The sequence below is a fragment of the Microbacterium sp. 2FI genome, from assembly GCF_005502885.1.
GTDB lineage: Bacteria > Actinomycetota > Actinomycetes > Actinomycetales > Microbacteriaceae > Microbacterium.
In genome coordinates, this window is sequence record NZ_SCMR01000002.1 from 1 (window position 1) to 113,368 (window position 113,368).

The following is a 113,368-nucleotide window of genomic DNA, read 5'->3' on the forward strand; positions in this document are numbered from 1 at the left end:
GGTGGGAGGCCTCGACGATCGCGATCAAGGTGCGCTTCGCCGACTTCACCACGATCGCGCGATCCCAGACCCTCGCCGAGCCGACCGCGGTCGGGCAGCGGATCGGGGATGCTGCGCACGAGCTGTTCGCGGCCATCGACCGCACGCTGCCGGTGCGACTGATTGGCGTGCGCGCCGAGAAGCTGCGGCCCTCCGGCTCGGCACCGCTGGCACTGTGGGACGATGACGCCGACTGGCGACGGATCGAAGACGCCCTCGACGGTGCGACGGCGAAGTTCGGGCGGGGCACGGTGACACGAGCGACGCTGCTCGGCAAGGCTCGCGGCGGCGGCACGATCCCGTCGAGTCCGCGCGCGCCTCGGCTCGATCCGAGCTGACACTGGGCACGGCACGACGAGCCGGGGTACCGTGGAGCCTATGCCCAACATCGCACTCGAGCTCGGCAAGCAGTCCGCATCCTTCGGCGTCCACAGCGCCTACGGCGAGCAGCAGGATGTCGACGGCATCCGCCTGATCCCGGTCGCGCTCTCGTGGTCGGGCTTCGGGGGCGGCTCCGATGAATCCGGCAACGGCGGCGGCGGGGGCGGCGGCTACGCGATCCCGATCGGCGCGTACATCCGGCGCGGCGACGATCTGCGGTTCGAGCCGAACATCGTGTCGCTGCTGGCGGTCGCGATCCCGTTCGTCTTCTTCGCCGGCCGAGCACTCAGTCGTGTCATCCGAGCCCTCAAGAAGTAGCTCCGACCCCGTCTCCCGCGCTCTCGACGCAGCCGCATCCCGCCTGATCTCGTCGATCACCGCGGTGTCGGCCGCCAACCCCGTCGTCCTGGTCGACGGCCGCAGCGGGGCGGGCAAGACCTCTCTCGCACACGCACTCGTCGCACGCTGGCCGCTCGCCGGACGGGTGCAGCTCGTGGCGCTCGATGCGATCTACCCGGGGTGGGACGGATTGGATGCCGGGGTCGAGCTCGCGCGCGAGCAGATCCTCGTTCCGCACGGCCGAGGTCTGATCGGTGTCTGGCAGCGCTGGGACTGGGAGGTGGCGGCTCCTGCCGAGGCGCACGCGGTCGACCCGTCTCTTCCGCTCATCGTGGAAGGGTCGGGACTGCTCACCGCAGCGACTGCTGCGCTCGGAGACGTCCGGGTGTGGCTGGATTCCCCCGAGCCGTCTCGGCGTCACAGAGCGCTCACGCGAGACGGTGACACCTACCGCCCGCACTGGACCCGCTGGGCGCGTCAGGAAGACCGCCACGTGGTGCGCGACCGGCCCGCCGATCACGCGACGGACGTCTTCGCCGTCCCGTGATCAGGCGTCGGCGTCGAGTGCCGTGACGAGCCCGTGCAGGCGGTAGCCGAGCCAGTCGTAGACGCCGAAGCGGGGATCCCCGTCGTCGTGGTCATCGGCGTCGGTGATGCCGAGGCGCGTCGCGAGCACGAGCCTGATCGCGGCGAGCGTACGCAGCCACGCCTGCGCATCGTCCGGCGAGAGCCGGACTTCGACGGATTCGAGGAGCGACGGGTCGTCCGGGTCGTCGGAGATGTCTGCGGCCTCGACGAGCGACGCCCGCACCGCCGCGGCATCCGCTCGTCGGCGCCCGAGCAGGTCGGATTCGGTGAGACGACGGAACTCGCGGGCGTCCTCGCCGTCGGCATACGCGTCGGGGACGAGCCGGACCACCGCGGGGTCGGCCGCGGCATCCGACGACTCAATGACGAGCTCTTCGAACTGCGACACGAGGCCACTGAGGTGGGCGGCTTCGAGGCGGGTGAGTTCGAGCGCGACGCCCCGCCGGGTCATTGCGGAGCCTCGCGCACGGTCGCCCAAAGCCCGTAGTCGTGCATCGCCTGCGCGTGCAGCTCCATCTGCTCGCGCGCACCCTGCGCCACGACGGCATGCCCATCGTTGTGCACGGCCAGCATCAACCGCTCGGCGTCGGCGCGCGGCAGCGCGAAGTACTCGCGGAACACGTGGCTGACGTAGCTCATCAGGTTGACCGGGTCGTCCCACACGACCGTCTGCCACGGACGCGCCGGGTCCGCTCGCTCTGACGCATCGGTGCGCTCGTCGATGTCGGGTGTCGCGAGCGGGGCCATCACGCCCACCCGAGCTCGTGAAGCCGGTCATCGTCGATGCCGTAGAAGTGTGCGATCTCGTGGACCAGGGTCGTGTGCACTTCGTCGCGGAGCGCTTCCTCGTCGTCGCAGGCGGCCAGGTGCGGCTCGCGGTACACGATGATCCGATCCGGCAGCTCACCGACGCCGTAACGGTCTCGCTCGGTCAGCGCCCAGCCGTCGTAGAGCCCGAACAAGTCGAGGCTCCCGTCTTCGGGGCGGTCTTCGACGACGAACACGACGTTGTCGAGCCCCTCCACCATGTCGTCGGGGAGGCGGTCGAGCTCATCGATGACGAGTTCTTCGAACGCGGCGGCATCCATGTCCATCAGGATGCCTCACAAATGGGGTGAGTAACGGGGCTCGAACCCGCGACATCGGCCACCACAAGGCCGCGCTCTACCAACTGAGCTATACCCACCATGTCTCCCGCCTGCGCGGGCAACTCAAAGATTCTCTCACAACTCGGGCGCGAACAGCGAAACGGCGGCGGCCGCAGCTGCGCGCGCTCCGTCGCTGGTCGGCCCGGGCTCGGGGACGAAGACAGCTTGACGGTAGTACGCGAGCTCGCGGATCGACTCGAGGATGTCTGCGAGCGCCCGGTGGCCGCCGTCCTTCGCCGGCGCGTGGATGTACGCACGCGGATACCAGCGCCGCGAGAGCTCCTTGATGCTCGACACATCGACGTTGCGGTAGTGCAGCCATCGGTCCACCCGAGGCATGTACTTCGCGAGGAACATACGGTCCGTGCCGATCGTGTTGCCGGCGAGCGGGGCCTTGCCCTCGAGCGGAACGAACCGCTGGATGTATTCGAGAGCCTGGAACTCGGCATCGGCGACGCTGACGCCACGGGGGATCTCTTCGAGAAGTCCGGAAGAGGAATGCATCTTGGTGACGAACTCGCTCATGTTCGCCATCGCCGACGCATCGGGTCTGATGACGACCTGGAAGCCCGGATCGAGCAGTCGAAGTTCGAAGTCCGTGACAACGACGGCGATCTCGACGAGTTCGTCGACAGCAAGGTCGAGCCCCGTCATCTCGCAGTCGATCCACACCAGACGGTCGTTGTCGGATGCCCCCACCATGCGCTCCATCCTATTGACGCCTGCAGACGCCGGGCTCGGGCACGGTGCCAGAGCGATCTCGCCCCCCCGGGAGGATTCGAACCCCCGACCTGGCGGGTAGAAACCGCTTGCTCTATCCCCTGAGCTACGGAGGGAAGGGTGAAGACACCAGGCTACCGGTTCGCGCCGCGCCGCGAATGACCCTGGCGGCCACCGCGGAGGCGGCGTAGCGTCGGAATCGCCAGCCTCGAAAGGAGTTCGGACATGAGCACCACAGAGACGCACCACCCCCTCTGGGTCGCATACGGCGCTTCCGGCGTCGTGGGCAGCATCCGCAAGGGCGATGAGGGTTACACGGTCACGATGGCGGGTGCCGGCGAGTCCGCCGGTACGTATCCGTCGATGGAGATCGCGAAGAGCGCTCTCCATGCGCGGATGACGCCCGGGAGCGACTGGCCGGAGTTCCGCGAGCACTGACGCGGACGCCGCGTGCGGCGGCGAGGGCGGACGGTATGCCGCTCCGTCCTCGTCTCAGGACGTCGCCTCGGCCGCCACCGGCGTGCGACGCGTATCGAGCAGCGGCAGTGCGACGTGTACGAGCGGGCCGATCAGGAACGCGAACAGCAGGGTTCCGATGCCGACGGTGCCGCCCAGCAGCCACCCGATCACCAGCACCGAGATCTCCACGCTCGCGCGGCACGCCCAGATCGGCCAGCCGAGACGGGCGTGAAGCCCGGTCATCAGTCCGTCACGGGGGCCCGGCCCGAAGCGCGCGCCGATGTACAGCCCCGAGGCGACCGCCACCAGCACGATTCCCGCGAGCAGCGTGGCGACCTGAACGAGCACGCCCTCCACCGGCGGCATCACCCACAGCAGCACCTGCATGCTGGTGCCGACGAGGAGGATGTTGGCGATCGTCCCGACGCCCGGCTTCTGTCGCAGCGGAATCCACAGCAGCAGCACCAGGAACCCCAGGATGTTGGTCACCCATCCGATGCCGAGCCCGGTGTGGATGGAGAGGCCCTGCGCGAGGACGGTCCACGGGTCGACGCCGAGGCCAGCCTCCACCGTGAGGCCGCACCCGATGCCGTAGAGGACGAGGCCTGTCAGCAGCTGGATCACTCGACGCGTCATGGAGCCATCCAATCGCATGATTGGCTTGGGTGTGCCAGTCCAATAGGGATACTCTGGCTCCATGGACTCCCGCATCTCGGCACGCGCGCTCTCGCAGGCCCTCGGCGGCTGGCGAACACGCGAACCCGCCTATGAGGCATTGGCCGACGGCATCCGTCTGCTGTGCCTCGACAATCGACTGGCCCCGCGCACGACCCTGCCCGCCGAGCGCGAACTCGCGCTCACGCTGGGCCTCAGTCGCAGCACCGTGGCCGCCGCGTATCGGAGCCTGCGCGACACCGGCCACATCGCCAGCACGCGGGGATCGGGCAGCGTCACCCTGCCGTTGCGGCGGCGCGATCCTGGACGCACCGATCCGCACGAGGGGATGATCGACCTGCAACAGGCGAGCCCGCCCGCTTGGCCAGGGCTCGCCGGCACCATCGCGGAGGTGGCGGGCGGTGCTGCAGCGCTCGTCTCGCGTGTGGGGTACGACGTGCTCGGGCGCATCGAACTGCGTACGGCGATCGCCGAGCACTACCGCGATCGCGGGATCCCGACGTCGCCGGGGGAGGTGCTGGTGACCACCGGAGCGCAGAGCGCGATCCACCTCATCGCGTCGGTGCTGCTGGGCCGCGGAGATCGCGTGCTGATCGAGACGCCCACCTATCCCCATGCCGCGGACGCCCTTCGACGCGCGGGCGCCCGCCTGGTCGGCGTGCCCGTGACGACGTCCGATGGCTGGGATCTGGATCGGGCCGAGCAGGCGTTCGCGCGGACGCTGCCGGTGCTGGCGTACCTGATGCCCGACTTCCAGAACCCGACGGGCCGATCGATGTCGGCGCTCGAACGCGCGACGATCCACCGCGCGGGGGAGCGCGCGGGGTCTGTGCTCGTGCTCGACGAGACGACAGCCGAGCTCGACATCGACCGCGGGCCGGTGCCTCGCGGCTTCGATGACGGCGACCCGGCCGCGGTGATCCGCCTCGGCTCGCTCGGGAAGACCGTATGGGGCGGATTGCGCGTGGGGTGGATCCGAGCGGATGCCGACCTCATCCGCCGCCTGGTCGCGGCGCGCCCGGCGCACGACCTCGGCACTCCGGAATTCGAGCAGGCTGTCGCCACGGCACTGCTCGCCGACTCCGAGCGCATCGTCGCGCAGCGGTCGACACTTCTGCGCGAGGGGCGGGACGCTCTCACGGCCGCGCTCGCGACCGAGCTGCCCGCATGGAGTGTCCCGGTCGCCCGCGGCGGCGTGTCGCTGTGGATCGAGCTCGACGCCGCGCTGAGCTCTGCTCTCGTGATGGACGTGCGCTCGCGGGGCGTGCTGCTGTCGGCGGGCCCACGGTTCTCGGTCGACGGCGGCCACGATCGGCACCTGCGCATCCCCTTCACGGCGACTCCCGGTGAGCTCAGGCGCGCCGCGTCCCTCCTTGCGCAGTCGTGGCACGACGTGCGCGCCGGTGCGCCGGTGTCGTTCGTGGAGCAGGTGGACGCGCTCGTCTGAGCAGGCATCAGGTCGCCGATCGCAGGCACGTCACGGCGTCGTCGGCCGACCAGAAGTCGCCGACGTCGACGAACGATCGCGACGAGCTGCGGAATCGCCGCGCCCGATACCGAACGCCGGCGGCATCGGCGATCGACTGCAGGTGGCCGATGATGAGGCCGGACGGGGCGACGACGCGCCACAGCGACGGAGCCGCCGGAGAGAGGCGTTCGGGTGCTGCAGGCGAAAGACGGGGGCTGGCTGCGGTATCCGCGGTGGCGAGTGGGGTCACGATATCTCCTTCCACATTCGAAGCTATGTGCGACCTCCGACATCGATCGCCGATTCCTCCCCAGGTGGCCTGTCTCGGCAGATTCTCCCCACCGGCGCCGCGCACGGGATGGGGCGGCGATGCTGTCGGCATCCTGATTCCGCGGCGGTGCCCGGTGCCACACGGGCACACCGGGCAGCCGGGCACCGCCGCGGCCGGGGACTCGCCCCGGAGCACACGAGAGGGAGCGATATGAGCGACACGATCACCATCACCGGGGTCGTCGGCACCGATCCGCAGCACAAGCGGACTCCGAACGGCACGGTGGTCACCGAGTTCCGCCTGGCGAGCGGGCAGCGCCGCTACGACAAGGCAGTCGGCGCCTGGGTCGACGACGGCACCAACTGGTACACGGTCTCGTCCTACCGGCGCCTCGCGGAGCACGCCTTCCATTCGCTGCGCAAGGGAGAGCGCGTCATCGTGGCGGGGCGCCTGCGCGTGCGGCAGTGGGACAACGGAACCAAGAGCGGCACGGCCGTCGACATCGATGCCGACACCATCGGTCACGACCTCGTGTGGGGCACGACGCGCTTCGAGAAGGACTCGCCCGCCGGCCGGGGCAACGCCGACCCGGCGGATCAGCCGACGGATCCGCCCGCTGACGACTGGGCGCCTGCTCTGGGAGCGGATGCCGTCACGGAGTGGCCGGTCGTCGTCCCGCCGGCACCGAGCGAGGGCGAGATCGAACTCGCGCTCACCGGCGCGGAATCGCCGTTCTGAGCCGGAGTCGGCGCTCGGGATGCCGCGTCATAGACTCTCTCCGTGGCCCGACATCCCGAGCATCGCGCCGGCCGCGCGCCGTCCGTCGTCCGCGCCTCGCGCGCGCTTCGATCAGTCGTCCTCCTCACCGCCGCGACGATCATGTTGGCGGGTTGCACGCAGCCCCGACCCGTCGACCCGACCCCGGCTCCGACCGGTTCTTCGGCCGCGCCGTCACCCAGTGCGACACCGACGACCGACCCCGAGCCGGTCCTCGTCCCCGACGGCACCGCAGACGAGAACCTGCCCCTGTTCGCCGCCGTGACGGCAGACGTCTGGGCGACTTCCGACCAGGGTTCGGGCCGCGCCTACGTGGACGCGCTCGCGGCGGCGGGATTCGACAAGGCCACGATGGAGGTCACGCGTGACGTCTCCACCGTCGGCAACCCCGCTGAGAGCATCCAGTTCTCGGTGCGCTGGGGCGACCAATGCCTCATCGGCCAGGTAGGCCCGTCGACAGGCGATCCGGTCGCCGTCGTGGTTCCGGTCCTCGCCGAGGGCACGTGCCTCGTCGGAGACACGCGGCCGATCGACTGGTGAGGCGCGTGCCGGTCAGTCCGGCGGATTCCGTCCGGGCAGGAGGCATCGTCGCGGCCGGTAGGCTGGGACGCTGACGTCCGGAAGTCAAGGAGAGCAGAACCCCGCATGGCTGAGTACATCTACTCGATGGTCCGCGCCCGCAAGGCCGTCGGAGACAAGCTGATCCTCGACGACGTGACGATGGCGTTCCTGCCCGGCGCGAAGATCGGCATGGTCGGTCCGAACGGCGCCGGCAAGTCCACGATCCTGAAGATCATGGCGGGGATGGACACCCCTTCCAACGGTGAGGCGAAGCTGTCTCCCGGCTTCACCGTCGGCATCCTCATGCAGGAGCCCGTGCTCGACGAGTCCAAGACCGTCCTCGAGAACATCGAGGAGGGCGTGGCCATCAAGGCCAAGGTCGACCGCTTCAACGAGATCTCGGCCCTGATGTCCGACCCCGACGCCGACTTCGACGCGCTGCTGGCTGAGATGGGCGCGCTGCAGGAGGAGATCGACGCCGCGGACGCCTGGGATCTCGACTCGCAGCTCGAACAGGCTATGGACGCCCTGCGCACGCCCCCGGGCGACGCTTCGGTCTCGAACCTCTCCGGCGGTGAGAAGCGCCGAGTCGCCCTGGCGAAACTGCTCCTGCAGAAGCCCGACCTGCTCCTCCTCGACGAGCCCACGAACCACCTCGACGCCGAGAGCGTGCTCTGGCTCGAGCAGCACCTGCAGAAGTACCCCGGCGCGGTGATCGCGATCACCCACGACCGGTACTTCCTCGACAACGTCGCCGAGTGGATCGCGGAGGTCGACCGCGGCCGACTCATCGGCTACGAAGGCAACTACTCGACCTATCTCGAGAAGAAGGGCGAGCGCCTCGCCATCCAGGGCAAGAAGGACGCGAAACTCGCCAAGCGCCTCGCCGAAGAACTCGAGTGGGTCCGCTCCAACGCGAAGGGACGCCAGGCGAAGTCCAAGGCGCGTCTCGCCCGCTACGAGGAGATGGCTTCTGAGGCCGACCGCACGCGCAAGCTCGACTTCGAGGAGATCACCATTCCGCCGGGGCCGCGCCTCGGCAGCATCGTGATCGAGGCCAAGAAGCTGCAGAAGGGCTTCGACGGCCGCTCGCTCATCGACGGACTGACCTTCAGCCTCCCGCCGAACGGCATCGTCGGCGTGATCGGCCCGAACGGCGTCGGCAAGACCACGCTCTTCAAGACGATCGTCGGGCTCGAGCCCCTCGACGGCGGCGATCTCAAGATCGGCGAGACGGTCAAGATCAGCTACGTCGACCAGTCCCGCGCGAACATCGACCCGAACAAGACGCTGTGGGAGGTCGTCTCGGACGGCCTCGACATCATCACGGTCGGCAAGATCGAGATCCCCTCGCGCGCCTACGTGTCGAAGTTCGGCTTCAAGGGACCCGACCAGCAGAAGAAGGCGGGCGTCCTCTCGGGCGGCGAGCGCAACCGTCTCAACCTCGCCCTCACGCTCAAGGAGGGCGGCAACCTGCTGCTCCTCGATGAGCCGACGAACGACCTCGACGTCGAGACGCTCTCGTCGCTCGAGAACGCGCTGCTCGAGTTCCCCGGCTGCGCCGTCGTCATCACCCACGACCGGTGGTTCCTCGACCGCATCGCGACGCACATCCTCGCCTACGAGGGCACCGACGAGAACCCCGACCGGTGGTACTGGTTCGAGGGCAACTTCGAGGCGTACGAGGAGAACAAGATCGAGCGCCTCGGCCCCGACGCGGCCAAGCCCCACCGCTCGGCGTACCGCAAGCTCACGCGTGACTGACGAGGCCGGTGCGCCTCCGTCCTCCGGGCGCCGGCTGCACGTCCCCATCCATCTGCGCTGGGGGGACCTCGATGCGCTCGGGCATGTGAACAACACGTCGATGCTCAAGCTGCTCGAGGAAGCACGCCTGCGTGCCTTCTGGCGCCCGGAGGACGGATCGGATGCCGCGCCCACGGCGGTATTCGACATGTCGGTGCTCGAAGGCGGCGGCACCCGAGCGACGCTGGTTGCGCGGCAGGAGATCGAGTACCTCCGGCCGGTGCCCTACGGACAGCGGCCGCTGGACGTGCAGCTGTGGGTGGGCGCCATCGGCGGGTCGAGCGTTGAGGTCTGCTACGAGGTCTTCAGCGCTGAATCGGGCTCCGCCCCAAACCCCCGGCTTGATGACGCGCGTCCGACTGGGGAGGAGCCGCAGGTGCTTTACGCGCGCGCGTCCGCTGTCGTGGTCCTCGTCGACACCGCCACGGGCAGGCCCACCCGATGGCGAGCCGCGGAGCGCGAGGCGTGGGCGCCGTACGTGGGCGAGTCGATCGTCTACGCCAAGAGGCGCTGAGCGGGTCTCAGCCCGTCGATGCGTCCGGTTCGGGAATCCGCACCATCACCTCCTGCGCGACGCTCGCCAGCAGTGCTCCGTCGGCGCTGTAGATGCGTCCGGTGGCGAGCCCGCGGCCGCCACGCGCGCTCGGCGACTCCTGGGCGTACAGCATCCATTCGTCGGCACGCCCGGCGCGATGCCACCACATCGCGTGGTCGAGGCTCGCGACCTTCAGCCCCCGCGTCGCCCACGCGATGCCGTGCGCACGCAGGATCGACTCCTGGATGGTGAGGTCCGAGAGGTACGCCAGCGCCGCGCGATGGATGGCCGGAGTGTCGGGGATCGGGCGGCGGACCTTCACCCACACGGCCTGGCTCGGGCGCCGCTCGCCGTCGACGGTGAGGTAGATCGGTGAGGGGACGTGCCGCAGCTCCACCGGTCGATCGGTGAACATCCGCTTCGACATCGGGTGCAGACCCTTGAGGTGCGACTCGATGTCGGGCAGCTCGTCGGGCCCCGGGATGCCGTCCGGATACGGCGCCTGGTGCTCCACGCCGGGGCCTTCATCCTGGAACGACGCGATCATCGAGAAGATCGGGACGCCCTCCTGGAACGCCTGGGTGCGCCGCGTCGAGAACGACCGGCCGTCATGGATCCGATCGACGGCGAACGTGATGCCGCTCGAGGCGTCGCCGGGTCTCAGGAAGTACCCGTGCATGGAGTGCACCGTGCGCCCCTCGGAGATCGTCCGCTCTGCCGCGATGATCGACTGTGCGAGCACCTGACCGCCGAACACACGGCCGAGGGGCATCGACTGCGAGACGCCGGTGAAGATGTCCTCCGTCGTTCGCGCGTCCGAGGCGGCGAGATCGAGAACCGCGAGCATCGAGGCGACCGGATCGGGGTCGGGGACGAAGTCGACGGCTGCGGACTGGGGGACATCTGTCACGGAGTCTCCGTCTCGGCGAGAGGGGCGGGCCGACGATGGGCGCGCGTTCGCTTGGTAGTTTAGGGCGGATGCCGCACCGCCTGATCTTCTCCGACGCCCATGCCGCCGCCGACGCGCTCACATTCGCGGGGCGCACCCGATCCCTCGGTGACGGGGCGATTCGTCTGCGCGCCGCCGACGGCGTGCTGGTGATGACCTCGGCACCGCTGGCCCCCCGTGGGCTCTTCGACGCCACCCCGACGGTCATCGGGATGCGGGTGCTCCCGGTCGATCCCGAACTCGTCTGCGATCTCATCGTCGACGCCACCCTGCTGTCTGCGTCATCGGACGACGCCAGCGCGCTCGAGCTGCCCGAGTCGGCTCTCACCGCCGCCTGGGCGGGTGTCACGGCCCCGCGTGAGGGATGGACGGCCGAGCCCGGTATCGCCGCGTCGACCCTCGCCGCCCGCGCGCAGTGGGGAATCGCCGCGGTGGCCGAGGCGCTGCCGCAGGACCCCGGGGAGGACGCGGTGCGCACGGTGCGGGCAGCCGTGTGGGGAGTCCCCGACGAGGAGCTCAACGGCCTCCCGCTCGGCGCGGCTTTCGCAGCCTTCGCCCTCGGATTCATCGCCGGTGAAGAGGAGGCACGCGTACGCACGGCCGGCCCCTGGACGCGCCTGACGCTCGATCGCGGGCATGTGCTCGTACGCGGCCCGGTACGCGTCGGCATGACCGGCGTGCGCGCAACCGGCACGGCACCCGCGCCCACCTCATAGCGCCCCGCGCCCAGCCTCAGACCGCGGCGGCCGCAGCCCGCCCGGCAGCGCGGCCCGAGAACAGGCAGCCGCCGACGAAAGTGCCCTCGAGAGCGCGATAGCCGTGCACGCCGCCCCCGCCGAAGCCGGCGGCCTCGCCTGCGGCGTACAGCCCCGGCACGGGTTCGCCACCGGGCGCAAGAGCGCGCGACGACAGGTCGGTCTCGATACCGCCGAGCGACTTGCGAGTGAGGACGTGCAGCTTCACCGCGATGAGGGGGCCCGACGCAGGATCGAGGATGCGGTGCGGTGAGGCCGTGCGGATGAGGCGGTCGCCGCGATAGGCGCGAGCCGAGCGCAGCATCGCGATCTGCGCGTCTTTGGTGAAGTCGTTGTCGATCTCACGATCGCGGGCTTCGATCTCGAGCCGGACGCGTTCGGCGTCGAGAGCCTCACCCCCCGGAAGCGCCCGCATGCCAGCGATGAGGTCGTCGAGGTTGTCGCGTACGACGAAGTCGGCGCCGTTGTCCATGAACGCCTGGACCGGCGCCGCGGCGCCCTTGCCCAGGCGCGACTTCATCAGCAGCCGCACGTCCTTGCCGGTCAGGTCGGGGTTCTGCTCGCTTCCCGAGAGTGTGAACTCCTTCTCGATGATCTGCTGCGACAACACGAACCAGGAGTGATCGTGGCCGGTGGCGCGCAGGTGCGCGAGAGTGCCGAGCGTGTCGAAACCGGGGAACAGCGGCACCGGCAGACGGATGCCTGTCGCGTCAAGCCAGACCGACGAGGGGCCGGGCAGGATGCGGATGCCGTGATCGGGCCAGATCGGATCCCAGTTCTGGATGCCCTCGACGTAGTGCCACATGCGGTCGCGGTTGATCAGACGTGCGCCGGCATCCTCGGTGACGGCGAGCATCGACCCGTCGACGTAGGCAGGGACGCCCGTGACCATCGTCTGGGGCGGCGTCCCGAGTCGCGCCGGCCAGTTCTGGCGCACGAGGTCGTGGTTCCCGCCGATACCGCCCGACGAGACGATGGTCGCGCCCGCGGTGATCTCGAACGACCCCACGACCTCGCGCGACGAGGCGTAGCCGCGCGCGGACCCGGACGGCGCGAGGATGTCGCCGCTCGCGCCGGTGACCGCGCCGCCGGTGAGCGTCAGCGCGCTCACGCGATGCCGCGGCAGGATCGTGACGCGCCCGTGCGCCTCGCCGGCCTCGACCGCGGCCTGGAAAGGTGCGACGAGGCCGGGACCCGTGCCCCACGTGATGTGGAAGCGCGGGACCGAGTTGCCGGGCCCGAGTGCGGTGTAGCCGCCGCGCTCTGCCCAACCGACGACGGGGAAGAACCCGACGCCCTTCTCGCGGAGCCACGAGCGCTTCTCGCCGTGCGCGAACTGCAGATACGCCTCGGCCCACTGCCGCGGCCACGCGTCTTCTTCGCGGTCGAAGCCGGCGGTGCCGAACCAGTCCTGCCGCGCGAGTTCGAGCGAGTCCTTGATGCCGAAGCGGCGCTGTTCGGGGGAGTCGATGAAGAACAATCCGCCGAACGACCACCACGCCTGACCGCCGAGGTTCGTGCGCGGCTCCTGGTCGACGATCACGACGCGCTTGCCCGCGGCGACCGCCTCGCTCGCGGCGACGAGACCGGCGAGGCCCCATCCGATGATGAGCACGTCGGCGGTGTGGGTGGCGGGGGGCATGTCGACTCCTTCGTCGAGAGGGGATGCTGCAGCTGGAGGTCAGTCGGCGGCGGACGCGCTCGGCGGCGGCGCCGTCACGGGGAGGCCGGGGCGTCCCGAGGACGCGGGCCCGATCCCGCTCGGCTCGAACGTGTTCACCATGGCGTGGGCGGCGCGCTGGAGATAGTTCCACAGCGTCGCCTCGTGCAGCGGCGGCAGTTCGAGCGCGTCCACAGCCGCGCGCATGTGCAGCAGCCAGCGGTCGCGAGCGTCGGGGTTGACGTGGAAGGAAGCGTGGCGCATGCGCAGCCGCGGGTGCCCGCGCTGATCGCTGTAGGTCGTCGGCCCGCCCCAGTACTGCTCAAGGAAGAGCGTCAGCCGCTCCCTGGCAGGGCCGAGGTCCTCTTCGGGATACATCGGGCGCAGCACGTCATCGTCCGCCACGCCCCGGTAGAACTCGTCGACGAGTCGCACGAACGCGGCATGCCCGCCGATCTCGTCGTAGAAGCTCAGCGGCTCACTCACGACGAGCTCTCCTCCGGGCCATCGCCACTCGCCGTGCCGGGGTCCTTCTCCTTCGGCGCGGACTTCCCGGTGCGCTTCGGCTTCCAGACCGGTCGCTCGCCCAGGGGCTTCGCGACCGGGGTCGGCTTGGTCTTGGGCGGATTGGCGCCGCGCACGCGCTGCGCGCCCTCGAGTCCCGTCGGCATGATCGTCGTCAGCGAGGGGAGCTGGATCCCCATCTCGTCGATCGCGTGCTTGAGACGCATGCGAAGCTCGCGGGCGACGTCGTCCTTCGCATTGGCACGGGTCTTCATCACGAGGCGGATGACCAGCGCGTCGCCCGAGATCGACTCGAGACCCCACACCTCAGGCTGCTCGAGGATGCGGGTTCGCCACTTCGGATCCTTCGCGAGCTCCTTCGCGGTGTCGAGCAGCGTGCGCTCGACCTCCTCGATGTCGGCGTCGACCGCGACGGCGAGGTCGATGATGACGCGCGACCAGCCCTGCGACAGGTTTCCGATCCGGGTGATCTCGCCGTTTCGGACGTACCAGAGTGTTCCGTTCACGTCACGCACGTGCGTGACACGCACGCTCACGTACTCGACGATCCCCGACGCGAGGCCGAGGTCGACGACGTCGCCGATTCCGATCTGATCCTCGGCGACGATGAAGATCCCGTTGAGGACGTCCTTCACGATGTTCTGCGCGCCGAAGCCGAGACCGGCGCCGACGGCGGCCGTGAGGAGCGTGAGGGATCCGAGCGCGTTCGGCGCGATCACGTTGATGATGAGCAGGAGAGAGACCACGACGATCGTCACGTTGACGATGTTGTGGAGGATCGATCCGAGCGTGCGCGTGCGCTGGACGAGTCGCACCGACGCGAGCGGCGAACGCTCGAGCGCCTGCGTGTCGTCGACATTCGCCTTCGACTTCGCGCCGTTGACGATGCGGCCGACGACGCGGGTGATCACGATGCCCAGGATCCACGCGAGGATGAGGGCGCCGACGATGATGCCGGCGACGGTCGCGGACGCCCAGCCGACCCCGGCGAAGAACTCGCCGGCCCGCTCCCAGAAGGTCGGGGTCACCGGCTCGGTCGTATCCATAGCGAAGCTGATCATCGTCACGATCCTAATGACGGATGCCTCGGCCGAACCTGCGTGTCGGCCGAGGCATCCGCTCGTCGCCCTATGCGGAGTCGCGCTCCTGCACCGACAGCGCGCGCTCGACGCCGGCCACGTTCTCGGCCACGAGACGGCGGAGAGCCGCAGGCGCGTCGGCGTTGGCGCTCAGCCAGGCGCGGGTCGCGTCGCGCAGTTCGAGGCTTGCCAGCGGCGCCGGGTAGAGGCCGGCGATGAGGTACTCGGCGATCTTGTAGGTGCGCGAGTTCCACACCGGAAGCAGCATGTCGAAATACTGCTGCACGAACGCGCCGAGCAGATCCTTGCCCGCCGGGTGCGTGAACCCGAGGGCTGCGGAGCGCACGATCGTGTTGGGCAGGTCGTCGTTCGACACGAGCGACTCCCACGCCGCCGCCTTCGCGTCGGCGGTGGGAAGGGCCGCCTTCGCCTGAGCGGCGAACTCGCCGCCCTTCGCGGTGTTGTCGGCGACGAGTGCCTCATCGATCACGCCTGCGCTCGCGAGTCCGCCGGCGGCGAGCGAGATCAGCAGTTGCCACGAGAGGTCGGTGTCGACCTCGAGCCCGTCGAAGGCGATCTCGCCGTCGCGCACCCGGCGAACGGTCTCCCACTGCGCCGCCGTGGAAGCTGCGGTGGCGAAGGCGGTCACGAACTGCAGCTGGCTGTCGCTGCCCGCCTCGGCGCCCTGCGCGAGCGCCCAGAGTGCGTCGGCGACCTTCTCGCGCGTCGCGTCGCGCTTCTCGGGCGCGACGTACGCGTTCGCTGCGAGCTGGAGCTGGGCGAGGGTCGTGCGAACCGTGGTCGACTCGGTCTCGGCGCCGATGTTGCGCAGGACGAGATCGACGTAGTCGGATGCCGGGGCCTCGGCATCCCGCGTCTGATCCCACGCCGCACCCCACACGAGCGAGCGAGCGAGCGGATCGCTGATCTTGCCCAGGTGGTCGATCGCGGTCTGCAGCGAGCGCTCGTCGAGGCGGATCTTCGCGTAGGCGAGGTCTTCGTCGTTGAGGAGCACCAGGTCGGGGCGCGTCTGTCCCTTGAGCTCGGGCACCTCGGTGAGGTCGCCGTCGACGTCGAGCTCGATCTTGTGCACACGCACGAGCGCGTCGCCCTCGACGTTGTAGAAGCCGACGCCCAAGCGGTGCGGGCGGATCGTCGGATAGTCGGCGGGCGCGGTCTGCACGATCGCGAACCGCGTGATGACGCCCGCGGCATCCGTCACGATCTCGGGCGAGAGGGTGTTCACGCCCGCGGTCTCGAGCCACTTCTTCGACCAGGTCGCGAGCTCGCGACCGCTGGTGGCCTCGAGCTCGGTGAGGAGGTCGGAGAGCTCGGTGTTGGACCACTCGTGCTTCTTGAAGTACGCGGCCACGCCGGCGAAGAACTGCGCGATCCCGACCCACGCAGCGAGCTGCTTGAGCACCGAGCCGCCCTTGGCGTACGTGATGCCGTCGAAGTTGACCTGCACGTCTTCCAGGTCGTTGATCTGGGCGACGACGGGGTGGGTCGAGGGCAGCTGGTCCTGGCGGTAGGCCCAGGTCTTCTCCATGGCGTTGAAGGTCGTCCACGCCTCGGTCCACTCGGTGGCCTCCGCGGTCGCGATCGTGGAAGCCCACTCGGCGAACGACTCGTTCAGCCAGAGGTCGTTCCACCACTTCATCGTCACCAGATCGCCGAACCACATGTGGGCGAGCTCGTGGAGGATCGTGACGACGCGGCGCTCCTTGATCGCGTCGGTCACCTTGCTCCGGAACACGTAGGACTCGGTGAAGGTCACGGCGCCGGCGTTCTCCATGGCGCCGGCGTTGAACTCCGGCACGAAGAGCTGATCGTACTTCGCGAACGGGTACGGGTAGTCGAACTTCTCCTCGTAGTACGCGAAGCCCTCGCGCGTCCTGTCGAAGATGTAGTCGGCGTCGAGGTGCTGCCACAGGCTCTTGCGGCCGTAGACGCCGAGCGGGATCACGCGGCCCGAGGCGCTCGTGAGCTCCGAGAACGTCGCCTCGTAGGGGCCGGCGATGAGCGCCGTGATGTACGACGAGATGCGCGGGGTCGGCGCGAACGTCCACGTCGCGGTGCCGTCGCCGTGGGCGGCGGGCTCGGGAGTCGGGGAGTTCGAGACGACCTTCCAGGCCTCGGGAGCCCTCACCGTGAAGGTGAACTCCGCCTTGAGGTCGGGCTGCTCGAAGACCGCGAACATGCGGCGCGAGTCGGGCACCTCGAACTGGCTGTAGAGGTAGACCTCGCCGTCGACCGGGTCGACGAAGCGGTGGAGGCCCTCGCCTGTGTTCGTGTACAGGCAATCGGCGTCGACGACGAGTTCGTTCGAGGCTTCGAGGCCGTCGAGCGCGATGCGCGAGTCGGAGAACGCTGTCGCCGGGTCGATGGCGCGACCGTTGAGCGTGATCTCGCGGATGTCGCGGGCGATGAGGTCGATGAACGTCGCGGCGCCGGGAGTGGCGCTGAAGCGGATGACGGAGCGGGATCCGAAGACCTCGCCCCCCTTGTTCAGGTCGAGGTCGACCGCGTAAGACTCGGTCTCGACGATCGCGCGGCGCTCCTGCGCTTCGATGCGGGTGAGGTTCTCTCCAGGCACTGCAATGCTCCCGTGGGTGAGGGTGAGGTGCCGCGGGCAGGCGCTGCTGGCGCCGACGGCAACCGTCCCAGCCTATGTCAGCAGGCCGAATCCGCGCCTTCGGCCTGTGAGTCGATGTCAGGATGGAGGGGTGAGTTCGGGAACGCAGGACCAGTCCGCAGAGACCACGCAGGCCCCCACGGGTGTGCCCTTCGCATCGGATGCCGCGGCATCCGGGCCCGCGCACGTCGAGGTTCCGGTCGCCTATGACGCGATCCTCCTCGCCGGATTCGGCGGACCCGAGGGCCAGGACGACGTGATTCCGTTCCTCCGCAACGTCACGCGCGGTCGCGGCATCCCGGATGAGCGCCTCGAGGAGGTCGCCCACCACTACCGTCACTTCGGCGGCGTGAGCCCGATCAACGCCCAGAACCGCGTGCTCAAGGCCGCACTCGAGGCTGAACTCGCGCGGCGCGGGATCGACCTGCCCGTCTACTGGGGCAATCGCAACTGGGCGCCCTATCTCGAAGAGGCCGTGCAAGAGGCCGCCGGTGCCGGCGACACGAACCTTCTCGCCCTCGCGACGAGCGCCTACTCGTCGTTCTCGAGCTGCCGCCAGTACCGCGAGGACTTCGCACGCGTGCTCACCGAGACCGAGCTCGCCGGCACCGTGACGATCGACAAGGTGCGCCAGTTCTTCGACCACCCCGGCTTCGTCGCACCGTTCGTCGACGGCGTGCGCGACGCGATCGCGGGCTACCTGGCCGACGGCATCGCGCCCGAGGCGGTGCGCGTGCTGTTCTCGACGCACAGCATCCCGACGGCCGATGCCGAGCGCTCCGGCCCCCGCGACGTCGACTTCGGCGAGGGTGGCGCCTATGCCGCGCAGCATCTCGCGGTGGCAGGGGCCGTCATGGATGCTGTGGCTGCGGAGATCGCCGAGGCGCGTGAGATCGGCTGGGAGCTCGTCTACCAGTCGCGCTCGGGTCCGCCCAGCCAGCCGTGGCTCGAGCCCGACGTCAACGACGTCATCGCCCTGCTTCCGGCTCAGGGCGTCGAGGCGGTAGCCATCGTGCCGCTCGGATTCATGAGCGACCACATGGAGGTGCTGTGGGACCTCGACACCGAGGCGACGGATGCTGCCGCCGAAGCCGGTCTCCGGTCGGTGCGGACACCCACCCCCGGCATCGATCCCGCGTTCGTCTCGGGGCTCGTCGATCTCGTCGAAGAGCGACTGAAGGGCACGCCCGCGGCCGAGCGCCCGCACGAGACGGCCCTCGGCCCCTGGTTCGACGTGTGCCGCCCGGCCTGCTGCGAGAACATCCGCGCCGGGTTCAAGCCCGCGGCGGCCGGCATCGCGCCCTGAGCGCTCCCTAGAATCGACCCCATGCGCATTCACATCGCGACCGACCACGCCGGCCTCGAGTTCTCGACCCAGCTCCAGCACCACCTCGCCGCGCAAGGCCACGACATCGTCGACCACGGTCCGATCGACTACGACCCGCTCGACGACTACCCCTCGTTCTGCATCCGTGCGGCGCAAGCCGTGGTGCGCGACCAGGAGGCCGGCATCGATGCGCTCGGGATCGTCTTCGGCGGATCGGGCAACGGCGAGCAGATCGCCGCGAACAAGGTGCAGGGCGTGCGCGCCGCTCTCGCGTGGAGCATCGCAACCGCCGAGCTCGCCCGCGAGCACAACGACGCCAACGTGATCGCGATCGGTGCGCGCCAGCACACGTTCGAGGAGGCGGTGACCTTCATCGACCGCTTCATCGCGACGCCGTTCTCGGGTGAGGAACGCCACGCTCGGCGGATCGGGCAGCTCGCGGCCTACGAGCAGGACGGCACGCTCGAAGCCGACCCGCGGTCGACCCCCGGTCTTCCCGACGTGCTTGCCGCCGACAGCAGCTCGTTCGACCCCGAAGCCGGCTGAGCGCGGAGATGCCCGAGGGCCATTCCGTCCACCGCATCGCCCGCCAGTTCGACCGCAACTTCGTCGGACGCGTGGTCGCGGCATCCAGCCCGCAAGGGCGGTTCGTCGAGGGCGCCGCGATGATCGACGGCCGTACGGCCTCGGCGGTGCGCGCTGTCGGCAAGCAGATGTTCCTCGAGTTCGACGACGACCTGTGGCTGCGCGTGCACCTCGGCATGTATGGCGCGTGGGACTTCGCGGGCGAGATCCTCGTCGATCCGACGATCGCCTCGGCGAACGGAAGAATGGGTCAGACGAACCAGCGCGGCACCGATCTCGACACGGACGCGATCATGGATGCCGCCGGCGAGAACTCGCTGACCTCGATCGGCGCGCCGCGCCGAGCCCGAGTGCACGTGCGGATGTCGGAGCAGACGACCGGTCTCGGCGGCGATGACCACGATTGGCCCCCGCCGGTGGTCGGACAGGTGCGGCTGCGGCTGCTGACCGATGTGGCATGCGCAGACCTCCGCGGACCGACGGCGTGCGAGCTGCAGACTCCCGACGAGGTCGCCGCCACGATCGCGAAGCTCGGCCCCGACCCCCTCGTCGACGACATCGACGAGGGGGAAGAGCGCTTCGTGGCAGTCGTGGGGCGCAAGCCCACGGCCATCGGCGTGCTCCTCATGGACCAGAGCGTCGTGAGCGGCATCGGCAACGTCTACCGCGCGGAGCTGCTGTACCGCGCGCGCCTGGACCCCCACACACCCGGGCGCGACGTCCCCGAGGAGATCGTGCGGGGGCTCTGGCGAGACTGGGTGCGGATGCTCGCGATCGGGGTGGAGACCGGTCAGATGATGACGATGGACGGTCTCGCGCCCGACGCCTACCGTCGCGCGATGGCCAGCCGCGACGATCGGCATTGGGTCTATCACCGCGCGGGGCTCCCGTGCCGCGTGTGCGGCACGGCGATCGTCGTCGAAGAGGTCGCGACACGCAAGCTCTACTGGTGCCCGAACTGTCAGCGCTGACGCTCTTCTAGGCTGAGACCCATGCGCCAGAACCCGAGCTTCGCGATGACCGATGTCACCGAGCTCCGCCGCCTGATCGACTCCAACCCCTGGATGACGCTCGTGAGCGCCACTGACGACGGACTCGTCGCATCCCACTACGCGGTCCTGCTCGACGACGATCGCGACGACCTCACGATCGTCGGGCATGTCGGCAAGCCCGACGACCTCATCCTGGGGCTCGGCGAGCGTGAACTGCTGGTCGTCGTCCAGGGCCCGCACGGCTACATCTCGCCCGGCTGGTACGGCGATGGCCCGAACGTTCCGACGTGGAACTTCGTCTCGGCGCACCTCACCGGCATCCCCGAGCTGCTGTCGCCCGAGGAGAACCTCCGCGTGCTGGACCGTCTCGTGGCCCGCTTCGAGGGTGGGATGCCGCAACCGCGCCTGCTGTGGGAGCGCCCGAACGACGCCGACTTCGTGCATCGCCTGGAGCGTGGGACGGTCGGGTTCCGCCTCACGCCCACGAAGGTCGTCGCCAAGCGCAAGCTGAGCCAGAACCGCCCGCATGAGGTGGTCGAGACGATCATCGCCGAGCTCGATGCCGGAGCGGGTCCCTACGTCGACCCGCGCCTCGCGTCGGAGATGCAGCGCGCGCTGGATGCACGACGGGCGGCGCGATGAGCCTCGAACGCGGCGATCGGCCCGATGTCATCGCGAATGCCCGGCTGACGGGGGCCGACCGGGTGGACCCGTTCGGTGACGACCCGGTCGACATCCACCTCGCTGAGGGCCTCGTGGTCGACATCGCTCCCGCGGGCGGCCTGCCGCGTCGCGGCGCCGTGCTCGATGCCACGGGCGTCTGGATCGTGCCGGGCTTGTGGGATCACCACGTCCACGTCGTGCAGTGGGCCCTGGCCGCCCAGCGCGAGCAGCTGGGCGGGGCGGCGGCTGCTGCAGAGGCTGCGGCGATCATGTCGAATGCCGCGGTGATGCCCGACGGTCGGCGCATCGGCGCCGGCTTCCGCGACGCGTTCTGGAGCGACGCGCCCTCCCTCGAGCTGCTCGACGCGGCGACCGGCGACGTGCCGACGTACCTCATCAACGCCGACGTGCACAGTGTGTGGCTGAACAGCGCGGCCCTCCGCCGTGAAGGTTTCGCGTCTGACACGGGGATGCTCGTCGAGGATCCCGCGTTCGAGATCTCGCGGCGCCTCAACGCCGTCGATCCAGCGGTGGCGGATCCGCTCGTGGCTCGGATGGCGCAGGATGCCGCGGCCCGCGGCGTCGTCGGGCTCGTCGATCTCGACATGGCGTGGAACGAGGAGGCCTGGGCGCGCAGGCTCCGTTCGGGTTTCGAGACGCTGCGCGTCGAATTCGGCATCTATCCGGACTTCCTCGATCGGGCTCTCGCCGAGGGCCTGCAGACGGGCGACGTCGCCCGCGGTTCGTCCAGCGACCTCGCGCGCGTCGGGTCGCTCAAGGTCATCACCGACGGCTCGCTCGGCACCCGCACCGCAGCGTGCTCGCACGCGTACCCGGGCGATCCGTCCAATCACGGCATGCTCACCGTCGACCCGGCGCTTCTCATCGAGCTCATGACGACCGCCACCGGCGCCGGCCTCGCGTGCGCGATCCACGCCATCGGCGACGTCGCCAACTCCCACGCACTCGAGGCCTTCGCCGTCACAGGCGCGTGGGGCACGATCGAGCACGCTCAGCTCGTCGCCCACGCCGACATCCCTCGCTTCGGGCGACTCGGGGTCGGTGCGAGCGTGCAGCCCGAGCACGCGATCGATGACCGCGACCTCACCGACAGCATCTGGGCCGGGCAGACGGCGCAGCCGTATCCGCTCCGCGCGCTGGCCGACTCCGGCGCGAACCTGCTCTTCGGCTCGGATGCCCCGGTGTCTCCGCTGGACCCGTGGGCGGCGATGGCCGCAGCGGTCTTCCGCACGCGCGACGGACGCGCGCCGTGGCAGCCTGCCCAGGGGGTCACCGCGGCGACCGCGCTCTCGGCATCCACGCGCGGCGGGTCACTCGCGGGGTCGACGATCGAGCCGGGCGTCGTCGCCGATCTCGCCCTCTGCGCACACGATCCGCTCATCGCCGATGAGGGGCAGCTGCGCGGCATGCAGGTGACGGCGACGCTGCTCGCCGGCCGCCTGACGCACCTGCTCTGACCCCCGTTGCATCGGGGGGACAGCCCCCGTACCGATCGGGGTGGGGATCGGATGCCGGATTCCCGCACACCTGGCGAGGCTGGAAACATGACTTCCGCCCTGCCCCTTCCGCCGCCACCGCCGGTGGCACCGAGACCGCGCCGACGGCGTGGTCTCGTCGCCGTGCTCATCGCGGTTCCGCTGATCGCGACCGTCGCCGGCGGAGCGATCTGGTTCGCGACGAACTCCGGACGCCCCACGCCGCCCGCCGCGGGAACAGTCGCATTCGTCGAGCCGCTGCGCGTGCCCGAGCTCGCGCCGTCCCGCGTCGAAGACGGCGTGCGCGTCTTCGAGCTCGAGGCGCAGACCGGAGCATCGGCGCTCGCTCCCCAGGGCGAGACGCCCACGCTCGGCTACAACGGCGCCCACCTCGGACCGACTCTCGTCGCGGAGCGCGGCGAGCGGGTGCGCGTGGACGTCTCCAACGGCCTCGCCGACGAGACGACGGTGCACTGGCACGGCATGCACCTGCCGGCCGCGATGGACGGCGGGCCGCACACGACGATCGCGGCGGGGGAGAGCTGGCAGCCCGAGTGGACGATCGATCAGCCTGCGGCATCCCTCTGGTATCACCCGCACCTCCACGGCCGCACGCGCGAGCAGGTCGACGCGGGGCTCGCCGGCATGTTCGTCGTCCGCGACGACGAAGAGTCGGCGCTCGCGCTCCCGCGCACCTACGGCGTCGACGACGTGCCGCTCATCGTGCAGGATCGCTCCTTCAACGTGGACGGATCCTTTGCAGGCGGCCTCGGCTTGCAGTTCGACGGCGTACTGGGCGACACGATCCTCGTCAACGGCACGATCACCCCGTACTTCGAGGCGACCACCGAACGCGTTCGGCTGCGGCTGCTGAACGGATCGAGCGCCCGAATGTACGACTTCACGTTCGCGGACGGTCGCGACTTCGACCTCATCGCCACCGACGGCGGCCTGCTGCCCTCTCCTGTTTCGAGCTCGAGCGTTCCGCTGTCGCCGGGCGAGCGCGCCGAGATCGTCGTTGCCGTCACGCCCGGCGAGAGCGTCGTGCTGCGCTCGGAAGCGCCCGACCCCGCGCTGCACGCGGGGGGTGCGGCGTTCGACGTGATGGAGCTGCGGGCTGCGGCATCCCTCACGCCCTCGCCCGAGGTGCCCGACCGTCTGGCCGATGTCCCGCCGCCCGATGCCTCAGGTGCCGTCGTCGAGCGCACCTTCGTCATGTCGGGGCACGAGATCAACGACCGTGAGATGGCGATGGACCGGGTCGACTTCACCGCGACGGTCGACACGAGCGAGGTGTGGACCGTGCGCAACGAGAACCCGCTGCCGCACTCGTTCCACGTGCACGACACGCAGTTCCGCGTGCTGAGCGTCGACGGCGCGGCGCCGCCTGCGCACCTGGCGGGGTTCAAGGACACGATCGCGCTCGAGTGGAACCGCGAGTACCGGCTGCTCGTCCGGTTCGACGACTACGCCGATCCGACCACGCCGTACATGTATCACTGCCACCTGCTGTGGCACGAGGACCAGGGCATGATGGGACAGTTCCTGGTCGTCGAACCGGGCCAAGCGCCCGACCTGAAGCGTCCCGAGGGAGACACCGATGACCGCCATGACCACTGACGAGACCCGCGCCCCTGCGCCTGTGGGGTTCTGGGCGTCGTACGGCGCCGCGTGGAAGCGCACACCCGGCAGCGCGGTGTACCTGCTCGCCGTCTTCGCTCTCGCGATGGTGTCGCTCAGCGTGCTCGCGTCGCTGTTCTGGACCGGTGTCGGACTGCTCATCCTGGTGATCGGCCTGCCGCTGGTGATCCTGACGCTGTACATCGCACGAGGCTTCGGCGTCGCCGACCGCTTCATGCTGTGGCTGACCGGACTCCCCACGATCGACGAGCCGGAGTGGAACCGCGACAAGCCCGAGGCGACCGGCTTCTGGATGACGCTGACGCGCCCGGCGCGCAACGCCCACTACTGGCTCTACCTCGTCCACGGAATGGTCGTGAGCCCGGTCCTCAGCACCATCTCCTTCGTCCTCACCACCGTGTGGCTGAGCGTGGGGCTGGGCGGCCTGACCTACTGGTTCTGGGGACTCTTCATTCCCCGCGACCGCGGCTCGGACTGGGGCCGCTACGTCATCGACGCCGTGCCGTGGCTCTTCGACGGCTGGTCCTCATGGGCCGTCGAGGTCGTGCTGTACCTCGCCGCCGGCGTCGTCTTCACCTTCACGATGCCGTGGGTGCTCGGCGGACTCGCCCGCGCGCACCACGCGGTCGCGCGCGGCATGCTCGGGCGCTGGCGCTCGGACGACCTCGTGGCCGAAGTGCGCGCCGAGGCGGCCGCACGAGGAGCCGTCGTCCGCGCCGAGGATGTCGCACTGCGCCGCCTCGAGCGGGACATCCACGACGGACCGCAGCAGCGTCTGGTGCGACTGCAGATGGACCTCGCGGCGCTCGAACGTCGTGCGGAGGCTGGTGACGGGGATGCCGCAGCGGAGCTCGCACGCGAGGCGCGCGGTCATGCCAAGGCGGCGCTCGACGAGCTCCGTGCCCTCTCGAGCGGAGTCGCTCCGCCGCTATTGCAGGATCGCGGCCTCGCGGCAGCACTGGCGGCCATCGCAGCATCGACCCCCCTCGCCGTCCATACCGACATCGATCCGGCCGTCGACGACGCCGCCGAGTCGGAGGTCGCGCGCACCGTCTACTTCATCGTGGCGGAGCTGCTCACCAACGCCGTCAAGCACTCTGGCGCGACCGCGGCGACACTCAAGGCGGCTCTGCGGCCCGTCGCGGGGTCTGCGCCGATGACGCTCGACGTGTGGGTGGTCGACAACGGCCGAGGCGGTGCGGTCTTCGCGGCGGGCCACGGTCTCGACGGGCTGCGCGAGCGCGTCGCCGGCCTCCGCGGTCAGTTCGTGGTGACCAGCCCCGCGGGCGGACCCACGTCGGTGGGCGCGCACATCCCGCTCGTCACGCCCGCGTGAGCGGCTCGTATTCTGAGCACATGACCGCTTCCTCGGATGCCGCGCCCCTGCGGGTCGTGCTGGTGGAGGACTCCGTGCTCCTCCGCGAAGGGCTCGTGCGACTCTTCGACGAGGCGGGGTATGTCACCGCCGGTGCGTGGGGCGATGCGGAGGGGATCGTCGAGCGCGTGCGCGACGCCCGCGCCGACGTCGCGGTGCTCGATGTGCGCCTGCCGCCGAGCTTCCGAGACGAGGGCATCCGCGCTGCGCTCGCTCTGCGGGCGGCGCTTCCGAGGCTCGGGATCCTGGTGCTGAGTCAGTACGTCGAGGGCGTCTATGCGCGTGAGCTGCTCGCCGCGGGCGACGGCGGGGTGGGGTATCTCCTCAAAGATCGCGTCACCTCTCTCGAGGAGTTCACGGATGCTGTCCGTCGCGTCCACGCGCGCGGCACCGTGCTCGACCCGCTCGTCGTGCAGGGACTCCTCGCCGCCCGCCCGGACCCGCTCGCAGCGCTCACGCCGCGCGAAGGCGACGTGCTCGCTCTCATGGCGGAGGGGCGCAGCAACGCGAGCATCGCCGGTCGGCTGTTCATCGGCGTCGGCGCGGTCGAGAAGAACATCAGCGCCATCTTCGCCAAGCTCGGTCTCGAGGAGTCCGGCACCGAGCATCGCCGGGTACTCGCTGTGCTCGCCTACCTGCAGCAGTCCTAGGGGGCATGACGCGCGAAAGCCCCCGGCCGATGCCGAGGGCTTTCGCGCGACATCAGATCAGGACGCGACGTGCGCGAACAGGAACCAGCGGTCCTTCTCGAGGCTCTCCATGATGCCGATGGCGACGTCCTGGCTCGTGAGGTCGAACTCGTCGAGTCCGTCGATCGCCGCCTTCACATCGATGATCACAGCATCCATGTCGGCGATGACGTCGCGCACCATGTCGTCCCACTGCGTGAACCCGGCGGGGACGGCGGTCGGCGCCGCCTTCTGTGCGACGGTGGCCAGGCGCGCATCGATCGGAAGGCCGAGTGCGACGATCCGCTCGGCGGCCTGGTCGGCACCGGCCTGAGCGTGGTCGACGATCGAGTCGAGCAGCTCGTGGATCGCGATGAAGTTGGCGCCGCGGACGTTCCAGTGGGCCTGCTTGCCGTTCACGGCGATGGCTTGGAGCCCGATGACGACGGGCGTGAGGAACTGGGCTGCGGCAGCGGCCGCGGTGGGGTCGGCTGCGGTGGCGGGGGTGGTCTGCGTCTTGGTCATCTCTCGCTCCTCCTACTTCGGCGGGCACCTGTCGGTCGCATGGGCCTGCCTGTCGGATCCAACGCTACTCAGGCCGTCGCATTCCGCAAGCAAGCGAAGGCTCCGCTAACAGACGCCCCGTGACGGCTGCCGGGATAGCGCTGTGCAGCGGCTAACGTCGATTCGTGCCTTCCGCCGACCACGATCTCGCCACCCAGCACCAGGGCTCGCCCGAGCACGCTGAGCCATCGCGGTTCCTCCCGCACGTGCAGGGGCTCCGCGCGATCGCGGTGCTCGCGGTCGTGCTGTACCACTTCTGGCCGGCGCGCTTCACAGGCGGCTACGTCGGCGTCGACGTGTTCTTCGTGATCTCGGGGTTCCTGATCACTGCGCATCTCATGCGCGAACTCACGGCCACCGGCACGGTGCGCCTCGGTCAGTTCTGGGCGCGCCGCGCGCGGCGCCTGCTGCCGGCATCCCTCCTCGTCCTCCTCTTCTGCGCTCTGGTCGCGATGTCGCCCTACCTCATGCCGCTCTCAGCGCTGCAGAACGAGGTGCGCGAGATCCTCGCCTCGACGTTCTACGTCGAGAACTGGTACCTCGCGCTCAATTCGGCCGACTATCTCAATCACTCCGGCGACCCGACCACGGTCCAGCACTACTGGTCGCTGTCGCTCGAGGAGCAGTTCTACGTGATGTGGCCGCTGCTCATGCTGCTCGCGGCATGGATCGGGGTGAAAGCGTTCCGCGGGGCTCGCCTTCGCGCGGTCGTCACGGTGCTCGCGATCGTTACGGCGATCTCGTTCGTCTTCTGCGTCGTCTTCACGATCACGAATCCGGCGCCGGCGTACTTCGTCACCTTCGGTCGCATGTGGCAGTTCGGTGTCGGCGCGATGATCGCGCTGGTACCGGTGCTGAGCGTCAAGAGCGCGATCGGCAGCTTCGTGCTGGGGTGGGCCGGCGTCGCGGCGCTCGCGTTCGCGATCTTCCAGTTCGACGGCCAGACCCCTTTCCCCGGATCCGCCGCACTCGTGCCCACACTGGGCGCGGCGGCGGTGATCGCGGCCTCCAACACCGAGCGCTGGTGGTATCCGACGCGGGTACTGGCGATCCGTCCCGCGCAGTTCGTCGGAGACATCTCGTACTCGCTGTATCTCTGGCACTGGCCGCTCATCATCATCGCGCCGTCGGTGCCGTTCTGGGGCCTGACGATCTGGCATCGCCTTGCCCTCCTCGCCCTGTGCTTCGTGCTCGCGTGGCTCACCAAGCGCTTCATCGAAGACCCGGCTCGGCGCTTCCGGCCGCTGACGTCACGCCCTCCGCGCATCACGCTGTGGTCGTCGCTCGCCGCAATGGTGGTCGTGGCGGCGGTCGCCGGGGGAGCGTGGGTGGTCAACGCACCCGCGTACAACGAGGGTGTGCGCGCGGTCGAGGAACTGCGCGAGAACCCGCCGGAGTGCTTCGGCGCGGCATCCGTCCTCGACCCCGCGTGCGCCGACGTCGACTTCGGCGACACGATCCTGCCCTCGCCCGGCTTCGCCGGCGTCGATCGGCCCGGCGACGAGCAGTGCTTCGTGCAGCTGACCGATGCCACGCCCGTCTCGTGCACCTTCGGCTCGGACGACCCCGACGCGCCGCGCGTCGCGATCATCGGCGACAGTCACGCGTACCAGCTGCTGTCGACGTTCCAGCGCATCGCCGACGACGAGGGATGGCAGCTCGTGACGTGGTTCAAGGGCGCATGCCCGTGGAACACGACGCCGCTCGCCACGCCCGGCGCATTCGGCGATGCGTGCACGCAATGGCGCGATCGCGTGCGCTCTGCGCTGGCGGATGCCGACCTCGACGCGGTCTTCACGGCGGCGATCGCCACGACCCCCTACTCCTCGGCAGGCTTCGACTCGTCGCACGACGCCGCCGTGGCCGGCTACCGCGAGGCGTGGGGCGAGGTGCTCGATCGCGGCATCCCCGTCATCACCGTCGTCGACAACCCGGTGTGGGAGACCGACCCCAACAAGTGCCTGCGCACGCGCGACGCCGCCGACTGCGACGGCGACCGCTCGGCGGTGCTCGTCGACGACGATCCCGTGCGCGACGCCGCTTCCGGGGTGGAGGCCGTGACGCTCCTCGACTTCACCGAGGTCTTCTGCGGCGATGCGACCTGCGCGCCGGTCGTCGGCGGCGCGAACATCTACCGCGATCAGGACCACCTCACCGTCACCTTCGCAGACACCCTCGCGCCCTGGTTTGCCGAAGCCATCCGCGGGCGCCTCGGCGCGCGCGGCGAGTAGTCACCCGAAAGCTAGGGTCGATCCATGACCATCGCAGGCCACGCCACCGTCCTGTCCGTCGCCGGACACACCCCCGACATCGATGCGACGGCGTTCGTCGCGGCAGGGGCACGGGTGATCGGTGCGGTGACGCTCGCCGAGGGCGCGAGCGTCTGGTACAACGCGGTGCTGCGGGGCGACAGCGACAGCATCACGGTGCGCGCCGGCAGCAACCTGCAGGACAACGTCTCGGTGCACGTGGATGCCGGGCACCCCGTCGTGATCGGCCGTGACGTCTCGGTCGGCCACAACGCAGTGGTCCACGGCTGCACGATCGGCGACGGTTCGCTCATCGGCATGGGGAGTGTCGTGCTCTCCGGCGCCGTCATCGGCGACGGCTCGCTCGTCGCAGCGGGCGCGGTCGTCCTCGAGGGCACGATCGTGCCCCCGGGCTCGCTCGTCGCCGGAGTGCCCGCGAAGGTGCGACGAGAGCTCACCGAAGACGAGCGGGCTGGCATCCTGCGCAACGCGCAGACCTATCGCGCGCACGTCGGGACCCACGCGTCGGCGACATGACGCGGAGGTTCCGCGGCGCGACGGTCACGCGTCGTCGGCCAGCGGCGGGTGGTTCGCGCCGCGATGCACTTCGTAGGCGCGTACATGACCGGGCCACGCCGGGTCGTTCACGATCGGCTTGTCGTCCATGAACAGCCGGATGATGTGGGCGAGCTGACCCGGATGACTGAAATTGATCGCATGAGCGGCACCCTCCAGCAGGACGACGAGCACGTGGCTGTCGACCTGACTCGCGATCTCGTCGATGCGGTGGGCATGGGGGAGCAGCGGATCGCGTTCGCCCAGTACGACGAGCGTCGGGATGCGCATCTCCAGCAGTCGCTCCAGCGACGGGTACCGCGTGAGCGCGCGGAACAGACGTGCCGTGCTCGGCACCCCGAATCGCATGTAGTCGGGCACCGCGACCCTGGCCATGCGGGCGGGCTCCCGGCGTGCGTCCTGGGTCAGCTGCGAGATCGCTCGTCGCAGCGGCTGATTGAAGAGGCCTCCCGCGGGTGAGACCAGCACCGCCCGCTCGATCCGCTCCGGGTAGTGATGCGCGAACTCGATGATGACGGGGCAACCCATCGAGTTGCCCACGAGCGTCGCGCTCTCCTCCGCGCGATCGTCCAGGAAGCGCGCGGTCGCATGGGCGAGGTCGGGAATGTCGAGCATGTCCCTGCGTCGTCCGCTGCGGCCGAATCCCGGAAGATCGGGCACGTAGGTGCGGTACTCGCCGGCCAGTCTCTCGGCCGTAGGCAGCAGATAGCGGCCCGACAGTCCGAAGCCGTGCACATGCACCATCGCGCGGGCACCCGGGGGCTGCCGAGGCGACTCCCGGAAGAACACGTCGATGCCGTCGACGCTCGTCCATCGTTCGGCAAGGGCGGATGCCGGGCGCCGGGGCACTCGGCGCGACGTGCCGCCGGTCTGCGGCGAGGTGGAACGGCTCATTCAGGGCTCCCACGCGGCCGTCCCGCGCGGACGACTCCTGGAGCGCCAGTCTGCACCCGCAGAGCGCACGGCGAAAGTGGCAGGGGACGGCCGCAGATCCACTACCGCGTCTGCGCGGTGACGGGCAGACCCGGTCAGCCCTCAGGCGTCGGCGTCGGCGGATGCAGTGTCGACCGCAGGAGCTCCTGGATGTACGCCCAGTCCGGCTCGTACTCGTCGATGCCGCCGTCGGGCGTGAGCTCGATCGTCGTCATCTCCTGCTCCCTGGCCTTCAGCGCGAGCTCGACGAGCGTCGGGATGAACGACTGAGGCAGATCGGTGCTCACCAGGTCCGCGCCGGCATCGGCCAGCGCCTCGAAGCGCGCGAGCACGACCTGAGGCGTGAACTGCGCGAGGATCGCCTGCTGCAGTTCGCGCTGACGCCGCATGCGGTCGAAATCGCTGGTGGTGTGGCGGGAACGCGCGTACCACTGCGCCGTGAAGCCGTCCATGCGCTGGGTGCCGGGCTCGATCCAGCCTTTGACCCAGTCCTCGAGCGGTTGCCCGGTGCGGCTCGGCCCGCCGATCGGAAGACGCTCCTTCACGGTGATCTCGACGCCGCCCAGCGCATCGATGAGATCCTCGAATGCGTACATGTCGATGGTCACGTAGTAGGGGATCTCGATGCCGAGGATCCCCTCGGCCGCGTCCTTGGTCGCCTCGATGCCCGGTGCTGAGCCGCTGCCGACCGCGTCCGGGTAGAGCAGATTGCCGTCCTGACAGACCTCGACCTCGGTGTTCAGCTGGTTGATGCCGCTGCCCCAGCCGCATGTCGCATCGGCGTGGCCTTCGTGCCCGTTGGGATACCTGTCCTGCATGGGGCCTGCGGCGAACGGGAAGCCGGGCATGTCGCGAGGGAAGCCGGTGATGACCGTCGCCCCGGTCTCGGCGTTGACGGAGACGACCGAGATGCTGTCGAACCGCTTCGAGTCGTTTGACGTGACGTGGTCGGCGCCCAGCAGGAGGATGTTGTAATAGCCGTCGGAAGGGACGACCGTCGGACCGCTCGCGCCGAAGATCGCGCCGAGGGTGTCGCGCGTCGTACCCGCGACACTCGCCGCCTGCACCGCGGTTCCACTCGCGACGACGAGGAGGGCCACAGATGCCGCGGCGATGCCGAATCGCGCGCCTGTCCCGGTTTTGACGAGACGCACGAGACGGAGGGTGTCGACGGCGAGCACGAGCCAGAGAACGGCATAGGCGAACAGCAGCGCCTGGGCGAAGAGCAGTGCGAACCAGTTCGTCGCGATTGCCAGGAACATCGACCGACCCAGCATGCCTGACAGCACCGCCGCGATCACGAGCACCCACATCACAAGCGTGGAGACAAGGCCGATCCGCCCGAGTCGACGGTTTCCCGCAAGCACCTGCGCCGAGCCGGGAAAGAGGAAGTTGAGGACGACGAGCCACCACCCGCGGCGGGTCATCAACGCGGGGGACGAGGCATCCGGAAAGCGCATCGGACGCTCTCTGACGAGCGGAGCCGGGGCCGTCGGCGACGTCGGACGGGGCGGGGCCATCGTGCTCATGGCGCCTCCGGGTGCCGCTCGCCGCTCTCAACGACCTCTGCATCGGAAGAATGCAGAGGTTCGGAGCCCACGCTGAACACGGCCACCCGGCAAGGCTAGGTGCTGGGTCAGGAGGATCCCCGTAGCGGCGCGGCTATCCGTCGGGATGGAGTGGAGGGGATGACGGGAATCGAACCCGCACCATCAGTTTGGAAGACTGAGGCTCTACCATTGAGCTACATCCCCGCAGCGGCAGGCCGCGGCGTCGTCAAGTCTAACGGCAGAATCGCCGTCCAACCGACCAGACGCACCCCCGCGCAGGCGGCAGGCGGGCGCGTCGGCTAGACTTCTCGGGGCCGAAAGGCGCACGCGCGCGTGCGAACCCGCCCGGGGCGTAGCTCAGCTTGGTAGAGCGCCCGCTTTGGGAGCGGGAGGCCGCAGGTTCAAATCCTGTCGCCCCGACATCACGGCCGTACAGAATTCCGCGAACCCACACCTTCAGCCGCCGCGCTCGCGTGCGGTCCGATAGAGGAGAACGAACAGGCATGGTGAACAGCACCGTCGAGAAGCTCAGCCCCACCCGGGTGAAGCTCCACATCACGGTCAGCCCGGACGAGCTGAAGCCCAGCATCGCCCACGCGTACGAGCACATCGCTCAGGACGTGCAGATCCCCGGCTTCCGCAAGGGCAAGGTCCCCGCGCCCATCATCGACCAGCGCGTCGGCCGCACCGCGGTGCTCGAGCACGCGGTCAGCGAAGGGCTCGACACGTACTACCGCGAGGCCGTCGAGGCGAACGAACTGCGCGTGCTCGGTCGCCCGAGCGCCGATGTGGTGGAGTGGCCGAACGAGAAGGACTTCTCGGGCGACCTCAAGGTCGAGGTCGAGGTGGACGTCCGTCCCGAATTCGATCTGCCCGCATTCGAGGGCACGACCGTCGAGGTCGACGCCATCGAGGTCGACGAGGCCGCGATCGACGAAGAGCTCGACCGCCTGCGCGCGCGCTTCGGCACGCTCGTGACCGTCGACCGTCCCGCATCGACCGGTGACTTCGTCGAGCTCGACCTGGTCGCGACCATCGACGACGCCGAGATCGACCGCGCCGAGGGCGTCTCGTACGAGGTCGGCTCGGGCGAGCTGCTCGAGGGCATCGACGAGGCGATCGACTCGCTCACCGCCGGTGAGGAGACGACCTTCCGCTCGAAGCTCGTCGGTGGCGACCACGCCGGCGCCGAGGCCGAGGTCTCGGTCGTCGTCAAGGCCGTCAAGGAGCGCGAGCTTCCCGAGGCCGACGACGACTTCGCCCAGATCGCCAGCGAGTTCGACACGATCGCCGAGCTCCGCGACAGCCTCTCGGCGCGCGTCGGCGAGCAGGGTGTGTTCACGCAGGGCTCCGCCGCGCGCGACAAGCTCATCGAGCAGCTTCTCACGCAGGTCGAGATCCCCGTTCCGCCGAAGCTCATCGAGGACGAGGTGCACAACCACCTCGAGGGTGAAGGCCGTCTCGAGGACGACGTGCATCGCGCCGAGGTGACCGAGGCGAGCGAGAAGCAGTTCAAGACGCAGATGCTGCTCGACGCGATCGCCGAGAAGGTCAACGTGCAGGTCTCGCAGGACGAGCTCACGCAGTACCTCGTGCAGTCGGCCGCGCAGTACGGCATGGCGCCCCAGGAGTTCGTCAACGCGCTCCAGCAGGGCAACCAGCTGCCCGCGATGGTCGGGGAGGTCGCCCGCAACAAGGCGCTCGCCGTCGCGCTCGGCAAGGTCACCGTCGTCGACACCAACGGCAAGACGGTCGACCTCACCGGCTTCGTCGCCGTCGAGGACGAGGACGAAGCTGAGGACGAGGTCGTCGAAGAAGCCCAGGAGATCGCCGACGCCGCTGCAGACGCCGACGCCGTGATCGAGGCTGAAGAGGCCCCGGCCAAGAAGCCTGCCGCGAAGAAGGCCCCGGCCAAGAAGGCGCCCGCCAAGAAGGCTGCCGCCGACAAGGAGTAGTCACTGCACCACAGTGATCAGGGGACGGATGCCGCGGCATCCGTCCCCTTCTTCGTCATCGTCGCGGTGCCGCACCCGTCGCCGCTCTGCCCAGGGCGAACACGGGCGGGTCGCCCGCGGTGCGCCGGTAGATTCAATGGCACGACCACCGAATCAGGAGTACTCAATGGCCGAACCACTTGTCGCGACGAGCGTCTTCGACAGGCTGCTGAAGGACCGCATCATCTGGCTGGGGTCGGAGGTGCGAGACGAGAACGCCAACGAGATCTGCGCGAAGATCCTCCTTCTCGCAGCCGAGGACCAGCAGAAGGACATCTACCTCTACGTCAACTCGCCGGGCGGGTCCATCACCGCCGGGATGGCGATCTACGACACCATGCAGTTCGTCCCGAACGACATCGTGACGGTCGGCATCGGCATGGCAGCCTCCATGGGACAGTTGCTGCTGACAGCCGGCACGAAGGGCAAGCGCTACATCACGCCCAACGCCCGCGTTCTGCTGCACCAGCCGCACGGCGGCTTCGGCGGCACCTCGAGCGACATCCAGACGCAGGCACAGCTGATCCTCGACATGAAGAAGCGCCTCGCCGAGATCACCGCCGCCCAGACCGGCAAGTCGGTCGAGCAGATCAACGCCGACGGCGACCGCGACCGCTGGTTCAGCGCGCAGGAGGCCCTGGAGTACGGCTTCGTCGACCACATCCGCGAATCCGCGACCGACGTCATCGGCGGCGGCGGAACCGCGGCCTAGGCTCCGAAGGCAAAGAGAGAGAACCCGCACATGTACACCCCCACCTTCGGAACGCCTTCACCTCAGGTGCCGATGCCCGGCAGCCGCTACGTGCTCCCGCAGTTCGAGGAGCGCACGGCGTACGGCTACAAGCGCCAGGACCCGTACAACAAGCTCTTCGAGGACCGCGTGATCTTCCTGGGCGTCCAGGTCGACGATGCGTCGGCCGATGACGTCATGGCCCAACTCCTCGTCCTCGAGAGCCAGGATCCCGACCGCGACATCATCATGTACATCAACTCGCCCGGTGGCTCGTTCACGGCCATGACGGCGATCTACGACACGATGCAGTACGTCTCGCCGCAGATCCAGACGGTCGTTCTCGGCCAGGCGGCCTCCGCCGCGGCGGTTCTGCTGGCGGCGGGCGCGCCGGGCAAGCGCCTCGCGCTCCCGAACGCGCGCATCCTGATCCACCAGCCGGCGATGGGCGAGGCCGGTCACGGCCAGGCGTCCGACATCGAGATCCAGGCGCAGGAGATCCTCCGCATGCGCACATGGCTCGAGCTGACGCTGTCCAAGCACGGCAACCGTACCGTCGCCGAGGTCAACAAGGACATCGATCGCGACAAGATCCTGTCGGCAGAGGAGGCCGTGACCTACGGCATCGTCGACCAGGTGCTCACGACCCGCAAGCGCACGCCTGCGGCGCTGACGAAGTAGTCCTTCGGATCGGATGCTGCGGCCCCTCGTCCTCGTGACGAGGGGCCGCAGCACTTCCTACGACCGGCATCCACAACGGGCGTAGCAATCCCACCCGTTGTCGCCGCCACCGGTTAGGCTCGGAGACAGGCGGGTGGCCCCCGACCGCGACGAGGAGGAGCCTCATGGCACGCATCGGTGAGAGCGCCGACCTGTTCAAGTGCTCCTTCTGCGGAAAGAGCCAGAAGCAGGTCCAGCAGCTGATCGCCGGCCCCGGCGTCTACATCTGCGATGAGTGCGTCGAGCTGTGCAACGAGATCATCGAAGAGCGCATGGCCGAGTCGTCGTCGGGCGAGGTCGCCGACTTCGATCTTCCCAAGCCCCGCGAGATCTTCGGGTTCCTCGAGGAGTACGTCGTCGGTCAGCACGCCGCCAAGCGGGCCCTCGCTGTCGCCGTCTACAACCACTACAAGCGCGTGCGCGCGCACGGCACGATCCAGACCGCCGAGCAGCGTGCCGACGAGATCGAGATCGCGAAGAGCAACATCCTGCTGCTGGGTCCCACCGGCTGCGGAAAGACCTACCTCGCGCAGACCCTCGCCAAGCGGCTGAACGTGCCGTTCGCCGTCGCGGATGCCACCGCCCTCACCGAGGCGGGGTATGTCGGCGAAGACGTCGAGAACATCCTGCTGAAGCTTCTCCAGGCCGCCGACTTCGACACGAAACGCGCCGAGACCGGCATCATCTACATCGACGAGGTCGACAAGATCGCCCGCAAGGCCGAGAACCCGTCGATCACGCGCGACGTCTCGGGTGAGGGTGTTCAGCAGGCGCTGCTGAAGATCCTCGAGGGCACGGTCGCTTCGGTCCCGCCGCAGGGCGGTCGCAAGCACCCGCACCAGGAGTTCATCCAGATCGACACGACGAACGTGCTGTTCATCGTCGCCGGTGCGTTCGCCGGGCTCGAAGACATCATCTCGGCGCGTGTCGGCAAGCACGGCATCGGCTTCGGAGCGCCCCTGCACAGCAAGGGTGACGATCTCAGCCTCTTCAGCGAGGTGCGCCCGGAAGACCTGCACAAATTCGGACTCATCCCCGAATTCATCGGTCGCCTCCCGGTCGTGGCCTCAGTCTCGCCGCTTGATCGCGAGGCGCTGATGGAGATCCTCTCCGAGCCGAAGAACGCGCTGGTCAAGCAGTATCAGCGCATGTTCGAACTCGACGGCGTCGCGCTCGAGTTCGACACCGAGGCGCTGGGCGCGATCGCCGACCTCGCGGTCGAGCGCAAGACCGGTGCGCGCGGGCTCCGTGCGATCCTCGAAGACGTGCTCGGCCCGATCATGTTCGAGATCCCGTCCACCGACGACGTCGACAAGGTCATCGTCACGCGCGCCGCGGTCGAAGATCGGGCCGCCCCCACGTTCGTGATGCGCGAGAAGCGCAAGAGCGCCTGACCCGGCGGCGGTGCCGCGAGGGTGCAGTCGTGACCGGCCGCTGCCGCACCCCGCGACAGCGGCCGCTTCGTCAGTCGGCGAGCCCTCGACGCGCGAGCAGCGGTTGGATCTCGGCATCCCGCCCGCGGAATTCGCGGTACGCCTCGAGGGGATCCTTCGACCCGCCGACACCGAGAAGACGGTCGCGGAAGCGGTCGCCGTTGGCTCGCGTGAGTCCGCCGTTCTGCTCGAACCACGCCACGGTGTCGGCGTCGAGCACCTCGCTCCAGATGTAGGAGTAGTAGCCGGCGCTGTACCCGCCTGAGAACACGTGGGCGAAGTAGGTCGAGGAGTACCGTGTCGGCACCGCCGGGTTGTCGAGGCCGATCGCCGCGAGGGCATCCGCTTCGAACGCGGCCACATCGATGTCGGCTGCCGCCTCGTCAGCCGACAGTGAGTGCCAGGCCTGATCGAGCCAGGAGGCGGCGAGGTACTCGCTGGTCGCGAACCCCTGGTTGAAGGTTCCCGACGCGTGGATCTTCTCCACGACCTCGGCGGGGAGCGGCGCATCGGTGTGGATGTGGCGCGCGTACGAGGCGAGGATCTCGGGCCAGTAGATCCACATCTCGTTGACCTGGCTCGGGAACTCGACGAAGTCGCGGAACACGTTCGTGCCGGCGAAATGGGGGTAGGTGACGGTCGCGAACAGTCCGTGCAAGGCGTGTCCGAACTCATGGAAGAGGGTCGTCACCTCATCCATGGTGAGGAGCGTGGGCTGACCCGGAGCAGGCTTGGGCACGTTGAGGTTGTTGACGACCACGGGGGAGGTGCCGCGCAGCCGGGACTGCGAGACGATCGAGTTCATCCACGCGCCGCCGCGCTTGGAGTCGCGCGTGTAGAGATCGAAGACGAAGAGGCCGAGGGCGGATCCGTCGTCGTTGTGGATCTCGAAGACGCGCACGTCGGAGTGGTAGGCGGGCAGGTCCGGCCTCTCGGTGAATCGGATTCCGTAGAGCTCCGTCGCCGCACGGAATACGCCGTCCTGCAGCACCCGCTCCGCCTCGAACCACGGCCGCAGGGCCGCGCGGTCGAGGTCGAATTCGGCGGCGCGCACCTTCTCGGTGTAGAACGCCCAGTCGTGGGCCTCGAGGGCGAACGGCTCAGATTCGTCGTCGATGATCGCCTGCAGCGCCGCCTGCTCGCGCCGGGCGTTGCCGGCGGCGGGGGCAGCGAGGCGACGCAGGAGGTCGTGCACGGCCTCGGGCGATCCGGCAGTCTCGTCGGAGGTGACGTACGCGGCGTGCGAGGCGTAGCCGAGCAGGCGTGCTCGCTCGGCGCGCAGGCGCACGATCTCCCGGAGCACATCGCGGTTGTCGTGCGCATTCCCGCGCGATCCTCGGGACCGCGACGCCTCGAGCAGACGACGACGGCTTTCGCGGTTCGTCAGCGACGACAGATACGGGTGTCCCGTGAACAAGGTCAGCGTGATGACCCACTGGCCCTCGAGCCCGCGGTCGGCCGCGTTCTGCGCAGCCGCCGAGAGCTCGCCGTCGGTCAGCCCGTCGAGCTCGTCGACGGAGTCGAAGACGACCGCGAGATCGTTCGTGTCGGCGAGCAGATTCTTCTCGAAGGTCGTCGTCAGTGTCGACAGCCGCTGGTTGAGGGCGGTGAGAGCCGCCTTCTCGTCATCGTCGAGGCCGGCGCCCGCGTGTGACATCTCGCGATAGTGACGCTCGATGAGATAGCGCTGCTCCGGCTCGAGGTCGAGCGTGTCGAGCTGGTCGTGAACCGTCTTGATCCGCCAGTAAAGCTGGGAATCGAGCTGGATCGCATCCTGATGGGCAGACATGAGAGGAGCGAGCTGCTCGTCGATGGCCTGGATCTCGTCGGAGGCATCGGCCGAGGAGACGGTGTAGAAGGTGCGGGCGACGTCGCCCAGCAGTTTTCCGCCGGTTTCGAGCGCCACGAGGGTGTTCTCGAAGGTGGGCATCGAACGCACGCGGGTGATGGTGTCGACCTCCCGCCGGTGGGCCGCGAAAGCCGCCTCGAAGGCCGGCAGATAATGCTCGGGCCTGATGAGCGTGTAGTCGGGCAGACCGTACGGAAGCGTCGCGGGGGAGAGCAGGGGGTTGTCGTTCGCCATGGTTTTCAGCCTAGTCTCGGGTGCTGCCCAAGCCGCCAATCCTTTGCAAACATTTCCTTGCAAAGAAGTGCTTGCAAAGATTCCTCTGCATCGCTATCGTGGAGTCATGGCAGAGAACGAGGCAGGCGAGGAGCTCGACGCGATGGCTCGCGCCGAGCAGCGCCACAACGAGGATCGCATCCTCGACTCCGGCGCACTTCGGGCGCTCGCCCATCCGCTCCGTGTGAAGATCTACGACATCCTCAGCCAGTACGGCCCCCAGACGGCGAGTCTGCTCGCCGAGAAGCTGGGGGAGTCGAGCGGCTCGACGAGCTACCACCTGCGAGCCCTCGCCAAGCACGATCTGATCCGCGAGGCGACCGATCGCGGCACCGGGCGCGAGCGATGGTGGGAGCGGCCAGTCGGCGGCGTCTCCTTCGCGAACCCCGACGCCATGAACACGCCGGCGGGACGTGCGGCGACGCAGGTCGTCATGAACGAGTTCCTGCGCAACCGCAACGATCAGCTGCTCGACTTCGTCAACCGCGGAATCGGCGGCGAAGACACGATGTGGCAGGAGGGGTCGCTCATCTCCACCGCGAGCGCTCGCCTCACTCCCGCGCAGAGCAAAGAGCTCACCCTGAAGATCATGGCCCTGATCGATGAGGCCGTGGACAACTATCGCAATCAGACCGGCGAGAACGTGCGGCCCGTGACCATACGCGCCGACGTCTTCCCGCTGCCGACCTTGGGAGAACCGTCATGACCGCCATCTCCGCCCCGCGCGCGTCCGCTGGCACCACCCGCTTCGAGCGGACGCTGCTGTCGACTGCCGCCGGACTCGACCACTTCGTCTCGGTGCGCCTCGAGCGCCGCGCGGCGACCCCGCGTCCGTACTCCGCCCAGGGCATCGCGTCCGATGCCCGCACCGACGCACTGTCGACCGGCTCGATCGGGATGCTGCCGCGATGACGGATGCCGTCACCGAGGTCCCCGCCGGTGAGAGCGTGCCGCCACCCCGGCGCGCGCCACTCACCCGCGACTTCGGAAAGCTCTGGACGGCCGCCGCCTTCAGCAATCTGGCGGACGGCGTCGGCCGGATCGCGGTGCCGCTGATCGCGACCACCCTCACGCGCGACCCGCTCGCGATCGCAGCGATCGGCGCTCTCGCCTTCCTGCCCTGGCTGCTGTTCGGGCTCCCGGCGGGCATGATCGTCGATCGATTCGACCGGCGATGGATCATGGCGATCGCCAACACCATCCGCGGGCTCGCCGCAGTGGGTCTCGCGCTGCTTACCGTGACGGGTTCGCTCTCGATCTGGTGGCTGTTCGCGGCTGTGCTCGTGTTCGGACTGGGCGAGACACTCTTCGACAACGCGACCAATGCGATCGTGCCCTCGCTCGTCGAGCGCCGCTCGCTCGACCGCGCGAACGGCTTCCTGCAGGCCGCGCAGATCACGATCGACAACTTCCTCGCGGCTCCGATCGGCGGCGTGCTGTTCGCTGTCTCACTCGCCCTGCCGCTGTGGGTCGGCGCCGCGGGATACCTCATCCCGATCGCGCTGGCGATCATGCTGCCGCTGTCGGCAGCGCGGCCGCTGCAGGAGGACGGCGGCGTGGCGCGGCATCCCGACCCCGCGTCCGCCGTCGCTGCGGGGGAGCCGCTCGCGGCGGCCGAGGCGGCAGAAGCGCCGGGCGCAGCCCCGACCGCTGCGCCGTCGACGTCGGCGCGCGATGCGATCCGGTACCTCTGGAATCACCGGTTCCTGCGATCGATGGTGGTGTTCACCTCGATCGTCGGCTCGGCCTTCTCGTTCGCGCAGGCCGCGATCTTCCTCTACTTCCTGGACGAACTCGCCGTCGACCCGGCCGCGATCGGTCTCGTCACCGCCGGCATCGGCCTGGGGGCCTTGGCCGGCTCGCTCATCGCCTCGACGCTCGTAGCCCGCTTCGGCCGCGGAGCGGTCATGCTCGGGGCGAACCTCGCCGCCGCGGCTTCGCTCGTGGCGATCTGGGCCGCGCCCGAGGCGATCTCTGCCACGATCGCGTACGCGGCCATGGCGGGCGCCGTGTCGGTGTGGAACGTTCCGTGGGGCGCGCTTCGACAGGCGATCGTCCCGGGGCGGATCTTCGGGCGCGTGCTCGGAATCATCCGCACCTTCACGTGGGGGCTCTTCCCGTTCGCGACGCTGCTCGGAGGCTGGGTGGCGCGCTTCGACCTGCGCCTGCCGTTCCTCATCGCGGGCGGCGTGACGCTGATCGCTGCGCTCGTGGCGATTCCGCTCCTCCTGGAGGCCTCACGGCACAACGAGCCCGAGGACTGAGGTCCTAGGCGACGCCGTCCTCGGGGTCGTGGCGCACCACCGGCTCGCCGTCGTCGTCGAGCGTCACGATGACACCCGTGTCGAGTTCGGCGATCGGCTTGCCTTCCAGCCACGTCAGCGTCCAGCGCGGGCGCGGCTGACCGAGGTCGTCGTTCACGACGGCGGTGTCGACCGAGGCGACACCGCGACGCAGAGCCTCCGGCACCGCCTTCGGCGCTTCGTCGCCGGATGTCCAGCGCGTTCCGAGCTGCATGTCAGGCCTCCTGCGGGGCGAGCTCGATGTGGTCGACGACGAGTTCGTTCCACCCGTCGAGCAGCTCGAGCTTCGCGATGCGACCCACGGCGCGCAGGTCGCCCTCGGCGAGGCGCAGACACGCGATCGTGCGATCGTCGGCGCGCAGAGTGAGCGAGGTCACCGCCGTCTTCTGCGAGGCCTTGGCCTCGGTCTTGGCGCGACGGATGCCGATGAGGGCCGCGCTCGCGGCCGTGAGCACCGCGGGGTCGCCATCGACGCCGAGCGGCTCGGGCCAGGCTGCGGTGTGCACCGAGCCGTCGTTGAACCACGACCACGACTCCTCGGTCGCGAACGAGATCACCGGTGCGAACAGCCGCAGGAGTGTCGACAGGGCAATGCGAAGTGCGAGCGCGGCCGAGGCCTGCCCCACATCGGTGCGGTCGTAGGCGCGCTCCTTGACGAGTTCGAGGTAGTCGTCGCAGAAGGTCCAGAAGAACGACTCGGCGAGTTCGAGGGCCCGCGCGTGGTCGAACGCCTCGAGCGCCTTCGTGGCATCGCGGACGACGGTGTCGAGAGTCGCGAGCATCGACGCATCGAGCGCGTGGGTGACCTCGGCGCCCTCGGGGACGGGGAACGACAAGACGAACTTCGCCGCGTTGAGGATCTTGATCGCCAGACGCCGGCCGATCTTGATCTGTGTCGGGTTCTGCGGGTCGAAGGCCGCATCCGTGCCGAGGCGGCTCGAGGCCGCCCAGTAGCGCACGGCGTCGGAGCCGTGCTGGGCGAGGATGTCGGCCGGAGTCACGACGTTGCCCTTCGACTTCGACATCTTCTTGCGGTCGGGGTCGACGATGAAGCCCGAGATCGCGGTATCCGTCCACGGCGCGCGGCCGTCTTCGAGGGCGCTGCGCAGCATCGTCGAGAACAGCCACGTGCGGATGATGTCCTGGCCCTGCGGGCGCACGTCGAACGGCGTGACGAGGTTCCAGAGCTCGGGGTCGCGGTCCCAGCCGGCGGCGAGCTGCGGCGTGAGCGACGATGTCGCCCACGTGTCGAAGATGTCCTTCTCGCCGTCGAACCCGCCCGGCACACCGCGCTGGTCCTCGGTGTAGCCCGCGGGCACGTCGGTGGTCGGGTCGATCGGCAGTGTCGCGTGATCGGGGACGAGCACGCGCTCGTAGTCGCGCTCGCCGTTCTCGTCGAGCGCGTACCAGACCGGGATCGGCACGCCGAAGAACCGCTGACGCGAGACGAGCCAGTCGCCGGTGAGGCCGTTGGTCCAGTTCTCGTACCGCACGCGCATGAAGTCGGGGTGCCACGACACCTCGCGCCCGAGCGCGATGAGCTTGTCGCGCAGGTCTTCGCTGCGTGCGCCGTTGCGCAGGTACCACTGGCGGGTGGAGACGATCTCGAGGGGGCGATCGCCCTTCTCGAAGAACTTCACAGCGTGCGTGAAGGGCTTGGGATCGCCCTCCAGCTCGCCCGACTCCTGGAGCAGCTCCACGATGCGCTTCTTGGCGCTGAAAACGGTCTTGCCGGCGATCTCGGCATAGGCCTGCTTCGCGGCATCCGTGACGATCGCATCGGGCGCCTCGTCGATGACGCGGCCGTCCTGACCGAGGATCGTGCGATTCGGAAGGTCGAGCTCACGCCACCAGATGATGTCGGTGACGTCGCCGAAGGTGCAGATCATGGCGATGCCCGAGCCCTTGTCCTGCTGCGCGAGCGGGTGGGCGAGCACCGGCACCTCGACGTCGAAGAGCGGGGTGCGCACCGTCGAGCCGAAGAGCGGCTGGTACCGCTCGTCGTCGGGGTGGGCGACGAGGGCCACGCACGCCGCGAGCAGCTCGGGACGCGTCGTCTCGATGTGAACGTCGCCCGAGCCGTCACTCTTGTGGAAGGCCACGCGGTGGTAGGCGGCGGGCTGATCGCGGTCCTCGAGCTCGGCCTGAGCGATCGCGGAGCGGAAGTCGATGTCCCACAGCGTCGGGGCCATCGACTGGTAGGCCTCGTCGCGCTCGAGGTTGCGCAGGAACGCCAGCTGGCTCGTGCGGATCGTCTCGTCCGAGATCGTGCGGTAGGTCTGGGTCCAGTCGACGCTGAGGCCGAGCGAGCGCCACAGCGCTTCGAAGTGCTTCTCGTCCTCGACGGTGAGGGTCTCGCACAGCTCGATGAAGTTGCGGCGACTGATCGGCACCTGGTCGGCGGCGCGGCTCGACTTGTTGTCGCCGCCCTCGTACGGGGGGGTGAAGTCGGGGTCGTAGGCCAGGCTCGGGTCGCAGCGCACGCCGTAGTAGTTCTGCACGCGACGTTCGGTCGGCAGGCCGTTGTCGTCCCACCCCATCGGGTAGAACACGGTCTTGCCGCGCATGCGCTCGAAGCGCACCTTGACGTCCGTGTGGGTGTAGCTGAAGACGTGTCCGATGTGGAGGCTACCCGAGGCGGTCGGCGGGGGAGTGTCGACCGAGAAGATCCCGGCGCGGCCGACCTCGGCGGCGCGGATCCGGTCGAACAGATACGTTCCCTGGGCGGCCCAGGCCGCATCCCACTTCGCTTCGAGACCCTCGAGGGCGGGCTTGTCAGGGATGAGCGCGTCGGACATGGGGTCTCCTTGTGCGATATGTGCGGCACTGTGTGAGCGTGCCTGAGTGTGGGATTCGGTCGATTCTACCGGAGGCGAAGCGCGGGAGAGCGGAGGGAATGCGGATGCCGCCAGCGACGTTTATCGACTGCGTCCAATAATCCGATACCGTTGTCGGCGTCCCCCTTCGCACACTTTCCGAGGTCACGCATGCCCGCATCCCCCCTCCGCCGAGTCCTTCCCACCGTCGCCATCGGCCTGGTGGCCGCCCTCGCATTGAGCTCGTGTGCCGGAAGCGACTCCGAACCCGAGGCGGGCAGCGGGGAAGTGGTGTGGGCCATCGAGGGCGCGAACCTCTCGGCCGGTCACATGGACCCGCAGACGAGCCAGCTCGATGTGTCGGCGATGGTGCAGCGCGCGGTGCTCGACTCGCTCGTCTTCCAAGAGCCCGACGGCACGTTCACACCGTGGCTCGCCACCGCGTGGGAGATCGAGGACGACGGCGCCGCCTATGTCTTCACCCTGCGCGACGACGTCACCTTCCACGACGGCGAGGTGTTCGATGCGGCTGCCGTCAAGGCCAACTTCGATCGGATCGCCGATCCCGAGACCGCATCAGCCCAGGCGGCGAGCATGCTCGGCGGGGAGTTCTACGCCGGCACCGAAGTCGTCGACGAGCACACCGTGCGCGTCTCGTTCACGCAGCCCTACTCGCCGTTCCTCCAGGCGGCCAGCACCGCGCTCCTCGGCTTCTACTCGCCCGCCGTCCTCGATTCCTCGGCCGACCAGCTCAAGGCCGGAGGGCCCGGCATCACGGTGGGCACCGGGCCGTTCGAGCTGACCGACTACACGCCCGATCAGGAGATCGTCTACACCCGCAACGCCGACTACGCGTGGGGCCCCCACGACTCCGGCACCGCGCAGTTCGAGACCCTTCGGGTCGACATCCTGCCCGAGGCCGCGGTGCGCGTCGGCGTCATCGAGAGCGGCGAGGCGGATCTCGCCAGCCAGCTCCCGCCGAACCTCGCCGCCGACCTCGACGATGCTCTCACCGTCGATGCCAACGAGTACCCGGGCCTTCCGTATTCGCTGTACCTAAACGAGAAGTACGGCGTGTTCGCCGATGAGCGGGTACGCGAGGCGTTCTCGCGCGCGATCGACATCGACACCGCCGTCGAGGAGATCTTCTTCGGCCAGTTCCCGCGGGCGTGGTCGATCCTGGGGTCGACCACCCCGACCTACGACGCGTCTCTCGAGGGCACCTGGGCGTTCGATCCCGCCGCCGCCGACGCGCTGCTCGACGAGGCCGGTTGGACCGAACGCGACGCCGACGGCTACCGCACGAAGGACGGGCAGCGGCTGTCGGCGCGCTGGATCGCGTGGACCCCGGTTCCCGACGATCGCGCGGCACTCGCGAACGCGATCCAGTCCGACCTCAAGGCCGTCGGGTTCGATCTCGTCCGCGAGGTGCTCGAGCCCGGCGCCTACAACGAGCAGTACGGGCCGAAGACCTTCGACCTCACCGACTGGGGATTCTCGGGCGTCGACCCCGACCTTCTGCGCAGCCACCTGCACACCGACGGCTTCCAGAACGCCTCGCAGGTGAGCGACCCGGCGCTCGACGCGCTGCTCGAGGAGGGTGTGGCGACCGCCGACGCCGACGCACGCACCGCGATCTACGGCGACGTTCAGCAGTGGAACGGCGAGCATGTCGCGATCGTGCCGCTGTACAGCCCGTCGCTGATCACGGCGGTCGACGAGTCGGTTTCAGGCCTCACCTACGATCTGTACGGGCGCCCGCTGTTCTACGACGTCAGCATCGGCTGATCCGGCGCCCTCTGCCGAGGGTCCGCGGAGGGACGATGACGGGACGACGAGAGACCCTGCGCCACGCAGTCGTGCGCGGCGCGGGGCTCGCGGCATCCGTCGTGGTGGTCCTCTGGGGCGCTGCCACGCTCGCGTTCCTCGCACTCCGCGTCATTCCGGGCGACCCGGTCGAGGTGATGCTCGGGCCGCAGGCCCAGGTCAGCGACGAGGTCAAAGACGCGATCCGCGTCGAACTCGGGCTGGATCGCCCGCCGTTCGAGCACTACGTCGCCTACCTGGCCCAACTGCTGCGTGGCGACCTCGGCGAGTCGTTCCAACTCCGGATGCCGGTGACCGAGGTCATCGGCAGGCAGCTGGGGGCCACCCTGCAGCTGTCGGCTGCGGCGCTTGCGATCGCCGTCGTGCTGGCGCTCGCGGTGGCGTTCTTCGCGCGAAGCCGCGCGTCCCGGGCGATCGCGGGGGGCGTCGAGCTCGTCATCCTCTCGTCGCCGGTGTTCTGGATCGGCTTGGTGCTCCTGAGCGTGTTCGCCTTCGGACTGGGCTGGTTCCCGGTGTCGGGTTCGCGCAACCCCGCGACGCTCGTGCTGCCGGCGATCACCCTGGCGCTGCCCGTCGCCGCCCTCCTCGGCCAGGTGCTGCGCGACGGCATCGAGACCGCCGAGCGCCAGCCGTTCGCGACGACGGTGCTCGCGCGCGGTGCCGGGCCGATGCGGCTGACCGCGCACCACACACTCCGCCACGGCGCCACCGGCGCGCTGACCCTCGCGGCCTACCTCGTCGGGTCGCTCCTCGGCGGCGCCGTGCTCGTGGAGACGGTGTTCGCGCGACCCGGACTCGGACGCGTGACGCTGACGGCGATCACCGACCGCGACCTTCCCGTCATCACCGGGATCATCCTGCTCAGCGCGCTCGTCTTCGTCGTCGTGAACCTCATCGTCGAGCTCACCTATCCGCTGCTCGATCCTCGGCTCCGCCGTGCCCCGTCGCCTACCTCGGCTCGAGAGAAGGTACCGGCATGACCCTCGGCCGGCGCTTCGCGCTCGGTGCGGCCATCGCCGTGCTCGCGCTGATCGCCGCGCTCGCTGTGGCCCCGGAACTCTTCGCCACGCACGATCCGCTGCAGACGGAGGTGCGCGCAGCGCTCCTCCCGCCCAGCGCCGAGCACCTGTTCGGCACCGACCAGAGCGGGCGCGACGTCTTCTCGCGGGTCGTGTACGGCGCCGGGCGCTCGGTCGGCATCGGCGTGCTCGCGACCGCGCTCGCGTTCGCGGTCGGGCTGGCGGTCGGCTCGCTCTCGGGGGTGGCGCCGCGCCTCGTGGATGCCGCGGCCATGCGGGCGACCGACATCCTGATGGCGTTCCCCGAATTCCTCGTCGCGCTCGTCGTCGTCGCGGTGCTCGGCCCCGGGCCGGTCAACGTCGCGATCGCCGTCACGATCGCGGCGATCCCGGTGTACATCCGCCTCGCGCGCGCCCAGACGCGCACGTTGCGACTTGCCGAGCACGTCGAGGCGGCGCGCATTCTGGGCGTCGCGCCGTCGCTCGCCTTCACGCGCCACGTCGTGCCGGGCGTCGTCGGCGCGCTGAGCGTGCTCGCCACGATCGGGATCGGCTCGAGCATCCTCGCGGCGGCGGGTCTCAGCTTCCTCGGCCTCGGGCCGACCGAGCCGACACCCGAGTGGGGTCTCATGCTCGCGGGCGGTCGCAACGTCCTCGGCCAGGCCTGGTGGATCTCGGTGTTTCCGGGCATCGCGATCACCCTCACGGTGATTGCGGCGACCGTCCTCGGCCGGACGCTCCGGGCTCGTGCGGAGGGCAGGACGCGATGACCGGCCTCGACGTGCGCGGACTGCGGGTGGCGTTCGGAGACACCGTCGCCGTCGACGGTGTCGACCTCGCCGTCGCGCCGGGGGAGTGCGTCGCGATCGTCGGCGAATCCGGGGCCGGCAAGTCGCTCACCGCGAGGGCGCTGCTCGGACTCCTTCCCGCCGAGGCGACGGTGAGCGCCGACGATCTCTCGATCGACGGCACGGATGCCCGCCCCCTCGACGAGCGCGGCTGGCGGCGCCTGCGCGGATCCCGCATCGCGCTCGTCTCGCAGGACGCACTCGTCTCGCTCGACCCGCTCCGCCGCATCGGCGCCGAGGTGGCCGAACCCCTGCTGATCCACGGCGGACGGATGCCGCGACCACAGCTGCGGACGCGCGTCGAGAGGCTGCTCGCCACCGTCGCCGTGCCCGATCCCGCGCGCCGCGCACAGCAGCATCCGCACGAGCTCTCGGGCGGGCTGCGCCAGCGTGCGCTCATCGCTTCGGCTCTCGCCGCCGAGCCGCGCATCCTGATCGCCGATGAAGCGACCACCGCGCTCGATGCGACCGTGCAGGCCCGCGTCCTGCGGCTGCTGCGCGACATCGCCGATCGCGGTGTCGCCGTCGTGGTCATCAGCCATGACCTGGCTGCCGTGCGACGGGTCGCCGACCGCGTGCTGGTGATGCATCGCGGTCGGGTCGTGGAAGCGGGATCGGTCGCCGACATCTTCGAGGCGCCCCGCCACGACTACACCCGCCGCCTCATCGCCGCGTCACGGCACACGCCCGAGCCCCGCACCGCGGCGGATCGGCCGATCCGGCTCGCGGTGACCGGACTGTCGAAGTCGTTCGACCGCCCCGCCGTCACCGACGTGTCGTTCGAGGTGCCCCTCGGCCGCACGCTCGGGATCGTGGGCGAGTCGGGCTCGGGCAAGACGACTCTCGCGCGCATGATCGTCGGCGTCGAGACCGCGGATGCCGGCACCGTGCTCCTCGACGGGCACCCGCCCACTCCGACGGGGCAGCGCAGCATCCAACTCGTCCACCAGAACCCGCTCGGCGCCCTCGATCCGCGCTGGCGTGTGGGAAGGTCGCTGCGCGAAGCGCTCGCGGCGGGAGGGGTTCCGCGCAGCGAGCACGCCGGTCGGGTCGCCGAGCTGCTGGCCGAGGTCGAGCTCGATCCCGCGCTCGCGCGTCGGCGCCCGTCCGAACTCTCGGGGGGCCAGCGCCAGCGCGTCGCGATCGCGCGTGCCCTCGCCGCGGCACCCGAGGTGCTCGTGCTCGACGAGCCTGTCTCGGCCCTGGACCCCCTCGTGCGCGAGCGGGTGCTCGCTCTGCTGCTGCGGCTTCAGCGCGAACGTGACCTCACGATGCTCTTCGTCTCGCACGACCTCGACGTCGTGGCGGGCGTCGCCGACGATGTGCTCGTGATGCAGGAAGGCGTCGCCGTCGAGCAGGGGAGCACGGCTCGCGTGTTCGCCGATCCCCGGCATCCCTTCACGCGTGAGCTTCTCGCGGCCGCGCGCGCGCCCCTGCCGGATGCGACCGCGGACGGACGCGCGTACACTCGACGTAGCAGCATCGATCCGGCCATCACCGGGGAGCTCTCGGAAGAACAGGACTCCGGTCCCCACTAGAACCGAGCGGGTCAGGCCCGTCACAGCCGCTGTGAAAGTGGTCGGCTCGCTTCCGCGAACCGGCACGCGGGGTGGTACCGCGGCTCGAACGGGTCGTCCTCGCAGGAAGCATCGCAACCTGCTGGAGTGACATGACCTATCCCCGCCCCTCGTCAAGCGCAGCGGCCGGTGCATTCGGCCCCGCCGCCGATGCCGTCGTGCCGAGTCCGCGTTTTCCCGACGTCGAGCGCGAGACGCTCGCGTTCTGGCAGGCCGACGACACGTTCCGCGCGTCGATCGCGAATCGCGACGGGGCCGAGGAGTGGGTCTTCTACGACGGCCCGCCGTTCGCCAACGGCCTCCCGCACTACGGGCACCTTCTCACCGGCTACGCCAAGGACCTCTTCCCCCGCTTCCAGACGATGCGCGGCAAGCGCGTCGATCGCGTGTTCGGCTGGGACACGCACGGTCTTCCCGCCGAGCTCGAGGCCATGAAGCAGCTCGGCATCACCGAGAAGGCCGAGATCGAGTCGATGGGCCTCGCCGCATTCAATGACAAGGCGCGCGAGTCAGTGCTCGCGTACACGCGCGAGTGGGAGGAGTACGTCACGCGCCAGGCGCGCTGGGTCGACTTCGGGCGCGGCTACAAGACCCTCGACACGTCGTACATGGAGTCCGTGCTGTGGGCGTTCAAGACGCTCCACGAGAAGGGTCTCGCGTACGAGGGGCACCGCGTGCTGCCCTACTGCTGGCGCGACGAGACGCCGCTGTCGGCGCACGAGCTGCGCATGGACGACGACGTCTACAAGATGCGCCAGGACCCCTCGGTCACCGTCACCTTCCCGCTCGTCGGTGCCAAGGCCGAGGCACTCGGGCTGACGGGCGTTCGGGCGCTGGCGTGGACGACGACGCCGTGGACACTGCCGACGAACCTCGCCCTGGCCGTGGGTCCCGGCATCCGCTATGTCGTCGTCCCGGGCGGGCCCGCCGGCGCCGCCGACGTCCACCACGCCCCCGACGGCCACGCCGACGACCCGATCGAGGCGACGGCGCACCGCTACCTGCTCGCGGAGGAGCTGCTCGCCGGGTACGCGAAGGACCTCGGCTACGAATCGGCGGACGCCGCCCGCGCGGCCGTCGTGCAGTCGGTGCTCGGCTCGGAGCTGCAGGATGTCGCCTACGACCGCCTGTTCGACTACTACGCGGATGCCGAGACCTGGGGCACCGAGCGTGCCTGGCGCATCCTCGTCGACGACTACGTGACCACCGCCGACGGCACCGGCATCGTCCACCAGGCGCCCGCCTACGGTGAGGACGACCAGCGCGTGAGCGAAGCGGCCGGCATCCCTCTCATCATGAGCCTCGACGACGGCGGTCGCTTCCTGCCGCAGGTGACCGATGTCGCAGGCGAACTGTGGATGGACGCGAACACCCCGCTCGTGCGGCTGCTCCGCCAGGACGGGCGGCTGCTGCGCCTGGCGAGCTACGAGCACTCGTACCCGCACTGCTGGCGGTGCCGCAACCCCCTCATCTACAAGGCCGTCTCGAGCTGGTTCGTAAGGGTGACCGACGTCAAGGACGGCCTTCTCGAGAACAACGAGCAGATCACATGGGTCCCCGACAACGTCAAGCACGGCCAGTTCGGCAAGTGGCTCGAGGGTGCGCGCGACTGGTCGATCAGCCGCAACCGCTACTGGGGCTCGCCGATCCCGGTGTGGAAGAGCGATGACCCCGAGCACCCGCGCGTCGACGTATACGGCTCGCTCGCCGACCTCGAGCGCGACTTCGGCCGCCTTCCGCGGAATGCCGCGGGTGAGGTCGATCTGCACCGGCCGTACATCGACGACCTGACCCGCCCGAACCCCGACGATCCGACGGGCCGCTCGACGATGCGCCGCATCGAAGACGTCCTCGACGTGTGGTTCGACTCGGGCTCGATGCCGTTCGCGCAGGTGCACTACCCGTTCGAGAACCACGACTGGTTCGACGAGCACTCGCCGGCGGACTTCATCGTCGAGTACATCGGTCAGACGCGCGGCTGGTTCTACGTCATGCATGTTCTGTCGACCGCCCTGTTCGATCGTCCGGCATTCACCGGCGTCTCGTGCCACGGGATCGTGCTCGGCAGCGACGGGCAGAAGATGTCGAAGTCGTTGCGCAACTACCCGGATGTCAGTGAGGTGTTCGACCGCGACGGATCCGACGCGATGCGCTGGTTCCTCATGGCGAGCTCGGTGCTGCGCGGCGGCAACCTGGTCGTGACCGAGGAGGGCATACGCGCGGGCGTGCGTGAGTTCATGCTGCCGCTGTGGAACGCGTGGTACTTCTTCGCGACGTACGCGAACGCCTCGACGGGCGGATACGAAGCGCAGCGGCGCACTGATTCGACCGACGTGCTCGACCGCTACATCCTCGCGCTCACGGGCGACCTCGTGCGCGACGTCGCCGTCGACCTCGAGGGACTCGACTCGACGATGGCCGCCGCCAAGCTCCGCGACTTCGCCGAGGCTCTCACCAACTGGTACATCCGGCGCTCGCGCGACCGGTTCTGGGTGGGCGTGGACGCGTCCGACCCGAAGAGCACCGAGGCTTTCGACACGCTCTACACCGTGCTCGAGACGCTCACGCGGGTCGCGGCGCCCCTCATCCCGCTGGTCTCGGAGAAGATCTGGCAGGGCCTCACCGGCGGCCGGAGCGTCCACCTCGAGGATTGGCCGGATGCTGCCGAGTTCCCCGCGGCTGACGACATCCGCTCGGCGATGGATGCCGTGCGCGAAGTCTCGAGCGTGGCCAACGCGCTGCGCAAGCGCGAGGGCAAGCGGGTGCGCCTCCCGCTGTCGCAGCTCACGGTGGCGGTGACGGATGCCGCATCCCTCGCCCAGTTCGAGGGGATCCTCCGCGACGAGCTCAACGTCAAGGCCGTCGAGCTGGTCGAGCTGAGCGCGGGGGTCGCCGAGCGCTTCGGCATCAGCAAGCGACTGAGCGTCAACGCCCGTGCAGCCGGACCGCGCCTCGGAAAGCAGGTGCAGCACGTGATCGCCGGCGCCCGCGCGGGCGTGTGGGAGGAGCGGGACGGCGTCGTGGTCGTCGACGGCGTCGCTCTCGAAGACGGCGAGTACGAACTCACCCTCGAAGCAGGCGGCGTCGACGAGGGCACGGCCATCGCACTCCTGGTGGACGGAGGCTTCGTGCTGCTCGACACCACGACCACCGCGCAGCTCGAGGCGGAGGGTCTCGCACGGGACGTCATCCGCGCCGTGCAGGACACGCGCAAGGGAGCCGGCTTCGACGTCAGCGACCGCATCCGGCTCGGCCTGCTGTTCGAGGACGCCGAGGACGCGGCGGCCGTCGCCGCGGGATTCGATGCCGCCGATGTCGCCGGTGAGACGCTGGCGGTGGCGTTCACCGTGCGCACGCGCACCGAGGAGCTCCATTCGGGCGGCAGCACCACGGTCGCAGTGGAGTACGAGGCCGTCGTCGACGCGGGCACGTACGCGAACCGCGGCGCCTTCACGGTCGACGTCGCCCGGATCGAGGTGTCTGCATGAGCGATCGCGATCGCACGCGGGCCGACGCGGTCTACGCGGCGCTGCTGGAGCGGCAGGGAGAGCAGTGGGTGCAGCCCCGCGTCGAGCGCACCGCGCGTCTGCTCGAGTACCTCGACGACCCGCAGCGGACATACCGCGTGATCCATGTCACCGGCACGAACGGCAAGACATCGACGAGCCGCATGATCGAGAGTCTCGTGCGCGCGCACGGCCTGCGCACGGGACTGTTCACGAGCCCCCATCTCGAGCGGTTCACCGAGCGGATCATGATCGACGGCGAGCCGGTGGCCGATGCCGCCGTCGCCGACGCATGGGCCGAGATCGCGCCCTTCGTCGACCTCGTCGACGCTGAACTGGCAGCGGCCGGCGACGCGCCGCTCACGTTCTTCGAGCTGCTGACGGCGCTCGCCTTCGTGACATTCGCCGACGCGCCGATCGACGTGCTCGTGCTCGAGGTCGGCATGGGCGGGGCATGGGACTCGACCAACACCGCCGACGGCGACGTCGCGGTGTTCACGCCCATCGACCTCGACCACGCGGATCGCCTGGGCGACACGATCGCCGAGATCGCGGCCGTGAAGGCGGGGATCATCAAGGATGCCGCGGCCGTTGTCTCGGCACGCCAGGAGCCGGTCGCCGAGGCGGCGCTGCGTGCCGCGGCCGCCGAGCGCGGCGCCACGATCGCGTTCGAGGGCGCCGAGTTCGCCCTCGCGCAGCAGCGGCTCGCCGTCGGCGGCCAGCTGATCTCGGTGCGCGGACTCGCCGGTGTGTACGACGACGAGTACCTGCCGATCTACGGTGCCCATCAGGCCTTCAACGCCGCGCTCGCGATCGCGGCCGTAGAGTCGCTCATCGGCGGCGCCGCCCAGGCGATCCCGGGTGACGTGCTCGCCGAGGGCCTCGCGCAGTCGACGTCGCCCGGCCGGCTTCAGCTCGTCGGCGTGAACCCCACGGTGATCGTGGATGCCGCGCACAATCCCCACGGCGCACGCGCACTCGTGTCGGCGCTGGCCGAGTCGTTCGACTTCGACGAATGGGGAGTCGTGCTCGGCGTGCTGGGCGACAAGGATGCCGCGGGCATCGTCGCGGAGCTCGCCCCCGTCGCCGCACACGTGTTCGCCACGGCGCCCGACTCCGAGCGCGCGAGCGACGCCGACGCTCTCGCGGACCTCGCCGAGGCCCAGGACCTCCGGACCACGGTGCACGAGGATCTCGCTGCTGCCGCCGAGGCTGCCCGAGCGTGGGCCGCGGCATCCGATCGACGTGCCGTTGTCATCGCGGGGTCCGTCCTGCTCGCCGGCGAAGCACTCACCCTCGCCGATGCACAGGACTGGAAGTCCGGGTGGGAGGCATGACCGACGCACAGCCGGCGCCCGGCCCCCGTCGCCGTGGGGCGGCCGAATCGCTCGCCTCGATCGTGCTCGCGTTCGAGTCGGTCGTCGCATTCCTCGGCGGACTCGCCGTCTACGGTCTGCAGGTGCTGCCTGAGGCGGTCGCGGACTGGTGGGGCATCGTCGCCGGGACCGTGGTCGCGCTGCTCATGATCGTCACCGCCCGCCTCGTGCGCTATCCCTGGGGCATCGCACTGGGCTGGGTGCTGCAGGCGATCGTGGCACTCGGTGCGATCCTCGTGCCGGGACTCGGACTCGTCGCGCTCATTTTCGGCGGCATGTACGCGTATGCGACGATCAAGGGAGCCGCCCTCGACCGGCGCAACGCCCAACTCGCGGCGGACACCCCTGACGAAGCCTGAACGGCGAACGGAGACTGACATGGCCACCGAAGAGACACTCGTCCTGGTCAAGCCCGACGGGGTCGCGCGCGGCCTCACCGGCGCGATCCTCGCCCGCATCGAGGCGAAGGGGTACTCGCTCGTCGACATCCGACTGGTCGAGCCCGACCGCGACACGCTCGAGCGCCACTACGCCGAGCACGAGGGCAAGCCGTTCTACGAGCCGCTGCTGGAGTTCATGCTGTCGGGTCCGTCCGTCGCGATCCGGCTCGCGGGCAATCGCGTGATCGAGGGCTTCCGATCGCTCGCCGGAACGACCGACCCGACCACGGCCGCCCCCGGCACGATCCGCGGCGACTTCGGACGCGATTGGGGCCTGAAAGTGCAGCAGAACCTCGTGCACGGCTCCGACAGCCCCGAGTCGGCCGCTCGCGAGCTCGGGATCTGGTTCGGCTAGAGCGTCGAGAGGACGTCGAGGCGCAGCTGGGCGATGATCGCGATGATCGCGTAGCTGACGACGGCCAGCAGCGGCACCCAGCCCATCAGCCGATCGGCGCCACGGCGCACGGCGTCGGGAGCGGGGAGGATGCCGGAGCGCAGGATGTGCAGCGTCACGACGTAGTACGTCGGGATCGTGACGACCCACGTCACCATGCACCACGGGCACAGGGTCATCAGCTCGAAGATGCTCTGGCTGATGAGCCAGATGACGAACACGAACGCGAATGTCAGGCCCAGCTCGAACAGCCACCAGAACCAGCGCGCGAACCGTGCGCCGGCGAGGATCGCGAACCCGACGACGATCGGGGCGACCCATCCGGTGAGCCCCAGGATCGGGTTCGGGAACCCGAACACGCTGCCCTGCCACGACGACAGGTTCGCGCTGCACTGAACCAGGAAGCTGAAGTCGCACGAAGCGATCGCGTCGGGGTCGGCAAGCAGGTGAAGGCGCTCCATCGTGAGCGAGAATGCCGCCCACCACCCGATCGCACCGGCGATGATCAGCCACACGGCGATCGCCTTCGGCCGGGTGTGCGTCTGATGCTCGGGCATGCCTCGGATTATGGCATCAGGGGCTGTGCGGGTGCCGCGCCGCGCGCCGTGACAAACCGCTGGCGCGCCGCGAACGAGCAATCGGCGAGGGAAAGTGCGATAATGGCTTCCGATGTGCCGCGGCCGCGCCGCGACGCACATCACCGAAGACTTCAGGGCGACGAATGCCCTCAGCAGCGCGAGCTCCCGCCACAGAGCCGGGATCCCGCTGCAGACCGAGTGAGTTCGCGGCACCGCAGGTGCGGCACCGCACGAGATTTCGCCGGGCGGCGCGCGGTGCCGCCCCGCAGGGAGTACGCCAGTGATGGCCGATGGCACGCACACAGACCTTGACCCCCACAACGAACCGGAAGCTCCGCTAGAGCCGGGCACCGCCGACGGCGAGGCATCCGAGATCACGGAGGCTGCGGCGCTCGACGTCTCGGCGGCCGCTGATGCGGTCGACGAGGCTCCGCCGGCGGAGACGCTTGCCGTCGAAGAGCCGGCCGTCGAAGAGTCGGCCGTCGAGGAGCCCACCGTCGAGGAGCCCACCGTCGAGGAGCCCACTGTCGAGGAGCCCACCGTCGAGGAGCCCACCGTCGAGGAGCCCACGGAGCTGACCGCCGTGAGCCTCGGACTGATCCCCGAGGTGTTCGTCTCGGCGGTGTCGACCGAGCTGCACTTCTACGCGCCGGCCGTGATCGCCCTGCCTCCTGCGCCCGACCTCGATCCCGAGCCTGAGCAGCCGGTGGCGAGCGCCAATGCGCGTCGCCGCAACCGTCGGCGCAGCGGCGAGCCGCGAGACGAGGCGTCCCCGGTCGCCGAGCCGCCGCAGCCCCGCCAGCGCGCGGTCGAGCTCATCACCGAGCCGCAGCGCATCAAGGGCTCGACCCGGCTCGAGGCGAAGAAGCAGCGTCGCCGCGACGGCCGCGAGGCCGGACGCCGTCGTGCGGTCGTCACCGAGGCGGAGTTCCTCGCGCGCCGCGAGGCTGTCGACCGCGTCATGATCGTGCGCTCGAAGAACGGCCGCATCCAGATCGCGGTGCTCGAAGACAAGGTGCTCGTCGAGCACTACGTCGCCCGCAACCAGGACGCGTCGCTCATCGGGAACGTCTACCTCGGTCGTGTGCAGAACGTGCTCCCGAGCATGGAAGCGGCTTTCGTCGACATCGGGCGCGGCCGCAACGCCGTGCTGTACTCCGGCGAGGTCGACTGGGATGCCGTCGAGACGGGCAACCAGCCCCGGCGCATCGAGTTGGCGCTCAAGACCGGAGATCGTGTTCTCGTCCAGGTGACCAAGGACCCGGTGGGCCACAAGGGCGCCCGGCTCACGAGCCAGATCTCGCTCCCGGGCCGCTACCTCGTCTACGTCCCGGGCGGCGCGATGAACGGCATCTCGCGCAAGCTCCCCGACACCGAGCGCGCGCGGCTGAAGAAGATCCTCAAGGAGGTGCTTCCCGAGTCGTCCGGCGTCATCGTGCGCACCGCAGCCGAAGGCGCGACCGAAGATCAGCTCACGCGGGACGTGCAGCGTCTCACCAACCAGTGGGAGCACATCTCGAAGCAGATCGAGTCGATTCAGGCACCGGCCCTCCTGCACTCCGAGCCCGACCTGCTGGTCAAGATCGTCCGCGACGTCTTCAACGAGGACTTCTCGAACATGCTCATCCAGGGCGAGGACGCTCACCAGACGATCACGAAGTACCTCGAGTCTGTGGCTCCCGACCTCCTCGAGCGCGTGAGCGCCTACGAGGGCGACGCCGATCCCTTCGACGAGTTCCGCGTGACCGAGCAGATCGAGAAGGCTCTCGATCGCAAGGTCTGGCTTCCCTCGGGCGGCTCCCTCGTGATCGACCGCACCGAGGCGATGACCGTCGTAGACGTCAACACCGGCAAGTTCGTCGGCACCGGCGGAAACCTCGAAGAGACGGTGACCAAGAACAACCTCGAGGCGGCCGAGGAGATCGTACGGCAGCTGCGCCTGCGCGACATCGGCGGCATCATCGTGGTCGACTTCATCGACATGGTGCTCGAGTCCAACCGCGACCTGGTCCTGCGCCGTCTCGTCGAATGCCTCAGCCGCGACCGCACGAAGCATCAGGTCGCCGAGGTGACATCGCTCGGTCTCGTCCAGATGACGCGCAAGAAGCTGGGCCTCGGTCTCCTCGAGACCTTCAGCGAGGCGTGCGAGGTGTGCGCCGGTCGCGGTGTCATCGTCCACCACGACCCGGTGGTCAAGCACCGCTCGGCAAACGGCGGCGGCGGGAACGCCCAGCCCGCCCGTCGCACCCGCGGGGGAGGAGCGCAGGCTCCGGCCGCCGGTGGCGGCTCCAACGGCACGCACACGATCACCGAAGGCGTGAAGTCGGCGCTCGCGCAGATCGCGGCATCCACGATCCACCATCACGACGAGGCGGCCCCGGCCGAAATCGACGCGCCGCCCGCCGAGGCACCCGCGGAGCGCCCGAAGAAGCCGCGGAAGAAGCGGCCCGACGCGAAGGCCAAGGCGCCGCGGACCGAGAAGGACGCGCTGCTGGACTCCGTCCTCAGCGCCCTTCCCGAGCCGAAGGCGCCCGGGCAGGGTCGTGCGCGCCGTCGTGTGACGACCGCCGCGCTTACCGGCACCCCGGTGTCGCACTCGCCGGAGGAGTGAGACCTCTCGGTCAGCCGAGGCCGCGCCGTTCGCGGGCGGTGACGCGCAATCCCGAGGCGATGAGCCTGCGGACCAGCTCGTGACCGTCGACGTGAACGGCGCCGGCCGACACGAGGCGCGCGTGCGCGTCTTCCGGTACGTCATAGTGGTCGAGATCGAAACCGCGGCGCGGAATCCCGTTCGCGGAAGCGAAGGCGTGCAGCTCCTCAAGGTCGGAATCGCTGACCAGATGTGCCCACAGCCGGCCGTGGGCAGGCCACCGCGGGTCGTCGATCAGGATGGTCACGACCTGATCATATGCACCGAAAGCGGCGCCACGTCCGCCGTGCTTTTGCGGCTGGTCCTCCCATCCGGTAAAGTAGTCCTTTGGTGCGTCGAGACATCCGCACCAGGTTTTCATCGATATCCCCGAGCGCGTGCGCTCCCAGAAGAAACAGGTGTGAAGTGGTTTACGCAGTTGTGCGCGCCGGCGGCCGGCAGGAAAAGGTCGAGGTCGGCACGATCGTCGTCCTGGACCGTCAGAAGGCCAGCATCGGCGACAAGATCGAGCTCCCCGCGGTGCTCTTCGTCGACGGCGACGCCGTGACGACGGATGCCGACAAGCTCGCGAAGGTCACCGTCACCGCCGAAGTCCTCGGCGAGGAGCGCGGCCCCAAGATCGTGATCCAGAAGTTCAAGAACAAGACCGGCTACAAGAAGCGCCAGGGCCACCGTCAGGACCTTACGCGCGTCAAGATCACCGGCATCAAGTAAAGCCAGGGAGAGACGCAGAGATGGCACACAAAAAGGGCGCAAGCTCCACCCGCAACGGTCGTGACTCCAACGCACAGCGCCTCGGCGTGAAGCGCTTCGGCGGCCAGAAGGTCCTCGCCGGCGAGATCATCGTCCGCCAGCGCGGCACGCACTTCCACCCCGGCGCCAATGTCGGCCGCGGTGGCGACGACACGCTGTTCGCTCTTGAGGCCGGCGCGGTCGAGTTCGGTCAGAAGGGCGGCCGCAAGGTCGTCAACATCGTGGCGGTCGCGGAGTAATCCACGCGATTCACACTCTTTTCCAGGAAGGGGCGGGCTTCGGCCCGCCCCTTCCCTTTACTCTGGGGAAACACCCAGGCCTGAGGGGGACCGCATGGTCACGTTCGTCGATCGCGTGACGCTGCATCTGAGCGCCGGTAAGGGCGGCAACGGCTGCGTCTCGGTCAAGCGCGAGAAGTTCAAGCCGCTCGCAGGCCCCGACGGGGGCAACGGCGGGCACGGCGGCGACATCGTGCTGGTCGCCGACCCGAATGTGACGACGCTGCTGTCGTACCACCACTCGCCCCACCGCTCCGGCGGCAACGGCGGGTTCGGCATGGGCGATCACCGCTCGGGCGCCGCGGGCGAGTCGCTCGACCTGCCCGTTCCGGTCGGAACGGTCGTGAAGGATGCCGATGGCCAACCCATCGTCGACATGATCGAGCCCGGCATGCGCTTCGTCGTCGCTCCCGGGGGGATCGGCGGGCTCGGCAACGCATCGCTGGCGAACCCGAAGCGCAAGGCGCCCGGCTTCGCGCTGCTGGGCACACCCGGCTGGATCGGCGACGTGCAGCTCGAGCTCAAGACCGTCGCCGATGTCGCGCTGGTCGGCTTCCCCTCTGCGGGCAAGTCGAGCCTCATCGCGGCCGTCTCGGCGGCTCGCCCCAAGATCGCCGAGTACCCCTTCACGACGCTGCACCCGAATCTGGGCGTCGTTCAGGCCGGCGAAGTGCGCTTCACGATCGCCGATGTCCCCGGCCTCGTCGAGGGTGCGAGCGAGGGCAAGGGCCTCGGACTCGAGTTCCTGCGGCACGTCGAGCGCTGCACTGCGCTCGTCCATGTGCTGGACTGCGCGACACTCGACCCCGGCCGCGACCCGCTGACCGATCTCGACGTGATCCTTGCGGAGCTTGCGGCCTACCCGGTGCCCGAGGGTCAGACTCCGCTCCTCGAACGCCCCCAGATCATCGCGCTCAACAAGCTCGACGTCCCTGAGGCGAAAGACCTGGCGCAGCTGGTGCGCCCCGACCTCGAAGCACGCGGCTTCCGCGTATTCGAGATCTCGACCGTGAGTCACGAGGGGCTCCGCCAGCTGACCTTCGCGCTGGGCGAGATCGTCGCCGCCCACCGGGCGGTGCTCGCTGCGACCCCCGTGGTCGAGCGCGTGGTCATCCGCCCGAGGGGCTCGAAGAAGGAGTTCACCGTGCGCGTCGAGGGCGGCACGTACGGAAACATCTACCGCATCCTCGGAGAGAAGCCGGTGCGGTGGGTGCAGCAGACCGACTTCCAGAACGAGGAGGCGGTCGGCTACCTCGCCGACAGGCTCGAGAAGCTCGGCATCGAGGACGAGCTGTTCCGCTCGGGAGCGACCCCCGGTGCAACGGTGGTGATCGGCGAGGGCGACGGCATCGTCTTCGACTGGGAGCCGTCACTGAAGTCCGCTGCAGAGCTCGCGACGGCGCCGCGAGGCACCGACCCGAGACTGCTCCAGAGCTCGCGACCGACCACCTCGGAGCGCCGCGAGCGTTACCACGACATGATGGATGCCAAGGCTGAGGCGCGCGCGGAACTGGAGGCGGAGCGCATCGCCGAGCGCTACCGGAACGAGGACGACGAGTGACGGCAGTGCACCGCAGCGACATCCCTTCCGCACGCCGGGTGGTCGTCAAGGTCGGGTCTTCCTCGATCAGCGGCGACAACGCCCACAAGATCGGTCCGATCGTCGATGCCCTCGCGGTCGCCCACGGGCGCGGCACCGAGGTCGTGCTCGTGTCGTCCGGTGCCATCGCGACCGGCATGCCGTTCCTGCTGCTCGATTCGCGCCCGAGCGATCTCGCGACGCAGCAGGCCGCTGCAGCCGTCGGCCAGAACGTGCTCATCTACCGTTATCAGGAGGCCCTGCGCCCGTTCGAAATCGTCGCGGGTCAGGTGCTGCTCACCGCGGGCGACCTCGAGAATCCCACGCACCGCTCGAACGCGCGCCGTGCGATGGAGCGCCTGCTGGGTCTGCGGATCCTCCCGATCGTCAACGAGAACGACACCGTCGCGACCCATGAGATCCGCTTCGGCGACAACGATCGTCTCGCGGCGATGGTGGCCCAGCTCATCGGGGCGGATGCGCTCGTGCTGCTCAGCGACATCGAGTGCCTCTTCACACGGCCGCCGGACGAGCCTGGCGCCGAGCCCATCCGGCAGGTGACCTACGGCGACGACCTGCACGGGTTCGAATTCGGCTCGGTCGTGGTCAACAGTGTCGGAACGGGAGGGGCGGCGACGAAGGTCTCCGCGGCGCGCCTGGCGGCGGCATCCGGGATCGGAGTGCTCGTGACGAGCGCCGACCTCGTCGGACGAGCCCTGTCTGGCGACGACATCGGAACGTGGTTCCAACCGAATCCCGAACCGGGAGCGGCGCCGGCCACCGGACCGGTGCGAACGTCCGTCGATACACTGGCGTGATGACCATCATCGCCACGACAGCGCGCGAGCGCATGCTGCTCGCCAAGGAGGCGTCGCGCTCCGTCGGACTGTTGACGGATGCCGCGAAGCAGGCTGCGCTGCTCGCTATCGCCGACGCGATCGAGGCGCGCGCTCCCGAGATCGTGGCGGCGAACGCGGAGGACCTCGACCGCGGGCGCGAGAGTGGCCTGTCGCCCTCGCTGCAGGATCGCCTGCGCCTGGACGAGCCGCGCGTGCGGGCACTGGCAGCCGCAGTCCGCAAGGTCGCCGACCTCCCCGACCCGGTCGGCCGCGTCCTCGACGAGCGGACTCTCGCGAACGGCGTGGTGCTGACCAAGGTCGCCGTGCCCTTCGGTGTCGTGGGATCGATCTACGAAGCACGGCCGAACGTGACCGTCGACATCGCAACGCTGGCGCTGCGCTCGGGGAATGCGGTCGTGCTTCGCGGGGGCTCCGCCGCCGAAGCCACCAACGCTGCCCTGATCCGCGCGATGCGCGGTGCACTGGCAGGCCAGGGGATCGACCCGGAGAGCATCCAGACGGTCGACGACTTCGGGCGCGACGGCGCCCGCGAGCTCATGCAGGCGCGGGGTCTAATCGACGTGCTCGTCCCGCGGGGGAGCGCCCTGCTCATCGAGACGGTCGTCACCGAATCGTCGGTGCCCGTCATCGAGACCGGCGCGGGTGTCGTGCACATCGTGCTCGACGCATCCGCGCCTCTCGACTGGGCTCGCGACATCGTGGTGAACGCCAAGACGCAGCGACCGAGCGTCTGCAACGCGGTCGAAACGGTGCTGGTGCACCGCGACGCGGCAGCGCGTCTCGTGCCCCCGGTCGTGGCGGAGCTCCAGCAGTCGGGCGTCACCGTCCACGGAGACGCCGCCGTGGCTGCGCTGGCGCCCGGAGTCGTGCCGGCCTCCGAGGCGGACTGGGCCGCCGAGTACCTCAGTCTCGACATCGCGATGCACGTCGTCGACGATCTCGACGATGCGCTCGCCCACATCCGCCGCTACTCCACCCACCACACCGAGTCGATCATCACCGAGGACGAAGCCAATGCCGAGCGCTTCCTCGCCGAGGTGGATTCCGCCGTCGTGATGGCGAACGCGTCGACGCGCTTCACGGACGGCGGTGAGTTCGGCTTCGGCGCGGAGGTGGGAATCTCGACCCAGAAGCTCCACGCGCGGGGGCCGATGGGGCTCGCTGAGCTCACCAGCACCAAGTGGCTTGCGCGAGGCGCCGGACAAGTCCGCGCCTGAGGCCTAAACTGGAACTCGTCTGCGCCACAAGGCGAACCCGAACGGAGCACGAATGACCCTCGCCACGATTGCCGCCTTCGCTGCGGCGGAGTCCGAGCACCACGGCAACGTCGCCCTCGAGACGGTGGGCTACGGAATCGTCGCGATCGTCGTCTTCGCGGCGCTGGGCCTGGTCACCGCCTCGTACCGCAATGTGGCCAACCGCCACGCTCACAAGGCCGAGGCGTACGCCCGCGCTCACGCGAACGACGTCCAGCAGGCGGGGCACGGCCACTAGGCCGACTGCATGACGGCGACGCGGACCCCGCGAGTGGGGGTGATGGGCGGGACGTTCGACCCGATCCACCACGGCCACCTGGTCGCCGCGAGCGAGGTCGCCCAATGGTTCGATCTCGATGAGGTCGTCTTCGTCCCGACGGGCGAGCCGTGGCAGAAGGCCGGCGTCTCGCTCAGCGAGCACCGGTATCTGATGACCGTCATCGCGACGGCATCCAACCCGCGCTTCACCGTCAGCCGTGCCGACATCGATCGCGACGGGCCGACCTACACGATCGACACGCTGCGCGATCTCCAGGCCGAGCGCCCCGACGCCGAGCTCTACTTCATCACGGGGGCGGACGCCATAGCGCAAATTCTCAGTTGGAGGGACCATGATGAGTTGTGGGACCTCGCGCACTTCGTCGCCGTTTCACGCCCGGGCCACGTGCTGAGCACGGACGGACTGCCCAGTGACGACGTGAGCCAGCTCGAGATCCCCGCCCTCGCCATCTCGTCGACGGATTGCCGTGATCGCGTCCAGCGAGGCCACCCCGTGTGGTATCTCGTGCCTGACGGGGTCGTCCAGTACATCGCGAAGCACCATCTCTACCGGAGCAAGGAATGAGCACACCCGAGCAGCCTTCATCTCCGCCGCTGACACGCAAGAAGCTGCGGGAGATCCGCAACACCGGATCCACACCGATCATCACCGACGACGGTGCGACGCGTCCCGCCGAGGCTCCGGCCTCGCCCGAACCCGCGCAGACCGCGCCGTCCGAGGCAGACCAGGTCGCCCCGCCCCCGGTGGTGGCCCCCGTCGCCGCGCCGCTCGCGCGTGCGGCTGAACCCGTGAGCGTCGCGCCGCCTCCGGCCGCCGATGCTACGGTCGACCTCGGCGTGTCGCCTCTGACGCGGCGTCAGGCACGCCAGCAGGAGCGCATCCGCACGGCGTCGGTGCCGGTCATCACCCCCGAGGTGGTCGCCGCGCATGCGGTGCCCGCCCACGCCGTGCCGCAGCACACCGTGGCGATGCCGATGGCGTCGCTCCCGTTCAGTGACGGGCCGGTCACGGCTGTCGATGCGCCCGCGGAGTCGGAAGAGCCCGCCGAGAGCGATCCGGCCGACGACATCTGGGCGCCGCTGTCGGCCGCATCGTCGACCGACGAACTCGACGAGGCCGACGAAGATCCCGCCGATGAGATCGCCGATGTCGAAGCCGAGCCCGCGGAGCGCACCGTCGTCAGTCCGCTGTTCGGCGCCGGGCTTCTCGCCGGGCAGCCCGTCGAGGTCGATCTGCCGCCGTCGTTCGACCAGCTGCTTGCGCGCTCGACGACCGGCTCGGTGAGCACGTCGAACGCGCTCATCATCTCGCAGGGCCCCGAGGCGTCGCCCATCGTGGCGCCGGTGACCGCGACCGGCGAGGTGCTCATCACCGGCACCCTCAACCTGCCTGAGGGGCTCGGGTCGACCGGCCACGCCCTCGGCACCACAGACGGCAAGGATGTCGATGCGGTCCTCGTCGACAGCGAGATCCCCGCCCATTCCTCGCCGACCCCCATCGCGGCCAGCGCCGCGATCAGCACCGTGAAGTCCGCGGGTGAGATCATCCAGCCGCCCACCCCCGAGAAGGGCGGGCGCCTCATGATGACGCTCGCGATCACCGCGGGGGTCCTCGCGCTGGCGCTGGTCGGCGTCCTCATTCTCGCCTTCGTGACAGGAGTCTTCTGATGACCGCAACCGAACAGTCGCATGAAATGGTCCGCATCGCCGCAGCGGCGGCCGATTCGAAGGGCGGCGAAGACCTCGTCGCGCTCGACGTCTCCGAGCCCCTTCCGCTCGTCGACGTCTTCCTCCTCGTGACCGGGCGAAGCGAGCGGAACGTCGCCGCCATCGCCGACGAGATCGAGGACAAGCTCCTCGAGGCCGGACACAAGCGCCTCCGGCGCGAGGGCCGGCAGGAGTCCCGCTGGGTCCTGCTGGACTTCGGCGACCTCGTCGTCCACGTCTTCCACGAGGAGGAGCGGGTCTATTACGGCCTCGAGCGCCTCTGGAAGGACTGCCCGGTCGTTCCCATCGAGCTCCCTACTCGGGCCGCTGCGGAGTAACCCGTGGTTCGGAGCACGCGCCTTCTTGTTGTAAGCTAGACGAGTTGTCCCGAGCTCCTCGGGATCACATCCGGGCCTGTGGCGCAGCTGGTAGCGCACCTGCATGGCATGCAGGGGGTCAGGGGTTCGAGTCCCCTCAGGTCCACCAGAGAAAGCCTCCGCAATGCGGAGGCTTTCGTCGTTCCCGGCCCCGTTGCGCAAGCCTTCGGCGTGAGGAAGGGTGGGGCGCATGACCGATGTGACGCCCTTTCTGTGGTTCGATGACGACGCGGCCGCGGCGATCGATTTCTACACCGAGCTGATTCCGGGGTCGGAGATCGTGTCGATCAGCAGATATCCCGACGAGGTGCCAGGCATGGGCGGAAAGGTGATGCACGCCCACTTCCGCCTCGCCGGTCGTGACTACTTCGCGATGGATGCCGGTCCGCAGTTCCCGTTCACCGAAGCGGTCTCGCTCTACGTGTCGTGCGCCGATCAGGCGGACGTGGACCGCTGCTGGACGGCGCTCGTCGCAGACGGCGGACAGGAGCAGCCCTGCGGCTGGCTCAAGGATCGCTGGGGTCTTTCGTGGCAGATCATCCCGGACCGGCTCATGGAGCTCATCCGCGATCCTGACCCGCAGCGCGCACACCGGGCTGTGCAGGCGATGCTGCAGATGAGCAAGATCGACATCGGGGCTGTCGAGGCGGCAGCCGCAGCGGCCTGACGGGCCGTGGCGGGCTCGGCGCGCGCTACGGTGAATGCGTGAGCTCACAGCCGCGCTGCCCCTACTGCCGCCAGTTCGTCTACCTCGACGCCTTGCGGTGTCCCAACTGCTCCGCCGAACTCGGCTTCCACATCGTGACGCGCCAGTTCTACGGCCTCCGGCAAGGACGCACCGAGATCGAGGGGCAGAACTGGTACGCGTGCTCGAACCGCGATTGGGCGTGCAATTGGCTGGTCTGGGAGAACGCGCCCGCAGGCCGCTGCTTCTCATGCCGCCTCACGCGACGTCGTCCCGCCGCCGACGACACGGTGGCATTGGAGAAGCTCGCCAAGACCGAAGAGGCCAAGCGCCGCCTGCTCCTGCAGCTCGGAGATCTCGGGCTGCCCATCATCCCCTGGGATCTCGAGAAGGGCGGCCTCGGGTTCGACCTGCTGTCGAGTCTGTCCGACGGCAAGCAGGTGCGGATCGGCCACGCGAACGGGATCATCACGCTCGATCTCGCTGAGAGTCTCGACGATCGTCGCGAGGCGCTCAGAGTGCGCCTGGGCGAGCCCTATCGGACGATGCTCGGCCACCTCCGCCACGAGGTCGGCCACTATTACCAGAACGTCCTTCTCTCCGATGAGTCGAGCTGGGCGCAGTGCCGTGGGCTTTTCGGCGATGAACGGGAGAGCTACAAGGACGCCATCGCCCGCCACTACAAGCTCGGCGCCCCCGCGGACTGGCACGTGAACTTCATCTCGGAGTACGCGACCATGCACGCGTGGGAGGACTTCGCCGAGACGTTCGCCCACTACCTCCACATCACCGGGACCCTGCAGACGGCGGCGGTCATCGGCATCCATCTCGACGCGGCCGTGAGCAATCTGCGCGACACCGATGTCGAACCCCTCGAGTCGTACGGGAGGGAACCCATCCAGCGGCTGCTCAACGACTGGGAGTGGATGTCGCAGGCGTTCAACCGCATCAACCGCTCGATGGGCTTCAGCGACCTCTACCCGTTCACCCTGGTCGAGCCGGTTCGCGAAAAGCTCGCCTTCATCCACGACATCGTCACACGCGCGCCGCTGTCTCCACAGGAGCAGCTCGCCATCGCCTTCCGCCCTGCGCACGAGCCGACGTGACCGCCTTCAGCCGCGGTGCGCGTGTCATCGGTCCGGCCACGCACTACGTGGAGAATCAGCCGCCGTGGCGCGTCGACGTCGACGAGTTCGCGAGCAACGCGCCGCTGCGAGCGGTCGTGGGCGCCTTCGGCGCCGGGTGGGCGGATGCCGACCTCCACACGATCGGCGCCCATGTCGGCTCCGGCGACTTCCAGCGCGACGCCCACCTCGCGAACACGCACACCCCGGTCGCCCACACCCACGACCGATGGGGATTCCGCCTCGACGAAGTCGAGTACGACCCGTCGTACCACCGGGTGATCGCGGCCGCGATCTCACACGGCGCTCACACGTCGGCATGGGCGGAGCCCCGATCCGGAGCGCACGTCGCGCGTGCGGCGGCCTTCATGCTGTTCGCGCAGGTGGAGCCCGGGCACGCATGCCCGGTGTCGATGACCCACGCCGCCGTCGCATCGATCGCGGACTCGCCGTGGGTGGCCGACGAGTGGCTCCCGCGCCTGTACTCGCGCGAGTACGAACCGCGGCTGCTCTCGAACGAGCAGAAGCGCAGCGCCCTGATCGGCATGGCGATGACCGAGAAGCAGGGCGGGTCCGACGTGCGCGCCGGCACCACGATCGGCGTCTCGATGGGCGGCCACGCGTACCAGCTCACCGGTCACAAGTGGTTCTGCTCCGCACCGATGTCCGATGCCTTCCTCGTCCTCGCCCAGACACGCCGGGGTGCGACCGAGGAAGGCTTGTCGTGCCTGTTCGTACCGCGGCTGCTGCCGCACGGCATGCGCAACGTCTTCCGCATCCAACGCCTGAAGGACAAGCTCGGCAACCGCTCCAACGCCTCGGCCGAGATCGAGTTCGACGGCACCGTCGGGTTCGTGCTCGGCGAACCCGGGCGCGGCATCCGCACGATCATCGAGATGGTGCAGCGCACCCGGCTGGACTGCGTGCTGGGCACGGCGGCGGGCATGCGGCAATCCGTCGCCGAGGCGGTGTGGCACGCCCGGGGTCGGGCGGCGTTCGGGTCGAAGCTCGTCGACCTTCCGGCGATGACCTCGGTGCTCGCCGATCTCGCGCTCGAGTCCGAGGCTGCGATGCTGATGGGGTTGCGGCTTGCGCAGCTCTTCGAAGCCGACGCGTCCGATCACGACGTGGCGCTGCGGCGGCTCGCGACGCCGGTCGGGAAGTACTGGGTCTGCAAGCGAGGCCCGCAGCACGCGTACGAGGCGCTGGAGTGCCTCGGCGGGAACGGCTACACCGAGTCGTTTCCCCTCGCCCGTCGCTACCGCGAGCAGCCGGTGATGGCGATCTGGGAGGGCTCCGGCAACGTGATCGCGCTCGACGTGCTGCGTGCGCTCACACGCGACCCCGACTCCGCCGCCGCCTTCGCCGACGAACTCACGAAGACCGACGGCGACTCCCCGCTCCTCGACGCCCACACGGCGAACACGCTCGCGCTGCTGCGTGGACTGCAGGACGCCGACGTCGCCACCGCACAGTCTCAGGCTCGTCGACTCGCCGAGAGCCTCGCGCTGGCCCTGCAGTCCTCGCTCATGCTTCGCTTCGCCCCTGCGCGCGACGCCGAGACATTCATCGCCGCGCGACTCGGTGAAGATCGCGGTGGGTTCTATGGCGTGCTGCCGACGGGAACGGATGCCGCGGCGATCGTCGCGCGCCACTGAGACCACTCTGCCCCGGGCTGCCGCTGCCTGCCCCGCGTAGGCTGAGGGCGTGCGCTCGCTTCGTCTTCTCGCCGCGTGCGCGCTGCTGACCCTCGCACTGACCGCCGCGACGGTCGGCGGCGCCGCAGGCGCGGTGGGCGCCACCCCCGCGACGGGTGAAGCCGACGACCGGCAGGTCGTGCGGGTCGAGGCGGCACAAGCCGGCGACCTTGCCGCCGCCGCCGCCACGCTGGTGGCGGACATGTCGGTGCGCGAGCGCGCGGCATCCGTCGTGATGGGGCATATCCCGACGACGGATGCTGAACAGCTACGCGCGTACATGGCCGATACCGGCCTTGGCGGATTCATCCTCATGGGCGCGAACATTCCGGGCGATGAGGCGGCGCTGCGCGCTGTCACCACCGCACTCACCGTCGATCCCGAGCTCCCGCCACTGCTGGCAGTCGATCAGGAAGGCGGCGATGTCTCACGTCTGCCGTGGGATGCCTTCGCCTCGGCGGTGACACTCAAGAGCACCCCACCCGACGCGGCGCGCGATGCGTTCGCGGGGCGCGCCGGGCTGGTGATGCGCGCCGGTATCGGCGTGAACTTCGGCGTCGTCGCCGACGAGACCGACGACCCCTCGATGTTCATCTACCGTCGAGCCCTCGGAACGACGCCTGAGAGCGCCGCCGAGCGTGTGGCGGCCGCGGTGGCCGGCGAAGGATCGTCGGCGATGTCGACCCTCAAGCACTTCCCTGGCCACGGCGCCGCACCCGGCGACTCGCATTCCGGGATCCCGTCGACGGACATGTCGCGCGCGGAATGGGAAGCCGCGGACGCCCTGCCCTTCCGCGCCGGGATCGACGCCGGTGCCCCGCTCGTGATGCTCGGACACCTCGCCTACACCTCCGTCGATTCGGCGCCGGCGAGCCTGTCTTCTGTGTGGAACCGCATCCTCCGCGACGACCTCGGCTTCGACGGCGTCGCCGTCACCGACGACCTCGGCATGCTGCAGGCCTCGGGAATCGACGCATACGCGGATCCGGTCGCCAACGCCGTGAGCGCCCTCAGCGCGGGGAACGACCTCGTGCTCACCGTCATGTTCTCGACCGCGGACACCGCGCCGCGCATCATCGACGGCATCGTCGGGGCGGTCGAGTCCGGAACGCTTCCCGCCGCGCGACTGGTCGAGGCCGCCGAACGCGTGACGATGCTGCGACTGCGCCTGGCTGCGGACGGCGGCGGTCTCAGTCCGTGTCCGGACTGCGCGGCGGCCGGCTGAATCAGCCGGAGAGCGGCTCGATGAGCACAGGGGAGTCGTTGCGCACGTTCCCGACGTCGCGCGAGACCACATGCTCGTCGAGGGTCTCGGCCAGTGCCGGCGCCGCGTCGATCGCCGCATCGAGAACGTCGCCAACATTGTCGGTCGTGGGGTCGAGCCATGCATCGGCGTGGTCGGGGTCGAGGAAAAGCGGCATCCTGTCGTGGATGGACCCCAGGTGGCCGATCGAATCGCGGGTGAGGATCGTGAAGCTCAGCATCCATCGATCCGGATCGTCGTCGGCCTTCGCCTTGTCGCGCCACCATTCATACAGCCCAGCCATGAGGAGCGGCGATCCGTCAGCGGGATGGATGTAGTGCGGCGTCTTCACGCCGTCGATCGTGGTCCACTCGTAGTACCCCGACGTCGGCACGACCGCCCGCCGCTTCTCGAGCGCGCTTCGGAACATCGGCTTGTCTTCGAGCTCTTCCGAGCGTGCGTTGAATGCCCGCGCGCCGATCTTGGGGTCTTTCGCCCAGCCGGGCACCAGACCCCAGCGGGCGACCTCGAGGCGGCGCGTCGGCGGCTCGGTCTTGGCGGAATCCAGCACGATCGCAACGCGCGCGGTCGGCGCCACGTTGTACGACGGCTCGGGCAGGTCTTCGGCCTCGACATCGACGCGGAGTACTCCGACGAGCTCGGAACCGACACTGGCGACCACGAATCTTCCGCACATGCGGTCAGCCTACGCGTGGGCTCCGACGCCGCTCAGTCGTCGATGACTCCGACGGATTCGAGCCGCTCCAGCAGGCCCGCACCGTCGGATTCGGTCACCCACGGCACCTCGGCGGCACCGTGATCGTCGACCACCGTACGGCCACCGGCGAGCACCGCCTCGGCGGGCGAGAGTCGGCGGATCGCGACGGCTGCCACATTGGCGGGGTGCTCGGTGGCGAACTGCGTGTAGATCGCGTCGTCATGCTGGCCGTCGTCGCCGACCAGCAGCCACCGCACGTCCGGGAACTCGCGCGCGAGGCGTCGCAGGTTGTCGGACTTGTGGATCCGACCGCTGCGGAACCACCGGTCGTGCGTCGGACCCCAGTCGGTGAGCAGCATCGCGCCCGGCGGGAAGAGGTGTCGGCGGAGGAAGCGCATGAGCGTCGGGGCGACGTTCCACGCGCCGGTGGAGAGGTAGATGAGCGGCGAGCCCGGGTTGTCGCGGACCACCCGCTCCATCAGCACCGCCATCCCGGGCACGGGCTGCCGGGCGTGCTCGTCGACGACGAACGAGTTCCACGCTGCGATGAGGGGGCGGGGGAGCGCGGTGACCATCACCGTGTCGTCGACGTCGGAGACGATGCCGAACCGGATGTCGGGACCCACGACGAAGGCACGCGTCTCGATCGGCTCGCCGCCCTCGACCGACATCGTGAGGGTCTGCCAGCCCGGTTCGAGCGTCGCCGGAAGAACGGTGTCGATCACTCCGCCCCGATCGGCGACGACCTCGTGCGTGACGCCCGCGATCGACACCGACACCTGGGCGTAGCCGATCGGCACCGCGGCGAAGCTGCGCCAGCCCCGAACACTCGCGAACTCACCCGCGCCGGATCGCTTGTCAGGCGGAACGATGAGCACGCGTCCGAGAACGCGCACCCAGTCCACGCCGGCATAGCCGGGAAACGGGGTGATCGTCGGCCGGTGTCCGCGCGCTCGAGCGCGCCGCTCGCGCCACGAATGGAACCGGTACTCGAGTCGCGCGAGCCACAGCACCTTGGTGCGAGCGGGCGCGGGGGTCTCGGGCATCCCCTCAGTCTTTCACGTCGTCCGCCGCGAGTCCGCCTCGCGTGTCGTCGGCAGGGTGAGAAGCGTCGTCGAAGTGCTTGCGCTCGGCGCGCTCGATGACCTTCTTGCTCACGAAGATGAGCAGCAGGAACACGACGATGATCGCGACGAAGATGTATCCGGCGTAGTGCAGCTGATCCGCGAGCTCGCGATACGTGCCCGCGGCGACGGCGGCCACCGAGATGTACAGCGTCGACCAGATGACGCACGCGGGGATCGTCCACGCGAGGAACCGCCGGTAGGGGTAGCCGCTCATGCCGACGGTGAGCGGAACGAGCGAGTGGAGCACCGGGAGGAATCGCGAGATGAAGATCGCCGGCCCGCCGCGCCGGCGGAGGTAGCGCTCCGCGCGGAGCCAGTTCTCCTCGCCGATCCGCCGGCCCAGCCGTGAGTGCTGGATCTTCGGCCCCAGGAACCGCCCCAGCCAGAAGCCGATGCTCTCGCCGATGAGTGCTCCGATGACGACGGCGACGGCGAGAAGAACCCCCTCGACGGGACTCGCGACCGCCGTGGCCGCCACGATCACGATCGTGTCTCCCGGCACCACGAGGCCGATGAGCACGCTCGTCTCCAGCATGATCGCGAACCCCGCGAGCAGCGTCCGCACGAGCGGGTCGACGCTCTGCACGGCGTCGAGCAGCCACGTGAGGAACTCGTTCACACGTCGAGCCTAGAGCGCGCGCCGCGGCTCTAGCCTGGGTTCATGTCCTCGCCCCTCGTCGCCGTCGAGCTGACGGGATGGATCGATCCTGAAGCGGTCTACCTCGGTCTCCACGGCGACGACGGCAATTCGTTCTGGCTGGATGCCGGGCCCGCGGCTTCGGCAGGGTGGAGCTGGGTGGGGTCGGGCGATGTCGCGGTCGACGACGAGCGCATCCGCGCGGTGGATGTGACACAGTCGCCGGTCGACGGGTGGAGCGCCGGCCCCTTCCGGGGGGGCTGGGTCGGCTGGATCGGATACGAGGAGGGCGCGGCGCGCGCAGGTGCTCCGATCGCCGCAGCATCCGCCCCACCTCCGCAATGGCTGCGGGTCGACCGCTTCGTCGCCTTCGACCACGCGGAGCGACGAGCCTGGGCGGTCGCCGGCGGGAGCGAAGCCGATCTCTACGCGGCGCAGGTCGCCGCCGTCGCCGCCGACTTCCCACCCCCGCCTGCGCCGTCGCCGGTCTCAGCCCGCGCCCGGCACGCCCCCGACGAGTATGCGGCGCTGATCGAACGCTGCCGCGATTCGATCCGCGAAGGCGATGCCTACCAGCTGTGTCTCACGACGCGATTCGACGTCGCCGCCACGATCGACCCTGTGGAGGCCTTCCGCCGCCTGCGCGCGGCCACTCCCGCGCATCACGGCGGTGTCGTCTGCATCGGCGACACAGCTCTGGTCAGCGCGAGCCCGGAGCGCTTCCTCGAGGTCGGTGCGGGTATCGTCCGCACTCGACCGATCAAAGGAACGCGACCGCGCGGGGCCGACGCCGCTGCCGATGCGGCGCTCGCAGCCGAATTGCGTGCGAGTGAGAAGGAGCGCGCCGAGAACGTCATGATCGTGGACCTCATGCGCAACGATCTTTCGCGGGTGTGCGAGGCGGGCACGGTCGGGGTCGACGCCCTGCTGGCGATCGAGTCGTACCCGGCCGTTCATCAGCTCGTGAGCACCGTATCGGGGCGGCTCGTCACCGGCACGACGGTCGGCGGGCTCCTCGACGCCGCCTTCCCCGCCGGGAGCATGACCGGGGCGCCGAAGCTGTCGGCCATGGGGATCCTGCACGTCCTCGAGAGCGGTCCGCGCGGCGTGTTCGCCGGATGCTTCGGCTGGATCGGCGAGGACGGGGCACTGGACCTGGCGATGGTGATCCGGTCGATCGTCGTGCGACCCGGCGGCGCCTATGTGGGCGCCGGCGGTGGAATCACGTGGCGCTCGGATGCCGCCGCCGAGGTCGCCGAGGTGGGCATCAAGGCGCACGGGCCACTGGCCGCGATCGGGGCGGGACTGCCGCCCGGCTGGTGACGGCGGCGTCCGCTAACCTGGAAGACGCGCTGTGCGCGCCTCCCGGCATCCCATGATTGGTCCTCCCACGTGAGTCAGACGCTTCCCCCCGACACCGCCGTGCCCTCCGAAGGCGGCTACGACGCCTACGCCGTTCAGCAGAAGTGGCAGGCGCGTTGGGCCGAGGCCGACCCGTTCCGGGCAGGAGGCGCCGAGGACTCCCGGCCGCGCAAGTACGTGCTGGGCATGTTCCCCTACCCCTCGGGCGACCTGCACATGGGGCACGCCGAGAACTACGCCTACGTCGACGTCGTCGCGCGGTTCTGGCGCCACCGCGGCTACAACGTGCTCAATCCGATCGGCTGGGACTCGTTCGGCCTCCCCGCCGAGAACGCCGCGATCCAGCGCGGCGCCGAACCGCGCGAGTGGACCTACGCCAACATCGAGCAGCACAAGAAGAGCTTCCGTGAGTACGGGTCTTCGTACGACTGGTCGCGGATCCTCCACACGAGCGACCCCGAGTACTACCGGTGGAACCAGTGGCTGTTCCAGCGCCTGTACGAGCGGGGCCTCGCTTACCGCAAGGACAGCCCGGTCAACTGGTGCCCGAACGACCAGACGGTGCTCGCGAACGAGCAGGTCGTCGACGGACACTGCGAGCGCTGCGGCGCGGAGGTCGTGAAGAAGAAGCTCACGCAGTGGTACTTCAAGATCACCGACTATGCCGATCGCCTCCTCGATGACCTGAACCAGCTCGAGGGCTTCTGGCCCCAGAAGGTCATCCGGATGCAGCGCAACTGGATCGGCCGGTCTGTCGGAGCCGACATCGAGTTCGAGATCGAAGGACGCGATGAGCGCGTCACCGTCTTCTCGACCCGCCCCGACACGCTGCACGGTGCCACGTTCTTCGTCGTCGCCCCCGACGGCGACCTGGCGGCGGAACTCGCAGCAGGATCGTCGGCAGAAGTGCGCGCGCGGTTCCAGGACTACCTCGCAGGTGTCCAGCGCGAGACCGATATCGAGCGCCAGAGCAGCGATCGCCCCAAGACCGGAGTGTTCCTCGAGCGCTATGCGGTCAACCCCGTCAACGGCGAGCGGCTGCCGATCTGGGCCGCCGACTACGTGCTGGCCGACTACGGTCACGGCGCCGTCATGGCTGTTCCCGCGCACGATCAGCGCGACCTCGACTTCGCGCGAGCCTTCGACCTGCCGGTGAAGGTGGTCGTCGACACGACCGCTCCGATCACCGGCGCGATCCCCGTCATCGAGCTCGACGAGCACGGCGTGCCGATCGACCCGGGCGCCGACGAGACGTCGCTCCGCGATCTCGATCCGGCGACCACGGGCATCGCCCTGACCGGCGAAGGCCGCATGATCAACTCGGGCGCGCTGGACGGACTCTCCAAGCGCAACGCGATCGCACGCATGATCGAGCAGCTCGAAGCTGCCGGTACCGGTCGTGCGGCGAAGTCCTATCGCCTCCGCGATTGGCTGATCTCGCGTCAGCGCTTCTGGGGAACGCCGATCCCGATGGTCCACACCGAGGACGGGCGCATCGTGCCGGTTCCGGACGACCAGCTGCCGCTCACCCTCCCCGACGCCAAGGGTCTCGATCTGACGCCGAAGGGCACCTCGCCCCTCGGCGGCGCCGAGGAATGGATGTCGACGGTCGACCCCGAGACGGGGGCACCCGCACGCCGCGACCCCGACACGATGGACACCTTCGTCGACAGCTCGTGGTACTTCCTGCGCTTCTTCGCACCCAACGACCAGACCGAGGCGTTCCCGACCCGCGAGGCAGACAAGTGGGCTCCCGTCGCCTCGTACATCGGCGGCGTGGAGCACGCGATCCTGCACCTGCTCTACGCGCGGTTCATCACCAAGGTCCTCTTCGACATGGGCCTCATCGAATTCACCGAGCCCTTCTCGAGCCTGATCAACCAGGGCATGGTGCTGCTGGGCGGCTCGAAGATGTCCAAGAGCAAGGGCAACCTCGTCGAGTTCGCCTCGAGCATGGTCGACCCGGGCGCCGATGCGGTCCGCACGGCGATCGCCTTCGCCGGGCCGGTCGAAGACGACATCAACTGGGAGGACGTCTCCACGACCGGCGCCCAGAAGTTCCTCGCCCGCGCGTGGCGCGTCGCGAAGGACGTCGCGAGCGAGCCCGACGTCATCTGGGCCGAAGGAGATCCGGCGCTCCGACGCGTCACCCATCGCCTACTGGCAGATGCCCCCGGCCTCGTCGAGCAGACGAAGTTCAACGTCGTCGTCGCGCGCCTCATGGAACTCGTCAACGCCACCCGCAAGGCGATCGACACCGGTGCCGGTCCCGCGGACCCCGCCGTCCGCGAGGCGGCCGAGGCGACCGCGATGATCCTCGACCTGTTCGCTCCCCACACCGCCGAGGAGATGTGGGAGATCCTGGGCTACGACGGATTCGTCGGCCTCGCGACGTGGCGGAACGCCGATCCGACGCTTCTGGTCGAGGAATCGGTCACCGCGGTCGTGCAGATCGACGGCAAGGTGCGCGCGACGCTCGAGGTCCCCGCGCGGATCGACGCGGCCGAGCTCGAGCGGATCGCCCGGTCCGATGCACGCGTGCTCCGATCGCTCGGAGACCGCGAGATCGTCCGTGCAATCGTGCGCGCGCCGAAGGTCGTCAGCTTCAGCACGCGCTGAGGTTCCTCCCCAGGGGCGTCGACCGGCCGCAGCATCCACATGCGGTCCGTGCCGGTCGGCATCCGATCGCCCTTCTCCTAGCGTGAGGGCGTGACGTCCGCCGAACCACCCGCGCGTGCCGCGCCGGCGAGCCGGCTGGGTCTCGGCGCCGCGGTGGTCGTCGTCATCGTCGCGCTCGCGGTCACGGTGGGCATCGGGATTCTGCGCGGTGCCACCGCTCCCGTCGAGAGCGTGACAGTCGATGCGACAGCCTCGACGACGGATGCCGAGTCCACGTCGCTCGTGTACATCCACGTGTCGGGGGCGGTCGGGAACCCGGGTCTCTATGCGCTCGGCGACGAGGCCCGCGTCGTGGACGCGATCGCGGTTGCGGGCGGCTTCGCAGCCGACGCCGACCGGAGCGCCGTCAATCTGGCGCGTCCCCTCAGCGACGGCGAGCAGCTTCACGTCCCGGCCGTGGGGGAGACCACGACAGCGGCGGGGTCGGGCGACGCCGTGACGCAGGGTGGAGACGGACGCGTGAACCTCAACACCGCCGACGTCGCAGAGCTCGACACACTGCCGCGGATCGGAGCCGCGATGGCCGAGCGCATCATCGACTGGCGCACGCAGAACGGCCGGTTCACGAGTGTGGAGGATCTGCTCGCCGTCCCGGGCATCGGCGACAAGATGCTCGAGTCGCTCCGCGACCTCGTGACGGTGTGACCGATGCCGTCGCGCGGCGCGGTCCGGCTGGCAGCAGTGGCGGCGAGTGTCTGGGCGGTGTGCCTGGCGGCGGTGCACGCACCGGAGATCACCGGCGCGCTGGCGACCGTGCTGTGGTGCTGCGCGCTCGGCGCGGTCGCGATCGCCGCGAGGACCCGGCGCCGGACCAGGCGGGGCCGACTGGCCGCCGCGGTGATCGTGCTCGCACTCGCGGGGTCAGCCGCGGCCGCCTCGCACGTCGCTTTCGCCCAACCTCCGCGCGCAGCACTCGAAGACCCGCGATTCGGAGGCGGCCGGGCGATCACTGTGTCCCTTGAAGCCACGGGCAAGATCGAGCGGCGCAGCGACGGCCTGCTGGCCTTCGACGCCCGGACCGTCTCGATCACGGCGGGGGATGAGACCCGGCACCTCGCCGTCGACATCACTGTCGCGGTCGAACTCGCCGACGTCGACGACATCGCCCGGCTCGACGTCGGGGCACGCGTCACGGCGCGCGGAGTCCTGCAGCCGGCGTGGCCGGGAGAGCGAGCGGCCGCGCGAATTCTCGCCTCGCGCGGCATCGAGATCGTGCGCGCGCCGCAAGACGCCCTGGCAACGGCTGCCGCACTGCGCAGCGGACTCGTGTCTGCGGTCGCGGGCCTCCCCGGCGACGGCGCAGGTCTCGTGCCGGGGCTCGCGGTGGGGGACACCACGGCCGTCTCGAGCGATCTCGACGCTGCGATGAAGGCGTCCTCCCTCTCACACCTCACGGCGGTGTCCGGCGCGAACTGCGCCATCGTCGTGGGCATCGCCGTCGTGCTGGCGGCGCTCCTCGGAGCAGGCAGACGCGTTCGAGTCGCCTGCGGGCTCGCCGCCCTCGCGGGCTTCGTGCTGCTCGTCACCCCCGAGCCGAGTGTCGTGCGCGCCGCCGTGATGGCGGCGATCGCGATGCTGGGGCTCGTCCTCGGGCGACCGTCGTCGGGGCTCGCGATCCTCGCTGTGGCTGTCGTCGTCGTGCTCGTGGGTGACCCGTGGCTCGCGCCGTCGCTCGGGTTCGCGCTCTCGGTGACGGCGACGGCGTCGCTCCTGCTGTTCGCACGGCCGCTTGCCGACGGCCTCACCCGAGTGCTGCCGCGGGCGCTCGCGCTCGCCCTCGCCGTACCGCTCGCGGCACAGCTCGCGTGCGGCCCTCTGCTGATCCTCATCACACCCGACGTGCCGCTGGCAGGTGTCCTCGCGAACCTGCTGGCAGCCCCCGCCGCCCCCGTGGCGACCATCGTGGGGCTCGCAGCGTGCCTTGCCGCGCCGCTTCCTGCCGTGCAGTCGGGCCTCGCGGCGATCGCGTGGCTCCCGGCTTCGTGGATCGCGGGCACCGCGCGCACCGTGAGCGCGCTGCCCGGCGCGACGGCGACGTGGATCGAAGGCTGGGCCGGCGCCGTGATTCTGGCCCTGGTCGGGGCTGCGCTGGGAATCGTCATCGGCCTGGGTCGGGGGCGGTCCCGGGCGCGTGAACGCGTTCGATGGATGGCACTGCTGGCGTTGGCGACGGTCGTCGGCATCGTCGCGGGATCATCCGCCCTCGCCGGAGTCGCGGGCCGGTGGACGCTTCCGAGCCAATGGTCGATCTTGGCGTGCGACGTCGGGCAGGGCGACGCCGTCCTCGTGCGATCGGCCGGGGCGATCGCGCTCATCGACACCGGACCCGACCCGAAGGCGCTCGACGCCTGCCTTGCTCGGGCCGGAATCGTCCACATCGACCTGCTGGTGCTGACGCACTTCGACGCCGACCACGTCGGCGGTCTCGAGGCGGTCGCGGGCCGCGTCGGAACCGTGCTGCACGGTCCGCCCGGCGACGGCGACGACGCGATCCTCGGCGCCCTCGAAGGTGGTGGTGCAGATCTCCTCGCCGCCGACACCGGCGCGACCGGGGCTCTCGGCGACGCGCGATGGCATGTGCTGTGGCCGCAGGCCGCCAGTCGCGCCTTCCCTCCCGGCAACGACGCCAGCGTCGTGCTCGAGATTCGCGGCGGTGCCGTGCCGGCTGTCCTCCTGCTCGGCGACCTGTCGGCATCCCCTCAGCGGGCGATCGCGGCGAGCGGACTCCTCGCCCGCTCCTACGCGGTCGTCAAGGTCGCCCACCACGGCAGCGCGGATCAGCATGCCGCCCTCTACCGCGCCGTCCAGCCCTCGATCGGGCTCATCACGGTCGGCTCCGGCAACGACTACGGGCACCCGCGCGCCGAGGTCCTCGCCGAACTGGATGCCCTCGGGGCGCGCATCGCGCGCACCGATCGGGACGGCATGGTCGCGGTCTGGTCCGTCGGCGATGAGGCCGCACTCTGGCGCGAGCGCGGCGGCGTCGGCCGCGGTGGCTAGGCTGGATGCCATGCCCCCCGCAGCGCGCCGACCCCCTGGCAAGACGGCGCGCAGCGCCATCCCGCAGCTCTCGTGGCGGGCGCCTCAGCCGGCTCCGATCGTCCTGGTCTCGGGTCCCGAGGACGTGTGCGCGGAGCGGGCGATCGCCGGCCTGCGCGACTACCTCCGAGCCGAGGATGCCAGCCTCGAGGTGTCGGATCTGCGCGCCGACGACTACGCACCCGGCACACTGCTGGGCGTCACGTCGCCGTCGCTGTTCGGCGAGCCGCGCCTCGTGCGGGTGACCGGTGTCGAGAAGTGCTCCGACGCCTTCCTCTCCGAGGCCACGTCGTATCTCGCCGCGCCACAGGAGGGCGCCACCGTCGTCCTCCGGCACACCGGCGCGAGCGTCCGAGGAAAGAAGCTCCTCGACGCCGTCCGGGCCGGTGAAGGTCAGGGCGTCGAGATCGCATGCCCGGCGATCAAACGCGACTCCGATCGCTTCGACTTCGCGTCGGGAGAATTCCAGTCCGCCCGCAAGCGCATCGCCCCCACCGCGCTGCGCACCCTGGTTTCGGCATTCGCCGACGACCTGACCGAACTCGCCGCGGCGTGTCAGCAGCTCATCGCCGATGTGCCCGGCGACATCACCGATCAGGTCGTCGAGCGCTACTACGGCGGACGCGTGGAGACGTCGGCGTTCGCCGTCGCCGACACGGCGATCGCCGGGCGCTACGGCGACGCGCTCATCGCGCTGCGGCACGCGCTCGCCTCGGGGGCCGACCCCGTGCCGCTCGTCGCGGCCATCGCCTCGAAGCTGCGGACGATGGCGCGCGTCGCCGGGCATCGCGAACCCGCGAGCGCGCTCGCGGGTCGTCTCGGACTCAAGGACTGGCAGGTCGACAGAGCACGCCGGGATCTGTCGGGGTGGAACGAAACGACGCTCGGCATGGCCATCCAGGCCGCTGCACGAGCCGACGCCGAGGTCAAGGGCGGCTCGCGCGATGCCGTGTTCGCGGTCGAGCGTCTCATCACCGTGATCGCGACGCGCGCTCCCTACGCCGGTTGACGCGACACGCGCAAAAGCCTCGTTCACGACGAAGAAGGCCCGTCCCTGTGGGGACGGGCCTTCTTCGATGCTGCGACGGTCTCAGCGACCGATCACGCTCAGAGCGCGGCAACCTGCTTCGCGATGGCCGACTTGCGGTTCGCGGCCTGGTTCTGGTGGATGACACCCTTGCTCACGGCCTTGTCGAGCTTCTTGGTCGCCGTCGCGAGGGCCTTCTCGGCCGCGGCCTTGTCGCCGGCGGCGATGGCCTCGCGGGTGCGACGCACCTCGGTCTTCAGCGAGCTCTTGACAGCCTTGTTGCGCTCGTGCGCCTTGTCGTTGGTCTTGTTGCGCTTGATCTGCGACTTGATGTTCGCCACGTGTCGACGTTCTTTCGTTCGGAGTGATTCGGAGAGTGCCGGTCAGCAGAGAGGGCGCTTCGCGGCGGTCGTGAGGGCATAACCCACACGCAAGCCAATCACCGAGTCTATCAGGTCTCCTCGAGCGTCGTGATCGCCAGGTGCAGGAGCGCGTTGAAGACCTCGGGTCGCATCGCCGTCACGAGGTGGGTGGTGCGAGGCACGACGATGAGCTCGCTATGGGGCACGAGGCGCTGGAACAGCTTTTCGTTCACACGGAGCTGGTCGTACTGGCCGTTGATGAACCATAGCGGCACATCGATGCGGCGCAGCGCGGCGATCAGATCGAGCACCGAGAGGCTCCGCAGCGCGGTGTCCTGCGCGGCGATCGCGTAGCCGCCCGCGCCGAAGTCGTCGCGCGTGGCGGGCGGGAGCGTGCGGTCGAGCACCTTGTCGGTGAGCCACATGCCGCGATCGGGGAGCGAATAGAAGCCGCGAGCGAGCACGCGATACGTCGTCAACGCCGCGCCGCGGGGGATCGCCGTGCACGAGGCGGCGATGAAGCCGGCGACCGGCGGGCGATCCTCGCGACCGACGTACTCGATCGACAGCAGTCCGCCCATGGAATGACCGGCGAGCAGCACCGGGCCGCGGGTCGCGGCATCCTGGACCGCATCATCGATCGTGGCGAACGCGCCGTCGAGGGTGAACGGCTCCGCCATGCGCGGACCGTGACCGGGAAGACTCACCGCCACCACCGGCGTTCCGCGCTCGCGCAGGTACTCGACCTGCGCGCGCCACATGGTCACGGACGTGCGGACGCCGTGCACGAGCACGACCTGCACGACCATCGCCCCAGGCTAGCGACACGTCGGGCGCGTGCGGCCGTAGCATGACGAGCATGCCCGAGATCGCAGCGCACGTCGAGCGGATGCCGGGGTCGGGCGTTCGCCACATCCTCGAACGGGCGCTGCGCCAGCCGGGTGCGATCATCCTCGCGGTGGGGGAGCCGGGTGAGCTCGTCCGCGAGGAGGTGCGCGCCGTCGCCGCGCAGGCCTGGCACGCCGGCGATCTGCGCTACGCGCCCAACGGCGGCATCCCGCTTCTTCGCGAGGCGATCCGAGACAAGCTCACGCGTGAGAACGGCCTCGACGTCGACGTCGAGCAGATCTGGGTGACCGTGGGCGCGACCCAGGCGCTGCACATGGCGATGGCTGTCACGCTCGGTCGCGGTGACGAGGTGCTCGTGCCCGACCCGGGTTACACCACCTTCACGATGAACGCACATCTGCTCCAGGCGATGCCGGTGCCGTACCGGCTGCGTCCGGAGCGGGCATTCCAGCCGGATCTCGCAGAGCTCGAGGCGCTGATCACCCCGCAGACCCGCGCGGTCATCGTCAACACGCCGTCCAATCCGCTCGGCTCCACCTTCGACCGTCCGACCCTCGAGGCCATGATGGCTCTCGCGCACAGGCACGACCTGTGGGTCATCAGCGACGAAGTGTACGAGCGGTTCACCTGGGGGGCGCCCCACGTGAGTGTGCACACCCTCGATCAGGACGGCCGTGTTCTGTCGGTGTTCTCGACCTCGAAGACCTACGCGATGACCGGCGCCCGCGTGGGATGGCTCGTCACGCCGCCGGGATGGCGGTCGACGATGCTGCGGGTGCAGGAGTCGCTCGTCAGCTGCGTGGACGCTCCGTCGCAGCGGGCTGCGGCCGCCGCGATCTCGGGCGACCAGAGCGATGTCGCGCGAGCCGCAGACCACTATCGCGACAATCTCGCGGCCGCGATGGCCCAGCTCGACGCGCAGGGACTCCGATACCTCCCTCCGACCGGTGCGTTCTATCTGTGGATCGACGTCTCGCACGCGTCCGGCGGCGACGTGACCGCCTGGTGCGAGAGATTCCTCGAAGAAGCCGGGGTCGCCGTCGCACCGGGAAGGGCGTTCGGCGCGTCGGGTGAGGGGTGGATCCGCGTGTGCGTCGCGAGTGACCGCGCATCGTTGCTGGAGGGGCTCAGCCGACTCCCCGCAGCATCCGAATCAGGGAGTGCGCAGGGTGCAGGCTCCCCTCACCCGTAGAATCGAGGTGACATGTCACCCCGCGCCCTCAAGCCTCTCGAGCCTTCTGCGACCCCGCCCGAGCTCCTTCGCAACTTCTGCATCATCGCCCACATCGACCACGGCAAGTCGACACTGGCCGACCGCATGCTGCAGATCACGGGCGTCGTGTCCGATCGCGACATGCGCGCGCAGTACCTCGATCGCATGGACATCGAGCGCGAGCGCGGCATCACGATCAAATCCCAGGCGGTGCGGATGCCGTGGCAGACCGCCGACGGCACGTTCGCGCTCAACATGATCGACACGCCCGGGCACGTCGACTTCACATACGAGGTGAGCCGTTCGCTCGCCGCGTGCGAGGGCGCGATCCTGCTGGTGGATGCCGCGCAGGGGATCGAGGCGCAGACGCTCGCGAACCTCTACCTCGCGCTCGAGAACGATCTGCACATCATCCCCGTGCTCAACAAGATCGACCTCCCGGCCGCGGATCCCGAGAAGTTCGCGCTGGAGCTGGCGAATCTCATCGGCGGCAAGCCCGACGACGTGCTGCGCGTCAGCGGCAAGACCGGCCAGGGCGTCGAGGAGCTGCTCGACCGCATCGTGCGCGAGATCCCGGCGCCGAAGGGCGATGCGAACGCCCCGGCACGCGCGATGATCTTCGACTCCGTCTACGACTCCTACCGCGGCGTCGTCACCTATGTGCGCATGATCGACGGCAAGCTCGAGCCGCGCGAGCGCATCCAGATGATGTCGACGCGGGCGACGCACGAGCTGCTCGAGATCGGGGTGTCGAGCCCCGAGCCGAGCCAGACCAAGGGCCTCGGCGTCGGCGAGGTCGGCTATCTCATCACCGGCGTGAAGGACGTGCGCCAGTCGAAGGTCGGCGACACCGTCACGAACTTCCGCAAGCCCGCGACCGTCGCCCTCCCCGGCTACACCGATCCGAAGCCCATGGTGTTCTCGGGCGTCTACCCGATCGACGGCAGCGACTACCCCGATCTTCGCGAGGCTCTCGACAAGCTGAAGCTGTCCGACGCCGCCCTGCAGTACGAGCCCGAGACCTCCGTCGCCCTCGGCTTCGGCTTCCGCTGCGGCTTCCTCGGGCTCCTCCACCTCGAGATCATCACCGAGCGTCTCTCACGCGAGTTCGACCTCGACCTCATCACCACCGCTCCGAGCGTCATCTACGAGGTGACCACCGACGCCGGCAAGCAGATCACGGTCACCAACCCGAGCGAGTACCCCGACGGCAAGGTCGCCTCGGTCACCGAGCCCATGGTGAAGGCGGCGATCCTCACGCCCAAGGACTACGTCGGCACCGTCATGGAGCTGTGCCAGACGCGTCGCGGGACGCTCCTGGGTATGGAGTACTTCAGCGAGGAGCGCGTCGAGCTGCGCTACAACATGCCGCTCGGCGAGATCGTGTTCGACTTCTTCGATCAGCTCAAGTCTCGGACCCAGGGCTACGCGAGCCTCGATTACGAGCCCAGCGGCCATCAAGAGGCCGACCTCGTCAAGGTCGACATCCTGCTCCAAGGCGACAAGGTCGACGCGTTCAGCTCGATCGTCCACCGCGACAAGGCCTACGCCTACGGCACGATGATGACCGAGCGACTGCGCAAGCTCATTCCGCGCCAGCAGTTCGAAGTGCCTATCCAGGCCGCCATCGGCGCCCGCATCATCGCCCGCGAGTCGATTCGAGCGATGCGCAAGGATGTCCTGGCGAAGTGCTACGGCGGTGACATCACCCGCAAGCGCAAGCTCCTCGAGAAGCAGAAGGAGGGCAAGAAGCGCATGAAGATGGTCGGTCGCGTCGAGGTCCCCCAGGAGGCGTTCATCGCCGCGCTGTCGGGCGACACCGAAGGAAAGTCGGCCAAGTAGGCTGGTCAGATGCGTCGAGGCAGCTTCCGGGACGACACCGTCGACTACGCCGCGGTGGGTGCCACCCAGGCGCCCGACCTCATGCACTTCCCGCCGGAGCGCAGCATCCCGGCCGAGGAGTCGTGGCGGATCGGCAGCGGCGAGTCGCGCTTCACGACGGCGAGCGATGCCCTCATGTCGTGGGCCGCTCAGCGTGGCGCAGGCCTGGCCGTGAAGGATGTACGGCCGGCCGCAGGCCCGATGTACTCGGGCGTGAGCTTCGACGCCGAGGGCACCCCGATCGCTCCGAGTCGCTCCGATGCCGATGTGCGCTTCGACGCCGACGGCACGCCGTACGTCGCGGCGGGAACCACCATCCGCGTCGACGGTCGGGTCAAGGGCCTGCGAGCGGATGCGGAGCTCCGCGTGATCTTCGCCGTCGACGAGCCCCGTCGCGTGGGATTCGCCCTCGGCACGGTCTCGGACTCCGTCGTCAGCGGCGAAGAGTCCTTCATGGTCGAGTGGTACGACAACGACGAGGTCTGGTTCACGGTTCGCGCGTTCGATGCGCCGTCCGCGCTCGTCTACCGGGTCTTCCCGGGGCTCGTCCGCCGCCGCCGGCGAGAGCTGTTCACGCGGTACCTGCGCGCGATCTCACCGCTGTACACGACGCCCGCGTGAGTCGCTGATGGGCGCCGCACTTCCCCTGGGCGAGCCCGTTCCCTCGGACGGCGCACTGCCCGCCGGATTCGGCATCGATCCGGAGACCGCGTTCGGGGTGTACCTGCACGTCCCGTTCTGCCGCGTGCGCTGCGGGTACTGCGACTTCAACACCTACACGTCGGACGAGCTGCGCGGCGCCCGCCAGGACGAGTACGCCGACACGCTGCTGCGCGAGATCGCGCTGGCCCGTGACGTGCTCGCCGCCGTCGGCGACGTGCGTCCGGCATCCACCGTCTTCTTCGGCGGAGGAACCCCGACTCTGCTGCCGCCCGGCGATCTCGCCCGCATGCTCGCAGGCGTCCGCGATGCGTTCGGCATCGCTCCCGGTGCCGAGATCACGGTCGAGGCCAATCCCGACACCGTCGACACGGCGGTCGCGGCCGAGCTCGCGGCATCCGGCGTCACGCGTCTGTCGATCGGGATGCAGTCGGCGGTTCCTCATGTGCTCGCCGCGCTGGATCGCACACACGATCCCGGCAACGTCCGCACGGCGGTCGAGGCGGCGCGAGGCGCCGGCCTGGCGGTCAGCGTCGACCTCATCTACGGGGCACCGGGCGAGACGCTCGATGATTGGCGGACGTCGCTCGAGACTGCGCTCGCGCTCGAGCCCGACCACATCTCGGCGTACGCGCTGATCATCGAGGACGGCACGAAGCTCGCGCGCCAGATCCGCCGCGGCGAGGTTCCGGCTCCGGAGGATGACCTCCAGGCCGACATGTACGAGCTCGCCGACGATCTCCTCGCGACGGCCGGATTCGAGTGGTACGAGGTGTCCAACTGGGCGCGCGACGACAGCCGGCGCTCACGCCACAACCTCGCCTACTGGCAGGGGACCGACTGGTGGGGCTTCGGTCCGGGTGCGCACAGTCACATCGCCGGGGTCCGCTTCTGGAACGTCAAGCATCCGGCCGCCTACGCACAGCGCCTCGCTGCGGGGGAGTCGCCCGGTGCGGGCCGCGAGATACCCGACGCCGAAGCCCGCGCCCTCGAAGACGTGCTCCTGCGCACGCGCCTGCGCGACGGGATGCCGGTCTCCGAGCTCCTGGGCGAGGGTCGGCACGCCGTCGCCGCCCTCATCGCGGACGGCCTCATCGACGGCGCGGCCGCTGTCCGCGGTAACGTCGTCCTCACCCGCCGCGGGCGCCTCCTGGCCGATGCGGTTGTTCGCGCGCTCACGCGCTGACGCGCCTCACGGCCGGAGTCGGGGTCATCCGGTAGAATTGGCACTCCAGTCGTACGAGTGCCAGTCGACGACGTCAGGAGGCGGGGAATGGTCAGCGAACGGGGACTCCAGGTTCTCCGGGCGATCGTGCAGGACTATGTCGACACCCGCGAGCCTGTCGGCAGCAAGGCGATCGTCGATCGTCACGCCTTCGGCGTCTCGGCGGCGACGATCCGAAACGACATGGCGCTGCTCGAAGACGAAGAGCTCATCGTCGCACCCCACACGTCGTCAGGGCGCGTTCCGACCGACAAGGGGTATCGCGTCTTCGTCGACCACTTGGCCGAACTTCGCCCCCTGAGCGGTGCGCAGCGCACCGCGATCGCATCCTTCCTCGACGGCCCGGGCGATCTCGACGACGTGCTCGCCCGCACGGTGCGAGCACTCACACAGCTCACCGGCCAAGTCGCGATCGTGCAGTACCCGTCCTTCGCCCGCGCGAATGTGACGCATGTCGAGCTGGTCCAGCTGGGCGGCGGGCGCATGCTCGTCATCGTCGTGACCGACACCGGACGCGTGTCGCAGCGGATGGCGTTCGTGCGGCACGAGTTCGACGACACCGACCTCGCCCACATGCGTGCCGAGCTGGGCACGCTCCTCGTGGGTCTTCCGGTCCGCGACGGTCTGCAGCGCATCGGCGACCACCTCACCGCTCTGCCCGGTACCGACCTCGCGCCGCGAACGTCGGCGACCGCCGAGATCGTGCGGGTCGTCGCGGAAGAGCTCGAGGAGTTCCGGCAGGATCGTCTTGTGATGGCCGGCAGCGCCACGCTCGCTCGCCGCGAGGCCGACTTCCGCGGCAGCATCTACCCCCTCCTCGAAGCGATCGAGGAGCAGGTGACGATCCTCCGGCTCATGGGCGAGATGGTCGCCGACGAGCACGGCCTCGCCGCGAGCATCGGGCGCGAGAACGAGCCGTTCGGTCTCGGCGAAGCATCCGTCGTCGCGAGCGACTACGACGCCACGGGCTCGCGCGCGCGCGTCGGCCTCCTCGGCCCGACCCGCATGGATTACCCCACCAACCTCGCGGCGGTGCGAGCCGTCGCCCGCTATCTCACGCGCATGCTCGAAGAAGACGAGAGCAGCCGCTGACGCGGATTCAGAACATACGATCCCGCGCCAGGCGCGGGCAGGAAGGCGACTGTGGCTGACCACTACGAGGTCCTCGGTGTCTCGCGCGAAGCGACGACCGACGAGATCAAGAAGGCGTACCGACGCCTCGCGCGGCAGCTCCACCCCGATGTGAACCCGGGGGAGGAGGCATCCGAGCGATTCAAGCTCGTGACGCATGCCTACGACGTGCTGAGCGATCCCGAACAGCGGGCGCGCTACGACATGGGCGGCGACGGCGGGTTCGGCGGCGCCGGTGGATTCGGCGGATTCGGCGACATCTTCGAGACCTTCTTCGGTGCCGCCGGAGGCAATCGGGGCGGTCGGCCCCGCTCGCGTCGGGAGCGCGGCCAGGATGCCCTCGTGCGGGTGACGCTCGACCTCGGCGACGTCGTCTTCGGCGTCCACCGCGACATCGAGGTCGACACCGCGGTCGTGTGCGACACGTGCGAGGGTTCGTGCTGCCAGCCGGGCACCCAGCCCGTGCGCTGCGACATCTGCCAGGGATCGGGCCATGTGCAGCGGCAGGTGCGCAGCCTCCTCGGCAACGTCGTGACCACTCAGCCGTGCAACGTCTGCCAGGGCTACGGCACGACCATCCCGTACCCGTGCGCCACGTGTCAGGGACAGGGCCGCGTGCGCTCGCGCCGCACCGTCTCGCTCGACATCCCGGCCGGCGTCGAGACCGGACTCCGTTTGCAGCTCCCGGGCTCCGGCGAGGTCGGACCCGCCGGCGGTCCGAACGGCGATCTCTACCTCGAGGTCACGGTGGCCCCGCACGAGGTCTTCAGCCGCGAGGGCGACGACCTGCTGGCGACCCTCGAGGTGTCGATGCCCGATGCGATCCTGGGCACCACGACCACGATCGAGTCGCTGGACGGCCCGGTCGAGCTCGAGCTGCGCCCGGGCGTCCAGGCCGGCGACATCCTCACCATCAAGGGCCGCGGCATCACCCCGCTGCGCGGCTCGCAGCGCGGTGACCTGCGCGTCGGCGTGCACGTGGTGACCCCCACCCGGCTGGACGCCAAGGAGCGCGCGCTGATCGAAGAGTTCGCCGGGCGTACCAAGGCGCCTGCGCCGAGGCTGGCGGAGTTCCACCAGGGACTCTTCGCCAAGCTTCGCGATCGCTTCCGGAACGGCTGAGCGGATGCCGCTGCACTTCCTCCTCGACGAGCAGGTCACGGCCGGACCCGGTGATGCCGTCGTGCTCACCGGTTCTGAGGCCCACCACGCGGCGACCGTACGCCGTGTGCGCGTCGGCGAGGAGGTGACGGTCGGCGACGGCCGCGGCGCGTGGCTCGCCGGGGTCGCAGAATCGGTCACACCCCGAGAGGTCGTCGTGCGCGTCGCGTCGCGGACGGATGCGGCAGCCCCGCATCCGCGCATCGTCCTCGTTCAGGCTCTCGCGAAGGGCGACCGCGACGAACTCGCGGTGCAGGCTGCGACCGAGCTCGGCATCGACGAGATCGTGCCGTGGCAGGCGGCGCGCAGCGTTTCGCGATGGGACGCGGCCAAGGCCGCCAAGGGGCGCGACCGCTGGGCGGGCATCGTCCGTGAGGCTGCGAAGCAGGCGCACCGCCCGTGGGTGCCGATCGTCGCCGAGCTCACGGCCACCCGCGCGCTCACCGTCCGCGCAGCGCATTCGCGCGTTCTCGTGCTCGAGCCGACGGCATCCACCGCACTCACCGCCGTCGACTTCGACGACGACCGCGACATCGTGCTGGTCGTCGGTCCCGAGGGCGGGGTCGCCGCCGAAGAACTGGCTTCACTCGAAGAGGCCGGGGCGATGCTCGTGCGGCTCGGCGACAGCGTGCTGCGCACGTCGACCGCCGGACCCGCCGCGCTCGCGGTGGTCAGCGCCGCGCTCGGACGCTGGTGACGGCGCCGCGGGATCGCCGCCCGCCCGACACCGGAGCCCGTCGGTAGACTTGGCGCATGAGCGATCCCTCGATCTTCACGCGCATCCGCAACGGAGAGATCCCCTCCGAGATCGTCGCAGAGACCGAGAACACGTTCGCGATCCGCGACATCGCACCCCAGGCGCCTGTGCACCTCCTCGTCATCCCGAAGACCGAGGAGTACCGCAACGTCGTCGAACTGGCCGCCGGTGACCCCGCGCTGCTGGCGGAGCTCGTGGGGCTGGCGAACAGCCTCGCAGCAGAGCACTCCGACGGGGATTTCCGCCTCGTCTTCAATACCGGCCCGAACGCGGGTCAGACCGTCTTCCACGTCCATGCGCACGTGCTGGCCGGGGGACTTCACGAGAGAAGCGTCGGTGGCTGACGAACCTACGATCGACCGCGTCTACGCCGACGGCGTGGCGATGGTGCAGCTGCTCGGACCGCAGGACCGCCTTCTGCGCGTCGTCGAGCGCGAGCACCCCGGCGTGGACGTCCACGTCCGCGGCAACGAGATCACCCTCACGGGCGAAGCGGATGCCGTCGCAGCGGCGCGCACGCTGGTGGACGAGCTGCTCGCCATGACCAAGGCCGGGCACGATCTCGGTCCGGTCGATGTGTCGTCCTCGAGCCGCATCCTGCGCTCCGAGGGCGGCCCCCGCCCGTCGGAGGTGCTCGGCGAGGCGATCCTCTCGTCGCGCGGGAAGATCATCCGCCCGAAGACCCTCGGGCAGAAGGCCTACGTCGACGCGATCGAGGAGAGCACGATCGTCTTCGGCATCGGTCCGGCCGGTACCGGCAAGACCTACCTCGCGATGGCGAAGGCGGTGCAGGCGCTCCAGCGCAAGGAGGTCAGTCGGATCATCCTGACGCGTCCGGCCGTCGAGGCGGGCGAGCGGCTCGGCTTCCTCCCCGGGACCCTGACCGACAAGATCGATCCGTACCTGCGCCCTCTGTACGACGCGCTCAACGAGATGCTCGACCCCGAACTCGTTCCGAAGCTCATGGCGAGCGGCACGATCGAGGTCGCCCCTCTCGCGTACATGCGCGGCCGGACGCTGAACGACTCGTTCGTCGTGCTGGACGAGGCCCAGAACACGACCCCCGAGCAGATGAAGATGTTCCTCACGCGCCTCGGCTTCGGCACCCGGATGGTCGTCACCGGCGACATCACCCAGGTGGACCTGCCGCAGGGCGCCTCGGGGCTGCGGCTCGTCACGCGTGTCCTGAACGAGATCGAAGACATCCACTTCGCGTATCTCACGAGCGCTGACGTCGTGCGCCACACGCTGGTCGGGCGCATCGTCGACGCCTACAGCGAGTACGACGAGCGACGCCTGTCGGCCCGTCGCGAGAGGGACGAGGCCTCCGAGTTCGCCAATCGTGCGGAACGCCGAGGCGGCCGCGCCTCGGGTCCCCATGACCACCTTCCCAAGCGAGGACGCTCATGACGATCGAGATCAGCAACGAGTCCGGCATCGCGGTCGACGAGACCGTGCTCCTGCGCCTGATGGAGTACAACCTCGCCGAGCTGCACGTGAGCGCCGACGCCGACGTGGCGATCCTCCTGGTCGACGAAGGCGCCATGGAGTCGCTGCATGTGCAGTGGATGGACGAGCCCGGACCGACCGATGTGCTGAGCTTCCCGATGGACGAGCTGCGTCCGGGCACCGAGGACATGCCGACCCCTGCCGGACTGCTCGGCGACATCGTGCTGTGCCCGCAGGTCGCCGAGGCGCAGGCGGTCGCGGCGAAGCACTCCAGCATGGACGAGCTCGTCATGCTCACCACGCACGGACTCCTGCACCTCCTGGGCTTCGACCACGCCGAGCCCGAGGAGGAGCGTGAGATGTTCGGACTCCAGCGCGAGCTGATCTCAGGCTTCCAGTCTTCGGAGCGTCGTAGACGCGCATGACCGCCGCCTTCCTCCTCGTCGTCGCGGCGCTGCTGCTCGGATTCGGGGCGCTCATGGTCGCCATCGATGCAGCCCTGACGGTGACTTCGCGAGCCGATCTCGCCGAGCTCTCCGCAGGCGGCCGCAACGCGAAATCACTCGATCGGATCGCAGCCGACCCCGAGGCCCATGCCAATGCCGTGATCTTCATCCGCGTGCTCGCCGAGACGACGGCTGCCGTGCTGGTCACCGTCGCATTCACGATCCTGTTCGAGAGCATCTGGTGGGCGATGCTCGCCGCTGCGGTGCTGATGACCGGCGTCTCGTACGTCGTCGTCGGCGCAAGCCCGCGCACGATCGGCCGTCAGCACGCGAAGGGACTCCTTCGGGGTGCGGCGCCCGTGGTTCGGGGTGTCCGCATCATCCTCGGACCACTCGCGCACGGACTCGTAGCGCTCGGCACGCGGATCACACCGGGCGCACGCGGCACGTCCTTCGCATCGGAGGAGCAGCTGCTCAGCATCATCGACGAGGCCGCCGAGAACGCGCTCATCGAACAGGACGACCGCGCCCTCATCCACTCGGTGTTCGACTTCACCGAGACCTTCGTGCGGGCGGTGATGGTCCCGCGCACCGACATGGTGACGGTCGACGCCTCGGCGTCCACGCGCGAGGCCATGGCGATCTTCCTCGACAAGGGCGTCTCGCGGGTGCCGATCGTCGACGACGACGCCGACGACGTCGTCGGGGTGCTCTACCTAAAGGATCTGGTCCAGTTCGGATTCCGCGATGAAGCCGGCTGGCGCGACGCTCCGATCAGCCGCATCGCGCGACCGGCCATCTTCGTTCCCGAGTCCATGAAGGCCGAGACGCTGCTGCAGCAGATGAAGCGCGACGCCGTGCACGTGTGCCTCGTCATCGACGAGTACGGCGGCGTGTCGGGGCTGGTCACGCTCGAGGACCTCATCGAGGAGCTTGTGGGCGAGATCGCCGACGAGTACGACCCGCGCGCCGACGAGGTGACCGAGCTCGCGCCGGGTCACTACCGCGTCAGCTCGCGACTGGGCCTCGACGAGGTGGGCGACCTCTTCGGCATCGACGTCGAGGACGAGGACGTGGACTCGATCGGCGGCCTGCTCGGAAAGGCTCTCGGGCGCATCCCGCAGCCGGGATCCACGGCCGAGTTCGCCGGACTCGTGATGACCGGGGGCGCCTCGCTCGGCCGTGGCCGGGGGATCGCGACCGTGTTCGTCGAGCGCGGCGAGGGCGTCGAGTCGGCCGACGCGGCATTCAGCCGTGCACCGCGCACCGGCGAGATCAGGGTGGTGACGCCTCGCACCGGCGAGACGCGCGCCACGAAGAAGGGGGAGCGGTCATGACGTCGCACGCATCCGAGAACATCGACGCAAGATCGGGGTTCGTGACCTTCGTCGGCCGCCCCAATGTCGGCAAGTCGACCCTTACGAACGCCTTGGTGGGCGAGAAGGTCGCGATCACGAGCGACAAGCCGCAGACCACGCGGCGCGCGATCCGCGGCATCCTGAATCGGCCAGCGGGCCAGCTGGTGATCGTCGACACGCCCGGCCTCCACAAGCCGCGCACCCTCCTCGGCGAGCGGCTGAACAGTCTCGTCGAGCAGGTGCTCGGGGACGTCGACGTGATCGGCTTCTGCGTGCCTGCGACCGAGAAGGTCGGCCCCGGCGATCGGCGCATCGCCGAGTCCCTCGACGGGTATTCGCGTGCTCGCAAGGTCGCGATCGTCACCAAGACGGATGCGGCGAGCCGCGATCAGATCACCGAGCGCCTCCTCGAGGTAGACGGGCTCCGCGACGACTGGGCGGCCGTCATCCCGCTCTCGGCGCTCACGCGCGACCAGCTCGACGTACTCACCGATGAACTGCTGGGAATGATGCCCCGCGGACCCGCCCTGTATCCCGAGGGCATCGTCACGGATGAGTCGACCGAGGACCGGATCGCCGAGATCATCCGAGAAGCGGCGCTCGACGGCGTCCGCGACGAACTGCCCCACTCCATCGCCGTGATGGTCCAGGAGATCCGAGATCGCGAGAACAGCGATCTCACCGACGTCTTCGCCGACATCGTCGTCGAGCGCGACAGCCAGAAGGCGATCATCATCGGCCACAAGGGATCACGCCTTCGCGATGTCGGAGCCCGCGCTCGCTCCGGGATCGAGCCGCTGCTCGGATCGCGCGTCTTCCTCTCCCTCCACGTGCGCGTCGCGAAGGAGTGGCAGCGCGATCCGAAGCAGCTGGGGCGGCTGGGCTTCTGATCAGCCGTCGAGGCTGCGCAGCGCCGAGCGGATTATCACGACGCCCGGCCCATAGTCGTCGTCGGCGGCATCCTGCCAGGTGCCGTCGTCCCACACGACGTCCACCCACAGCCAGCCGTCGTCGGGGTAGGACCCGAGGTACGCGTCGCCGAGCAGATCGGGAAGGGCCTCCTGGATCTCGAGGAGCTCGGACTCCTCGCCCTCGCCGGGCTCGCCGCCGGTGGGGTCGGGCGCCATCATCGGGTCGTAGAGGGCGAGCATGATCGGCGGCTGGGTGACGGTGAACTCCTCGCCGTCGAAGGTGCCCTGCAGCGCGTATGCGCCCCACGTCGTCTCCTCCGACGATTCGGCGCCCTCGACCCCGTCCCACGACCAGCCGTTCAGCGGGATGCCCGAGCACTGCGGCGGGTACGACTCGGCGATCGCACCGAGGCAGAGCTCAACGGCGCCGGAGACGTCCATGACCGTGCCCTGCGCCATCACCTCCCCCTCCGGTGGAGCGGGCCAGAGCGATCCGAGCGACGCGCCGTCGGGCGCGTCGGATGCCACGGAGGTGGCGCAGCCGGAAAGGGCGATGACGAGGACTGCCCCCGCAGCGAGTGCGGCGATGGGTCGACGATGACGGTTCATACCCCGAGAGTGTCCGGGGTCGAGGTATCGTCTCGGGGGTTCTCAAGGCGACGCTGTTCGTCGCGAGGTTCGCACCGGTGGAGCCGCGGGTGTACCCTGGGCGCATGCGTGCAGGCTCGCTGCTTCTCCTTAGCTGCCGCGACGAGGCCTCGATCTAGGGCCATCCTCGTCGCGGAGCTTGTCGTCGGCCCTCACCTGACGAGAGAAATGCGACATCATGGAGAACAACCAGCGCCCCTCGGGGATGCCGACCCACAAGTACCGCCCGTATCACGAGCAGATCGCGGTGCACCTGCCCGATCGCACCTGGCCTGATGCCAGGATCACCGCCCCGCCGCGATGGTGCGCGGTCGACCTCCGCGACGGGAACCAGGCGCTCATCGACCCGATGAGCCCTGAGCGCAAGCGGATCATGTTCGATCTGCTCGTTCGCATGGGCTACAAGGAGATCGAGGTCGGGTTCCCTTCGGCCAGCCAGACGGACTTCGACTTCGTGCGCCAGCTGATCGAAGAGAATCTCATCCCCGACGATGTGACGATCCAGGTGCTCACGCAGGCGCGCGCCCACCTGATCGAGCGCACCTACGAATCGATCGCCGGCGCGAAGCAGGCGATCGTGCACCTCTACAACTCCACGAGCGTCCTGCAGCGCGACGTGGTATTCCGCACCGACAAGCAGGGGATCATCGACATCGCCGTCGAGGGCGCGCGGCTGTGCCGCGAGTACGAGAACCGGATTCCCGAGACTGCGGTCTACTACGAGTACTCGCCCGAGAGCTACACCGGCACCGAGCTCGAGTTCGCGGTGGAGGTGTGCAATCAGGTGCTCGAGGTGTTCGAGCCGACACCCGAGCGCAAGGTCATCATCAACCTGCCGGCGACCGTCGAGATGGCGACGCCCAACGTCTACGCCGACTCGATCGAGTGGATGAGCCGTCACCTCGCCCACCGCGACAACGTCATCCTGTCTCTGCATCCCCACAACGACCGGGGGACGGCGATCGCCGCCGCCGAACTGGGCTACATGGCCGGCGCCGACCGGATCGAGGGGTGTCTGTTCGGCAACGGGGAGCGCACCGGAAACGTCGACCTCGTCGCGCTCGGCATCAACCTGCTGACGCAGGGGATCGATCCGCAGATCGACTTCGGCGACATCGACCAGGTGAAGCGCACGGTCGAGTACTGCAACCAGCTGCCGGTGCCCGAGCGCAGCCCGTGGGCCGGCGACCTCGTGTTCACCGCCTTCAGCGGCTCGCACCAGGACGCGATCAAGAAGGGCTTCGAGGCGATGGAGGCCCGGGCCGCGGAAGCGGGCGTCACGGTCGACGACATCGAATGGGCCGTACCGTACCTGCCGATCGATCCGAAGGACCTCGGCCGGTCGTACGAGGCGGTGATCCGCGTGAACTCGCAGTCGGGCAAGGGCGGCGTGGCATACCTGCTCAAGAGCGACCACGCCCTCGACCTGCCGCGACGCCTCCAGATCGAGTTCTCGGGGGTGGTCCAGGCGAAGACGGATGCCGAGGGCGGCGAGGTCACGAGCGGGCAGATCTGGTCGATCTTCTCCGACGAGTACCTGCCCTCCGACATCGCCCACGAGCGGTGGGGTCGCTTCGAGCTTCTGGCGACGAGCACCCGCAGCGATATGTCGGGCGATGTGTCCCTGGATGTCACCCTCCGTGACGGCGAGGCACGCTTCGACTCCGCCGGCCACGGCAACGGTCCCGTGGCGGCGTTCCTCGACATCGTGCGTTCGCAGGGCTTCGACATCACGCTGTACGACTATGTCGAGCACGCGCTCAGCTCGGGCGGCGATGCTCAGGCGGCCGCCTATGTCGAACTGCAGGTCGACGGCGAGCGACTCTGGGGTGTCGGCATCGACGGCGACATCTCGACGGCATCCCTCAAGGCGATCGTGTCGGGCGTGAACCGCGCGATCCGCACGCGGGAGCGCGCGAGCGCGTTCGCCGGAGTCTAGACGCTACGCGCGCTCAGCCGCGGAGACCTCTCTGCGGCTGAGCAGCGCCGCGGCGAGGAAGCACAGGGCGCCCAGGAACGTGCCGAGGTTCGCCCACATCATGTCGACCGGATCGCCTGTGGACGGCATGACGTAGGCGCCGATCGCGGAGATGCCGAAGAACACCGAGCCCGCCATGTTGAGCCAGGTGCATCGCCACGTCCGGGCGTGCGGGTCCCACAGGCCTTCCCGCTCAGTCGTGGCGACCACGGCGAGCGAACTCGCCACGAGGAAGCAGATCGATCCCCAGGCATCGGGAAGCCAGCCGCCCATGCCGGGCAGCTCGGGCTGCAGTGCGGCCACGAGCGCGGCGATCGTGCTGAGGTTGAACAGCAGGGTTCCGGCGAACTGCACGGCCGCGGACCACCAGTCAGAGCGATCGGCTCGTGTCGAACCGAGGCGCGGGGGTCGACGACCGCTCAACGCCAGTTGGATGAACGCGGCGAGCGTGAAGAACACAGCCCCCGCCACGAAGGTGGCGTTCGTCGCGACCAGGCCGACGGCGTCCGCGTACCACGGCAGAGAACCTGCCGCGAAGAACGTCGACCCGATCGCGAATCCCCACGCTTCACGTCGGAGGCGGATGCTGGGAGGAGACGGCATGCGGTCAGACTAGAGGCCCGATAGCGTGTCGGCCATGACGACCACTCCGCACACGCCTCGCCGGCACGACCCGGCACACGCTTTCACCGGGATCGGCGATCAGAACCAGCTGAATCCGCTGTTCGCCCGCATCGGCGAGGCGACGGACTTTCCGCTCAACACCCTGCCGCCCGGCGAATCGCTCCCCGAGACCGCGTACCAGATCGTCCACGACGAGGCGATGCTCGACGGCAACTCGCGTCTCAATCTCGCCACCTTCGTCGGCACCTGGATGGATCCGCAGGCGAATCAGCTCTACAGCGAGACCGCCGACAAGAACATGATCGACAAGGACGAGTATCCGCAGACGGCCGCGATCGAGACGCGCTGCTGGAAAATGCTCGCATCGCTGTGGAACGCGCCCGACGCCGAGAAGGCCGTCGGGACGTCGACGATCGGCTCGTCCGAAGCATGCATGCTCGGCGGTCTCGCCCTCAAACGGCGTTGGCAGCACTCCCGTCGGTCCGCAGGCCTTTCGACCGATCGCCCCAACCTGGTGCTATCGAGCGCGGTCCAGGTGTGCTGGGAGAAGTTCTGCAACTACTGGGACGTCGAGGCTCGGTACGTCCCGATCTCGCGTGAGCACGGATGCCTCGACGGCTTCGAGCTCGAGAAGTACGTCGACGAGAACACCATCGGCGTCGTCGCCATCATGGGCGTCACCTACACCGGCGTGTACGAGCCGGTCGCGAAGATCGCCGCTGCGCTGGATCGCATCGAGGCCGAGACCGGGCTCGACATTCCGATCCACGTGGACGGAGCATCGGGGGCGATGATCGCGCCGTTCCTCCAGCCCGACCTGGAATGGGACTTCCGCCTCGAGCGCGTGGCATCCATCAGCACCTCGGCCCACAAGTACGGGCTCGTCTACCCGGGACTCGGGTGGGTGGTCTGGCGCACGACGGGCGACCTTCCGAGCGACCTCGTCTTCGACGTGACCTACCTCGGCGGCCACATGCCGACGTTCGCGCTGAACTTCTCGCGTCCAGGTGCGCAGGTGCTGCTCCAGTACTACCTGTTCCTCCGGCTCGGCTGGGACGGCTACTACCGCGTGCAGAAGGCATCGCAGGACGTGGCCGTCTTCCTCGCCCGGGCGATCGGGGAGATGCCCGCCTTCGATCTGTGGAACGACGGCACTGACATCCCGGTCTTCGCGTGGCGACTGACCGAGGGATACACGCAGAAGTGGAACCTCTACCACCTCTCGGAGCGGCTGCGCCTCAAGGGGTGGCTGATCCCGGCCTACCCCATGCCCGACGACCTCACAGACGTCGTGGTGCAGCGCATCGTGGTGCGCAACGGACTCAGTCGCAATCTCGCGGAGAGCCTGCTCGCCGACATCGAGGAAGCGGTCGCGTATCTCGATGCGCTCGAATCGCCCATGCCGACAGAAGGACTGGTATCGACCTTCACGCACTGACTCTCACTGCTTGACGATCGGGATCGCCGAGGTCTCGACCGCGACCTTGCGGCGATAGAGCGCCCGCTGCTCCGGCAGCGAGATGTCGAAGATCACGGCGAGCAGGCGGAACACCGTGGTGACCGCCACGCCGATGATCGCCGAGACGACGAGGTCGGCGCCGAAGGCGTGTACGACAGCGAGGGTGAGGCAGCCGGCGCCGGCGGCGACGGCGTAGAGCGAGCCGACGTGCATGATCGCGACCGGCAGGCCCATGATCATGTCGCGCAGGATGCCGCCGCCGACCGCCGCGCACACCCCCACGAAGACTGCGGGAACCAGGGGCAGGCCGAGGGCGAGTGCCTTCGACGTGCCGAATGCACCGAACATGCCGATCACGAGCGCATCGAGTCCGACGATGACGGCGTTGAGGCGCTGGAAGACGCCGGCCAGCAGCATCCCGAACAGCGCCGCCCCCGTCGCCGTGAGGAGGTACCAGTTGCTCTGAAGCGTGGTGGGGGTGACATTGAGGAGCAGGTCGCGGATGAGCCCGCCGCCCATTCCGACGACCACCCCGATGATCGCGACGCCGAGCAGATCGAGCCTGCGCTGACCACGGAACCCGGAGGCGAACAGGGCACCCTGGATGCCGCCGAGTCCGACGGCGATGAGGTCCGCCCACAGGGGGATCACGAAGATCGGCTCGTCCACCCCTCCATTGTCGGGGCGGGTCAGGGGATGTGCGTGCGCACCGCCGAGAGGAACCCCTCGAGATCGTCGACCCACAGGCGGACGGCGTCGAATTCGACGACATCGTCGCCGAACCGGGCGGTCAGCGGGTGCTCGAGCCGAATGAGCACATTGGCCTCGTTCTGAGTGCGCAGCGCCAGCGTGCGACCGTGCTCTTCATCGCGCACGCGCGGCGCCTTCTCGGTCACATCCCGTGATGGCTCGACCGACTCGACGACATCCCACGACAGGTCGATGTCGACATCGGCCCCGTAGCGGGCGCGGATCCCGTCGGGCCCGACGGCATGCGGGCGCGTGAGGAAGCTGAGCAGAAGGCCCAGCATCCACGTGACTCCCCAGATGCCGAGCGCCAGAAGCGGGATGCGCACCCACGGCCACGGGTGCACGATGAGGTCGATCACCGGGATCTCGATCGCCGACAGCACGATGAAGACGACGAGGATCGTGAGGATGGGGGAGTGGTACGTGAACGCGTCCGCACCGTGGGGAACCCGCGGGCGGCGGAAGCCCCAGCGGTACAGGCTCTTCCAGATCCCGACTTCGGCACGCCACGCGGCGCGGGCGAGGCGCGCGACCGTCGTGCCGACGTGGCGGGGCGTGGTCTCGACAGTCATTCGGCTCGTGCCGCCTCGTGCTCGGCGATCAGCCGCTCGAGGTTGGCTCGGATGGCCTCGAGCCCGCGGATCGTGGTCGCTACGGTCGCCTCGTCGAGGCCGGCGAGCAGATCGGATCCGAGCGCCGTGTGCTCTGCGTTCATCGTCTCCATGATCGACAGCCCGCGCTCAGTGAGATGGACGTGCACCGCACGGCGATCGGTCGGATGCGGCTCGCGGCGTGCGAGGTCGGTCGCCTCGAGACCGTCGACGAGCGCCGTGACGTTGCGGGGCGTGACCGCGAGAGCCTCGGCGAGCTGCACCTGGGTCGCCGGGCCGCCGTGGAAGAGCACCCACATCAGGTGGGTGCGGGCCGTGGTCAGCCCCCGGCGGTCGAGCTCGCGGTCCTGGTCTGCTTGGAGCGTGTGCGTCACCGACAGCAGCAGGTCGAGGATGTTTGATTCCGACATAGTGAACAGCATACATTGTGTCTAAACTGCGCCAAACCCCTGGCGCGTGCTCGGGCGCGGCAGCCCCGTCCCGGGCGCACGCCGACGATAATTGAGGGGTGCCCACCTACCGTGACGAGGTCGTGGTTCTGCGCACCCACAAGCTGGGTGAGGCGGACCGGATCGTCACCCTCCTCAGTCGCCGCCACGGCAAGCTCCGTGCGGTCGCGAAGGGCGTGCGGCGCACGTCGTCGCGCTTCGGCGCGCGGCTCGAACCCTTCATGGTGGCCGACGTCCAGCTGTACCAGGGACGTTCGCTCGACATCGTGCAGCAGGCCGAGTCGATCGGCTCGTACGGCGCCGACATCGCCGTCCACTACGACCGCTACACCTCGGCCCACGCCATGGTCGAAGCGGCCGACCGTCTCAACGAGGCCGAAGCCACGCCCCAGCAGTACCTGCTGCTGGTCGGCGGACTCAGAGCTCTGTCGAAGGGCGAACACGCCTCTCGCAGCATCCTCGACTCTTATCTCCTGCGCGCCATGGCACTGTCGGGCTGGGCGCCGTCGCTCGTCGAGTGCGCGCGATGCGGCGCGGCCGGGCCGCATGACGCGTTCGTCGCACAGCTCGGCGGCACGGTGTGCCGCGACTGCGCACCGACCGGGTCGGCGCGCCTCGACGCGCAGACGGCCGGACTCCTGCGCTCCCTCATGGCCGGCGAGTGGGATGACGTGGATGCCGCGACCGCCGGCACCGGAGCGGCGGCATCCGGTCTGATCGCGGCCTACGCGCAGTGGCATCTGGAACGCGGCATCCGCTCACTCGCACACGTGTCTGCGCCGCAGGGGGAGAACCGATGACGCCGAAGCCCTACACGCATCGGGATGCCGTGCCCTACCGTCCGATCGACTGGACGGGCCTGTATCCTCCCGCGTTTCCCGCCCAGGGCGTGCCTCGCCACGTCGCCATCGTGATGGACGGCAATGGGCGCTGGGCGAATCGTCGCGGACTCACACGGGTCGAGGGACACAAAGCAGGTGAAGCCGCCCTTCTCGATGTGGTCGCCGGCGCGGTCCAAGCCGGCGTGACGCATCTGTCGGTCTACGCCTTCTCGACGGAGAACTGGTCTCGTTCGCCCGACGAGGTCCGCTTCCTCATGGGATTCAATCGCGATGTCCTCCATCGACGCCGCGACCAGCTCAACGAGTGGGGCGTACGGGTGCGGTGGGCGGGCCGCAGGCCGCGGCTGTGGTCCAGTGTCATCAAGGAGCTGCAGTACGCCGAGCAGCTGACGGCGGGCAACGACACCCTGACCCTCACGATGTGCGTCAACTACGGCGGCCGCGTGGAACTGGTCGACGCGATGCGGACCATCGGCGACGACATCGCCGCCGGACGCCTGAAGCCCTCGGCGGTCACCGAGAAGCTCATCGCGAAGCGCCTCTACGTGCCGGACATGCCCGATGTCGATCTGTTCATCCGCTCGAGCGGCGAGCAGCGCACCTCGAACTTCCTCCTGTGGGAGTCGGCCTACGCCGAGTTCGTGTTCCTCGACAGGCTCTGGCCGGACTTCTCGCGCACCGATCTCTGGCAGGCGATCGAGCTCTACCTCGATCGAGACCGACGGTTCGGCGGCGCGGTCGACACCCCCGACTCCACCGGCGTCTGACGGCACCTGTTCCGGATCGCGCTGTGGGCGTATCCTGCGAGCGTCACCGCGCTCCTCTCCTCTAGGAGCGCGACCGCGCTCCGACAGGAGGTGCGTCATGTCCGCTGCGTCGCGTTCGCGTGCGATCATCGTCGCTCTCACGCTTCTGCTGACACTGTCAGGGTGCGCGCCCGCCGGCGGTGACGGCGCTCCCGATCCGGTGGCGACGGCGGACGCAGGTCAGGATGCCGCCGACGACGACACCGACGCGGGCGACGGCCAGGACTCCGATGACGGGGACGCAGGCTCTGACGGCGCCGAAGATCCGGTGCAGGAGCAGGTGCGCACCGGCCCGGTCGCCGACTACGGCGGTCCCGCCTACGGCGACCAGGGCGAGGCCGAGATCGTCGAGGAGGGCGTGTGGTGCAAGACGATCGCGGTCTTCTGGGGCGGTGACGTGGCCGTCCCCGAGGGCGTGCGCTTCACCTTCGACGAGGCTGTGCCCGATCGGGCGGGGCTTGCGGTGGAGGATGGTGTCTGCGGAACGCTCGGCGCCACGACGTCGTGCGTGGGGCTTACCGTCGAGGCGAACGAGTCCGGGATCTTCTGCAGTCTGACCCTCCGCCCCGGCGACGACTTCGAGGACGGCACGACGATCACGTTCATCGGCACGCTCGAGTGCCCGACCGTCGAGGCATGCGACGCGGTCGCCACGCGCACCGTCGAGCCCGGCCCTCCGATCGTCGTGAACACCCCGGCGGGTGGATGATGGCTCGGCTCGGCTCACGGGCACGATCGACCGAAGCACCGACACCGGAGCCCGCCCCCGGCCCCGTGCCGCCCGTGGCCTCCCCACCGACGGGGCTCGGTTTCGAGAAGTGGATGGGCTTCCTCTCGTCGTTCGTCGCGCCGCTGACGCTCGTGACGGCGCTGCTGTTCTACTTCGGCTATGTCTCCACGCGTGAGTTCTTCCGTTATTTCGGCATTGACGTCGACATCATCGGGATGAGCTCGCAGGAGTTCGTCATGCGCAGCCCCGGGGCCCTGTTCATCCCGGTCATGGTGCTGCTCCTGCTGGCGGCCGCCCTCATTGTGGCGCACCGACGGCTGCGCGACCACCTGAGCATGCAGACGCCCGATCGAAGGCGCCGCACGATCGGCGCGTTCGCCTGGACGGGAATCGGGTTCCTCCTCGCCGGCCTCGCCCTCGCGTTCGTGATGCCGCTGCTCGCTGGCTGGGACTATGCGATGCTGCTCACGCCGCTGCTGCTGGCCATCGGCGCAGGGCTCTCCGCCTACGCCGCGTCCACGGCACGGAGCCTCGGCAGCACCGGCGTGGGCCGGAGCGTGGTCGTCCTCCTGGTGCTCGTGATGGTCGCCGGCACCTTCTGGTCGACGGCGACGGTGGCGCAGTGGTGGGGGCGCGGGCAGGCTCGCGCACTCGCATCGGATCTTCGCGCGCTGCCCGCGGTCATCCTCGACACGCGCGAGCGCATTTTCCCCGGGAACTCGGCGATCGGATTCCAAGAGCTTCAGCCCGCGGCATCCGACACGCCGAACGACGACGGGTCCACGCCCGTCGCCCCCGCCATGACCCACGGCTACCGGTACTCGGGCCTGCGGCTGCTGGCACAGGGTGGCGGACGCCTGTACCTCGTCCCCGACGAGTGGTCGCCGAACGCATCGACACTCGTCGTGTCGTACGACGACGTGCGTGTGCGCTTCCGATTCGTGCCCGATGCGGACGCCCCGACAGATCCGTGATGCACCGGTGGAATAGTCGCGCACGTGATCGCCGTTGTCCTTGAGCATGACGGATGCGATCAAGATCGACGTGTGGAGCGACATCGCCTGCCCCTGGTGCTACATCGGCAAGCGGAATCTCGAGAAGGGGCTCGAAGCGGCATCCGCAGACGAGGACGCACCCGTCGTCGAGGTGACGTTCCACTCGTTCGAACTCTCGCCCGATACGCCCGTCGACTTCGTCGGCGGAGAGGCCGAGTACCTCTCGAGCCACAAGGGCATCTCGACGGCACAGGCGAACCAGATGCTCGAGCGGGTGACCGGTGTCGCTGCCGCGGCGGGCCTGGAGTACCGGTTCGATCTGCTCCAGCACACCAACACCGTCAAGGCGCACGAACTGCTGCACTTCGCGAAGGAGCAGGGCCGTCAGCACGAGCTGGCCGAGAGGCTGATGTCCGCCTACTTCACCGAGGGCCGCCACCTCGGCCGCGAGGATGAACTGGTCGCCCTCGCAGTCGATGCCGGACTCGATGCCGACGCCGCGCGGGAGGCTCTCGCGAGCGGTCGCTACCTCGCGGCGGTGCGGGCAGATCAGCAGCAGGCGATCTCCTACGGCATCAGCGGCGTGCCGTTCTTCGTGATCGACGCCACCTACGGCGTCTCGGGAGCCCAGCCGCCCGAGGCGTTCGCCGACATCGTGCGACAGGTCTGGAGCGAGCGCCGAGCGATGGCTGTCGTCGACGGCTAGCGCGGAAGGCTTCGCTCGATGACCTCGACGATCGCGGGGTCATCAGGCTTGACGCTGGGACGGAACCGGTGAACGGCACCCTCGGGTGTGAGAACGAACTTCTCGAAGTTCCACAGGATCGGTCCGGTGTTGCCCTCGGCGTCGTCGGCCTTCTTCAGAGCCTTGTACAGCGGCGCCGCCTTGCCGCCGTTGACCTTGACCTTGTCGAAGACGGGGAAGGACACACCCCACGTCATCGAGCAGTACTCGAGGATCTCGTCCATCGAGCCGGGCTCCTGACCCATGAACTGATTGCAGGGGAAGCCGAGCACGGTGAACCCGCGGTCTGCGTATGCCCGCTGCAGCTGCTCGAGCTGCTCGTACTGCGGCGTGAGCCCGCACTTGGAGGCGACGTTGACGATGAGCAGGACATCGTCGCCGTAGTCGGCAAGTGTGGCAGTGCCGCCGTCGGCGGTCTGGAACGGGATCTCGCGCACGTCGGTCTTGGTCGCCTCGGTCATCTCCCCAGGCTAAAGCCTCGCCGCACCCGTACAGCGTGCGTCTGAAAGAATGGATGCCGTGACCACTGCCACCGCCCCCGCGCGCACTCTGCGCATCGGGCCCATCGAGCTCGACGCGCCGGTCGTGCTCGCCCCGATGGCGGGCATCACCAACACCGCGTTCCGGCGCCTGTGCCGCGAGTACGGCGCCGGCCTCTATGTCAGCGAGATGATCACGTCTCGCGCGCTGGTTGAGCGGAACGCCACCACGATGCGCCTCATCACCCACCACGAATCCGAGAAGCCGCGGTCGATCCAGCTCTACGGTGTCGATCCCGCGACGGTCGAGGGCGCTGTGCGCGTCCTCGTGGAAGAGGATCGCGCCGACCACATCGACCTCAACTTCGGGTGCCCGGTGCCCAAGGTGACCCGGAAGGGCGGCGGGGCCGCGCTGCCGTGGAAGCTCGAGCTCTTCCGCGACATCGTCACCCGCGCCGCGCGGGCCGCGGGCGACATCCCCCTCACCGTGAAGATGCGCAAGGGCATCGACGGCGATCACCTCACGTACCTCGACGCGGGGCGCATCGCCGAGGATGCCGGCGTGGCGGCCGTCGCCCTGCATGCGCGCACCGCCGCCGAGTTCTATTCGGGTCAGGCCGATTGGTCTGCCATCGCGAAGCTCAAGCAGGTCGTCACCAGCGTTCCCGTGCTCGGCAACGGCGACATCTGGGCGGCCGAGGACGCCGCGCGCATGATGAGCGAGACCGGCTGCGACGGCGTCGTCGTCGGGCGCGGGTGCCTCGGCAGACCGTGGCTCTTCGGCGACCTGGCGCGTGCGCTCGGTACGCCCGCCGCAGCATCCGGCGCCCCGGTCGACGCGACGCTCGGCTTCGTGGCTCAGGCTTTCCGTCGCCACGCCGAGCTGCTCGTCGAGTTCTTCGAGAGCGAAGAGCGCGGGTGCCGCGACATCCGCAAGCACGTCGCGTGGTATTTCAAGGGCTATCCGGTCGGCGGAGACACGCGCGCACGGCTCGCGACGGTGTCGACCCTCGCCGAGATCGACGAACTGCTCGCCACTCTCGAGCTCGAAGCCCCGTACCCCGGCGCCGCTGCGGAGGGCCAGCGCGGACGCGCCGGCACACCGAAGCGCCCGGCGCTGCCCGACGGCTGGCTCGACTCGCGACAGCTCGGCGCCGAGGCGTCGTGCGCCCTCGCCGAAGCAGAACTCGACCACAGTGGCGGGTGACGGCGCCGCGGACGCGGCACCCGCGGTGCGGCCGGTCGGCTACGACGAGCACGATGCCGAGCGATTCCACTCCGAGACGCATCGGTCGCAGCGTGACGGATTCGCCCGCGATCGGGCACGTGTGCTGCACTCGGGGGCCCTCCGCCGCCTCGCTGCGAAGACACAGGTGCTGAGCCCCGCGAGCCCCGCTGACTTCGCACGCAACCGCCTCACCCACTCGCTCGAGGTCGCGCAGGTCGGTCGCGAGCTCGCGACCTCGCTGCACCTCGCGGCCGACGTCGTGGACGCGGCCTGCCTCAGCCACGACCTCGGCCACCCGCCGTTCGGTCACAACGGCGAGCGGGCGCTCAACGAGTGGGCCGAGGACATCGGCGGCTTCGAGGGGAACGCGCAGACGCTCCGCATCGTGAGCAGGCTCGAGCCGAAGGTCTTCGACGCGATCGGCGGCAGCTTCGGGCTCAATCTCACCCGCGCGAGCCTCGACGCCACGTGCAAGTACCCGTGGACGGCCGACCAGCCCCTCCCGGATCCGGGAGGGCGGCTGAAGTTCGGCGTCTACCCCGAGGACGAGGCTGTCTTCCGGTGGATGCGGGCCGGCGCGCCGGGCCGCGTCCGGTGCATCGAGGCCGAGGTGATGGATCTCTCCGACGACATCGCCTATTCGGTGCACGACTTCGAGGACGCGATCGTCAACGGCTACCTCGATCCCGCTCGCCTCGCGGATCCGGCCGAGCACGCCGCGCTGCTGACGGCGATCCAAACGTGGGTGGGCTTCGACTTCTCGCGGGACGAGCTGGAGGACGCGCTGTATCGCCTCATGCGCCTGCCCGAGTGGATCTCGTCGTTCGACGGGACGCGCGCCTCGCTCGCCCGCCTGAAGAACCTCACCTCCGACCTCATCGGGCGCTTCGCCCGGGCGGCGACCACGGCCACGCGCGATGCCTACGGCACGTCGACGCTCACCCGCTACCGCGCGCACGTCATCGTGCCGCGAGTCGTCGAGGCTGAGATGGCTGTGCTCAAGGGCATCATCGGGGCCGTGGTCGTCTCGATCGACGGGCGCAAAGATCTCTACAAGGAGCAGCGGCGCGCTCTCAAGCGGGTCGCGTCGGCGCTGTGGGAGCGACCCGACGCCCTCGATTCCCTTCACGCGGCGGACTTCGCGGAGGCGGAGACGGATGCCGCGAGACGCCGTGTCGTCGTCGACCAGGTCGCCAGCCTCACCGATCAGCTCGCGATCTCATGGCACGGCGGACTCGTCGGCGAGATCGATGCGGCATCCCTCGGGGTGTGGGCTCCCGGTGCCCGCGCGGGCACCGGCCGATCCGGCGCGATCGGGCGGCCCTGATGGCGGGACGCATCCGGCAGGCCGATGTCGACGAGGTCAAGGCTCGCACGAACATCGCCGACATCATCGGCGAGCGGGTCGCGCTCAAGCCCGCCGGCGTCGGGTCGCTGAAGGGACTCTGCCCGTTCCACGACGAGCGCAGCCCGAGCTTCAACGTGCGGGCGCAAGCGGGGTTCTACCACTGCTTCGGATGCGGCGAGTCCGGTGACGTGTACTCGTTCCTCCGCAAGATGGACCACCTCTCGTTCACCGAGTCGGTCGAGCGCCTCGCCGGGCGCATCGGATTCGCCCTGCACTACGAGGACGGCGGCGCGGCGCCCGAGAACACCGGCCGGACGAGGCTCTATGCCGCGAACGCGGCCGCCGCCGAGTTCTTCCGCGGCCAGTTGGCCACGGCGGAGGCGGACGCCGCGCGCCGCTTCCTCGGCGAACGGGGATTCGATGCGGGGGCGGCCGCCCATTTCGGCGTCGGCTACGCACCGCGGGGATGGTCGGGGATGCACGCGGCCCTGCGGGCAGCGGGCTACAGCGATGAGGAGCTGAGCGCAGCGGGTCTCGTCTCTCAGGGCCAGCGTGGCGTCTACGACCGCTTTCGTGGTCGCGTGGTCTGGCCGATCCGCGATGTCACCGGCCAGGTCATCGGGTTCGGCGCGCGGCGTCTTTTCGACGACGACAACGGGCCGAAGTATCTCAACACTCCCGAGACGACGATCTACAAGAAGGCGCAGGTTCTCTACGGCCTCGACCTCGCCAAGCGCGACATCTCGCGGGATCATCGCGTCGTCGTCGTCGAGGGCTACACCGACGTGATGGCCTGCCATCTCGCCGGCATCACGACCGCGATCGCCACTTGCGGCACGGCGTTCGGGTCAGACCACATCACCGTGCTCCGCCGCGTCATGGGCGACGACTCGGCCGCGGGAGAGGTGGTGTTCACCTTCGACCCGGATGCCGCCGGGCAGAAGGCTGCCCTGCGCGCCTTCGCCGATGCGAAGCGCTTCAACGCCCAGACATACGTCGCCACCGGACCCGAGGGTCTCGACCCGTGCGATCTGCGGCTCGAGCGCGGCGACGGCGCCGTGCGCGCACTCATGGACGCCAAGGTGCCGATGGTCGAGTTCGTGCTCGATCAGCGGATCGCCGGCTACGACCTCGCCAGCGTCGAGGGCCGCATCGGGGCGCTCCGCACGGCAGCGCCCGTCGTGGCGGAGCTTCGGGATCCGCTGCTGCAGCCCGAATACATCCGCGTGCTCGCACGCCGACTCGGCCTCGATACCGAGGACGTACGCCGGGAGGTCGAACGCGTCGGGCGCGGCGGCGGCAGCAGCAGTCCACGCCGCGACGAGCCCGCGGATGCGGTCGACCCGGGCGACGAGCCGGTCGTGCGCGTGACACTGGCCTCGCTGCCGCGCACGGCGGATGCCGCTCTCGAACGGGACGCGCTCATGGGCTTCCTGCAGTTCGGCCACCGTCTCGAACCGGCGCTGATCACCCGTGCTGTCGCCCTGCCCTTCCGGCACCAGGCGCTCGACGCCGTCCGGGTTGCCGTCCAGCAGACACCCGACATGCAGCGCCCGGGGTGGGCGGTGGATGCGGTCGGCACGGTGCGCGAGCCGTTCCGCTCACTCGCCGCCGAGCTTCTCGCCGCCGACTTCCCGGCGCTGAACGATGACGCGGCTCTCTCATCGGCGTCGGATCTTGCCCGCCGGCTCGCGATCCGCGCGCTCAACAGCGAGAAGTCCGAGCTGCTGGGCGCCATCCAACGCGTCGCACCCGGCTCGGAGGAAGGTCGCGGCATCCGGATCCGCCTCCGCGAACTCGACGCCGAGCGCCAGCGGCTCGCCACGGAGGATTGACCCCCACGTCGGTGGCGTCGAAGAGACGCACAGGGCAGGATGAAGAGATGCCTCGAGGACGAGAAGCCGATGCGGCGGTACGCGCCGCAGATCTTTCGATCGCTCGTTCCTCCCGGGGTATGCCCGCCCTCCGCGTCGTCGACGGCGTGTCATTCACCGTGCCACGCGCGAAGACGCTGGTCTTGATGGGCCCCACCGGCGCCGGAAAGTCGAGCCTCGCCGCAGTGCTGGCCGGCGAGTCCGACGCGGGGCTCGCCGTCGACGGGGGAGATGCGCTCGTCGAGGGGATCTCGGTGCGCAGGCCCGGACGGGCCCGTCGTCAGCTCACGTACTTCACCGGATACCTGCCCCAGTCGGCGGGTGCGCACCTGCCCGCGCGCCTGACCGTCGCCGAGGTCATCGGCGAGCCGATCACGAGCCGCGACCGCCGCGTGAACCAGCGCGCTCTCTCCGTGCGCGTAGCGACGCTGCTGGACGAGCTGATGCTCCCGCTCGGGGCCGCGGCGAAGTACCCGTACGAGCTGAGTGCGGGCATGCGCCAGCGTGTCGCGCTGGCGCGGGCTCTGGTTCTGCAGCCGCGGATCCTCGTCGCCGACGACCCGTTCGCAAACCTCGACGTCGAAGTGCGCCGCGCAGCCAGAGACGCGGTGCTGCGTCGTCGCGGTGAATTCGGCATGGCGTCGATCATCGTCACGAACGAGGCCGACCTCGTGCGCGATCTCGACGCCGATGTGCTCGTGTTGCGCGGCGGCCACACGGTCGCCTACGGACACGGCACCACGGACCTGCTGTGGACGCCGAGCGCCGAGGGCGATCACCGTCTCATGGCCTCCTGAGGTCACGAGCACCCTCTGCGATTTGCTACGATAGTGTGGTTGCCCGCGCGCAAGCGGGGCACATTCCTCCATAGCTCAATTGGCAGAGCAATCGGCTGTTAACCGATAGGTTCTTGGTTCGAGTCCAAGTGGGGGAGCGGATCGGCCTCGGGCTCCACCCCGGGGCCGTTCTTCGTTTCTGCGGCGTTTCGACCTCACGCGTCGAGGTCGTCGACCCCCGGCATCCATGCGTGGCCGGGCCTGCCCCAGCCGCGCTTTCGTGCGATCTTCTGCGCCGTCTTCCACTCGCCGTCGCCGAGGCGGTCGACGTAGAGGATGCCGTCGAGATGATCGAACTCGTGCTGCATGATCCGGGCGCGCCAGCCGTCCACCTCGATGCGGACGGGAGCCCCGTCGAGGTCGATTCCGGTGACGAGGACCGCCTCCGAACGTCGGAGCGGGAACCGCTCGCCGGGAAACGACAGGCAGCCTTCCGACTCGTCGTCGGGATCCGGCTCACCCGGCACCAGCGGACGCATCCACAGCTCGGGGTTGATCACGACACCGCGCCAGGGCAGGCCCGCGTCGTCCTCGTACATATAGGTGTAGATCCGCAGCGGGACGCCGACCTGGGGGGCTGCGAGTCCGACACCGGGAGCCGTATCCATCGTCTCGAACATGTCGGCGACGAGCGTGCGGACCTCATCGGTGATCGCCTCGACGGGCGAGGCAGGCGAGTGAAGGACGGGATCGCCCATGATGCGAATCGGGAGAACAGCCACGCCTTGAGCCTACCGAGCAGGGCCTGCGGCTAGGGTCGATACGTGGTGTTGACAGCGGACGAGCTTCAGGACGTGGGCGACCAGCTCGTCGGCGCCTTCCAGAACCCGGGAATCCTCATCGGCATCCCGCTGGCGCTCCTGGGCGCGGTCTTCATGTCGTTCGGCGCGCAGTATCAGCACCGCGGCGTCACCAAGGTCGAGAAGCTGAGCGGCTCGACCGGCGCACAGGGTCTCAGCGGCGGCCAGCTCGTGCGCCTGCTGTCGCGCCCCTCGTGGGTCATCGGCACCGTCATGCTGGGGCTCGCGATCATCTGCCAGCTCTTCGCGCTCGCGTATGCACCGCTCATCGTCGTCCAGCCTCTCGGTGCCATCGCGCTGGTCATCACGACGCTCTTGAACGCCAAGGTCAGCGGTCACAGGCCAAACAAGCGCTCGCTCATCGCCATCGCCGCGTGCGTGGGTGGCATCTTCGTGTTCGTCACGATCGCGGCGATCTTCGCCACCGAGAAGCCGGTGTCGGATCAGCAGCTCATCACGATCCTGCTGATTCTCGCCGCTGTCACGATCGTGTTCGCGGTGCTCTGGGTGTGGCTGCGCGCCCGCATGGGGGCGCTGTTCTACATCATGGCCGCCGGCGTCATCTACGGCTTCGTCGCGACGCTCGCGAAGGTCGTGATCAAGCGCATCCAGGACGAGAACTTCGAATGGCTGACGCTGACCTGCCTCGCCGCCCTCATCCTCGGCGCGATCATCGGCGCCTACTTCGTTCAGACCGCCTACTCATCCGGCCCACCCGACCTCGTGATCGCGGGTCTCACCGTCATCGACCCGATCGTCGCCATCCTGATCGGCCTGTTCGTGCTGGGGGAGGCTACCGGCGCCCCGCTGTGGGCGTACATCGCGTTCGGCGTCGTCGGAGCGATCGCCGTGTGGGGCGTCCTTCAGCTCGCCCGGTATCATCCGCAGGTGCTCAGTGACAGCCAGGAACTGCCGATCCCGCGCGGCAGCGCGGCGGGCGGCGAGCCCGCGCACCCGAGCACCGGATCGATCCGCGTGACCGAAGCGGTCGCGAAGGTGTGGCCCGACCCGCCGATCAAGGACAAGGGCGACCGCCCCGCCGAGTGAGCGCCGTCAGCCCGCGACGTCGATGATGATGCGCCCGTCATCCAGGCGGCCCTTGTCACCCGGCGTCGGTGCCGGCGCCGGAAGCTCGACCTGCGCCTCCCACCGGGCGTGCGCGTCTTCGGCGGACGGACGCCACACGGCATCCATCCCCGATCCGACCCCCGCGAGCGAACCGCCTGCCGTTCCGTCGAGTTGACGGCGCAGGTGATCGCGCTTGAGTCGCGGGGCGAGAATGATGAGCGTCAGCGTGGCGGCGAGCACGATGCCGAGAACGAGGGCTCCGATCGCATCCATGCCGACGATTGTCCCACGGATGCCGAAGGCCGCCTCGCGGCGGCCCTCGTGCTGGTAGGGCGGGTGGGACTTGAACCCACGATCGTCGGGTTATGAGCCCGCTGCCTTGACCAGCTTGGCCACCGCCCCTCGCGTATCGAGCCTAGCGCCCGACCCCGCGCCTACATCGCGGCGCCGATGTAGGAGTACTTGACGAACACCTCGGGCGCGAGGCCCGCCTCGTCGAGGACGCCCTGCACGGCGCTGAGCATGTAGCTCGAGTCCCACCCCATGTAGAGAGAGTGCTCGTCGTCGAGGCGATCCCACTGCCCGTTCCACGACTGCGCCGTGTAGACCGGCCCGCCGCGCCGAGCGCTGTATGCCATGACGTCGGCTCGGGCATCAGCCCAGAGACGCTTGAAGACGCGGTTGAAGAGGTACTTGACGTCGGACACCTCCCAGTGCTCCCCGCGGTACTCGACGTAGTCCCACTCCCGCTGCCAGCCGCGCGGCCAGCCACGCCGATGCACGGCATCCAGGATCGGCGTGAGCCCGTCGTCGTCGATGCCGACATCGCCCGGACGCCGCCACACCTCGACGAAGCGCTGTGTCAGCAGGGCGGAGCGCGCTGAGATCGCCGCCGTGCCCCACGCGTCGGTCGCGGCGACATCACGTGTGAGCGATACATCGCTCTGCG

General features: G+C 69.3%; 110 protein-coding genes, 7 tRNA genes and 1 pseudogene (1 of these 118 cut by a window edge). 81 read left to right on the top strand and 37 right to left on the bottom strand.

Annotated elements, in window-relative coordinates:
- The 3 genes and pseudogenes from FFS15_RS02345 to FFS15_RS02350 form a co-directional block, all read left to right on the top strand.
- A pseudogene (locus tag FFS15_RS02345) lies at positions 1–377 on the top strand (DNA polymerase IV); the annotation flags it as partial.
- Between the two features lie 40 nt (positions 378–417).
- Complete coding sequence (locus tag FFS15_RS18810; protein ID WP_249353663.1) at positions 418–738, top strand: hypothetical protein; 321 nt, start codon at positions 418–420, stop codon at positions 736–738.
- Positions 713–1,306, top strand: a complete 594-nt coding sequence (locus FFS15_RS02350) for a hypothetical protein (protein ID WP_249353665.1) — start codon at positions 713–715, stop codon at positions 1,304–1,306. Before FFS15_RS18810 ends, FFS15_RS02350 begins: the two co-directional genes overlap by 26 nt.
- Here the strand turns inward: FFS15_RS02350 and FFS15_RS02355 are convergent, their stop codons facing one another.
- The 6 genes from FFS15_RS02355 to FFS15_RS02380 all read right to left on the bottom strand — a co-directional run bounded on the left by FFS15_RS02355 (position 1,307) and on the right by FFS15_RS02380 (position 3,331).
- Positions 1,307–1,798 carry a DUF2017 family protein gene (locus tag FFS15_RS02355; RefSeq protein ID WP_137843408.1) on the bottom strand — a complete coding sequence of 164 codons (492 nt, stop codon included), beginning with the start codon at positions 1,796–1,798 and terminating at the stop codon, positions 1,307–1,309.
- Positions 1,795–2,103 carry an ATP-dependent Clp protease adapter ClpS gene (gene clpS / locus FFS15_RS02360; protein WP_137843409.1) on the bottom strand — a complete coding sequence of 103 codons (309 nt, stop codon included), beginning with the start codon at positions 2,101–2,103 and terminating at the stop codon, positions 1,795–1,797. Before clpS ends, FFS15_RS02355 begins: the two co-directional genes overlap by 4 nt.
- A complete protein-coding gene (locus tag FFS15_RS02365; RefSeq protein ID WP_137843410.1) occupies positions 2,094–2,441 on the bottom strand; it encodes a metallopeptidase family protein in 348 nt (115 codons plus the stop codon). The genes clpS and FFS15_RS02365 overlap by 10 nt, the downstream gene beginning before the upstream one ends.
- Positions 2,442–2,457: 16 nt before the next feature.
- Positions 2,458–2,533: transfer RNA gene (locus FFS15_RS02370), tRNA-His, on the bottom strand.
- A gap of 37 nt (positions 2,534–2,570) precedes the next feature.
- Positions 2,571–3,197: an oligoribonuclease gene (orn, locus tag FFS15_RS02375; protein WP_137843411.1), complete on the bottom strand. Its 627-nt coding sequence runs from the start codon at positions 3,195–3,197 to the stop codon at positions 2,571–2,573.
- A 61-nt stretch (positions 3,198–3,258) separates the two neighbouring features.
- Positions 3,259–3,331, bottom strand: a tRNA-Arg gene (locus FFS15_RS02380).
- Between the two features lie 109 nt (positions 3,332–3,440).
- Between FFS15_RS02380 and FFS15_RS02385 the strand changes: the two genes are divergently transcribed.
- On the top strand, positions 3,441–3,653 hold the full coding sequence (locus FFS15_RS02385; protein ID WP_137843412.1) for a methyltransferase: 213 nt from the start codon (positions 3,441–3,443) through the stop codon (positions 3,651–3,653).
- A 54-nt stretch (positions 3,654–3,707) separates the two neighbouring features.
- Here the strand turns inward: FFS15_RS02385 and FFS15_RS02390 are convergent, their stop codons facing one another.
- A complete protein-coding gene (locus FFS15_RS02390) occupies positions 3,708–4,310 on the bottom strand; it encodes a hypothetical protein (RefSeq protein ID WP_137843413.1) in 603 nt (200 codons plus the stop codon).
- Positions 4,311–4,371: 61 nt separating this feature from the next.
- Here FFS15_RS02390 and FFS15_RS02395 point away from each other — a divergent pair, with 61 nt between their 5' ends.
- The gene (locus tag FFS15_RS02395; protein WP_137843414.1) at positions 4,372–5,796 is read left to right on the top strand and encodes a PLP-dependent aminotransferase family protein; all 1,425 of its coding nucleotides are present in this window, start codon (positions 4,372–4,374) and stop codon (positions 5,794–5,796) included.
- Positions 5,797–5,803: 7 nt separating this feature from the next.
- Here FFS15_RS02395 and FFS15_RS02400 read toward each other — a convergent pair whose 3' ends face one another.
- Positions 5,804–6,067, bottom strand: a complete 264-nt coding sequence (locus tag FFS15_RS02400; RefSeq protein WP_137843415.1) for a hypothetical protein — start codon at positions 6,065–6,067, stop codon at positions 5,804–5,806.
- 231 nt (positions 6,068–6,298) lie between these two features.
- Between FFS15_RS02400 and FFS15_RS02405 the strand changes: the two genes are divergently transcribed.
- The 4 genes from FFS15_RS02405 (at position 6,299) to FFS15_RS02420 (ending at position 9,743) form a co-directional block, all read left to right on the top strand.
- Entirely contained in the window at positions 6,299–6,826 is a 528-nt protein-coding gene (locus FFS15_RS02405; RefSeq protein ID WP_137843416.1) for a single-stranded DNA-binding protein, read from the top strand.
- Between the two features lie 42 nt (positions 6,827–6,868).
- Positions 6,869–7,405 (top strand): hypothetical protein, encoded by a 537-nt coding sequence (locus tag FFS15_RS02410; protein WP_137843417.1) that lies wholly within the window; start codon positions 6,869–6,871, stop codon positions 7,403–7,405.
- Positions 7,406–7,510: 105 nt separating this feature from the next.
- Positions 7,511–9,190, top strand: a complete 1,680-nt coding sequence (gene ettA / locus FFS15_RS02415; protein ID WP_137843418.1) for an energy-dependent translational throttle protein EttA — start codon at positions 7,511–7,513, stop codon at positions 9,188–9,190.
- On the top strand, positions 9,183–9,743 hold the full coding sequence (locus FFS15_RS02420; RefSeq protein WP_137843419.1) for a thioesterase family protein: 561 nt from the start codon (positions 9,183–9,185) through the stop codon (positions 9,741–9,743). Before ettA ends, FFS15_RS02420 begins: the two co-directional genes overlap by 8 nt.
- A gap of 7 nt (positions 9,744–9,750) precedes the next feature.
- Here FFS15_RS02420 and FFS15_RS02425 read toward each other — a convergent pair whose 3' ends face one another.
- Positions 9,751–10,611, bottom strand: coding sequence for an acyl-CoA thioesterase II (locus tag FFS15_RS02425; RefSeq protein WP_137843688.1), 861 nt, complete (start codon positions 10,609–10,611; stop codon positions 9,751–9,753).
- A 131-nt stretch (positions 10,612–10,742) separates the two neighbouring features.
- Between FFS15_RS02425 and FFS15_RS02430 the strand changes: the two genes are divergently transcribed.
- Positions 10,743–11,429 carry a hypothetical protein gene (locus FFS15_RS02430; protein WP_137843420.1) on the top strand — a complete coding sequence of 229 codons (687 nt, stop codon included), beginning with the start codon at positions 10,743–10,745 and terminating at the stop codon, positions 11,427–11,429.
- Between the two features lie 16 nt (positions 11,430–11,445).
- Here the strand turns inward: FFS15_RS02430 and FFS15_RS02435 are convergent, their stop codons facing one another.
- From FFS15_RS02435 to pepN, 4 genes are all read right to left on the bottom strand, one after another.
- Positions 11,446–13,110 (bottom strand): FAD-binding dehydrogenase, encoded by a 1,665-nt coding sequence (locus FFS15_RS02435; protein ID WP_137843421.1) that lies wholly within the window; start codon positions 13,108–13,110, stop codon positions 11,446–11,448.
- Between the two features lie 39 nt (positions 13,111–13,149).
- The gene (locus FFS15_RS02440) at positions 13,150–13,614 is read right to left on the bottom strand and encodes a globin (protein ID WP_137843422.1); all 465 of its coding nucleotides are present in this window, start codon (positions 13,612–13,614) and stop codon (positions 13,150–13,152) included.
- Positions 13,611–14,714 carry a mechanosensitive ion channel domain-containing protein gene (locus tag FFS15_RS02445; protein WP_137843423.1) on the bottom strand — a complete coding sequence of 368 codons (1,104 nt, stop codon included), beginning with the start codon at positions 14,712–14,714 and terminating at the stop codon, positions 13,611–13,613. The genes FFS15_RS02440 and FFS15_RS02445 overlap by 4 nt, the downstream gene beginning before the upstream one ends.
- A 67-nt stretch (positions 14,715–14,781) precedes the next feature.
- Positions 14,782–17,328 (bottom strand): aminopeptidase N, encoded by a 2,547-nt coding sequence (gene pepN / locus FFS15_RS02450; RefSeq protein ID WP_137843424.1) that lies wholly within the window; start codon positions 17,326–17,328, stop codon positions 14,782–14,784.
- 184 nt (positions 17,329–17,512) lie between these two features.
- Here pepN and FFS15_RS02455 point away from each other — a divergent pair, with 184 nt between their 5' ends.
- From FFS15_RS02455 to FFS15_RS02490, 8 genes are all read left to right on the top strand, one after another.
- Entirely contained in the window at positions 17,513–18,673 is a 1,161-nt protein-coding gene (locus FFS15_RS02455; protein WP_171013069.1) for a ferrochelatase, read from the top strand.
- A 21-nt stretch (positions 18,674–18,694) separates the two neighbouring features.
- Positions 18,695–19,240, top strand: coding sequence for a ribose-5-phosphate isomerase (locus FFS15_RS02460; RefSeq protein ID WP_137843426.1), 546 nt, complete (start codon positions 18,695–18,697; stop codon positions 19,238–19,240).
- An 8-nt stretch (positions 19,241–19,248) separates the two neighbouring features.
- A complete protein-coding gene (locus FFS15_RS02465; RefSeq protein ID WP_137843427.1) occupies positions 19,249–20,250 on the top strand; it encodes a DNA-formamidopyrimidine glycosylase family protein in 1,002 nt (333 codons plus the stop codon).
- 21 nt (positions 20,251–20,271) lie between these two features.
- Entirely contained in the window at positions 20,272–20,913 is a 642-nt protein-coding gene (locus FFS15_RS02470) for an FMN-binding negative transcriptional regulator (RefSeq protein WP_137843428.1), read from the top strand.
- Positions 20,910–22,412 (top strand): amidohydrolase family protein, encoded by a 1,503-nt coding sequence (locus FFS15_RS02475; RefSeq protein ID WP_137843429.1) that lies wholly within the window; start codon positions 20,910–20,912, stop codon positions 22,410–22,412. The genes FFS15_RS02470 and FFS15_RS02475 overlap by 4 nt, the downstream gene beginning before the upstream one ends.
- An 87-nt stretch (positions 22,413–22,499) precedes the next feature.
- The gene (locus FFS15_RS02480) at positions 22,500–24,050 is read left to right on the top strand and encodes a multicopper oxidase domain-containing protein (protein WP_137843430.1); all 1,551 of its coding nucleotides are present in this window, start codon (positions 22,500–22,502) and stop codon (positions 24,048–24,050) included.
- Positions 24,031–25,407, top strand: coding sequence for a sensor histidine kinase (locus FFS15_RS02485; RefSeq protein ID WP_137843431.1), 1,377 nt, complete (start codon positions 24,031–24,033; stop codon positions 25,405–25,407). Before FFS15_RS02480 ends, FFS15_RS02485 begins: the two co-directional genes overlap by 20 nt.
- 20 nt (positions 25,408–25,427) lie before the next feature.
- Positions 25,428–26,096, top strand: coding sequence for a response regulator transcription factor (locus FFS15_RS02490; RefSeq protein ID WP_137843432.1), 669 nt, complete (start codon positions 25,428–25,430; stop codon positions 26,094–26,096).
- A gap of 57 nt (positions 26,097–26,153) precedes the next feature.
- Here FFS15_RS02490 and FFS15_RS02495 read toward each other — a convergent pair whose 3' ends face one another.
- Positions 26,154–26,639: a DNA starvation/stationary phase protection protein gene (locus FFS15_RS02495; protein ID WP_137843433.1), complete on the bottom strand. Its 486-nt coding sequence runs from the start codon at positions 26,637–26,639 to the stop codon at positions 26,154–26,156.
- Between the two features lie 164 nt (positions 26,640–26,803).
- Between FFS15_RS02495 and FFS15_RS02500 the strand changes: the two genes are divergently transcribed.
- Positions 26,804–28,909: an acyltransferase family protein gene (locus FFS15_RS02500; protein ID WP_137843434.1), complete on the top strand. Its 2,106-nt coding sequence runs from the start codon at positions 26,804–26,806 to the stop codon at positions 28,907–28,909.
- 24 nt (positions 28,910–28,933) lie between these two features.
- The gene (locus FFS15_RS02505) at positions 28,934–29,464 is read left to right on the top strand and encodes a gamma carbonic anhydrase family protein (protein WP_137843435.1); all 531 of its coding nucleotides are present in this window, start codon (positions 28,934–28,936) and stop codon (positions 29,462–29,464) included.
- Positions 29,465–29,488: 24 nt separating this feature from the next.
- Here FFS15_RS02505 and FFS15_RS02510 read toward each other — a convergent pair whose 3' ends face one another.
- From FFS15_RS02510 to FFS15_RS02520, 3 genes are all read right to left on the bottom strand, one after another.
- Positions 29,489–30,397, bottom strand: coding sequence for an alpha/beta fold hydrolase (locus FFS15_RS02510; RefSeq protein WP_137843436.1), 909 nt, complete (start codon positions 30,395–30,397; stop codon positions 29,489–29,491).
- 134 nt (positions 30,398–30,531) lie between these two features.
- The gene (locus tag FFS15_RS02515; RefSeq protein WP_137843437.1) at positions 30,532–31,965 is read right to left on the bottom strand and encodes an LCP family protein; all 1,434 of its coding nucleotides are present in this window, start codon (positions 31,963–31,965) and stop codon (positions 30,532–30,534) included.
- Positions 31,966–32,116: 151 nt separating this feature from the next.
- Positions 32,117–32,190: transfer RNA gene (locus FFS15_RS02520), tRNA-Gly, on the bottom strand.
- Between the two features lie 142 nt (positions 32,191–32,332).
- Between FFS15_RS02520 and FFS15_RS02525 the strand changes: the two genes are divergently transcribed.
- From FFS15_RS02525 to clpX, 5 genes are all read left to right on the top strand, one after another.
- Positions 32,333–32,406, top strand: a tRNA-Pro gene (locus tag FFS15_RS02525).
- A gap of 83 nt (positions 32,407–32,489) precedes the next feature.
- Positions 32,490–33,941 (top strand): trigger factor, encoded by a 1,452-nt coding sequence (gene tig / locus FFS15_RS02530; protein ID WP_137843438.1) that lies wholly within the window; start codon positions 32,490–32,492, stop codon positions 33,939–33,941.
- Positions 33,942–34,107: 166 nt separating this feature from the next.
- Positions 34,108–34,692, top strand: coding sequence for an ATP-dependent Clp protease proteolytic subunit (locus FFS15_RS02535; protein ID WP_137843439.1), 585 nt, complete (start codon positions 34,108–34,110; stop codon positions 34,690–34,692).
- A 30-nt stretch (positions 34,693–34,722) separates the two neighbouring features.
- On the top strand, positions 34,723–35,391 hold the full coding sequence (locus FFS15_RS02540; protein ID WP_137843440.1) for an ATP-dependent Clp protease proteolytic subunit: 669 nt from the start codon (positions 34,723–34,725) through the stop codon (positions 35,389–35,391).
- Between the two features lie 164 nt (positions 35,392–35,555).
- Entirely contained in the window at positions 35,556–36,824 is a 1,269-nt protein-coding gene (gene clpX / locus FFS15_RS02545) for an ATP-dependent Clp protease ATP-binding subunit ClpX (protein ID WP_137843441.1), read from the top strand.
- 70 nt (positions 36,825–36,894) lie between these two features.
- On the opposite strand, the gene FFS15_RS02550 is transcribed toward clpX, so the two are convergent.
- Entirely contained in the window at positions 36,895–38,946 is a 2,052-nt protein-coding gene (locus FFS15_RS02550; protein WP_137843442.1) for a M3 family metallopeptidase, read from the bottom strand.
- Between the two features lie 106 nt (positions 38,947–39,052).
- Between FFS15_RS02550 and FFS15_RS02555 the strand changes: the two genes are divergently transcribed.
- From FFS15_RS02555 to FFS15_RS02565, 3 genes are read left to right on the top strand one after another with little or no spacing between them, the layout of a single operon-like run.
- Positions 39,053–39,691 (top strand): helix-turn-helix domain-containing protein, encoded by a 639-nt coding sequence (locus FFS15_RS02555; RefSeq protein WP_349290445.1) that lies wholly within the window; start codon positions 39,053–39,055, stop codon positions 39,689–39,691.
- Positions 39,688–39,897: a hypothetical protein gene (locus FFS15_RS02560; protein ID WP_137843443.1), complete on the top strand. Its 210-nt coding sequence runs from the start codon at positions 39,688–39,690 to the stop codon at positions 39,895–39,897. Before FFS15_RS02555 ends, FFS15_RS02560 begins: the two co-directional genes overlap by 4 nt.
- The gene (locus tag FFS15_RS02565) at positions 39,894–41,249 is read left to right on the top strand and encodes an MFS transporter (protein WP_137843444.1); all 1,356 of its coding nucleotides are present in this window, start codon (positions 39,894–39,896) and stop codon (positions 41,247–41,249) included. The genes FFS15_RS02560 and FFS15_RS02565 overlap by 4 nt, the downstream gene beginning before the upstream one ends.
- A 4-nt stretch (positions 41,250–41,253) precedes the next feature.
- Here the strand turns inward: FFS15_RS02565 and FFS15_RS02570 are convergent, their stop codons facing one another.
- A complete protein-coding gene (locus FFS15_RS02570) occupies positions 41,254–41,502 on the bottom strand; it encodes a hypothetical protein (RefSeq protein ID WP_137843445.1) in 249 nt (82 codons plus the stop codon).
- A gap of 1 nt (position 41,503) precedes the next feature.
- Complete coding sequence (valS, locus tag FFS15_RS02575) at positions 41,504–44,086, bottom strand: valine--tRNA ligase (protein ID WP_137843446.1); 2,583 nt, start codon at positions 44,084–44,086, stop codon at positions 41,504–41,506.
- A gap of 189 nt (positions 44,087–44,275) precedes the next feature.
- Between valS and FFS15_RS02580 the strand changes: the two genes are divergently transcribed.
- From FFS15_RS02580 to ndk, 8 genes are all read left to right on the top strand, one after another.
- Positions 44,276–45,892 (top strand): ABC transporter substrate-binding protein, encoded by a 1,617-nt coding sequence (locus tag FFS15_RS02580; protein WP_137843447.1) that lies wholly within the window; start codon positions 44,276–44,278, stop codon positions 45,890–45,892.
- 35 nt (positions 45,893–45,927) lie between these two features.
- Positions 45,928–46,911: an ABC transporter permease gene (locus FFS15_RS02585; RefSeq protein WP_137843448.1), complete on the top strand. Its 984-nt coding sequence runs from the start codon at positions 45,928–45,930 to the stop codon at positions 46,909–46,911.
- Positions 46,908–47,720 carry an ABC transporter permease gene (locus FFS15_RS02590; protein WP_137843449.1) on the top strand — a complete coding sequence of 271 codons (813 nt, stop codon included), beginning with the start codon at positions 46,908–46,910 and terminating at the stop codon, positions 47,718–47,720. Before FFS15_RS02585 ends, FFS15_RS02590 begins: the two co-directional genes overlap by 4 nt.
- On the top strand, positions 47,717–49,336 hold the full coding sequence (locus FFS15_RS02595) for an ABC transporter ATP-binding protein (protein WP_137843450.1): 1,620 nt from the start codon (positions 47,717–47,719) through the stop codon (positions 49,334–49,336). The genes FFS15_RS02590 and FFS15_RS02595 overlap by 4 nt, the downstream gene beginning before the upstream one ends.
- Before the next feature lie 131 nt (positions 49,337–49,467).
- Positions 49,468–52,863 carry an isoleucine--tRNA ligase gene (ileS, locus tag FFS15_RS02600; protein ID WP_137843451.1) on the top strand — a complete coding sequence of 1,132 codons (3,396 nt, stop codon included), beginning with the start codon at positions 49,468–49,470 and terminating at the stop codon, positions 52,861–52,863.
- Complete coding sequence (locus FFS15_RS02605; protein WP_137843452.1) at positions 52,860–54,218, top strand: Mur ligase family protein; 1,359 nt, start codon at positions 52,860–52,862, stop codon at positions 54,216–54,218. Before ileS ends, FFS15_RS02605 begins: the two co-directional genes overlap by 4 nt.
- Positions 54,215–54,616, top strand: a complete 402-nt coding sequence (locus tag FFS15_RS02610; protein ID WP_137843453.1) for a DUF4233 domain-containing protein — start codon at positions 54,215–54,217, stop codon at positions 54,614–54,616. The genes FFS15_RS02605 and FFS15_RS02610 overlap by 4 nt, the downstream gene beginning before the upstream one ends.
- Positions 54,617–54,635: 19 nt before the next feature.
- Positions 54,636–55,052, top strand: coding sequence for a nucleoside-diphosphate kinase (gene ndk, locus FFS15_RS02615; RefSeq protein WP_137843454.1), 417 nt, complete (start codon positions 54,636–54,638; stop codon positions 55,050–55,052).
- Here the strand turns inward: ndk and FFS15_RS02620 are convergent.
- The gene (locus FFS15_RS02620) at positions 55,049–55,648 is read right to left on the bottom strand and encodes a vitamin K epoxide reductase family protein (protein ID WP_137843455.1); all 600 of its coding nucleotides are present in this window, start codon (positions 55,646–55,648) and stop codon (positions 55,049–55,051) included. The two genes, ndk and FFS15_RS02620, sit on opposite strands and share 4 nt — an antisense overlap.
- A gap of 304 nt (positions 55,649–55,952) precedes the next feature.
- On the opposite strand from FFS15_RS02620, the gene FFS15_RS02625 reads away from it, so the two are divergent.
- Positions 55,953–58,280: an Rne/Rng family ribonuclease gene (locus FFS15_RS02625; RefSeq protein WP_137843456.1), complete on the top strand. Its 2,328-nt coding sequence runs from the start codon at positions 55,953–55,955 to the stop codon at positions 58,278–58,280.
- A gap of 10 nt (positions 58,281–58,290) precedes the next feature.
- Here the strand turns inward: FFS15_RS02625 and FFS15_RS02630 are convergent, their stop codons facing one another.
- Complete coding sequence (locus FFS15_RS02630) at positions 58,291–58,566, bottom strand: DUF4031 domain-containing protein (protein WP_137843457.1); 276 nt, start codon at positions 58,564–58,566, stop codon at positions 58,291–58,293.
- Between the two features lie 158 nt (positions 58,567–58,724).
- On the opposite strand from FFS15_RS02630, the gene rplU reads away from it, so the two are divergent.
- The 14 genes from rplU to FFS15_RS02700 all read left to right on the top strand — a co-directional run bounded on the left by rplU (position 58,725) and on the right by FFS15_RS02700 (position 70,139).
- Positions 58,725–59,033 carry a 50S ribosomal protein L21 gene (rplU, locus tag FFS15_RS02635; RefSeq protein ID WP_171013059.1) on the top strand — a complete coding sequence of 103 codons (309 nt, stop codon included), beginning with the start codon at positions 58,725–58,727 and terminating at the stop codon, positions 59,031–59,033.
- Positions 59,034–59,053: 20 nt separating this feature from the next.
- Entirely contained in the window at positions 59,054–59,311 is a 258-nt protein-coding gene (gene rpmA / locus FFS15_RS02640; protein WP_137843458.1) for a 50S ribosomal protein L27, read from the top strand.
- Between the two features lie 94 nt (positions 59,312–59,405).
- Positions 59,406–60,911, top strand: coding sequence for a GTPase ObgE (gene obgE / locus FFS15_RS02645; protein ID WP_137843459.1), 1,506 nt, complete (start codon positions 59,406–59,408; stop codon positions 60,909–60,911).
- A complete protein-coding gene (gene proB / locus FFS15_RS02650; protein WP_137843460.1) occupies positions 60,908–61,747 on the top strand; it encodes a glutamate 5-kinase in 840 nt (279 codons plus the stop codon). The genes obgE and proB overlap by 4 nt, the downstream gene beginning before the upstream one ends.
- Complete coding sequence (locus FFS15_RS02655) at positions 61,747–63,006, top strand: glutamate-5-semialdehyde dehydrogenase (protein ID WP_137843461.1); 1,260 nt, start codon at positions 61,747–61,749, stop codon at positions 63,004–63,006. Before proB ends, FFS15_RS02655 begins: the two co-directional genes overlap by 1 nt.
- Before the next feature lie 52 nt (positions 63,007–63,058).
- Positions 63,059–63,283 carry a hypothetical protein gene (locus tag FFS15_RS02660; RefSeq protein WP_137843462.1) on the top strand — a complete coding sequence of 75 codons (225 nt, stop codon included), beginning with the start codon at positions 63,059–63,061 and terminating at the stop codon, positions 63,281–63,283.
- A 9-nt stretch (positions 63,284–63,292) separates the two neighbouring features.
- Complete coding sequence (gene nadD, locus FFS15_RS02665; RefSeq protein ID WP_137843463.1) at positions 63,293–63,889, top strand: nicotinate-nucleotide adenylyltransferase; 597 nt, start codon at positions 63,293–63,295, stop codon at positions 63,887–63,889.
- Complete coding sequence (locus FFS15_RS02670; RefSeq protein ID WP_137843464.1) at positions 63,886–64,992, top strand: hypothetical protein; 1,107 nt, start codon at positions 63,886–63,888, stop codon at positions 64,990–64,992. Before nadD ends, FFS15_RS02670 begins: the two co-directional genes overlap by 4 nt.
- Positions 64,992–65,369 carry a ribosome silencing factor gene (rsfS, locus tag FFS15_RS02675; protein WP_137843465.1) on the top strand — a complete coding sequence of 126 codons (378 nt, stop codon included), beginning with the start codon at positions 64,992–64,994 and terminating at the stop codon, positions 65,367–65,369. Before FFS15_RS02670 ends, rsfS begins: the two co-directional genes overlap by 1 nt.
- 72 nt (positions 65,370–65,441) lie before the next feature.
- A tRNA-Ala gene (locus FFS15_RS02680) sits at positions 65,442–65,517 on the top strand.
- An 81-nt stretch (positions 65,518–65,598) separates the two neighbouring features.
- Positions 65,599–66,075, top strand: coding sequence for a VOC family protein (locus FFS15_RS02685; protein ID WP_137843466.1), 477 nt, complete (start codon positions 65,599–65,601; stop codon positions 66,073–66,075).
- Positions 66,076–66,113: 38 nt separating this feature from the next.
- The gene (locus FFS15_RS02690; protein ID WP_137843467.1) at positions 66,114–67,199 is read left to right on the top strand and encodes a putative zinc-binding metallopeptidase; all 1,086 of its coding nucleotides are present in this window, start codon (positions 66,114–66,116) and stop codon (positions 67,197–67,199) included.
- A complete protein-coding gene (locus tag FFS15_RS02695; RefSeq protein ID WP_137843468.1) occupies positions 67,196–68,875 on the top strand; it encodes an acyl-CoA dehydrogenase family protein in 1,680 nt (559 codons plus the stop codon). The genes FFS15_RS02690 and FFS15_RS02695 overlap by 4 nt, the downstream gene beginning before the upstream one ends.
- Positions 68,876–68,924: 49 nt before the next feature.
- Positions 68,925–70,139 (top strand): glycoside hydrolase family 3 N-terminal domain-containing protein, encoded by a 1,215-nt coding sequence (locus FFS15_RS02700; RefSeq protein WP_249353667.1) that lies wholly within the window; start codon positions 68,925–68,927, stop codon positions 70,137–70,139.
- Position 70,140: 1 nt separating this feature from the next.
- On the opposite strand, the gene FFS15_RS02705 is transcribed toward FFS15_RS02700, so the two are convergent.
- From FFS15_RS02705 to FFS15_RS02715, 3 genes are read right to left on the bottom strand one after another with little or no spacing between them, the layout of a single operon-like run.
- Entirely contained in the window at positions 70,141–70,854 is a 714-nt protein-coding gene (locus FFS15_RS02705; RefSeq protein ID WP_137843469.1) for an SOS response-associated peptidase, read from the bottom strand.
- A gap of 32 nt (positions 70,855–70,886) precedes the next feature.
- Positions 70,887–71,921 carry a phosphatase domain-containing protein gene (locus FFS15_RS02710; RefSeq protein ID WP_137843470.1) on the bottom strand — a complete coding sequence of 345 codons (1,035 nt, stop codon included), beginning with the start codon at positions 71,919–71,921 and terminating at the stop codon, positions 70,887–70,889.
- Between the two features lie 4 nt (positions 71,922–71,925).
- The gene (locus tag FFS15_RS02715) at positions 71,926–72,621 is read right to left on the bottom strand and encodes a DedA family protein (RefSeq protein ID WP_137843471.1); all 696 of its coding nucleotides are present in this window, start codon (positions 72,619–72,621) and stop codon (positions 71,926–71,928) included.
- Between the two features lie 42 nt (positions 72,622–72,663).
- On the opposite strand from FFS15_RS02715, the gene FFS15_RS02720 reads away from it, so the two are divergent.
- From FFS15_RS02720 to holA, 5 genes are all read left to right on the top strand, one after another.
- Positions 72,664–73,962, top strand: a complete 1,299-nt coding sequence (locus tag FFS15_RS02720; protein WP_137843472.1) for a chorismate-binding protein — start codon at positions 72,664–72,666, stop codon at positions 73,960–73,962.
- Positions 73,963–74,031: 69 nt separating this feature from the next.
- Positions 74,032–76,620: a leucine--tRNA ligase gene (gene leuS, locus FFS15_RS02725; RefSeq protein WP_137843473.1), complete on the top strand. Its 2,589-nt coding sequence runs from the start codon at positions 74,032–74,034 to the stop codon at positions 76,618–76,620.
- Positions 76,621–76,710: 90 nt separating this feature from the next.
- Entirely contained in the window at positions 76,711–77,325 is a 615-nt protein-coding gene (locus tag FFS15_RS02730; protein WP_249353669.1) for a ComEA family DNA-binding protein, read from the top strand.
- Positions 77,326–77,328: 3 nt separating this feature from the next.
- On the top strand, positions 77,329–79,680 hold the full coding sequence (locus tag FFS15_RS02735; RefSeq protein WP_137843474.1) for a ComEC/Rec2 family competence protein: 2,352 nt from the start codon (positions 77,329–77,331) through the stop codon (positions 79,678–79,680).
- Between the two features lie 10 nt (positions 79,681–79,690).
- Positions 79,691–80,728, top strand: coding sequence for a DNA polymerase III subunit delta (gene holA / locus FFS15_RS02740; protein WP_137843475.1), 1,038 nt, complete (start codon positions 79,691–79,693; stop codon positions 80,726–80,728).
- Positions 80,729–80,826: 98 nt separating this feature from the next.
- On the opposite strand, the gene rpsT is transcribed toward holA, so the two are convergent.
- Together rpsT and FFS15_RS02750 are read right to left on the bottom strand one after the other, a co-directional pair.
- Positions 80,827–81,087: a 30S ribosomal protein S20 gene (gene rpsT / locus FFS15_RS02745; RefSeq protein ID WP_137843476.1), complete on the bottom strand. Its 261-nt coding sequence runs from the start codon at positions 81,085–81,087 to the stop codon at positions 80,827–80,829.
- Between the two features lie 110 nt (positions 81,088–81,197).
- Entirely contained in the window at positions 81,198–81,917 is a 720-nt protein-coding gene (locus FFS15_RS02750) for an alpha/beta hydrolase (RefSeq protein ID WP_137843477.1), read from the bottom strand.
- A gap of 50 nt (positions 81,918–81,967) precedes the next feature.
- On the opposite strand from FFS15_RS02750, the gene FFS15_RS02755 reads away from it, so the two are divergent.
- The 12 genes from FFS15_RS02755 (at position 81,968) to era (ending at position 94,128) form a co-directional block, all read left to right on the top strand.
- Entirely contained in the window at positions 81,968–83,149 is a 1,182-nt protein-coding gene (locus FFS15_RS02755) for an aminotransferase class I/II-fold pyridoxal phosphate-dependent enzyme (protein ID WP_137843478.1), read from the top strand.
- A 12-nt stretch (positions 83,150–83,161) separates the two neighbouring features.
- Positions 83,162–85,012, top strand: a complete 1,851-nt coding sequence (gene lepA, locus FFS15_RS02760) for a translation elongation factor 4 (RefSeq protein ID WP_137843479.1) — start codon at positions 83,162–83,164, stop codon at positions 85,010–85,012.
- Between the two features lie 9 nt (positions 85,013–85,021).
- Positions 85,022–85,672, top strand: coding sequence for a DUF1990 family protein (locus tag FFS15_RS02765; RefSeq protein ID WP_137843480.1), 651 nt, complete (start codon positions 85,022–85,024; stop codon positions 85,670–85,672).
- A 7-nt stretch (positions 85,673–85,679) separates the two neighbouring features.
- Complete coding sequence (gene hemW / locus FFS15_RS02770) at positions 85,680–86,897, top strand: radical SAM family heme chaperone HemW (protein WP_137843481.1); 1,218 nt, start codon at positions 85,680–85,682, stop codon at positions 86,895–86,897.
- Positions 86,898–86,984: 87 nt separating this feature from the next.
- Positions 86,985–88,028, top strand: coding sequence for a heat-inducible transcriptional repressor HrcA (gene hrcA, locus FFS15_RS02775; protein WP_137843482.1), 1,044 nt, complete (start codon positions 86,985–86,987; stop codon positions 88,026–88,028).
- Positions 88,029–88,079: 51 nt separating this feature from the next.
- Positions 88,080–89,189, top strand: coding sequence for a molecular chaperone DnaJ (gene dnaJ / locus FFS15_RS02780; RefSeq protein ID WP_137843483.1), 1,110 nt, complete (start codon positions 88,080–88,082; stop codon positions 89,187–89,189).
- 4 nt (positions 89,190–89,193) lie between these two features.
- Positions 89,194–89,925 (top strand): 16S rRNA (uracil(1498)-N(3))-methyltransferase, encoded by a 732-nt coding sequence (locus tag FFS15_RS02785; protein ID WP_137843484.1) that lies wholly within the window; start codon positions 89,194–89,196, stop codon positions 89,923–89,925.
- 56 nt (positions 89,926–89,981) lie between these two features.
- Positions 89,982–90,329 carry an HIT domain-containing protein gene (locus FFS15_RS02790; protein WP_137843485.1) on the top strand — a complete coding sequence of 116 codons (348 nt, stop codon included), beginning with the start codon at positions 89,982–89,984 and terminating at the stop codon, positions 90,327–90,329.
- A gap of 40 nt (positions 90,330–90,369) precedes the next feature.
- A complete protein-coding gene (locus FFS15_RS02795) occupies positions 90,370–91,395 on the top strand; it encodes a PhoH family protein (RefSeq protein ID WP_249353690.1) in 1,026 nt (341 codons plus the stop codon).
- On the top strand, positions 91,392–91,859 hold the full coding sequence (gene ybeY, locus FFS15_RS02800) for an rRNA maturation RNase YbeY (RefSeq protein WP_137843487.1): 468 nt from the start codon (positions 91,392–91,394) through the stop codon (positions 91,857–91,859). The genes FFS15_RS02795 and ybeY overlap by 4 nt, the downstream gene beginning before the upstream one ends.
- The gene (locus tag FFS15_RS02805) at positions 91,856–93,217 is read left to right on the top strand and encodes a hemolysin family protein (protein WP_137843488.1); all 1,362 of its coding nucleotides are present in this window, start codon (positions 91,856–91,858) and stop codon (positions 93,215–93,217) included. Before ybeY ends, FFS15_RS02805 begins: the two co-directional genes overlap by 4 nt.
- Positions 93,214–94,128, top strand: a complete 915-nt coding sequence (gene era / locus FFS15_RS02810; protein WP_137843489.1) for a GTPase Era — start codon at positions 93,214–93,216, stop codon at positions 94,126–94,128. Before FFS15_RS02805 ends, era begins: the two co-directional genes overlap by 4 nt.
- Here the strand turns inward: era and FFS15_RS02815 are convergent, their stop codons facing one another.
- Positions 94,129–94,758, bottom strand: a complete 630-nt coding sequence (locus FFS15_RS02815) for a hypothetical protein (RefSeq protein WP_137843490.1) — start codon at positions 94,756–94,758, stop codon at positions 94,129–94,131.
- Between the two features lie 217 nt (positions 94,759–94,975).
- On the opposite strand from FFS15_RS02815, the gene leuA reads away from it, so the two are divergent.
- Positions 94,976–96,736 carry a 2-isopropylmalate synthase gene (gene leuA, locus FFS15_RS02820; RefSeq protein ID WP_137843491.1) on the top strand — a complete coding sequence of 587 codons (1,761 nt, stop codon included), beginning with the start codon at positions 94,976–94,978 and terminating at the stop codon, positions 96,734–96,736.
- Positions 96,737–96,739: 3 nt separating this feature from the next.
- Here leuA and FFS15_RS02825 read toward each other — a convergent pair whose 3' ends face one another.
- A complete protein-coding gene (locus tag FFS15_RS02825) occupies positions 96,740–97,378 on the bottom strand; it encodes a YrhK family protein (protein WP_137843492.1) in 639 nt (212 codons plus the stop codon).
- A gap of 34 nt (positions 97,379–97,412) precedes the next feature.
- Between FFS15_RS02825 and FFS15_RS02830 the strand changes: the two genes are divergently transcribed.
- A complete protein-coding gene (locus FFS15_RS02830; protein WP_137843493.1) occupies positions 97,413–98,837 on the top strand; it encodes a glutamate decarboxylase in 1,425 nt (474 codons plus the stop codon).
- 3 nt (positions 98,838–98,840) lie between these two features.
- On the opposite strand, the gene FFS15_RS02835 is transcribed toward FFS15_RS02830, so the two are convergent.
- From FFS15_RS02835 to FFS15_RS02845, 3 genes are read right to left on the bottom strand one after another with little or no spacing between them, the layout of a single operon-like run.
- On the bottom strand, positions 98,841–99,527 hold the full coding sequence (locus tag FFS15_RS02835) for a TRIC cation channel family protein (protein ID WP_137843494.1): 687 nt from the start codon (positions 99,525–99,527) through the stop codon (positions 98,841–98,843).
- A gap of 20 nt (positions 99,528–99,547) precedes the next feature.
- Positions 99,548–100,180 (bottom strand): hypothetical protein, encoded by a 633-nt coding sequence (locus FFS15_RS02840; protein ID WP_137843495.1) that lies wholly within the window; start codon positions 100,178–100,180, stop codon positions 99,548–99,550.
- Positions 100,177–100,629 carry a MarR family transcriptional regulator gene (locus FFS15_RS02845; protein ID WP_171013061.1) on the bottom strand — a complete coding sequence of 151 codons (453 nt, stop codon included), beginning with the start codon at positions 100,627–100,629 and terminating at the stop codon, positions 100,177–100,179. Before FFS15_RS02845 ends, FFS15_RS02840 begins: the two co-directional genes overlap by 4 nt.
- A gap of 98 nt (positions 100,630–100,727) precedes the next feature.
- Here FFS15_RS02845 and recO point away from each other — a divergent pair, with 98 nt between their 5' ends.
- The 5 genes from recO (at position 100,728) to FFS15_RS02870 (ending at position 104,747) form a co-directional block, all read left to right on the top strand.
- The gene (gene recO / locus FFS15_RS02850; RefSeq protein WP_137843497.1) at positions 100,728–101,468 is read left to right on the top strand and encodes a DNA repair protein RecO; all 741 of its coding nucleotides are present in this window, start codon (positions 100,728–100,730) and stop codon (positions 101,466–101,468) included.
- A complete protein-coding gene (locus tag FFS15_RS02855; RefSeq protein WP_137843498.1) occupies positions 101,465–102,277 on the top strand; it encodes an isoprenyl transferase in 813 nt (270 codons plus the stop codon). Before recO ends, FFS15_RS02855 begins: the two co-directional genes overlap by 4 nt.
- A 97-nt stretch (positions 102,278–102,374) precedes the next feature.
- The gene (locus FFS15_RS02860) at positions 102,375–103,025 is read left to right on the top strand and encodes a hypothetical protein (protein WP_137843499.1); all 651 of its coding nucleotides are present in this window, start codon (positions 102,375–102,377) and stop codon (positions 103,023–103,025) included.
- 74 nt (positions 103,026–103,099) lie between these two features.
- Entirely contained in the window at positions 103,100–104,020 is a 921-nt protein-coding gene (locus tag FFS15_RS02865; RefSeq protein ID WP_137843500.1) for a hypothetical protein, read from the top strand.
- A 46-nt stretch (positions 104,021–104,066) separates the two neighbouring features.
- Positions 104,067–104,747 carry a DsbA family oxidoreductase gene (locus FFS15_RS02870; protein ID WP_137843501.1) on the top strand — a complete coding sequence of 227 codons (681 nt, stop codon included), beginning with the start codon at positions 104,067–104,069 and terminating at the stop codon, positions 104,745–104,747.
- Here the strand turns inward: FFS15_RS02870 and FFS15_RS02875 are convergent.
- Entirely contained in the window at positions 104,744–105,247 is a 504-nt protein-coding gene (locus FFS15_RS02875; RefSeq protein WP_137843502.1) for a glutathione peroxidase, read from the bottom strand. The genes FFS15_RS02870 and FFS15_RS02875 overlap by 4 nt on opposite strands.
- A 49-nt stretch (positions 105,248–105,296) precedes the next feature.
- On the opposite strand from FFS15_RS02875, the gene dusB reads away from it, so the two are divergent.
- The 5 genes from dusB (at position 105,297) to FFS15_RS02900 (ending at position 110,649) form a co-directional block, all read left to right on the top strand.
- A complete protein-coding gene (dusB, locus tag FFS15_RS02880; protein WP_249353671.1) occupies positions 105,297–106,472 on the top strand; it encodes a tRNA dihydrouridine synthase DusB in 1,176 nt (391 codons plus the stop codon).
- Positions 106,462–107,820, top strand: coding sequence for a deoxyguanosinetriphosphate triphosphohydrolase (locus FFS15_RS02885; RefSeq protein ID WP_137843504.1), 1,359 nt, complete (start codon positions 106,462–106,464; stop codon positions 107,818–107,820). The genes dusB and FFS15_RS02885 overlap by 11 nt, the downstream gene beginning before the upstream one ends.
- The gene (gene dnaG / locus FFS15_RS02890) at positions 107,820–109,676 is read left to right on the top strand and encodes a DNA primase (protein WP_137843505.1); all 1,857 of its coding nucleotides are present in this window, start codon (positions 107,820–107,822) and stop codon (positions 109,674–109,676) included. Before FFS15_RS02885 ends, dnaG begins: the two co-directional genes overlap by 1 nt.
- A 47-nt stretch (positions 109,677–109,723) precedes the next feature.
- Entirely contained in the window at positions 109,724–110,512 is a 789-nt protein-coding gene (locus FFS15_RS02895; protein ID WP_137843506.1) for an ATP-binding cassette domain-containing protein, read from the top strand.
- A 64-nt stretch (positions 110,513–110,576) separates the two neighbouring features.
- A tRNA-Asn gene (locus tag FFS15_RS02900) sits at positions 110,577–110,649 on the top strand.
- 57 nt (positions 110,650–110,706) lie between these two features.
- Here FFS15_RS02900 and def read toward each other — a convergent pair.
- The gene (def, locus tag FFS15_RS02905; RefSeq protein ID WP_137843507.1) at positions 110,707–111,273 is read right to left on the bottom strand and encodes a peptide deformylase; all 567 of its coding nucleotides are present in this window, start codon (positions 111,271–111,273) and stop codon (positions 110,707–110,709) included.
- Between the two features lie 42 nt (positions 111,274–111,315).
- Between def and FFS15_RS02910 the strand changes: the two genes are divergently transcribed.
- A complete protein-coding gene (locus FFS15_RS02910) occupies positions 111,316–112,398 on the top strand; it encodes a DMT family transporter (RefSeq protein ID WP_137843508.1) in 1,083 nt (360 codons plus the stop codon).
- Positions 112,399–112,404: 6 nt separating this feature from the next.
- Here the strand turns inward: FFS15_RS02910 and FFS15_RS02915 are convergent, their stop codons facing one another.
- The 3 genes from FFS15_RS02915 to FFS15_RS02925 form a co-directional block, all read right to left on the bottom strand.
- Entirely contained in the window at positions 112,405–112,692 is a 288-nt protein-coding gene (locus tag FFS15_RS02915; protein WP_137843509.1) for a hypothetical protein, read from the bottom strand.
- Positions 112,693–112,744: 52 nt separating this feature from the next.
- A tRNA-Ile gene (locus FFS15_RS02920) sits at positions 112,745–112,821 on the bottom strand.
- Between the two features lie 32 nt (positions 112,822–112,853).
- A protein-coding gene (locus FFS15_RS02925; protein ID WP_137843510.1) for a DUF262 domain-containing protein crosses the window boundary here: on the bottom strand, positions 112,854–113,368 show its final stretch. Its footprint extends 1,489 nt past the window's final position; the window shows 515 of its 2,004 coding nt (coding positions 1,490–2,004); the start codon falls outside the window, past its right edge — the gene reads right to left on this strand; it ends in the stop codon at positions 112,854–112,856.

Coding starts and splice junctions, on each gene's coding strand:
- FFS15_RS18810 (WP_249353663.1), top strand. CDS start 418: ATGCCCAACATCGCACTCGAGCTCGGCAAGCAGTCCGCATCCTTCGGC.
- FFS15_RS02355 (WP_137843408.1), bottom strand. CDS start 1,798: ATGACCCGGCGGGGCGTCGCGCTCGAACTCACCCGCCTCGAAGCCGCC.
- FFS15_RS02365 (WP_137843410.1), bottom strand. CDS start 2,441: ATGGACATGGATGCCGCCGCGTTCGAAGAACTCGTCATCGATGAGCTC.
- orn (WP_137843411.1), bottom strand. CDS start 3,197: ATGGTGGGGGCATCCGACAACGACCGTCTGGTGTGGATCGACTGCGAG.
- FFS15_RS02385 (WP_137843412.1), top strand. CDS start 3,441: ATGAGCACCACAGAGACGCACCACCCCCTCTGGGTCGCATACGGCGCT.
- FFS15_RS02390 (WP_137843413.1), bottom strand. CDS start 4,310: ATGACGCGTCGAGTGATCCAGCTGCTGACAGGCCTCGTCCTCTACGGC.
- FFS15_RS02395 (WP_137843414.1), top strand. CDS start 4,372: ATGGACTCCCGCATCTCGGCACGCGCGCTCTCGCAGGCCCTCGGCGGC.
- FFS15_RS02405 (WP_137843416.1), top strand. CDS start 6,299: ATGAGCGACACGATCACCATCACCGGGGTCGTCGGCACCGATCCGCAG.
- ettA (WP_137843418.1), top strand. CDS start 7,511: ATGGCTGAGTACATCTACTCGATGGTCCGCGCCCGCAAGGCCGTCGGA.
- FFS15_RS02425 (WP_137843688.1), bottom strand. CDS start 10,611: ATGCTCGCGGTTCTCGATCTCGCCGCCTCGGACGCGCGAACGACGGAG.
- FFS15_RS02430 (WP_137843420.1), top strand. CDS start 10,743: ATGCCGCACCGCCTGATCTTCTCCGACGCCCATGCCGCCGCCGACGCG.
- FFS15_RS02435 (WP_137843421.1), bottom strand. CDS start 13,110: ATGCCCCCCGCCACCCACACCGCCGACGTGCTCATCATCGGATGGGGC.
- FFS15_RS02445 (WP_137843423.1), bottom strand. CDS start 14,714: ATGATCAGCTTCGCTATGGATACGACCGAGCCGGTGACCCCGACCTTC.
- FFS15_RS02460 (WP_137843426.1), top strand. CDS start 18,695: ATGCGCATTCACATCGCGACCGACCACGCCGGCCTCGAGTTCTCGACC.
- FFS15_RS02465 (WP_137843427.1), top strand. CDS start 19,249: ATGCCCGAGGGCCATTCCGTCCACCGCATCGCCCGCCAGTTCGACCGC.
- FFS15_RS02470 (WP_137843428.1), top strand. CDS start 20,272: ATGCGCCAGAACCCGAGCTTCGCGATGACCGATGTCACCGAGCTCCGC.
- FFS15_RS02475 (WP_137843429.1), top strand. CDS start 20,910: ATGAGCCTCGAACGCGGCGATCGGCCCGATGTCATCGCGAATGCCCGG.
- FFS15_RS02480 (WP_137843430.1), top strand. CDS start 22,500: ATGACTTCCGCCCTGCCCCTTCCGCCGCCACCGCCGGTGGCACCGAGA.
- FFS15_RS02485 (WP_137843431.1), top strand. CDS start 24,031: ATGACCGCCATGACCACTGACGAGACCCGCGCCCCTGCGCCTGTGGGG.
- FFS15_RS02490 (WP_137843432.1), top strand. CDS start 25,428: ATGACCGCTTCCTCGGATGCCGCGCCCCTGCGGGTCGTGCTGGTGGAG.
- FFS15_RS02495 (WP_137843433.1), bottom strand. CDS start 26,639: ATGACCAAGACGCAGACCACCCCCGCCACCGCAGCCGACCCCACCGCG.
- FFS15_RS02505 (WP_137843435.1), top strand. CDS start 28,934: ATGACCATCGCAGGCCACGCCACCGTCCTGTCCGTCGCCGGACACACC.
- FFS15_RS02510 (WP_137843436.1), bottom strand. CDS start 30,397: ATGAGCCGTTCCACCTCGCCGCAGACCGGCGGCACGTCGCGCCGAGTG.
- FFS15_RS02515 (WP_137843437.1), bottom strand. CDS start 31,965: ATGAGCACGATGGCCCCGCCCCGTCCGACGTCGCCGACGGCCCCGGCT.
- tig (WP_137843438.1), top strand. CDS start 32,490: ATGGTGAACAGCACCGTCGAGAAGCTCAGCCCCACCCGGGTGAAGCTC.
- FFS15_RS02535 (WP_137843439.1), top strand. CDS start 34,108: ATGGCCGAACCACTTGTCGCGACGAGCGTCTTCGACAGGCTGCTGAAG.
- FFS15_RS02540 (WP_137843440.1), top strand. CDS start 34,723: ATGTACACCCCCACCTTCGGAACGCCTTCACCTCAGGTGCCGATGCCC.
- clpX (WP_137843441.1), top strand. CDS start 35,556: ATGGCACGCATCGGTGAGAGCGCCGACCTGTTCAAGTGCTCCTTCTGC.
- FFS15_RS02550 (WP_137843442.1), bottom strand. CDS start 38,946: ATGGCGAACGACAACCCCCTGCTCTCCCCCGCGACGCTTCCGTACGGT.
- FFS15_RS02555 (WP_349290445.1), top strand. CDS start 39,053: ATGGCAGAGAACGAGGCAGGCGAGGAGCTCGACGCGATGGCTCGCGCC.
- FFS15_RS02560 (WP_137843443.1), top strand. CDS start 39,688: ATGACCGCCATCTCCGCCCCGCGCGCGTCCGCTGGCACCACCCGCTTC.
- FFS15_RS02565 (WP_137843444.1), top strand. CDS start 39,894: ATGACGGATGCCGTCACCGAGGTCCCCGCCGGTGAGAGCGTGCCGCCA.
- FFS15_RS02570 (WP_137843445.1), bottom strand. CDS start 41,502: ATGCAGCTCGGAACGCGCTGGACATCCGGCGACGAAGCGCCGAAGGCG.
- valS (WP_137843446.1), bottom strand. CDS start 44,086: ATGTCCGACGCGCTCATCCCTGACAAGCCCGCCCTCGAGGGTCTCGAA.
- FFS15_RS02580 (WP_137843447.1), top strand. CDS start 44,276: ATGCCCGCATCCCCCCTCCGCCGAGTCCTTCCCACCGTCGCCATCGGC.
- FFS15_RS02585 (WP_137843448.1), top strand. CDS start 45,928: ATGACGGGACGACGAGAGACCCTGCGCCACGCAGTCGTGCGCGGCGCG.
- FFS15_RS02590 (WP_137843449.1), top strand. CDS start 46,908: ATGACCCTCGGCCGGCGCTTCGCGCTCGGTGCGGCCATCGCCGTGCTC.
- FFS15_RS02595 (WP_137843450.1), top strand. CDS start 47,717: ATGACCGGCCTCGACGTGCGCGGACTGCGGGTGGCGTTCGGAGACACC.
- ileS (WP_137843451.1), top strand. CDS start 49,468: ATGACCTATCCCCGCCCCTCGTCAAGCGCAGCGGCCGGTGCATTCGGC.
- FFS15_RS02605 (WP_137843452.1), top strand. CDS start 52,860: ATGAGCGATCGCGATCGCACGCGGGCCGACGCGGTCTACGCGGCGCTG.
- FFS15_RS02610 (WP_137843453.1), top strand. CDS start 54,215: ATGACCGACGCACAGCCGGCGCCCGGCCCCCGTCGCCGTGGGGCGGCC.
- ndk (WP_137843454.1), top strand. CDS start 54,636: ATGGCCACCGAAGAGACACTCGTCCTGGTCAAGCCCGACGGGGTCGCG.
- FFS15_RS02620 (WP_137843455.1), bottom strand. CDS start 55,648: ATGCCCGAGCATCAGACGCACACCCGGCCGAAGGCGATCGCCGTGTGG.
- FFS15_RS02625 (WP_137843456.1), top strand. CDS start 55,953: ATGGCCGATGGCACGCACACAGACCTTGACCCCCACAACGAACCGGAA.
- rpmA (WP_137843458.1), top strand. CDS start 59,054: ATGGCACACAAAAAGGGCGCAAGCTCCACCCGCAACGGTCGTGACTCC.
- obgE (WP_137843459.1), top strand. CDS start 59,406: ATGGTCACGTTCGTCGATCGCGTGACGCTGCATCTGAGCGCCGGTAAG.
- FFS15_RS02655 (WP_137843461.1), top strand. CDS start 61,747: ATGACCATCATCGCCACGACAGCGCGCGAGCGCATGCTGCTCGCCAAG.
- FFS15_RS02660 (WP_137843462.1), top strand. CDS start 63,059: ATGACCCTCGCCACGATTGCCGCCTTCGCTGCGGCGGAGTCCGAGCAC.
- nadD (WP_137843463.1), top strand. CDS start 63,293: ATGACGGCGACGCGGACCCCGCGAGTGGGGGTGATGGGCGGGACGTTC.
- FFS15_RS02670 (WP_137843464.1), top strand. CDS start 63,886: ATGAGCACACCCGAGCAGCCTTCATCTCCGCCGCTGACACGCAAGAAG.
- rsfS (WP_137843465.1), top strand. CDS start 64,992: ATGACCGCAACCGAACAGTCGCATGAAATGGTCCGCATCGCCGCAGCG.
- FFS15_RS02685 (WP_137843466.1), top strand. CDS start 65,599: ATGACCGATGTGACGCCCTTTCTGTGGTTCGATGACGACGCGGCCGCG.
- FFS15_RS02705 (WP_137843469.1), bottom strand. CDS start 70,854: ATGTGCGGAAGATTCGTGGTCGCCAGTGTCGGTTCCGAGCTCGTCGGA.
- FFS15_RS02710 (WP_137843470.1), bottom strand. CDS start 71,921: ATGCCCGAGACCCCCGCGCCCGCTCGCACCAAGGTGCTGTGGCTCGCG.
- FFS15_RS02720 (WP_137843472.1), top strand. CDS start 72,664: ATGTCCTCGCCCCTCGTCGCCGTCGAGCTGACGGGATGGATCGATCCT.
- FFS15_RS02735 (WP_137843474.1), top strand. CDS start 77,329: ATGCCGTCGCGCGGCGCGGTCCGGCTGGCAGCAGTGGCGGCGAGTGTC.
- holA (WP_137843475.1), top strand. CDS start 79,691: ATGCCCCCCGCAGCGCGCCGACCCCCTGGCAAGACGGCGCGCAGCGCC.
- FFS15_RS02750 (WP_137843477.1), bottom strand. CDS start 81,917: ATGGTCGTGCAGGTCGTGCTCGTGCACGGCGTCCGCACGTCCGTGACC.
- FFS15_RS02755 (WP_137843478.1), top strand. CDS start 81,968: ATGCCCGAGATCGCAGCGCACGTCGAGCGGATGCCGGGGTCGGGCGTT.
- lepA (WP_137843479.1), top strand. CDS start 83,162: ATGTCACCCCGCGCCCTCAAGCCTCTCGAGCCTTCTGCGACCCCGCCC.
- FFS15_RS02765 (WP_137843480.1), top strand. CDS start 85,022: ATGCGTCGAGGCAGCTTCCGGGACGACACCGTCGACTACGCCGCGGTG.
- hemW (WP_137843481.1), top strand. CDS start 85,680: ATGGGCGCCGCACTTCCCCTGGGCGAGCCCGTTCCCTCGGACGGCGCA.
- hrcA (WP_137843482.1), top strand. CDS start 86,985: ATGGTCAGCGAACGGGGACTCCAGGTTCTCCGGGCGATCGTGCAGGAC.
- FFS15_RS02785 (WP_137843484.1), top strand. CDS start 89,194: ATGCCGCTGCACTTCCTCCTCGACGAGCAGGTCACGGCCGGACCCGGT.
- FFS15_RS02790 (WP_137843485.1), top strand. CDS start 89,982: ATGAGCGATCCCTCGATCTTCACGCGCATCCGCAACGGAGAGATCCCC.
- FFS15_RS02795 (WP_249353690.1), top strand. CDS start 90,370: ATGGTGCAGCTGCTCGGACCGCAGGACCGCCTTCTGCGCGTCGTCGAG.
- ybeY (WP_137843487.1), top strand. CDS start 91,392: ATGACGATCGAGATCAGCAACGAGTCCGGCATCGCGGTCGACGAGACC.
- FFS15_RS02805 (WP_137843488.1), top strand. CDS start 91,856: ATGACCGCCGCCTTCCTCCTCGTCGTCGCGGCGCTGCTGCTCGGATTC.
- era (WP_137843489.1), top strand. CDS start 93,214: ATGACGTCGCACGCATCCGAGAACATCGACGCAAGATCGGGGTTCGTG.
- FFS15_RS02815 (WP_137843490.1), bottom strand. CDS start 94,758: ATGAACCGTCATCGTCGACCCATCGCCGCACTCGCTGCGGGGGCAGTC.
- leuA (WP_137843491.1), top strand. CDS start 94,976: ATGGAGAACAACCAGCGCCCCTCGGGGATGCCGACCCACAAGTACCGC.
- FFS15_RS02825 (WP_137843492.1), bottom strand. CDS start 97,378: ATGCCGTCTCCTCCCAGCATCCGCCTCCGACGTGAAGCGTGGGGATTC.
- FFS15_RS02830 (WP_137843493.1), top strand. CDS start 97,413: ATGACGACCACTCCGCACACGCCTCGCCGGCACGACCCGGCACACGCT.
- FFS15_RS02840 (WP_137843495.1), bottom strand. CDS start 100,180: ATGACTGTCGAGACCACGCCCCGCCACGTCGGCACGACGGTCGCGCGC.
- FFS15_RS02845 (WP_171013061.1), bottom strand. CDS start 100,629: ATGTCGGAATCAAACATCCTCGACCTGCTGCTGTCGGTGACGCACACG.
- FFS15_RS02855 (WP_137843498.1), top strand. CDS start 101,465: ATGACGCCGAAGCCCTACACGCATCGGGATGCCGTGCCCTACCGTCCG.
- FFS15_RS02860 (WP_137843499.1), top strand. CDS start 102,375: ATGTCCGCTGCGTCGCGTTCGCGTGCGATCATCGTCGCTCTCACGCTT.
- FFS15_RS02870 (WP_137843501.1), top strand. CDS start 104,067: ATGACGGATGCGATCAAGATCGACGTGTGGAGCGACATCGCCTGCCCC.
- FFS15_RS02875 (WP_137843502.1), bottom strand. CDS start 105,247: ATGACCGAGGCGACCAAGACCGACGTGCGCGAGATCCCGTTCCAGACC.
- dusB (WP_249353671.1), top strand. CDS start 105,297: ATGGATGCCGTGACCACTGCCACCGCCCCCGCGCGCACTCTGCGCATC.
- dnaG (WP_137843505.1), top strand. CDS start 107,820: ATGGCGGGACGCATCCGGCAGGCCGATGTCGACGAGGTCAAGGCTCGC.
- FFS15_RS02895 (WP_137843506.1), top strand. CDS start 109,724: ATGCCTCGAGGACGAGAAGCCGATGCGGCGGTACGCGCCGCAGATCTT.
- FFS15_RS02915 (WP_137843509.1), bottom strand. CDS start 112,692: ATGGATGCGATCGGAGCCCTCGTTCTCGGCATCGTGCTCGCCGCCACG.